The sequence below is a fragment of the Roseimicrobium gellanilyticum genome, from assembly GCF_003315205.1.
In the GTDB taxonomy this organism is placed as follows: Bacteria; Verrucomicrobiota; Verrucomicrobiia; order Verrucomicrobiales; family Verrucomicrobiaceae; genus Roseimicrobium; species Roseimicrobium gellanilyticum.
In genome coordinates this window covers 1-115,139 of the sequence record NZ_QNRR01000018.1, presented here as the reverse complement: position 1 = coordinate 115,139, position 115,139 = coordinate 1, and the positions used below count along the sequence as shown (strand labels likewise).

Genomic DNA, 115,139 nt, shown 5'->3' with positions numbered 1-115,139 from the left:
TCTACCAGTTCATCACCGGCAGACCAACAGACAAATGGAACATACAAGTGCTGGAGCTTGCTCCAGCTTTCCGCAGGCAGCTTGCTGCCGTGAAGTTATGGAGGGACACGACAATCCTCCAAGACGTAGCGCGTATTGGATGGCTTCACGCTGAGCAAGCTCAGCTCCCGAAAGCTGGAGCAAGCTCCAGTACTCCAAATTAGTGGCCTCGTTATGCAGTGCTGGACGCGAGAAGATCGTCACGAGTCAATACGCCGGCCAGAGGCCAGCGCTCCCAGGGCTGCGTCCGGCTACGACATGAAAAAGGCGGAGCATCGCGCTCCGCCTTCTCGTGTAAAACTTACTTCTCTCTCCCCGCTTACGCAAACAACTGCGTCACCGCCTTCGCCTTCACGAGTTCGCGAGGTTGGTTGAGGTGGTTGTGCACAATCGTCTCCGGATCGATGCCGAAGGAGTGGTAGATGGTCGCGAGCAATTCGGCGGGGTGCACCGGGTTCTCCGCAGGAGCGGAGGCGGTCTTGTCCGACTTGCCGTGGATGTAGCCGCGCTTGATGCCGGCGCCGGCCACGATGCTGGTGTAGCAGTAGGGCCAGTGGTCGCGGCCGTCGGCGCTGTTGCCGTTGCCGCTGGTGCTCACGCCCTTTTCGGGGCTGCGACCGAATTCACCAATCGCCACCACGAGCGTTTCATCCAGCAGACCACGGCTGTCCATGTCCGCGAAGAAGGCGCTCAGACCGGAGTCCAGCATGGGGCCCGAACGGGTCTTCATGCGGTCCGTGAGGCCCACGTGATGGTCCCAGGAATGGTTGTCCGAGTTCGCCACCTTGGGCCAGATGACTTCCACCACGCGGGTGCCAGCTTCCACCAGACGACGGGCGAGCAGCAAGCTTTGACCGAAGGTGTTGCGGCCATAGGCATCGCGCAGGGCATCGGGCTCCTGGCTCAGGGCAAAGGCATCACGGGCACGACCGCTGGCGATGAGGTTCAGCGCGCGGCTGTAGTAGTCATCCAGGCTCATGTCCTTCACCGCGGCCTCGATGGCAGGCATCTGGTCGTTGATGAGGTTGCGCAGCTTGGCGCGGCGCTGGAGGCGCACGGAGAAAAGGTCGGGACGGAGCTGCAAGTCATCGATCTTGATGCGGCTCATCTTGTCCATGTCCATGTCATCGCCATCCGGATAGAGCGTGTAGGGGTCGAAGCTCTTGCCCAGGAAGCCGGCAGTACCGCCCTTGCCGATGACGTTCGATTCCTGCAGCGGACGCGGCAGCATTACGAAAGGAAGCATCGGCTCGTCCATGGGACGGAGGCGGATGATGTTTGAGCCGAAGTTCGGATAGTCCTTCGCATTCGGCGGCTCAAGCTGGCCGGAGGGAGACACCTTGTCCGTGGTGTATCCGGTCATGATTTGGTAGATGGCCGCCGTGTGGTTGAAGAGACCATTCGGCGTGTAGCTCATGGAATTGATCATGGTGAACTTGTCGTTCACCTTCGCGAGCTTCGGCAGGATCTCCGTGAAGTTGTGGCCAGGGATCTTGGTGGGGATGGACTTGAAGGCGCTGCGCACCTTGTCCGGCACATTCTCCTTGGGGTCCCAGAGGTCGATATGGCTCGGACCACCCTGCAGGTAGATCATCACCATGTTCTTCGCCTTGCCCCAGCCGGGCGATCCAGCGGCGCTGCTGCCAGCGGCTGCCGCTTGGGCGCGGAAGATGTTGTTCAAGGTGAGACCAATCATGCCTGCGCCACCGACGCGCAGGAAGTCACGCCGCGTGCTGCCGAGGTGCGAGTCGCACAGGTCTTTGGCCAAGTGTCCGGGTAGTCTGAACATGAGCTTGTGTCCTCCTGGATTATTTCGTGTTGAGTTTAATCGATCTCTAGTAGTTGAACAAGAACGCAGGTGAGTTGATCAGCGCCCACGTCAGGTCTTGTGCCGCAGTGAGGCGGCGGTTGGCCATCTGGGTCTTGCTGAGTTCCGCGTCACGACGGAGCTGCACAAGCTTCTGGTCGAGCGCGATGGGAAGCTGGGCGTCCGCGAGTTTCTGCTCCAGCGCTACGAGGTTCTGGTCGATGGGCAGGGGCTTCTTTGCCACAGCCAGGGTCTTCTTCGTGTCCTGGAATCCACGCTGTTGATTGGCGAATTCCGCGGCCAGCAGGTCCTTCTGTTCCTTGGTGCGTTTGTCAGCGGCAGTATTCAGCGCCGCAATCACTGCTTGGGAAGCGCCGAAGCGCACCATCTTGCTGGTGGTGGCAGAGATGCGGAAGCGACCGATGAGGTACTTGCCGCTGTTCTGGAAGTTCTGCACCAGGTTGAAGGTGAACATCGCGCCGCCTTCGAGTCCTGCTGGTTCCTTGAGTTCCAGCGTGAGTTCATGGCGATAGCCCGTGTCCGGAGAAACGGCCCAGCCCTTGTCACGATTGCCGGTCTTCAGGAGCAGGGAGGGTGAGAAATCCTTCTGCACAAAGTCCGCCTTCGGATTGACCAACGTGAGCGCGCCTTCGCGGCGCTTCGGACGCTTCTTGTCGATGGCGGTCTGCTGCACAATGAACTCGCTCAGCACGAAGTTGCCATCGGGCGCAAGGCCTGGGCCGTTATTCGGAAGGCTGTCATGCGGCAGCAGTTCCAGCTTGAAGGCAGTGATGCCAGTGAGCTGGGTCTTCGCGCGCACCTGATAGTTGCCGTTTTTCTGCTGGCCTTCGGGGAAACCGGTGGCGAGCAGGGAGCCGTCCGGCTGCTTCTCCAGCTTCTGCACGCCATCCGCTCGCACGACTTCGAGCTCAAGCGGGGTCCACTCGGTGCTCACGTCCACGTAGGGTTCCCAGCGCATCTGCTGATCCGGAAGCGTCTTCGCAGCGGTGGCGACTCCGGCCTCGGCCTTCTTGATGGCGGCGATGCGGGCGTCTTCCTTCTTCTTGTTTTCGGGTGCGACCTTCACCTTGTAATCATCCAGCTCCTTTTGGGAGCCAGTGATCTTGGTGGCTCGATCCTGTTCCGCCTTGGCAATGACCGGGGCGTTCTTCACCTCTGTCGCGGCCCACTCGGCGGTCAGTGTCTTGTGCTCGGCGTCCATGCCGGCCATGCTTTCCAGCGCGGCATCGATCTCCTTGTCATTCGGCAGGCGGTTGAGCACACGGAGGAAGATTTCCGAGACGAGCTTGCGGTCATCGGTGATCTCCTTGGTCATCTTCGCAATCGCGTTGCCCGGATCGCTGATGGCATCTCCCACAGTGGGTCCGCTGATGAGGGCCATCACAGGTCCCAGTTGCACGTCGTTGCTGCGCTCGCATTCGCAGGCGCTTTCACGGGCGGGGCGGCCGAAGTTGTTCAGGAAGCCATCGGTGAGTTTCGTCTGGGAGTCCGCAAGCTGTGCGGCACGTGTGCCTGGCTGCACGCCGGGGATCTTGCTCACGGCACCGGTGACCGCGTAGATGCTGTCATACAATGCTTCCGCGCTCAGGCGGCGGGCTTTGGCGTGGCTGTAGTTGATCTTGTCATCGTAGTTCCACTTGTTGCCGGCCACGCTGAGCTGGTAGGTGCGGGACTTGCAGATGAGTTGCATGAGGTGGCGCGCATTGAAGCCGCTGTTCACGAACTCCTGCGTCAGATAGGTGAGCAGTTCCGGATTGCTCGGAGGGTTGCCGGCGCGGATGTCATCCAGTGGCTCGATCACACCAGTGCCGGTGAGGTAGCCCCAGAGGCGGTTTGCATAGCTCATGGCAAAGTACTGGTTATCCGCGCTGGTCATCCAGGCAGCCAGCTTTTCACGGCGCGGCGCATCATCCTTGGTTTCGAACTTGGCAGTGTAGGGGAACTGCGGAGGTGTCTCCTTGTTCGTGCGCTGGTGGATCACTTCACCCTTGCCCGTGTCGCTCACGATTTCATACAGCGGCTTCGCGCCTTCCACGGCCGTGCCGCCGATGGTCTTGCCTCCGCTCTGCGGGTCATTGGCGAGGCCCACCTGCGAGAAGAAGGCGGAGGTCTCATAATACTGGTTCTGGTTCCAGCGCTCGAAGGGGTGGTCGTGGCACTTGTTGCAGTTGAAGCGCGTGGCCAGGAAGAGGTGCGTGGTGTTCTCCATCGTCTCCTCGGGCGTACGCAGGATCTTGTAGTAGTTGGCCGCGGGATTGTCCTTGGTAGAACCTTTCGCCGTCAGGATGGTGTAGACGAACTTGTCGTAAGGAGTGTTGTCCGCGATCTGCGCGCGGATCCACTCGCGGAAGAGCTTTGCGCCTTCGTCGCCGAGGAACTTGCTGTTCACCTGCAGCATGTCCGCCCACTTGTTGCTCCACTGGTCCACGAAGGCCGGGCTGGCGATGAGCTTGTCCACCAGGGCATCGCGCTTCACCTTCTGTTCCGCGGGATCGGCGATGAAGGCGCGCACATCTTCGGCTGAAGGAGGCAGGCCGGTGAGATCGAGGTGCACGCGGCGGATGAACTCCGTATCCGAGCACAGATCCGAGGGCTGGATCTTCATGCGCTTCCACTTCACGGAGACGAATTCATCGATCTTGTTGAACTTCGGCGGCTCCACCCAGGCGAAGCCGGAGCGGTCACCCATCACGGTCACCGTGGTGGCGGCATAGGCACCTTCAAAGCGGGCCAGCATCGGAGCCTCACCGCGGCGCACCGTGGTCACGAGACCGTGCTTGTCTGCTTCGGCGACTTCCATGTTGCCGGACTCGATGAAGGCTTCGGCGGTCACATCCTTGGTGATGCCATCCGCGTAGGTGGCCATCACGCGCATCTGCTGCTTCGAGCCGATGACTTCCAGCACAGGGTTCTTCGGGAACACTTCAATGCGGGTCACGCGGGGAGACGCTTCATTGAAGGTGGTGCCGTTCTGAATCCATGCCTTGATGGTTTCATAGTACAGCTCGCCGGGCACGGTGACCTGTCCACCTTCATGCGGTACGGAGCCGCTGGCCTTCAGCAGCATGAGGCTGTGGGTGGGTGCGGCGACATTCGCGCGGCGGCCCCAGAGTTCTTCGGTGAAGGCAGTGACGTCATATACCGGGTCATAACCGCGCAGGGAAAGCTGGAAGCCGTTCTTGCCGTCCTTCGAGCCGTGGCAGGTGCCCATGTTGCAGCCTGCCTTGGCCAGCACCGGCATCACGTCCCGCACATAGTCCGGGTTGAACGCGGTGTTCATGCCCGTGATTTCCACCGGCACTTCCGCCTGATGGGAACCGATGGCGATCATCAGCGCTCCCTTGCCATCCGCCTTGGGACGCACGAGACCGCGAGGCGAGATCTCCGTCTTGATGCCCTGCTGGGTGAATTTCACCATGCGGGTCACGTCGGCATAGGTGCCGTCCGCGAGCTTGGCGGAGACAAGGATCTGCGAGTACTCGGTGGGCTTGCCAAGTTTGATCTGGCGGGGCGTCACTTCAATGGAGGCAATCTTCGCACCCGGCGCGAGTTCTTCCTTGGCGAGGGCCTTTTCCACATTGCTGCGGGCGATGGCGTCGTGCGTGTCCGGCGCGCGCTTGGCCAGGGTGGCGGCATCCGCGATGGGCACGCTCACGAATTCCTTGGTGATGTTGCCGCTGGCGGCATCGATGAGGCGCACCACGCCTTCGTCACCGGCTACGGCCACGGTCTTGCCATCTGGGCTGTAGCTCAGGGCATACACACCACCCTTTTCAAAGGGGATGCTACGGATGAGCTTCACGTCCTTGGTCACCCACTTCTCCACTTCGGGGTTCTTCGCGCTGCCCACCTGCTCGAGAATCTTCTTCAGGTCTGCGGGGATGGTCGAGTCGAACTCGGCGCTGTAGAAGTTCACGCCGCCCTTGCCGTGGTAGGCGCTGGCGGTGGCGATGACCTTGCCATCGGGCGAATAGTCCCCGGCAAAGATGCGGCCTTCCATCGCGGGGAACTTGCGAATGAGGTTCGCGTTGTCACCGATGCGGCGAACCGTCTCGCGGAAGATGCGGTAGATCTGAGGCACACCGTCGGCACCGCCCACCAGGATTTCATTCTTGCTCGGGTGGCGGGTCACCGCGTGCATGCCGCCCTTGAGCGCGCCGGGGGTGATGCTCGTGATGTTGTCCACGAAGCGCTGGGTCTCCACCTCGGTGAGCTTGGCAGACATGTCGCGGCTGGCGCCGATGACGTGCTTGCCGTCCTTGTCCCAAGTGGTGTCGAGCACCCAGTCATTGGCGGAGCCGTTGAAGGCCACCTGCTTTCCAGTGGCAGACTCGATCACGCGCAGGGAATTGTCCGCGCCGCCGAAGGAGATGAACTTGCCATCCGGGCTCCAGTTTGCGCCATACAGCGTGTCGAAGGTGATGCTCACGCTCATGTCGAGCTTCTTCTTCGCCACGTCCCAGACCTGGATTTCACCCATGCGTCCGGGGCTGCCGCCGGCGACGGCCAGCTTCGTACCATCCGGGGAGAATCGGGCGCTCTGCACGCGCTCGGAGAGACCCACGAGGCGGCCCGCGATGCCACTGCCGTCCGCGTTGTGCAGCAGGACTTCATGGTACCCGGCCACAGCGATGAGCTTGCCATCGGGAGAGTAGTCGAGGGAGGTGACGAGTGGGGCGCGGGCGTAGATGGGCGGATGCTCCATGTCATACTCCTGCCGGGCGGAGGCAGGCGTGTCGTCCTTGGCGCCTTCGGAGATCCAGCGCTTGATGAGTGCGATCTGCGTTTCATGCAGAGGGTCAGCCTTTTGCGGCATCTCCGCCTTCCCCTTGCCATCAGGGGTGATGAGCTTGACCAGGTAGCTTTCCTCCGCTTTGCCGGGAGCGATGGCCGGGGTGTTCTCGCCGCCCTTCAGCAGGCGCTGGAACTCGGTCATGATGTAGTCGCCCTTGGCCTTGGCCGGCTGGTGGCAGCCATTGCACTGCCCTTGGAAGATGGGGCGGATCTGCTTGTAGTAGCTGACCGGCTTGTTCGGGTCGATAGCCTCCTCTTCGCCGGGCTTGGCCGAAAGGGTGGCGCTGCCTGCGATGGCCGAGCCGGCCAGCAGGATCAAGGCGGTGCGTGAAATAGGGGCGTTGCGGATCGACATGGGTGAGCGCATGGCGAGAATTTTGTCGGGGGACGGAGAGAACAAAGAGGACGGACAACCGGCGGACATGCACCACTCCGTTCCTAAAGAGGGGAAACGAAGGTGGCGGGCACGTCTTTCCAGCAAGTAGAGTCAGCCTAAACGACCCCAGGTTCACCTTTCGAACAACCCTGCACATATAGTCCATGGCGCTGGGGTAGATGGTGCACGGGAGGGCAAGCGCGGGACGTAGGATTTTCTCCAGCTGCGTCCCTCATCTCCTCCTTTTGGGAGATTCGAAGAGCGTTGACGAACAACGGGCCATCGGGCTTGGTGGAGGCAGCCATGCGAACCTGTTTCTCAGCATTAGTTGCCTCGATTCTCTTCACCATGGTCGTCAGTTGTAGCGCTCCGCGTCGAACTTTGACGAAGACGCCTGTCGCTGCTCTTGCAACAAATGCGCCGGCCTCAAAAGTTCAACCATCGGAAGCTGTCGCTACGATTGCCCAAGGTACGCTTGCCACCCGATATGACCGGGATGGCGACGGGGTCTTTGAAGAAGCTCGTCGGGCTGACACCACCTATTTTGATCGAAACTCCGATGGTTTCGTGGATCTCGTTCAGAGGGGAGGACCTCCCCAGGTCGAATACCAGTGGGATGCGGACTTCGATCAGGTCCTTGATATTGCCATTACGAGTCACGAGGGAGCGGTCTTTGAATGGGAGAAGCCGCGCCCAATCAGGATTCCTGCTTCTCGTATTTTTCTCGACGACCGAACCTTGCAGATTAGAAAACAGAAAGCGGAGGACGTGCGTTACAAATTCATTGAGCAACTTCTGGAGTCTGCACCTTCGTAACGTCTCGCGCCAATAGGAGATGCCGGAGACCTCGTGCATCAAGAGTAATACGGCGTAGGCAAAGGTGTTTCCTCAAAGCGCCCCATACACGCCATCCTCAAAATCCCGGAACACTGCCGGTGGTTCGGGTGAATCCATCAACCGCTGGGTAAAGAGAATGCCGATGAGGCCGTTCGCGGGATCGGTGCAGGCGGTGGTGCCAAGGCCGCCGGCCCAGCCGAAGCGGCCCACGCTCTTGGACTCCGAGGTCTTCTTGATGACGACACCCATGCCGAGGCCCCAACTACTGTGGTCGCCGAAGAACATCTCGTTCCCTTCGCGTTGCCGTGGTGTGAGTTGGTCGCTGGTCATCAGGGCTACGGACTTCGGGGTGAGAAGCTGCATGCCTGCGTGATTACCGCGATGCAGCAGCATCTGGCAGAAGGCATGGTAGTCGTCCGCTGTGGAGACCAGTCCTCCGCGACCGGATTCGAACGCTGGTGCTGTGGCCCATTGGCTTTCGCCGTTTCCGGGATCGAAGACGCGCAGGCCGCCACTTTCCTCATCGCCCGCATAGGCAGGAGGCAGGCGATTGAGTTTCTCCTGTTGCACATGGAAGGCGGTGTCCTTCATGCCCAGCGGCTCGAAGATGCGTTTACGCAGAAAGGCCTCGAAACTCATACCGGAGACCCGGGCGATGAGCACGCCCAGCACGTCGAATGCCAAATCGTACATCCATGCTTCGCCGGGCTGGCGCATCAGCGGCACTTCACCAAGGCGGCGCATCCATTCATCTGGAGCGGGTACGAGTTGCGGCTCAGGGAAGCCCATGAGGAGCCGCTGCTCATTGAGAACCTTGAGAATGGAGCACTCGGGACAGGCATCCATGAGATGGCCGAGCCCCATGCGCAGGGTCAGCAGGTCACGCAGGGTGATGGCGCGCTTGGCGGGAACGGTGTCGTCGAGGGGACCGTCCAGCCAGCTCAGCACGCGACGGTTTGCCAGTTCCGGCAGCCAGGGATCGACGGCATCGTCGAGTTCCAGTTCTCCCTCCTCCACCAGCATCATCGCAGCGGTGGCGGCGATGGGCTTGGTGAGGGAGGCGATGCGGAAGATGGTATCCCGCTGCATGGGGCGTGTGCCTTCCACATCCTGTGTGCCGAAGGCCTCCACATGCAGTTCGCCATGGCGGCTTACTGCCGCGACGAGGCCGGGCAGGCGGCCGCTTTCCACCTGAGCTTGCATGGAGGCCCGCAGGCGATTCAAGCCAGCCTCGGTGAAGGTGGGGGAGCTTCTCTTTTCCCGAGGCTCAAGCAGGGATGGCGGAGCGTCCTTCATAGACACGCTTCAGGGCTTCGATGTCGTACTTCTCCATTTCCAGAATCGCGGTAAGCACCCGCGCGGCTTTCTCGGGATCTGGATCCTGCATCATCTCATCGGCGACGGCCGGGGCGATCTGCCAGGACACGCCAAACTTGTCCACGAGCCATCCGCACATCTGCTGCTTGCCCCCTTCCGCGAGCTTTTCCCAGAGCTTGTCGATTTCCTCCTGAGTCTCGCATTTCACGTAGATGGACATGCCCTGCTCAAACTTGAAATACGGGCCGCCATTCACGGCCCAGAATTCCACGCCGCAGAGCTCGAACAGGATGCCCAGCACGCTTCCTTCCGGGCCGTGCTGATCTTTTCCATAGTGGAGCGTGTGCTTGATCCGCGAGTTTTCGAAGAGGGAGGTGTAGAGTGCCACGGCTTCCTCCGCTTGATTGTCATAGCAGAGGTGCGTGGTGAACTTTTGGAACTTCGCAGCCATGGTGGGATGGGGTGTAGTGGTCCCGATATGAATGGCAGGCTTTACACCTTGCTGGTGAAGGGAAGCAGCGCACGCAAGCGGGCATCACGCAGCCAGAGGCCCAACCAAAGGACCACGCCAAAGATGGCAGGCATCAGGGAGTTCATGAGCGGATCCTGATTCAGGACGTGGGAGCATACGGCGCCGCCCAGATATGCCGCCAGCAGGATGGCGCCCAGAACCGCAGTGCGAGGAAATAGAAAGATGGCCACGCACACCAGTTCGATGATGCCAATGGGGGTGGCGAGGTCCACCGGGTGTCCGGCTTTCTGGAACCCCTCCACGACTTGTGGGTTCTTGGTTACTTTCATGATGCCGCCCATAATCATAAGCGGCAGAGGAAGGATGCTCAGGACCCATCCGGTCCAGTACATGGCTTTCGAGGTGGTGGCAGGGGCGTTCATATCGCGAGTCGTTGTGGTATTGAGTTGGATGTTTGGTGTGGGGATGAATGAAGCGGATATGTCCGGGCATGCGCATCAGGCGTGCGCCAGGTTGTCCGCGAGGCAATCCAGGGTCATGGCCCAGAACTCCTGCGCGCCTTCGCGACCGCGCTCGAAGCCTTCCGTCTCCGCCTCGTCTGCCTTGGACACGGCCTGCTGTAGTGTGATACGGGTGCCATCTTCGTGCGGGGTGAAGGTCACGTGGATCAGTGTTTCGCGTGGCCAGTCTGGAAGGTCGGGATGCCGTGCAGGATCGCCTTTCGCATCGACGAAGCTGTTGGTGAATACCAGCCGCTCAGACTCGGTGACTTCCTGGTAGATACCCTTGCACCGATAGTCCGTGCCATCAGGTGATTGCATGCAATAATAAAAGACGCCGCCGGGACGCAGATCGATTTTGCACTCGGGGGTGGTCAGTCCATTGGCACCCCACCAGCGCATGAGTTGCTCCGCCTGGGTCCATGCCTCGTAGACCATTTCTTGTGGCGCAGGGATCACGCGTGAAACGATGACAGGACGAATGGCCAGTGCGGTGCTGAGAGAGGCTCGCTTGCTGCTCATGGCTGGGTGGGGGTGGGGATTTGTTCTGCCTGCAGGGAGCGGGCAAAGGCGTGGCTTTTATGAATTGGGCGCGGGTGCCGGTGCTGGAGCAGCTTCGGGAGCAGGAGTGGTCGGAGCAACAGGTGCAGAGGAGGCAGGAGCGGATGCCGCTTCCTTTTCAGCAATGGCCTTCATGGAGCTGAGGCCGGCCTCGAAGTCGCCGCCGATCATTTTGTCCATGTCCATGATGGTGCACATCACCTTGCCTACCAGGTTGTTCTTTCCGGCCATGGTCCAGGTGACCTTCGTTTTGTCGCCTTCGGCAGCAAAATTGAAGGCAGCGGTGTTTGTGGCCGCGAACGGTTCCAGGAACTCCAGCCGGAACTCCACCTTTTCATTGGGGACGCTGTTCGTGATGGTCATCTGGCCTTTGCCAACCTCATGGTTGCCAGTCCAGGCATAGGTGGCGTCCTTGCCTGCTTCGGGGCCGGTATAGGTCAGTTTGATGTTCGGGTCTCGCTTGGCCCAGGGGGACCAGTCGTTCCATTTCTTGAGGTTGTTCACCTGCTCAAAGACCACAGGCGCAGGAGCGGCGATGGTCGTGGAGCGGCTGACCTGGAAATCATCAGGCTTCGTGGAGGCGAAGGCGAACAGCCCGGCGATCACCAGGACGAGGATTCCGAGGAGGGCGAGCAGAATGAGGAGCAGTTTCTTAATCATGGGGACGAGGTGGTAGAATTGCGTGCGGAGGCGGAGTGTTGGTGTGTGATCTTCACCTCCATGACGAATGGTGCTCCCCTGAAAGGACATTGGCAGCAAAAATTCTTTGCTTGCCTTCGCGCCTCCTCCTCCCGGGAAGCGTGAATATTGACGCAAATGTCACTTCGCCATCGTCGGCAGGTAGGCTGCGAGACGGGAAAGCGTCTGGTTGCCACCCTCGACGGCGCCGAACTTCACACTGGCCTCGCGTTGCTCCGCGGTCGCCATGACCAGGCGCATGGTGAGGCGGGTGCCTCCGTCTTCTTCCTCGAAGGTCACGGTCACGTGGAAGGCCTCAGGGTCGTTGTCCCTGTCGTGTCCGTGCAGGTACACGAGCCGCTCCGGGTGTGATATTTCCTCATATACCACACGATTGTCGTAGTCCGTGCCGTCGGGTCCATGCATGATGTATCGCCACATGCCGCCGGGGCGCACGTCCATCTCGTGGATGGTGAGGGTGAAACCGTTCGGGCCATACCAGTGGGCCACATGCTCCGGCTTCGTCCACGCTTCGAACACAAGCTCCCGTGGGGCCTTGAAGAAACGTGAGTTGATGAGTTCGCGGTTCGCCTCGGCTGGCACGGAGACCTTCGCGCGGGCGACCTGCGACCCCAGGCGCACCAGGCTCTGACTCCAACCTTCCTCCATGCCTTGGAGATAGGCATCTGCTTCGGGCTTCTTCCAAAGGATGCGGGCCTCGATGTTCAGCAGCGTCTTGCCGCCTTTCTCCGTGAAGGTCACTGTCGTGAGTTCTTCGAAGATGACTTCACCCTTGTCATCCAGCGGCGTGCAGGTGAAGGACAGACGCTCGGGCTCGGTGATCTCCTTGAACACACCGGTCATGGGATACACGGTGCCGTCCGGGGCACGCATGTCGATTTTCAGCGTGCCGCCCAGGCGGACGTCCATCTCGCAGACCGGATTGGTGAAGTCATGGGGTCCCCACCAGGCGGCCATGTGCACGGGGTCGGTCCAGACCTTCCAAACCAGGGCGCGCGGCGCATCGAAGGTGCGGGTGAAGGTGAGCGAAGGCAGGGCTTCGCCGGAAGGGGAGGGCGATTTCGCGATAGTCATGTCGTTGCGCGTTGTGAGTTTCAGGGGTGGAGCATTTTTGTGTCAGGTGAGACTCGCGAGGTACTCCTCGAGCTGGTCCCAGGTGCCGCTGTAGCCCTGGTTGAGGGACGTGCGGTTCGTGTCGAAGATGGCCACTTCCTCCGCCGTGGCATTGATGGGCGTGGCGTGCAGGGTGAGGATCGTCTTGCCGTTCTCCTCGGTGAGAGTGACGTCATTCAGGATTTCCAGTGGCCAGTTATCCTCGAAGGGAGGCCGGGTGATGCCGCCGTCCGCATCGGAGAAGGAATTCACCCACACGATTCTTTGTGGCGCGGTGACTTCTCTGAAGTCAAAGCGGCACCACATGTCTTCACCGCCCGGAAAACTCATGGTGTAGTGGAAGATACCGCCCGGACGCAGGTCGAGCTTGTGTACCTTGATAGTGCAGCCCTTGGGACCCCACCACTTGGCAAGGCGCTCAGGCTCCGTCCACGCCTTCCACACGAGGTCGCGGGGTGCGTTCAGAGTGCGGGTGATGACAAATGGCTGCGCGGAGGCAGCGGCTACGGCGGTAGTGCTAGTTTCCTGATTCATGGGATGGCTTCTCCTTTTCGTTGGAGGTGGTGGCTTGAGTGTGAGGCTGGGCCTGGAGTTGCTGCAGGTACTCGTCGAGACGGTCGAGCCGCTCCTCCCAGAGCTCGCGGTAGCGCTCCAGCCAGTCGACCGCCTCCTTGAGCGGTTTGGGCTTGAGGCGGCAGGGGCGCTTTTGGGCCTCTCTTGAGCGGGCGATCAGGCCACTGCGCTCCAGCACCTTGAGGTGCTTGGTGATGGCCGGTGGGGTCATGTCGAAAGGCTCGGCCAGTTCCTTCACGGAGGCTTCGCCGGACGCCAGCCGCGCAAGAATCGCCCGGCGCGTGGGGTCGGCGAGCGCGGCGAAGGTATTGCTCAGTCGGTCAGACATTGTAGTTCACTAAGGAGTTAATTAACTGTGTGGTTAATTACACGGGCGCGTTTGTATGTCAAACAACTCTGTGAACGCACGGCGAAGAATGAGTGCCTCGTTATAGGGACTCAGCGCCTCATCGAGGCGATGCTCCCAAAGCGGTTCCTATGTAATCTGCTGACGTGCAGCTGAAACCACCACTAGGTGCGCGGGTGATTGCGCCTGTTGGGCCTATCCTCAATCTGGGAGACATCCCTCACCAGGGCACGCGGGTACTCGGCAGACACCGCGCCCGAACGGTAGAAGGCAATGGTGGTTTCTGTCTCGCCGAAGCTTTCGGCATCGACATGGACTACTGCAAACGAACGGAGCACGACTTTGTACGTCCTCATCAAAAGTGACTTTTTCGGCTCCATCCAGTTGACGTTGTCTCGGATTGCACTTGTGTCCATCTTAGTGATTGTGCGACAAATTCGTATTGCCGGTGTCCAACAATGGAGAATCTTGCTTAACGCATGAAAATGATCCGCATAGGACATATGCGAACATCCGTCCGTGTGAACGGGAATCGGATCGTTGTGGAGGACTATGGGGACTGGTTGCCGTTATCTCAGGTCGCTGCTTTCAAGTCGGGCTACACCCACGCGGATGCGCCTTCCACCACACCGGAGCAGCCTGTGACGTCGCTCGTCTGGGTGGCATCCATAGAGGCTTTGGACGGCACGGTTTACGAGGCGCCCAACCCTGAAGTGGCCAGGGAGTGGCACCGCGAGATACTCGGTGCTGAGCCCGGGACGTCACCAGAACTGCCCGCGGACGGCCCTTCGGTGTTCCAGAAAAAGGACATGCTCATTGAAAAGTGGCCGCAGGACTGAGCCCGGAAGCCCGGAGATGGGTTTGCGACGAAATTGACATGCATTCCAGATCGCGCATGCTTCCGGATGTCCAACAGGCATCCGTCGCAGATACCCCCAGCGCAACGCGTGGCAGAACTCATCGAGTCCAGCCTTGAGAATCCGCCCAGCTTGAGGGCGCTTGCTCAAGAGGTGAATATGACGCCGTTCCAACTGAGCCGCCTCTTCCGGCGATATCATGGCGAGACCATTCCCGGGTACATCCGTCGACTGCGGATGGCGCGCGCGGCCTCCATGCTCATCAAATCAAACATGATGATCGGCCAGATCTCGCACGCGGTGGGTTATCAGAGTCTCGGTGCATTTGTGCGAGGCTTCACCCGCGAGATTGGCAAGACTCCCAGCGTCTATCGCAGGGAGACGCGCGCCAACCGTGAGAAGTCAGGCGTCCTCGGACTGGTGGCAGCATGGATGCATGAGCTCTGCTTTCCGGTGATGGATGTCATGAAGCTCTGCTGCTAAGCCCGATTGATGGGGGCGGTGTCTACAGCTCCCTGACGAAGGCGGCTTGCGCATTCTGGGGATTGAAGGGCACGGACACGTGTTCGTGCACCACCTTCCACTCGCCCTGCCTTCGCTGGAAGCAGAGGGTCACGCGCACCCAGCCGCAGGTGGCGGCTTCGTTCGTGGCGCGATTCGTCAGGCGCTGCAGACAGGAGGCAAAGGCCACATTTCCCTCAGCGGTGATCTCCAGCTCCCGGACGTCGGAGCCCAGCGCCTGCGGGAGGAAGGGCATCATCTGCTCCCAAGTGCGGCGGTAGGCATCTGCGCCGCGATGTTCGTGCGGCGGGACAGCATCAAAGAATCGTACTTCCGGGTCATAGTGCCTGGCCAGACGATCCAGATCTTTGGCGGTAAGCGCCTTCCGCCACTCATCCATGAGGGTTTTGATTTCAGTCACCGGATCACCGCTGACAGTGGAGGAGGAGACATCAGTTTCAAAGGTGGCCATGGTGGGGATGGGTGGAGGAGAGGGACCGCGAATCCGTGCGGCGCATAGGGTGGATTCGCAGGTAAGACGAATGAACGCCGTTCCACAGGACACGGTGCCTTCGTTTTTTACTCTTAGGAGGACCTGCCCTCTTCAGACGCCCAATCAGGCCGCTTCCACAAATTTGGCCATCTGAGGCTGGCGATACCAAGCGAGAGCCGCCTGGCTTGCCACTTCAAAAAGGTCATGCTCTCGCACCAAGAGCGCGAATTGCGCCCGGGCATCGCCTGTCTCCGCGGCAGTCGCCAGTGACTTCATGGAAGCCGCCAGATGCACGTATCCATGATGGTGGGCAAATCGCACGACAGAGTTTGCCATGGTGACCAGATCAGCCGCCTCCAGTTCGTTGAACTGGGTGCGCATCGTCAACAGCATGAGCCGGGCTTCCTTGATGGCTTTCGCCATGGAATGCTCATCGCGGCCTCGCATGCCCGCATCGATCTGACGTAGATCCAACAACCGCTCGGCGGGACCTTCTTTCCAGCAATGCCCCTGGGTGAGCAGGTGGATCAGGTTCTTCTTCAGCAAGGTCATGCTGTAGGGCTTGTTGATGAAGCCATCCATGCCTACAGCCCGGCAAAGGGTGTAGGTGTCGTCCGGGTTTTCCCCGGTGACCGCCATGATGCGCGGCCGGATGGCCTGCCCGCTCCACTGGTGGAGCAGATAGCTCGCAGCGGCGATTCCTCCCAGTTGGGGCATCTGCAAGTCCATCAGAATAAAATCGAATGGTTCTCGCTCAGCGAGTCTGAGGGCTTCGTGTCCCGTGGCAGCGAACCGGGATTCGCCTCCGAGGAACATCACTGCATTTGCCATAAGCCTCTGTTGGGCTGGCATGTCGTCGGCGATCAAAAAGCGTACTGGCATTGAGGAAGGTGCGGAACTTTGGAGGGGAAGTTTGTCGCTTGCAAGACGTGCAAGCGCCTTACATCATTAGTTGAATGTCTCTTCAGACCACGTTTACGCCACTTGAGGGGCGCCGTCTTTCTGCTGCTTTGGCGGGCCATATCGTTGGGGGTGAAGTACAAACGCATGAAGAGATTGCCTCCACGAGCGACTTGGCCCGTGAGTTGGGCGCGGCCGGTTATGCACACGGGCTGGTAATTTTTGCCGAAACCCAGACCGCCGGGCGGGGCCGCCGGGAGAACCGCTGGAGCGCTCCCGCGGGGCAGGATATCCTTTGTTCCATCCTCTTGCGTCCCAGTGTGCGCATGGAGCATTGGGCGCGGCTTACCACCATGGCGGCCCTCGCAATTTGCAGGTCCATCGAGACAACCACATCCCTGCACCCGGAAATCAAATGGCCCAATGATGTCTTTGTACAGGACAAGAAGTGTGCCGGCATCCTGGCGGAAACCTTCACCGGCGAAACTGGCGCCTACATGGTGCTCGGCATCGGGTTGAACGTGAACACGGACGCGTACCCGCCTGAGTTGCGCGACATCGCCACCTCCATGAGGCTTGCCATGGGAGATGGCCGTCTCCTCGACCGGAACGTCGTCGCCATCGCGTTGATGAAACAAATCGATCGCCTGCTACCCTTGTGGGAACAGGGGTATGGATCTGTGATCGATGAAGTGCGCCGTCGCAGCCGCCTGCTGGGGCATGTGGTGAAGGCACGTGTGGATGGCCGTGAAGTGGAAGGCATGGCCACCGACCTCACAGAAGAAGGTCACCTCATGCTTACGTTGGCGAATGGCAGTGCATTGACGCTCACCAGCGCAGAGCAGGTACGGATGACGTGAGAGCGGTGCCATGTGCTGGACACTCTCTGGCAACAAGAGATCATGGTCGACAAATGTCTGCACGGTTTTACCATGTAGTAGCAAACGTGTGTTGCTGATTTTGTCTGAGCAGTCTTCCAAACCTCCCCACAGTCTATCTATGGCCAAGTACATTCTCGAAGATGAAGGCGAAGACTCCAGGGGCAACCGGGTGATCCTTGAGCGCTCCAGGCCGCACGGGCTTGCGGAGGAGATTCATGCAGCGATCCACGACACCCACATGCTCGATAGCTGGGTGGTCACCGACGGCTACGGTGACTGGCGGAAATTCGACAACGAAGAAGATGCCCGGGACTATTTCCGCAGTTTGTGCAGATAGAGACACCTGCAAGGCCCCGATGGACCTGCATGGCACCTACTTCCCCGTCTCGAACTTCTTCTCTGAGACGATGCGGTCCTTCTCGTAAACGCGCTCCTGGTAAGGCAGTCCGGACTCTGTCCACTCCATGTTGCGGCCCGTGCGTTCGCCGTTCACAAACTCTGTTTCCGCGTAGGGTTTGCCATTGGCATACCATTCCTTCACCGTGCCGTGGAACACACCGTTTTTGATGGGGTATTCGGATTTCACTTTTCCATCCGGGTGCCGGTCACGTGAGATACCCGTGAAGGGTTTCATGGTGTCCGGATCGGTCAGCATGTTGTCCACCATCTTCAGTTTCACGTAGTCCACCTCCTTTGGTTTTGAGCAGGAAGTGAGCATCATCAACACTGTCAGGGAGGCGAGGAGGAGCGGCTTCATGGTTTGTTGAGATACATTTCCCCGGGCTGTCCTGCGGTGGCAAGGGCGCGCTCATGCAAATGCTTGGCGGAGATCTCCACAGGAGCCTCGTCCTTGATGAGCCCACAAGCTTCTGCAGCGGTATAGATGAGCTCACGGGTGGCGTGCAGGGCATGCACATTGAGATTCGCCCGCCACCACGCCAGCATGAGAAGCAGCGCGGCAAGAAGCCATGCGTGCGGAAACTTGAAAAGGAAATGGCTCGCTGCGCCGGCGACAATGAGGAACACCTGCACACGGTCCAGCCACCAGAGGTTGCGCATTCCGTAGGCGATGCGGGTGAGGCGCCGGCCTTCCTCATGGTATTCCGTGACGGTCGTCAGTCCCACGCGCCTCCCTTGAGGCGAGATCAGCACCGCATCACAGGAGCTTTGGTCGCCTGTCTCCTGCCATGTGAGGCCTTGAACGACCGTCATCCGGCGCATGGCCCTCAGGAGTTCTTCACGACCTACACCGTCCTCATTCCAGAATCCTTCATGTCTCCAGTGCTTCTGCGGAGAAGAAGGACGCTGGGAAAAATGCTCTGCGGGCCAGGTGGTGGTCCCGGAGGGCAGAGCGCGCAGTTTCACCATGCCCTTGAGGCGTCCCCAGTCCCGGATGATGGGTTGCAGGAGGCACAGCATCCACAGGAGGGAGCGGCTCTTGCCGGGTGATGAGGCATCTGCAGGAGGCGGCTGCAGCCGCGCCCGTCGCCACGCGGCATAGATCGTGAGTAGAGTCATCGCCGCCGCCAGCGCCAGGCCCGTCACGGAACCGAGGAACGTCGCGGACACAAGGCCATAGGCCAGCATGAGGGTGGAGAGTACCAGCCAGGGCAGGCCCATCACCCAGTCCCAGGGGCTGGCGGTGCTGTTGGCATAGAGCGTTTGGAAAAGCGCGTTGCCAAAGCGGCCAAAGCGGATTAGCGCGCCGGTGCGGAGTGAAGGCGCATTGTCATGCCCGTAGATGGCGCCGCGCCACCGTGCACCGCCCAGCCACGCAAAGCGGTGTGGATAGCGACGCACCAGCATGGCTTCCGCATGGCCGTACCCGCGTTGTTGCCGCAGGTAGGCAGATACCGTGAAGCGCCGGTGATGCCACACCAGCGCGGCGGGCACGAAACGCAGCTTGCCTCCATGCGACTGCAACCGCCAGCAGACATCCACATCATCACCCGCCGTGGTGAACTCTGTGCGGAACCCCCCGATGGCATGCAGGGCGGATTTGCGAATCACGAGATTGCATCCTGGCAGGTGCTCAGCTTCTTCGTCGTTCAGCAGCACGTGCGCTGGTGCCCCCGGGGCTACGGCGACACAGGCCTCGGTGAGATTGCGCGGTGGTGGTGGGAGATTGGGGCCGCCGGCTGCCGCGACCTGCGGATCCTCAAACGCATGGCAGGCATAGACCAGCCAGTCTTCGTCTGGGATGCAATCGTCATCCGTGTAGGCGAGCAGCGTCCCCGTGGCCTCCAGCATGCCGAGATTTCTCGCGGCACTGAGCCCTGCGTGATCTTGACGCACATAGCGCACATGAGCGTAGCTCCGGGCGATCTGCGGTGTGGTGTCCGTGGAGCCATCATCAATCACCAGCACCTCGTAGTTGGGGTGAGTCTGCTTTGCCAGAGCTTCCAGGCACGAGGCCAGTGTCGAGGAGCCATTGCGTGTGCAGACAATGACGGAGACTCGTTCCGCGGATACCACATCGCGCAGGGAGTCAACCGTCAGCGCCTTCCTCGAGGCCAACTCGCGCGCCGCTTCCTTCTCCTTGCGATCACGTGTGACCAGACCGAAGTCCCATCCGGTGACTTCTTCTCCACCGCGGTGCCATTCATCTGTGTAGCTGAACCAGATGTTGCCAGCCACGCCGGCATCGCGACAGATCTTCTCCTCCCATCGCAAAGCCTCTGTCTGTGCTGCTTCTCCATGGGACGCCGTATCAAGTCCGAATTCGGAAATGATGAGGGGGCGGCCCGCTGCCAGGTTCATCAAATGCTGGATATGCCGGCGGAAGACCGAGGCGCGTTCCAGGAAAACATTGACCGCCAGGAAGTCCGCATTGCGTGGCACCAGATACTCCGTGGAGGGATAGCTGGCATAGCCAATGAGTGTGCGAGGAGCCTGTGTTCTCGCTTCGGTGATGAGGTGCTCGATGAAATGCAACACGCGCTCCGGTCCCATCCAGCGCACGAGCGTTTTTTCGATTTCATTGCCGACGAGGATGCCGGCGACCTCCGGGTGGGCAGCGAGGCGGCGTGCCTCCCGGCTGATGCGCTCGATGGCATCTGCCGCGGCAAAGCCGTCTCTGAAAAAATCCACATGCTGGGTCCAGGGCACGCAGGCCATCACGCGCAGACCGTGCTCGCGGCAGCAGTCGAGGAGGAGGTCCGAGGGAGCTTCATAGACACGCACGGTATTGAACCCCAGCCGCGCGATGTGCGCCACATCCTTTCTGAGCTGGGCATCCTCAGGCCAGGGGATTCCCGATTTGTTTGGTTTGAAGGGGCCGTACGTGACGCCGCGCATCATCACCTTCCGGCCCTGGCCGTCGCGCAGCCATGGACCCACTGCATGCCAGCGCCCTTCCGCAATCGCAGCGGAGGAGGGGAGGGCGTTTCGGTCGGACATGCTGCGGCAGGGCTTCTGAGGATGAGGATGCTCAAGATCATAGACGTATCGCAGGGGGCGTCCATTCGGGAAATACCGGTGTCTGAATTTTTGCTGGTGCTTTTTTGCCCTTTTGCCTGTCCTAGGTGCGTTCAGGCTTGCCAAGTTTTGCCGATGTTTCAACATCTGGAGCCATGACGGACGAGCTCATTGCCTATGAAATGGCGGGACAGCGGCGCTGCATCTATGTGCCACTCGGTTACAAACACCAGGTGGGCAGTGCGGATGGCAGCCACATTCCCATCAATGGCGAAGGTGTGCCGGAGGTGTTGTTTTCCTTTGTCCGTGATGAGCCGGGGCGGATTCAGCTTCTGAATGCCGAGGATGAGGTGCTGCAGGACACCACGCTCCCCCTTGAGTTGGATGTCCTTGGCACGAGCCTGATGTTTTATGAGCCACAGGATCTCGTCGGTGAAGCCGCGGCTCAGGAGGAGGTGACAGCGTGCCTGCTGGAGTTTCATGCAGATGGAGATCGACGCATGCTGGAGGTCGAGCCAGGAGCGATCATCATCGCAGGTCACGCACCGGATTCGCATGTTGTGCTAAGTGATGGTCCCAATTATGCCTACGCCATCCGGTGGGATGGTGCGGACAAGGTCTACATTGCCTCCCTGGACGATAGTGAAGGTGGTGCCTGGCAGGGGGATGGTGGTGACTGGGGAAGAGAATTCGAGGCCAGGCTTCCTGTGACCCTGCAAATGGGGGAACAATACGGTGTGCTCACGCTTCCCACGGGGGATTCAGACGGAACGTATACTGCTGAGGAGTCGCCCGCATCCTCCGCACCAGCGGATCCCATGGATCTTCCTGCCACGGATGAAACGCAGACGTGGTACCGAGGTCCGTTGCCCTCCTTCGAGAATTCTTCCCATCCTGTGGAAGAGGCGGCTTCGCTGGACCACCTGCAAACCATTCGTCGCGAGGAGCCGCATGACGCGTCGCAAACGCAGTGGAGTGAGCCATCTCCTTCCGTGCAAGATCCACCCGCGGCGTACCCGCCCATCACGGTGCAGAATTTTCCCGGTCATCAGCGTGCGGAAAGCGGGTATACGATTGCAACGTCGACGCATCAGTCATCCACCAGTGACAAGCGTCAGTCATCGGCCTTTCTCTTGTCCTTCTTTCTCGGTCCCTTCGGCGTCGACCGCTTCTATCTGGGCCAGCCTCTCATGGGCCTGCTCAAGCTGCTGACCTTTGGCGGTCTCTTTGTCTGGTACATCGTGGATCTCTATCTGATTGGCATGGGGCTGTTGCGTGATGCGAAGGGTCGGCCTTTGCTGCGGGATCACGTGGGCACTTCGGACAAGAGCCAAAGCACGGCCTTCGTCTTCGCAGCACTGCTGGGCAGCTTCGGCGCGGATCACTTTTACCTCGGCAGCCCCGGCACGGGCGTGGTGAAGTTGCTCACGTGTGGCGGTCTCGGCATGTGGACCCTCATCGACGCCATTGTCACGGGCATGGGCCTGCGGAAAGATCCGTTTGGACGCGCGCTGGTGTGACGATGAACCATGTGAGAACCCGAATTGACCGTTTTGTAGAACGAGTTTCCTGGTGCCATCGGATACCTCGTGACAGTTCATGAAGCAGCGGACGGTCGCTTCGTGGACTGGTCAAAGGTTGTTGGTGGGGTGGTTTGGGAGCGGAATCGGCGTTCTTGAAACGATGCCGCGTTTTCATCGGCACTCACGCACATGATTCGAACAGGGCCCGTGAGAACACCAAGCGATCGGCAGCCGGGCGACACTTGTGATTCGTTCCAACAAAGCGTCTGCTGAGTTCAGTGACTTGGCGTCGTATTGCGGTTCTGCGCGCGCCATCAGATTCGTGAGCATCGACTGATGCTCCAGATCCTGGCCACTGCTCAAGGGAAGTCTTTCGATGAGGTCCGAACTTCCCCAAGCTGACCCGGTCACATAGCGCTCACACCACTTCAGCGAAACTCCGTGCTGGAAGATGTCGAGATGGCCGACCAACAGGCCCTGCAATTTTCCCACGGCCTCAAGCGCATAGCGCAGGAGCACGGCGTCAGGATGTCCACGGCGGAACTGTCCCTGCCAGCCTTCTGCGTGGTTGTGCGGCTCAGGGAGCACGGCATCAAGGGAGGAGTCATGGGTCGGCATCGGACCCGTGCCATGGCGCGTGAGATAACTGCGCAGGACGCCATAGTGCTCGATGGGGGAGTCGAGCCCGAAGTGGGCGGCTACACCGTCAACAGCTTCGGTCGAGATGGTGCTCCAAGTGGTATGCGGATGGAAACCGCGCCATTCATCGAGCAGGACACCTTGAGCGCCTTCAAACAGCACGCATCCTGGCTGGGTCAATTGCCGGTGAATTTCCTCTGCTGGGGCCGGAGGACACTGCCGAGCCAACGCCCGGCAATGATTCAACCATCGTCCCGCCAGCGATTCATCTTGGAGGATTGATAGCTCCTCTGCCAGACCACAGGCATTACTTGCCGCGCATTGAGGTAACAGCTCCTCGAGAAGAGTCTCCCGTATCGCCTGCGCCTTGTCCACCTGTGACCGCGCATCCACTGCGGTGGCTGGCAACAGATCCACATAGCGCAGCACCTGTGCAGGGTACTCCAACGAGTGACGCACCGTTTCTCCCACGCCCACGCCACAGGTGCCGTGAGCTGCGATGCCACGAAGACGTTCACGCAGTCGATTCGCGGCCTGATGAAACGGCGTGGTGATGCGGCATTGGCCATCAATGGCCAGACGCGTGAGGGCATCGTGCACACCGCTGCGGCCCAGCGCCTCCGCCTCCACCAGGAGCGCCGTGGGATGGACCACGACCGGGTCGAGCAGCAGCGTATGCACTCCAGACACGAATGTTCCGGAGCCAAACTGCGAAAATGTGTGGTGCCGCGCCGGCGTGGCGCCCTCGGCAGAGGTCACGACATTGTGCCCTGCCTGGGCACCACCATTGAAGCGTACCACGGTGTGGGCCTGCCATCGACGCGTCAGTGCATCGATGAAATGCCCCTTGCCGCAGTCACCGAAGCCGAGGCCCAGCACTGAAGCGTAGCGTGTTGCGTTCACAGCAAGGTGCCATTAACCGAACAAACGCTTCCACCAGCTGCTCCCGTTCGTCACGGGTGCATGGTAGGACTTCGAAGGTCCAAGATGCAGCAGGGCCGCATAGGGCTGGATAGCGCGGATGGTCGAACCCACATGTTCGCGAGTGAAGCCGTTGTCTGACAGGGTCTTGGCCAGCGCGTCGAGATCCGTGATGCGTTTTTCCGTCAGCGCCACAATCGCGGCGGCCACGGCGCAGGTATCGCTGGGTGACTCCATGCAGATGGTGTGGTCGCCGAGGAGTTGCCTCCAGCGTGCCTCACACCGTTTCGCGCGCTGCAGATCCGGGATGAGGAAGAAGAGGTGGTAGCTCTCCGCGGCGGCGGCGATCACCTCTTCAATGGGGATGTCCTCGTCGAGCTTTTCGTCCAGCAGCGCTTCGACCTGATGACGCGAGATGGTGGGATAGGGCAGTTCATCGCCCGTGAGGAAGAGGTAGCCCTTTTTCTTGCGCTTCACCATGTTGTCCATGTCGGTGTGCTGGGCCGCCACGTAGAAGGCGAGTTCATAGCTTTCATGGCCGGTACCGCCACCACCGCCTTCGAGGTAGCTCCAGGTGAGCCACTGGTCCATGAGTTCCGCCGTGCTTTCGAACTGGCCCACTTGCAGCGAAGCGCGATCCGAAGTGGCGTCTCCGATTGCCATGAACATGAGCTGGGGATCCTCCACGTTGCAGGCAGTGAGCAACTTCATCAGGTTTGGCAGCTCCTGCTTGGCCAGCAGATGGGGGATGTCGCCCATGGAACCAGTCACATCCAGGGCGAACGCGATTCCGATTGAATTCGGGTGGTCAGCGCTGTCCCGGCATTCGCGAACCTTGAGCCCTTTGGGGTTCATCAAGGCATGGCATTGACTCTGACTGAAGACCTCGTTCCGCGATTGATGCGCGCGACCTGCGGTGAGTGCGACGTGAGCAGCGTGTGAGTAGTTTCCGTAACCCATAAGTGTTATGTGGTGAAAAGATTTGGAATTGGGGTGAATCAGACGGCGAGATGCACAAAGGAAGGTGGGCCGAATGCAGATCGCGCCGTAGATCGCAGCAGACTGTCCAGTCCGGCCGCGCCGTGTTGGCGGCAGAAGGCCTCGTCCTCGCTTGCCTGGGTCACCAGTTGACTCAGTTCCCTGGGGACGGTGCCCGGGAGAGAGCCATGCGCTCCGCTGCCGCTGAGCAGCACCAGCACCACTCTCGCGCTCCGCTGGAGATCCCGTCCCTGGTCCTTCGTACTGGCACTCTTTTGAGCAGAGCCCCAGCCGATCATCCGCACGCCATGATCGGCGGGGTGGACCAACCCGTGCTCTGGCCTCACATCTCCATGGGACCAGCCCTGCGCATGGATGAACTGCAGCACATCCAGAAGGCGTCGCCAGATCCAGACCGCGTGGCGTGGGTCCAGACCTTGGGGGAAGCGTTCGTTCAGAGCCGCCAGGCTGCCCCAGAAGCCATTGGGGTGCTTCATCACCAGAGCGTGTTTGGCGGAGCTGCCCGCCACGACTCCTTGGGCTACCACCACGGGCAGGTGCTGGAGGCAGTAGGCGCTGGCCGCTCCATTCTCTGCCGCTTGCAGGTCGCGCAGGATTTCCGCTTCGCGGGCGTACTGCCTCGCGGCTGTTGGAGCCGTCGAGACTTTGATGGTCGCGAGGAAGGGCATCGGTCCGAGTCGTTGGGCCAGGTACACCTGTGAGATCTCGCCATTTCCCAGGTGCTGCATGAGGCGGTAGCTGTCGCCGCCGCACTCCAGATCTCCGCCGAAGGCACCCGCATGCTGCCGCGCCCGGATCAACGACTGGCGGAAGGTGTCCCGATTGACCACCGACTCCGTCCGCGTGATCAATGCACCACAGGAGGCGCATTTCACCGAGCGCCAGATGGCCACTCGCGGCAGCGGCGCCGAGCACTGAGGACAGTTCAGAGCGACCCAAGCCATCAGGCGTGTCCCTCCTTGTTGCTGAAAAGCGGTTTTCCCAGGTGGGCTGTGATCGCCGTTGGATTCATGCGAGATGGTGATTGGTGGGGAGCATCTCCACAGCCATGGGGCAGGCAAGTGGTGATTCTGTTGGTGAAAGCGCTGTCCAAGTGTGACTTGGAAAGATCAAAAAAGCCGCACCCTCACGGATGCGGCTTCAATCCTATCTAAGCAGGTGAATGCTCCGTGTTACATTCTGCGTCTCACGGAGGACTCCAGGCGCTGCACGCCACGGCGGATGCGGGCCTTCACGGTGCCGAGGGGCTCGTTCAGCTTTTCCGCGATTTCGCTTTGCGTCAGTCCGCTGAAGTAGGCGAGCTGGATGGCCTCGCGCTGTTCCGGAGTGAGCTCCATCACCGCGCTCTGTACCATGCGGTCGTTTTCGTGCGAGGTGACCAGATCGCTGGTGTCCTCGTCGAATTCCGGCTGCACGGTCTTGTGCTCCTGCTCAAAGTCGTCGTTCAGCTTGCTACGGCGCTGCTTGGCGCGGATACGGTCGATGGCGCGGTTGCGGGCCAGAGTCGTCACCCAGGTGAGCGGCTTGCCTTTGCCGGGCTCATACAGATGGGCCTTCTGCCAGATCTGCATCAGCACCTCCTGCATGATGTCCTCCGTGTCCTGATGGTCATTCAGCACTCGATGGATGGTCGAGTACAGGAGGCCGTTAAATTTGCGATAGAACTCCTGGAATGCGGCCACATCGCGGCGGCCTACACGTTGAAGGAGGTCGATGTCGTACGAGACATCCTCGGCCACCACGGGGGCGGCGGGAGCAACTGTGCGAACAGCACGGTTGCGTCGTGCGGGGGTAAGCATCGTTTTCACAGTGGGGGTACTATGGTGGACTGTTTGGGTTTTGTCTAGATTTTTCTTAAAAGCGTTCAGCTTTTGTCTAGATTTGCCAACCCTCTTGTCCACCTTAGAATCGCCATCCCCTCAGGAATTGGACGGAAAATCTGGCACCCCGAGCCGCTGAGCCATCCGTAGGGGACGTCGCATGGCTTCCGCCATGCGAGCGGCTTCGTTCCCGCCCCGGAGATCCTTGCAGTTCGGGTGCGCCTCCGGGGAGGCAATCAGTCCGAGTGCGTGGAGCACGTGGGCAGTGCTGTGTTTGTACGCCGAGGCGCTCATTCGTTCATCCAGACGGAAAACAAGATCCTCGAAGGACTGGATGGCCTCAAAGAGCTTGTAGACACGCGTGTCAAAGCCGCTTCCCAGCCCGGTACGGTGCGTCTTGGCGGGGCAGGAATCGTCCAGCCACATGTCTCTGGCGGCGCAGATGAGCGGGCAGGCACTCACCCCAGCGCCGATGAGCAGTGGCAGGCCCAGGCGGATGGCGGTGCAGATGCCGAAGTCATCCCCACTGTGCGGCGCGAAGTCGAGGTTCAGCCCCTTGCACATGGCCGCCCAGTAGAGGAAGTGCGGCTCGTCGAGTGTGGAGATCTTGCCGCCGACGAACTTCGGATGCTGTGCCAGCTCATGCAGCAGCCACGGCTCGTACGGCGTGGCCCATGGGACGAAGGAGGGCTCCAGGGCGTGCACAATGCCCGGTACGGTGAGGTGCTCCGCAATCTGGAAGTAGGCATCCCGGCGGCGCTCAGGGTCCAGCACGTTCAGCGTGCGGGAGGTCATGAGCATGGCCTCGCAGTTGTCGTACTGCTGCACCGCCTCCAGCATGGGCAGGTAGCGCTCCGCCTTGAACTCGGTGGCGCCTGCGTCCGGGCCGGTAACTCCAGCCAGGAAACGCTGGTCGGGGAAGGCTTCCCGGAAGCGCTTCAGGACCTCGCGATACTCGTCCAGGGAAAGGTCAAAGATGTAGCCCGTGTCCGCATTCAATACGAAGGCCACCTCCACGCCGTAGTGCGCAGCGCTGTCCCGCATCCAGGCGATGCTGCGGATGAATCCATCCCAGTCCGGCTTCTTGTCCTGGAAGGGCAGCAGGGTGGCCACGCAGAGCCGCGCCTTGGTCTGATGGTCCACAAGGGACTCCTCGGGCGTCCAGGCCCAGATGGTGTCGCTCCAGGGTGTATCCGGCTTCAGGTCGGCGGCGTGGCGGATGAGTTCGCGATTTCGGGCTGACATGCGGCCATGCTGCGGGAGTGGGGGAGGGGTGTCAATCCGGGCTCGGGGGTGGGTCGCCGAGTTTGTCCAGATTTCGCGCCGGAAGTGCTGGCAGGAGGCGGCCAACCCGAAAACCAGCTTGCAAAACCGTCACCAAATGTCACTTGACCACCCGCCATTCACTCCCGCCCCACCCATGTTCAGCCTCTTCAAGAAAGACGACACCTTTTACACCTTGCTGGAGGCCAGTGCGGCAGAAGCGCGCAATTGCGCTCTCCTTCTCAAGGATGTGATTCCCCATCTGGGAGGTGATACCAGTGCCCAGCTCGACGCCATTCGCCAGAGCCGGCGCAAGCACAAGAAGCTGACTCAGGGCATTACCGAGGAGTTGTGCAAAACCTTCATCACGCCGCTGGATCGCGAGGACATCGAGTCCCTGAACAGCGCGCTGAACAAGGTCCCCAAGACGGTGGAGAAGATTGCGGAGCGGCTTTCCGTCTGCCCCGTGCAGTTCACCCATGACATCGTGTCCAAGCAGATCTCACTGCTGGAGCAGGCCACAAACGAGGTTATCAGCATGGTGGGGCTCCTCCGCAAGAAGGCGTCGATCGATCAAATCCAGGACATGCAGGATCGCCTGCAGCACATTGAAGGTGACGGCGACAAGATGCTCATGGATCTGCTGAAGCAGCTCTACAACGGCAAGATAGAGCCCATTGAGGTCATCATTCTCAAGGACCTCTACGAGTTGCTGGAACGCGCCATCGACCGGTGCCGCGATGCCGGAAACGTCGTCTTCCAGGTGGTGCTGAAATATTCCTAGGCCTGCGTCATGCTCACGCTGTTCATCTGCGTCTTCATCGCGGCGCTGGCCTTCGAGTTCATCAATGGATTCCACGATACGGCGAATGCCATCGCCACCGTGGTCTCCACCAAGGTGCTGACGCCACGCCAGGCCATCCTGCTCGCCGCCTCTACCAATCTCATCGGTGCGCTCATGGGCACCGCTGTGGCCAAGACCGTGAGCGGTGGCTTTGTCGATGCCAGCATCGTCACGCTGCCTACGGTGCTCGCGGCACTGATTGGGGCCATTGTGTGGAATCTGCTCACGTGGTGGCTCGGCCTTCCCTCGAGCTCCAGCCATGCTCTGGTGGGTGGGCTCTGTGGCGCTGCCATTGCCACTTCCGGTGGATGGTCTGCCCTCATCTGGCATGAAGGCAGCAACGGCCTCTGGCCCAAGCTGATCAAACCCATGGTGCTGTCGCCCCTGATTGGCTTCTTCCTGGGTGGCCTGATCATGTGGATGCTCATGGCGCTCCTGAAAAAGAGCCGTCCCAGTACCGTGAACAAGATCTTTGGCCGGCTGCAGATCGCGAGTGCGGCCTTCATGGGTTTCAGCCACGGCGGCAATGATGCGCAGAAGACGATGGGCATTCTCGCGCTGGCCATGTTCACAGCCACGAGCAGCGGCGCGTTCGAAAGCCTGCCGGATAGCTACGGCTTCCTGAAGATGCATACCCTGGGCAAAGAGTCACCCATCCCCATCTGGCTGGTGATCCTTTGCGCCATCACCATGTTCGCCGGCACGGCGGCAGGTGGCTGGCGCATCATCAAGACCATGGGGCACAAAATGGTGAAACTCATGCCGGTGCATGGGTTCGCGGCGGAAACAACCGCTGCCATCATCATTGAAACCGCGAGCAAGCTCGGCATTCCGCTTTCAACGACACATGTCATCAGCACCAGCATCATGGGGGTGGGCGCCACGCACCGCTTCAGTGCTGTGAAGTGGGGCATCGTAGGCCGCATCCTTTGGGCGTGGGTACTCACCCTGCCCATCACCGGAATCCTTGGCTACTGGATGGTGAAGCTGCTGCACGCAGTGGGGTTCTAGCAAGCAGGACGGGTAGCGTGAGGAAGTGGGTCGGTGTGGTCTCCTGAGTGGGAGCTGATACCCCCACAGACTCAGAGCTGACCTCGAGGACTGGGATGAGTTCCAAGATGCTTTTCCATCTTGGTGTAAATCGCATTTCCTTCTGCTGCTTCGTTGCTTTGCGTTTCACCTTTCCGGCGTCAGAGGGACCCCTTGTAAAAGCTGTCCCATCGCGTGACAGGCAATAGTTTTCCAAATGCCCGAACAAAGTTCTGGAGGGACGCGTCGAATCCCAGCGTCAACAAGATCATCCTTCCATGAAAAAACTCATTGTGCTTCTTAGTGCGATTGGTGCCTTTTCCTTCATTCCCCTCACTACCGCCCAGGCTGGCGGCAACCACTATCGTCTCACTGGCTACACCCCCTGCGGCCAGCCCATCTACGCCTACTTCCACGTCCATGGGTACAACCATTGCGGTCAACCGGTTGGCCATTGGGTGACCCAGTACCCAAGTTCCTGCGGCTGCAACAGCAGTCACACCTGCAAGCCCGTGCATATCCACGACGGTCATGCGCACTCCTCCGGGCACCATCATCACAAGGGTGGCCAGGTCATCATCCAGTCCTCCGGCAGTGGCTGGGGATTCCAGGTGGTGAAGTAATCCCCTGGAACTGCATTTCTCGTCGGTGTTGTAAATGGTGATGGGCGGGCAGCGATGCCCGCTCTTCATGTTTCCGAACGAGCTTCAGACGTCCGTACTACATGGGCCACTTACTGTTTTGTAGAAAAACCTGCCGGACATCACAGCCCGGAAAACAGGAGCTCCAATCGAGGGAGCCATTGACGATGACGATGACTTTCACGCGTCAGAGAGTTGCCTGGCGCGTGACACGTGTCATGCCCCGAACTCAATCAATCCTCCTTGTAGGTCAGCCTGCTGCAGAAGAAGCCCACAAAAAAAGAGGCTGAGAACGTGTAGGGGACAGCCTTGGGAAGTTCCAGCTTCCGCAGCACCGGGATGATGACAAGCCCACATGCGACGAGCACCGAGGCCAGCAGCGCTGCCCTCGTGGCATCCAGAATGTTCAGCAGGGCGGTTGCCACAGCGGAGCCAAGGAAGCATCCCACCATGACAGGAATGAGGGGGGCTGCCGTAACGCCTGGAATGCCCGTCATGCGGGTGCAGATGATCCAGGCGCATCCGGCGGACAACACAAGGCACAACACGACGGCAAGAACGATCTTCGAAGTACGGTCCACGTTATAGGGGGTTGGGGTGCAGGGTTTCTTGGCGAAACCGGGACATCCTTTCAGATCTCCGCCAGATTTCCACGAAGAATCTCGCCAATCAGCGGCATCCTCCTGAACGGGGCATCAAGGTCGCGACTCAGACAGTTCTTCGTGAATGAGCCACGCACCGTCCTTGTTGGGGCCGACAAGAAGTGACAGCGGGCTGGAATACTTTTTCAGCTCGGAGTACCGCGTGGCGGTCACTCGCACCTTATCACCTTCCTTCGCGTATTTGACCTCGCTGTACTTGCTGGTATCGCCTCGCTCCTTCGCCACAGGCATCACCTGCCGGATGATCCCCTTGTAGGCGGGCGCAGGCAGAGTCATCACGCGTTTCTCACCACTTGGCATCACTCGCGTGTTTTGTATTTTGGCATCATCCGAGTACAGATCCGCGACCGCGGGGTCGAATGCTGCTTGGAGCGCCACATAGCGATCGAAACACTGCCTGGCATCATCAAGCGAAGTTTCGGTCGTGAGTGCGGCGGTGCATACGAACAAGGCCATGAAGGTGGCGAGAACGGGCGTGCGCATACCGGGAAGTGGGAGGTGGCTCTTCATGCGTAGACTAGTGCGGCTTTGCGAAGGATGCAGAGCTTTAATCTGACACTTCAGCCATCCTTCCGCATAGGTGAACTTTCTTCAGGATTCTTGCCTGTCTTCAAGCGGCAGATCGTTTTTCGGTTCGGTGCCAAGCCACAACACATTGCCATCAGGATCTTCAAACTTCATCTCGTAGGCCCACGAGAAATTCCTCGGCGGCTGCTTCACTTTTACTCCTCTGCTGGCATAAAGATCGAACAAGGAATCATCCTCCAGGCCGATCCATGCCCAGGCGGGCGTCCCGGCCACCTCGCTCTGTTGCAGCATGATGGCACATCCGTCACGTGACACGGAGCAGACGGTGTCTTTGGCACCACTGCCCCAGTCGAGCCGGAATTCAAGGATCTCGGTATAGAAGGCAATGCTGCGTTTCAGATCCTGCACCGGTAACACCGGGATGGTGCATTCCACGAGGCGGTCGGCGCGGCTCATCATGCATCCATCTTCCGATTCTGCCATTTTGCTACTTTCAATTTTGCGGGATCAAATTCTGCGTATCTCAGGGGAACACCCCGGAGATCGCCAGCACGTCGATGGACTATCCCTGCTCCGCGAGCCCGCGATACTTTGCCACGGCCTGGCCGCGCGACTGCACATGCAGTTTTTCGTAGATGCGTCGGATGTGGGTGTTCACCGTGTGGGTGGAGATGCCGAGTTGGTCGCCGATCTCCTTGTAAAGGTAACCTTTGGAGAGGAGATCAAGCACCTCGACTTCGCGCGGTGCGAGCGTGGCGATGTGAGCGTTGGCCGGTGGTATGTCCGTCGTCGCCGAGGTGTGCTTCTGATGGAAGAAACTCACCACACGTCGTGCAATCTCCGGTGACATGGGCGAGCCTCCGCCGTGCGCTTCCATGATGGCGGCGATGACCTCTTTGGGCGGCGTCCGCTTGAGCAGGTAACCGGAGGCTCCGGCCTTCAACGCGTCAAAGATCAGCCCGCTCTCTTCATACATGGTGAGCATGAGGCAGAGCACCTGCGGATGGAGGTCTTTGATGCGCCCCACGAACTCAATGCCGCTCATGCCCGGGAGGTTGATATCTACCAGCAGAACGTGCGGCACTTTCCCCCGCAATGCCTCCAACGCGGCTTCAGCGGTGCGATGATGCTGGAGGCATTCCACCTCCTTCGACAGGGCGAAGTAGCGTTGAAGCGCCGCCGCGAAGGACGCATCGTCTTCGATCATGGTGATGGTGACAGGCACGGGAGATCAAAGTGGGACTTGCAGTTCCACAAGAGTGCCACCGCCTGGACGATCTTGCACGCGGCAATGTCCGCCGAGGGAGGCGAGCCGCTGTCGCATGTTGTCGAGGCCGTTTTTCTCCATGCCTTCAAGATTTCCGGGCAGTCCCTTGCCGTTGTCCGCGATCGTTGCGGTGAAACGTCCGTCCGTATGACGCAGGGTGAGGGCTACTTCAGTAGCTTGGGCATGCTTCACCACGTTTTGCAGCGCTTCCCTGAAAGCCAGATGAATTTCATGACGCACGTGGGAGGATACGATCTTCTCCGGCCACTCGTTCGGCACATCCTGGCGGCAGACGATGCCCATGGGCGTCAAATATTCGCGGGCCACTTGGGTGAGATAGCCCGCCATGTTCGCGAGATTGTCGTTCCTCGGATTTACGGCCCATACCACAGCATCCAAAGCGGCCACACTGGACCGGGCGGTGTCCGTGAGTTGCTTCAGCCGCCCGCGCGCAGTGTCATCGAGAGCCAGTTCCTCGGCCACGATTTCGTGCAATACGGCAAGTTGGGTGAGCTGAGACCCCACAGCGTCGTGCATGTCGCGTGCGATGCGGGCGCGTTCGTTGGACAGCGCATTGCGCCGTTCCAGCTCTGCGACACGCCGCGCCATGATGCGGCGGCCGATGTACCAGGCCAGCCCGGCGGCCAGGATGATGGCGAGTGCAACTAGGGTGCCCAGCACACCTCCGCGTTGCCAGAACGGCACGGGCACGATGAGAGGCACACGGTATTTGGCATCGCCCCACTCGCCGTCCGATTGGCGGATTTGCGCCTGAAACTCATACTCTCCAGGCGGGGGACAGCGACTCTCCACCTCGGCGCTGGCAGTGCCTGCGAGCCACTCGTCGTGAAATCCCAAGATCCTCCAGTGCCTTCCGAGTGTGACGGGATCTTCAGGCTGGGGGTGTTCGATGGCAAAGGTCATCCATGTCGCGCCGGCGGGGACGGTCAGGGACGTCGTCGCCCGTGTGCTTCGTCCTTGTGCTGTCATCACCACGCCGAGCGGAACCATGATTTCATAGGCCTCCATCTCAGTGACCTCCAGCACGGCTTGCTCCTCTACAGCGGACAGCTTCAGATAGCGCCCCGCAAAGGTGCCTTCACCGCCTGTTGCCCGGATGAGCACGAGGGAGTCGTTGCTAACTACTGAGGAGATGGCCTGCGCGCGTGCGTCGGAGCGCCAGATGGGTAATGCGCCGTCTTGGTTCGAGTCATAGACCTCCAGCCGCATGGCAGGCGTGGTCGCTCTGCCCATGGCTGTGGAGCGCAGGCGGATGCTCACGTGATCCAGGTTCCGGTGCTGTTTCAGATCGACCGTGAACTTCCGTGTGGAATTCAAAGACACCACGTCATCGAGTTGTCCGTCCGTCAGAAAACCGGCGGAGACGGCATGGCTGCCCTGTGACGTGATCTGTACGGGGCATCCAAGCGCCACATTGGTGGTGAGAGTTGTGGCGCGTTCGACACGCAGCGATGGCATTCGAAGGTCGGAGGGGGTCCCGTCCAGGCTGCGGATGTCGATGGCCAGTCCGGTAATGTCATTGGCCGGAAGACCCGCATCCACGCCCAGCTGCGTGGCGTCCATGAAGTTGCGAAGTTCAATGCCATCGCCAGAGCGCGCCAGCGATCCCTGACTCGCGCCAAAGTTCGATGGGAACATGGGCCGCCATGCGCTGCCAGAGCTGGGATTTCCATCCGTGGTGGCCAGAAATCTCACAGTGCATGAGGAAGGCCCAGGGGCAGACGCTTGAAGAGTCAGCGAGATACGCAGGCGCTTGGCGGAGACGGGTTCATTCAGCCGGATGATCTGCCGGCCTGCCTTGGCGGGAGGGGCGATGGCCAGAGGCTCCATCATCTGCCATGACAACTGGGCATGCGCATTTCCCGCCATCAAAGCCAGCAGCAGAAGGATCCAGAAGAAGCAATCTGGTAAGCGGTTCATCTCACATAGGAACCTTCGCACAGGCCGGGCCGAATCGCGACCCATGACGCGTTCGTGGGCGTGTAGCGAATTTTCGCGACATGTGAAAAGCATCGCGATGCGGAAACTGGTGGCCGTCCTGCTTGCAGGGCGTCGGATTTCGACCGTCCCAAAATGAAGGCCCCAGCACGTCCGTTTACTTGCCACATTCTTGTCGTCATGCTGCTCTGGTTTCCGCTTTCTTCGGAAGGTGGTACGGTCACATGGGATGGTGACAATGGCACCAGTTTTGCCGACCCTTTGAACTGGTCTGGCGACGTGGCTCCGGCCAACAACCTCACGGGTGACATCGCGGCCATCGTGGCCGCCGCGAACCAGCCATCACTCTCAGGCACATACTCGGTGCTGGGTGCGACGATGGGGGCCGGCACCTCGCTCAGTGGTTCAGGCACGCTGATCCTCGGCACATCAGGCCTTAACGCTGCGTCCGGCACGGCTTCAACGCTCTCCTTGAGCAAGATCCAACTCGGGGCCAATGCCACCCTGGCCTTGGCGAACACGGTGACCGTTTCCAGCGGCGTGGAGATCGATACCAACGGAAAGAACCTGTCGGTGCAAACCAATGCCACCAGCGGGCTGAATCTTTCCAATGCCGTCATCACGGGGAGCGGCAATGTGACGTTCCAGGCAGGCTCTGGCAGCCGCTCGATCACGGTGGGCGGCGCCAACACGTTCACGGGCGCAGTGGCAGTCACCCAGACGAACCTGATCTTCACCACCCTGGCCAATGGGGGCACGGCGAGCAGCTTTGGCGCAGGCACGGGCGATGTGACTCTGGCAGGCTCCGCCAGCTTCATGGGGATCACGAACATCGGCGTCGGGGGCTCCACGGATCGCCTCTTCAAAGGCAACACCACGGGCAGTGCCGGGATCACCAACAATGGAACTGGAGCACTGCACTTCAACAACACCGGCACCTATGGCAGTATCGCGCTGACCTTGAGCGGTAGCTATACCGGAGCCACGAACACCTTTGCGTCGATCATCACCGGAATCGCCACCTTGAGCAAGCAGGGCAACGGCACCTGGCGCATCACCGCCGCCAATACCTACACGGGAACCACCTCCGTCAGCGGCGGTGCTCTTCAGGTCGGCAGCAGCGGCACCGGTACCACTGGCACCGGTGCAGTCTCGATTGCCAACAGCGGCAGCACCATCCTGGGTACAGGAGTGATTCGCGGCAACACTTTCACCGCTGCCAGTGGCACAAACATCCGCCCTGGTGACAGCGTGGCAGACTCGTCGCATGGTACCCTGACCTTTACTCCCGCCGCTGCTTCAGGCAGCACGCATAGCATTCAGGGAAATGTGATTCTCGGCATCAGCAGTGCCACTTCCAGACTGAATCTCACCGGTATCACCATCGGCTCAACCGAGTACCATGCGATGGTTGATGGCGTGAGCGGCGTGGGAGCCCACGACCGGCTCGTCTTCAACAATCCTGATGCCGGCACGGGCTACAATCTCGACTTCATCACCGTCACCGGGAAGCTGAGCGTCGTGAGCAGTGGCTACACGCCTGCCTACGGCGACGTGATCAATCTCATGGACTGGGGCAACCTCGTGACCTCAAACTTCTCCGGGTTCACCTTCAACGGTGGCTATCTCACCGGCAATGGCGACGAAGGTACGGATCTCGATCTGCCTGACCTGTCAGGCACAGGCCTGTTCTGGGACTTCAGCCGGTTCACGACCTCTGGAAACATCGCCGCTGTCCCTGAGCCAGGCCGGGCATTGCTCTTGCTCGCGGGACTTGCGTGCGTCGTGTTTCGTCGCCGGGCTCGTTTGTGGGTGCGGGCGTGAGGGTGTTGCCGCCCGGTGCGAGAAAGCCTGCGCCCATATTCATGCGCCGCCTCCGTGCAGGCACTCCACAAAAACAAAAAACCCTCCCGCATTGCGGAAGGGTTCTTTGGAAAAGAAATTTCTGTCCGGGCAGCTTAGGCCTGGGCGGCAGGAGCGGGAGCTTCGGCGGCCACAGCCTTCTCGCCAGCGGCGGGACGGTTCATCGTGAAACGGAAGCGGATCTTGCCACGCTTCGCGGCAGCACGGGCCTTGCGGCGGAGCTTCTCCTTGGGAGTTTCAAAAGCGCGCAGACGACGCACTTCGTCCAGAATGCCTTCGGATTCGAGCTTGGTCTTGAGACGCTTGAGGGCGCGGTCTACAGGTTCACCTTTTTTGACCTGAACTTCGGGCATGGGAAACGGGGACGGGTTGGGAATTAAAGATTCTGAAAAGCGGGTCATCACCCTAGCCCGGCTCCAAGGTCCGTCAAATGGAAACATTTTCTGTTCTGAAAGCTATTTTTGGAGCATGCATGGGATGAAATTCACCACCCACGCCTATGAAAACACGCCTCCTCGCTGCTCTTTTCACCGTGTGCGCCTTGCTTGGAACCAGCCAAGGTGCTGATCGTGACAAGCTTACCGACATCAATGCCGGACTTGCTCAAGCCAAGACGGAAAACAAACTCCTGTTCGTCCAGTATGGCCGGGAGGCGTGCGGCAACTGCCAGGCGCTCAAAGGCTACATCAAGGACCGATCCCTCCGCCTGTCCGAGTCCAAGTACGTCTACGTGGATGCCAACTGCGACGACTCCAGCACCTCCCAGGCCTTCCGCAGCAAGTTCAAAGTAGAGGGCAAAACGCTTCCCTTCGTCGTGGTGGCGGCTCCAGATGGAACCCAGCTCGCCGCCCGGACTGGCTACGGTAGCGTGAAGGAGTACGAAGACCTCCTGAAAGAAGCGCAGAAGGCCTCCAAGAGCGCCTCATCAAGCGCCTCGAAACCCTGAAGAAATGGGGCCGCAGACCTACCGGCGCGGTCGCTGCTGGGCCTGCCCGGCCGGGAAGTAGTAGTTCAGCGACTCCATCATGCCCTCGCTGGCCGTCCGGCTGGCGAGGTAGCCTCCGTGCGCTTCCACGTGTGCCTTCACGGCGTCGAGCGAGTTTGAGGGGCAGGCAATGCAGCCAGCCACCCGGTGGTCCAGCATGGAGAGATCGTTGTGATTGTCCCCAGCGGCGAAGATCCGCTCGCGGGGCACCTTGAGCAGGCGGGCCAGTTCCATCAGCGCCGTGCCCTTGCTGAAATCCGCGTGGGAAAAGCGCAGGTAGCGTCCGTTGCGGTGGTACCCGATGTCCGGCTGCTCGGCGCGCCATTCTTCGATGACGACACAAATTTCATCCAGCTCGGCCTCATCTCGCGCCACGATGCCTACCTGACCGAGGTCTCCGCTGAGGAATTCCGCATGCGTCTGTGTACGCACGTGCTCCTGGATCCCATTGAGGAAGCGCACATGCTTTTCCATGAAGTGGTCATGCGCCCGCCGTGCGCGGGAGTTCCAGCTTCCGAAGTCGGTCCATGCCCTGAAGAATCCCGGCCGGTAGATCTCGCACTCCTGTGCAATGATGTAGTCCGGCAGCATGAAGATGTTGTGCTGGGCCAGGCCTTCAAGCGTCTGGCTCAGGCTTCGTCCCGTATTCACCACCCAGGCAGCGCCGCGGCGGCGGAAGTCGCGCAGCATGTCACCCATGGCAGGATGAAAGGCAGGGTCGCTCTCGTGGTGCACGAGCGTGCCGTCGAAGTCAAAACAGAGCAGGAGACTGGGAGACGAAGCCGCCATGCTGGGGAATCAAAGGTTGGAAAACAAAGGGGTGCGAAGGATTTCCACAAAACGCCAGGCGATGGCGAGAAAGAGAATCCACTGGGTGGCAAGATACGCCCGGGAAATCCACGGGCTGCCCTGCCGGCGCCGGATGCGCTTGACGATGGACTCCGCTCCCCAGATCAGGCTGAAGACCAGCGGTAGGTACATGGAGAGCATGAAGCGGTCCCCACTGCCCCGCGCGATGGGCGCGTACCATCCGTAGGCAAAGGAGTATATCAGGAGACATCCCACCACGAAGAGCAGGGTGGTCACCGTGCCGTGGCGGAAGACGACATGCCCCGCATGCTCCGGGCGCGGTGTGGCGCTTTGCAGGGCGATGAGCAGTCCCCCCAACACGACCGCCAGGACGCCCAGGTAGATACCACGCCACTCCAGCACCCCGCGCCAGGGCCGTTGATTCTCGATGTTCTTGCTCCGCTTCGTCTGTTTCGGCCAGAGGAATTCGGTGACACGGTTCCATGTGCCGTCCTTCAGACGGGTGACGAACTCCTCGCGGGTGTGGGTCTTGAGGTATTTGCCGAGGGAGGGCTTGTCTGCCGGAAGCATGGCTTCCAACTCGTCCCGGGTGTTGTGCTGATCCATCCACACCACGCAGTCCGGGTCAAACTTGTCCATCCACATCCAGTAGGCGGGGAAGGAGTGTGTCATGCTGCCGAAATGCTCCTGCGAATAGGCTAGCCGCGGCCCGGCGGTGAGCAGGTGCATCATCGCCAGCATCACCACACCTACGAGATGGTTCCTCCAGTGCCAGAGGTTGGTGTCATTCAGCGTGAAGCCACGGCGACGCGCGCTGAGCATCTCCCAAAAGCAACGCAACGTGCTCACGCCCACAAAGACGAGCAGCATGGGGGTGACAGACGCCTTGGTCAGATAGGCCACGCCGCTGAGCACGCCGATGAGTCCGTAGATCCACAGCGTGTTGTGTTTCAGAGCGGAGACACAGGCCACCCACGTGAGGAAAAAGAAGACGAAATACAACGGCTCCGGCTGGAAATAGACTGCTCGCGGCAGCAATGCGCCAAAACCACCGAGCAGCACGATATTCAGGGCTGCCGGAATGGAAAAAATACGCGCCGCGGCAATGCCCAGGCAGGCGAGGAACGTCGCTGTGAAGAATACATTAAACCACCGTCCCCGGTTGAAGAGGGTATACTCCGGCTCCGTCACCCGCTTTGCCACCATGTCCTCTTCCGTGATGGTGTGTCCCGGCTTCACCAGCCATGCGGCGACCCAGGGCCACAGGGGCTGCACTACACCGTCTGTGCGGCGGGGGAAGAAATCGGAAAGCGCGCGCGTGAATCCCTTGCCGTAGTCGGGAGAGAGATCCGGCGCCGTCTGGGTGGCCAGCCGCATGTTGTGCGACTGGTCGCCGCCGTGGATGTCCTTCGGAGTGTAGTTCGTCTGCTGGATAAGCATCCCGCCAAACTTCACATAGATGAAGATGACGATTCCCAGCAGTTGCAGGTACACCAGCCAGCGAAAGAGCGCTGACTTCAGGACATCAATGCGCTTCTTGCGCGCTTCACCGTTGGTCTCCCCCATCGTCCTTGGTGTGGCTGATCAGCGCAGTGGGCGGATTTTGATTTCTACCCGTCGGTTGAGGGCTTGCTCCTCAGGGGACCCGTTCGGATTCACACTTGGCAGCGGCCTGGATTCACCCATGCCGATGGCGCGGATGCGGTCTGTACTGAGATTGAGCGACGTGATGAGCCAGTTCACCACCGCATTGGCGCGGCGCTGACTCAGGTCGAAGTTGTAGGCATCCGAGCCGGTGGTGTCCGTGTGTCCCTCAATGATGAACTGGTTGTTGGGATTCTTCTGGATGAGGTAGCCGAGTTTCATCAGGCTCAGGCGCGCACCGTCCGCTAGCTGGTCGCTGTTGTATTCAAAGAGGAGGTCGGTGGGCAGCATGATGGGGGCTGTGCTGGCATTCACGTTGCCACCCTTGGCGAGAAGGTCTTCGAGGTTGCTGAAGCCCGCCAGCTTCTGCCGCCCGTCGCCGGCCTGGCTCTTGCGGTTCATGTCCTTCAGGAGCTTGCCATCGAGCCCGGAAATTTGCTCTTCCAGCGATTTGCCTGGCAGCACCAGTTGATTCGGGCTTACGGCAGCCTCAAGCGCCGAACTCTTGATGGCGCTCATGGATTCTGCGAGGTCCGGACCGGGAAGGGCATCAGCGATCGCAGCCAGGGAAGGAGCAGAGGCGGGCGTGGAGGCCTTGGGATCGCTGTCCGGCACGCTGAAGTTGGTCACTTTGTCCACGCTCGTGGTGAGGTCGATGGCCCGGTCATCTGGAAGCATGTCCACGATGTCCTGGAAATCTGCCTTCACCTTCGGCTCGGTGGAGGAGGGGGCGATCATGTCCGGGATGTCCTGAATGGGCTTCTGGTCCCTCAGCGCATCCGGATTGATGGCAATGCGTTCGGGGCGCTCCAGCACCCTGGCCTTGGGCAGCATGTTCCGGCCAAAGTCCACATTGCTGAAAAAGTAGAAGAGCCACCAGTGGAAGCCGACCGCCAGGGTGAAGGCGACCAGCAACCAGCCCAAGGCCGACCATGACCACCGCTCCACGCGGAAGGCCGCGCGGCGGTTGCTCTGCCAGGGGTAGGTCGTTTCAGCCATGGGGTGAGGAAAGGGGACGAACTGGGGCGCAGACGGAGGCAGGCGCTGCCAGACCACTCAGGCTAGCACAGCCCCAAGTGATGGCACGCAATTTTGAGATCGACCATTTCAGCCACACTTCTGCTCAACCAACGGAAGTCCCTTATCCCTTGCCCCTTATTCCTTTTCCCTTATGTTGCCCTCTTGGGTCGGCCGGAGGCTGTCGCTGCGAATTCGTGGAAACACGGACCCGCAGAGGAAAGTCCGGACACCTCAGGGCAGCGTGCCGTGCGCAAGCATGGGGGCTGGAAGCGCAAGCGACCGGTCACGGAAAGTGTCACAGAAAACATACCACCAGCGGGCGCCGCAAGGCACCGCAGGCCAGGGTGAAAAGGCGGGGTAAGAGCCCACCGCTCCGACTGTAAGGAAGGAGGCAGGACAAACCCGACGCGGTGCAAGACATAACAGGGGAAATGGCCCGCCCTGGCCGCAAGTCCCGCTCCGGCGGGATGGATAACTCCGGGTATTAGTCGCATCCCGCGTCAGCGGGGCGTGCACCAGTCACTTCGGTGGCGGGTGTGTCGAGAGAAATGACCGCCACCTCCAGCCGCAAGGCTGGAGGCACAAAATCCGGCTTACACCGGCCGTCCCAAGTTCTTCTTCTTTTCGCGGTTCAGTCTTCCAAAGACAGGCGCTTTGCGTGATGCTCCCGCGGGCCCGAGCGAGAGCAGCATTCCTCACGTCATGAAGAAGACATCCTCCAAGAGAGCACCGGAGAAGCGTTGCACCTGGGCTGCCAATGACCCTCTCATGGCCGCCTACCATGATGAGGAGTGGGGACGCCCCGAGCATGACAGCCGGGCGCTCTGGGAGAAGCTGGTGCTGGATGGATTCCAAGCGGGGCTCTCGTGGATCACCATCCTGCGCAAGCGCGACGCTTTCCGCCTTGCCTTCCAGGGATTTGATCCTGAGAAGATCGCCCGATACGGCGCGAAGGATGTGAAGCGCCTCCTGGCGGATCCTGGCATCATCCGCTCACGTGCAAAGATCGAGGCCACCATCGGCAATGCCAAAGCCTATCTCGCCATGCGGGAGGAGGGTATCGATTTCTCCGAATTTCTATGGGAGCTCGCCGGAGGCAAACCCAAGCGCAATGCATGGAAATCCACCTCCCAAGTGCCTGCGCAAACTCCTGCCTCCGTGAAGATGTCTGCCGCACTGAAGGAACGTGGGTTCAAGTTTGCAGGGCCGGTAATTGTCTATGCATGGATGCAGGCAGTTGGCATGGTGAACGATCACTTGACCACGTGCCCGTGGCGGGATGCCTAGGTATAAAAAAAACCGGCTGGAGATTTCATCCTCCAGCCAGTTCACAAGAAACCAGCCAACAGGCTGGCAGACCTTCGATGCGTGCTAGTGGTGCACGTGGCGTCCACCGCCGGTGAAAAGGCGGTACACGACGAGCAGAAGAATGGCGCCGATCACCGAGGCAATGAAGCCTGCGGGTTCACCTTCGCCATACCATCCAAGACCGCGACCGAGCATGCCGGCAACAAACGCTCCAGCAACACCCAGGAACATCGTGACGATGATGCCACCCGGGTCATTGCCCGGCATCAGAAACTTGGCGACTGCACCTACAAGCAGGCCAATCAAGAGCATCCAGAGGAAGTCCATGACGATTGATAGTTAGGGGTTCGTAATCACAGTGCGCGACGCGAAACGCCGCGTTTCTAAAGACAGAATCGTCCGGCGATGCCCTGTCGGTTTGGTGAGGCACGGTGAACCGGGTCGGGAATCCATGCCTGTCGGTGTTCTTAGCTTCCGCGCCTTGTATGGGAGGCGCCGTACTTGCGATTCGCGAAGGCCATGGCGATGAGGCAGAGGCCTACGATGCACAAGGCGACACCAGCGGCTGTCATGGCCACAGTCGGAAGAAGAATAATGCCGAATACACAAAGGACCGACCCTGCTGCTATCCTGCCCACATGGATCTTGGGCTGGTGGACGGGTGCCGACGCCGTGGGAATATCGCTACGATTCATAAGTGCTACCGGGGGTGAAGTGCCTGAGTCCGGATTGCCGGGTCACACTTGTTGAATCGCGCGATGGTCCATGCTTGACCTCCACAACCTCAGCGACAGCGGCCCGATCAAAGGTCTTCCTTACGGGCACCTGAGCACATCCAAAGAACTCATACCGCCCCTCGTGTTGATGATACCCCTCCGCTTCTATATGCTGGGGGTGGCCTCGTTTGAAGGTGACTAGAAACTGTTTCATGGCCCGCGAAGCGTCCATTCTAGCGGGGCCGGCCATCAGGTAGCTACCTTATCGGGGAGTCAGTCCATCACTCCGCTGAATGCCCGGCGAGCATACACCAGGCGGTACTCCTCTACGGTGGAGCGTTGCTTTTCCGCCTGTTGTTGCAGTTGATGGAGGTCAAATCCCAATGCCTCCACCATGGGTGCAATGGCTGCCTGGAAGGCGTGCCATTGCAAGAGCTTGCCCGTGATACCGATGTACAACATTTCGAGTCCCTGCATGATGGCGAGCCCCTGGTGATCATTTTTCGTGCCTCCGAACTTCGGGGAGCTCGCTTTCTCTCCCAGCCACGCCACGGCCTTCTTGATAGCGCCCTCCTTGTAATCATTCGCTTGAAGCAGAATCCTCAACACTTGCTGCTCTTCGGTGATCTCCTCCTTGAGTTCGGCGAGGAAGGACTTGAGCGTGGCATCATCCAGCGCATCGCTCATGTCGTCGATCAATGCGAGTGCAGCGACGGATCCCGCAAGGTGATCGTTGATGTAGATGGCAAGGTTTTGGTACATGGCGGGAGACGGGATTCTGCTACGTGGCAGCCATATGGCTACATTCGCGAATGTGGCTTCAGCTCACAAGTGGGGCAGTTTTTTTTGCAGTCTTGGGAACGGGCGTGGAAAATAGTGACACGCCACCACCACCGAATGGGAGACAAAATGCGTATCGGGAAAGCAAGGCGTCGGTCTCTTGCTTCGTTACCATCTTCCGCCGTCGTACTGGATGGCTGCCATGAGCGCGCAACTTCATCTTCTGCCGCACCCGGAGTGGACGTGTTTCCGGGAGTCCCTGGTGGGGTTGGATGGCAAATCTCTCTGGCTGACCGTCAACGGGCATCGAAAGGGACCTTATCGCATCGCCATTCTTGGAGCGGGCATGGGGGCGCCCGCCTGCCGACGCTATGCCATAGAGCTGATTCCTGACGTGCCGGATGAACTCCAGCCCCTGTACCTGGATCCTCAAGTGGCGGACCACATTACGGGAATGAAAGGTGGTCGTGGGAAGATGATGGAACTCGATCTGGACGAGGTGGCCCCATCGACCGCAGCGGGAAAGTGACGACTTTCCCGACTAACTGCCGGGTAGCGGTGGCCTACGAACTCATCCGCCTTTGGCCGTCAGCTCGCGTTCTGCTTGGGCAATGCGTTGGATGTAGTCGGCTTCTTGCAGGAGCCAGTCATAGCTGTTCCACTGCGGGATGGAGCGGTGTACCTTCAGCAGGCTCTTCAGAAACCTCACACGCCATTGGACATGGGAAAGATTGTCTGTGCGCATTTGTGTGGCATTCATGGCAAATAGACGGGCAGTTGATCGATCTTCGCAAGAAACCGCGCCCCTGGCTCTACGCAGACCTGCTTATTTTCGCGAGACGAGCCCCGACCGGATTGCCGCCGGGGGTAGAGGGTAGTGCTCTAAACCCGCTCCCGCGTGGTTCCGGTGGCGACTTTTCCGGACGTCGCCTGCAAGTGGGCAAGGCCCACCGCGAGTGCGTCTGCGGCATCCGCGGGAGGGGTCTCACGCAGCCGCAGGATGGAGCGCATCATGAAGGCGACCTGCTCCTTGGCCGCTGCACCCTTGCCCACAGCGGCTTGTTTCACTTCCCTCGGCGCATAGTCGTATACGGCGAGACCGTGCTCTGCGGCGGCAATCAGGACCGCGCCGCGCACGCTGCCCAGTGTGATGGCCGTGCGGAAGCTCTGCACATAGATCGTGGCCTCCACGGCGCACTCGGTGGGCTGGTGCTCGCGGATGATTTCCGCCAGGCGTTCGCGGATGGCCACGAGGCAGCCTGAAGCCAGCATCTTTGCGGGATTCTGTATCACACCATAGGTCACCGCGCGTGTCTGGCCGCCCTCGTGATGCAGCACGGCGTAGCCGGTGCACCGCAGCGCGGGATCTACAGCCAGAATGCGGAGGGGATTTGCCATCGTGTCCACGCGGGATGCGTTCCGGATCCTGCCATGGCAGGGTCATCGCATTCCCGCGTTCGCAGCGCTAGAGGAAAATGCGGTCGGATTTCTTCTGCTCCTGCCGCAAGCTGAAGAGCGTGTCCACGGCCAGCCAGCCGGAGCCATTTACCAGCAGGGTGACTGCGACAAGGAAGTAGAGCACCGCAGCCTCCGCACGGAAAGGCAGGTCCGTCTTGTTGCACACCCAGAGCGCTCCCAGCACCACCGGCATGAAGACCACGGAGGAAAAACGGGTTACAAATCCCAGGATCCAGCTCACTGCTGTGAAGGCTGCAATCACAGCGGCTGCTGCCCCGAAAATCTTTCCCATCAGCGGACTGAAGCCCGCCTTCTCCATGGTGGCGATCAAGTCCCACGCCTGCTGATTCCACACGTGCTGCCAGGCGAGTGTCGCCCCCTGCCAGGCATGCATGTAGAGCAGCAGCGCCCCGGCACCAATCCGCAACGGGATGATGCCGATGATTGGTGGAGGAGTGTCGAAGGGAGAGCTGTCGCCGGGCATGCTGCAGGGGAAGGTGGTGGAGCTTACAGCGCGTCGGAGTAGGTCACCACATCTCCTGCTTCCAGTTCGATGTCCGGATTCAGGTAGTCGGAATGGAAAGCCCGCACGCCGTTGCGCGTGACATAGACCGCACGGCCGGTGGCACGTTCATCACGTCCGCCCATGTACTGGAGAATGTTCGAAGGATTGGCGCCGCCGAAATACTGGATCACGCCTTCGTGCTTCACCGCGCCGTGGACAGTGAGCAGCTGGGTGCCTTCCACGGAGATGAGCTGCATGGTGATGAGGGACTCCCCACGCTTTCTGCGGAAAGCCGCTTCCATTTCGCGCACTGCCTGGGAGGCCGTCTTGCCGCCGATCTTGAAGGAGCCGTACTTGCCAAGGTCCACCTTGCCGTGCTCATCCACCATGACTGCGCCCACGAAGACCTTCGCGGGTGAGCGCTGGCCGGCGTACACCGCGAGGTCGAGGGTGTGGCCATGGGCAAGAGGTTGCTTCAGGGACCAGGGAACCTGCGGATCGTTGACCGGGGCGGTCGCATCATTCCCCACAAAGGGGACCTTCATCTTCGGAAGTACGGGCAGATCCACCTTGGGAAGCTTGTCCAGCGAGATGCAACTGCTCAGGGTGAGCGCCAGGGGCGCGGCAGAAAGAAGAAAAAGTCGGACTAGGCGGAGATTCATGGAGCCGCCATCATGGGCAGCACCGTGCGGCTGACAAGCCGGAATATGGGCAACGCTGCGTCATTCAAAACGCAACGCGAAGCACGCGACGGAAACTACTCGATGATGAAGTCGTCTTCGCTCAGGAAATCGTGAGCAGGCACTTCGAGGTCGGAGGCGCTGGTCTCAGGCCCGAAGGCGAGATCGGCAGCAGCCTTGATACCGGACTGGACTTCCGGCGTGAACCACAGGACGGGAGGCCACGGAGAGCACTCGGCATCGGTCATGGTGGGCTTGTTGAACATGGCGGTGTTGGGGTGGGCTGTTACTTTCTAGTCCCTCACCAGCTCTAACTTCCCTTCGCCGTTCAGCCTCCATTCGCGCTCCTTGATATCCTTTTCGGCAATGTGTTCACGGACGCATTTCTGCACCATGTTGCGCACAATTTCCGCAGGGCTGGAGCCATAGAGACCTTTTACCACGAGGTCCTCCAAGTACTGCTTCATCTGAGGCGTGACCGTGATGGTCATGCTCAGGGTTTCCACAGTGTTGGACGGACGCGCCATGATTAAGGCAGGGTTAAGACCCGGTGACGACCGAGTTTTAACCTTGTTCTTAACATGGGTCAATAATAATCCAGGGTTTTTACCCCGTTTCTGCCGTGTTTAAACAGTGCCTTAAGGTTTTTCTGTTCGAGTGAACAACGGTTTGGCGATGCAATCGATCTTGGAACAACCCAGGCACGCCCTTTGGCCCGCGAATACTCATCGCGTGCGCTGGCGTTGTTGGGGGTTCAGAGCGCATAGGCTGATTAATTAGTTAATATATCTTAAGCAAAGACTTTGCGCAAGTGTTCTAAATCATACCTGATGTCCTGTTCCACGCCATTGGGGATTTTCACGCCCTCAATGTGCATCCAGCCGGTGTACCCGATGACGTCCATATCCGCCCGCACCTTGGCGAAGTCGATGGAACCTTTCCCGTAGAGATCGTCATAATCCTTGGCGTGGAATTCGCAGATACGCTCGCGACCGAGACGACGCACGGCGGCGTGGATGTCCTCCGACTCCTTGTGCATGTTTCCCACATCATAGTACACCTTGACGGAGGGAGACTTCACCGCATCCAGGATGCGCTCCAGCACGGGCGCTTTGAGCCAGGATTCGATGCCGTACACAATGCCCGCCTCTTCGGCGCGTGGCGCGAGATCCTTCAGCCGTGCGATCACGGCCTCAATGCCGGGCTCATCATTGCGCAGGTCCCCATTTCCGAAGAAGGCGAGCAAAACCACGGGCGTCTTCAGGCGCTTTGCGACCGGCGCGCTGTCCAGCACCCACTGCCTGGCGTTGTCGTCATTCTTGTAGGCGACGCGATTCAGCACGCCAAGCGCAAGGGACGGGACCTTCACGCCGGTCTCAGCAGATTTGGCAAGGAAGGCGTCCTGCAGTTTTTCATCGTGCAGGGGAAGTTTGCCATTTGGGTGCACCTCACCGCCGAAGTCCACCTGCACGCCATCAAGGCCGATGCGCTTGGCGAGATCGAGCGACTCGGTCTTCGCGGTGAGTTTCAGTGTCCAGTCACAGGCACCGATGCCGAGGAGTTTGCATTTCTTCTGCTCTTCCGCGCCTTGTGAAAAGGAACTTGCGGCCAGCGCAGTTGCGGAGGCGGATTTCAGAAAGTCACGGCGTCTCATGATAGCAGGCCCTCCAGGTTCACGGTCATCACCTCCTTGTTCGCCAGTACTTCCTCCCATGTCACCGTCTTGCCGCCGTAGGCGGCCTGCCGCACCATGATGCCGGTGAGATTGCTGGTGATGCTCGGCTCCAGCGTGGGATTGCTGGTGTCTCCCGAACTGATGGCCTTGTGAAAGGCAGTCATGTTCTCGCTGATGCCGGTGCGGTAGAGTTCCTTGTTCGCACCGCCGCGGTAGAAGGAGTCTTTGCCACCACGTATCATGACATTGCCACCGTATTCGCTGAAGAGCGCGCCTTTGCTGCCATAAAGATCAAACGTGATGCCGCCTGGTGCGCCCGAGGCCTCGAACTGACGTGAGGCGAAGGTCACCCCCACCTGGTTGGGATATTCAATGAAAGCGCTGAAGGTGTCGTTGCAATCTCCCACATCCACCCGCGAGCGCCGTGCACAGGTGCCGGTGACCTTGAGCGGCCCCTTGTTGCCAAAGGCCCAGGCCATCATGTCCAGCGTGTGGATGTTCTGCTCCACGACAATGTCACCGCTCAGCCCCTTCCAGAAGACCCAGTTCTGCAGGCGGCCTTCGGCGGTCTTGTCATCGCCTTTCGCACCGAGACGTCCGGACATGTACTTCGCTTCACCGAACGCCAGATCTCCGAGTGCACCCTTGTGCACGCGCTGCATGGCCTCGATGAAGAAGGAGTCCGTACGCGATTGGAAATCGATGAGGAAAACCTTCTTCTTCGCCCGCGCCGCTTCACCACTGGCCTGGATGCTTTGCACACCCGGCACGTCCACCGCCATGGGTTTTGCAAGGTACACATGCAAACCCGCATCCACCGCGGCCTTCGCCTGGACTGGGTGGAAGTAGGGAGGGCTGATGATGGCAATCGCATCCACGCCGCCCTGGGCGATCATTTTCTCCGTGCATTGCAGTCCGGTGAAGACCTTTTCCTTCCCCAGCTGGTACGTTCGCGCGACCGTCGCCGCCTTGTCCTCGAAGTAGTCCGCTGCGCCGCCGATCTCGAAGTAGCCATTCTCGACAAACATCTTGGCAATCAGCGTGCCTCGACCGCCGCAGCCCACCACGCCGACCTTGATGCGGCTGTTTGCCTGGGAGCCAAAGGCGGTTTTCGCAGAGATGGTGGCAGCGAGGGCCGTGGTGGACGTCTTGAGGAAGTCGCGTCGCGTGTTCATGGCTGGGATTCTTCCAAAGTTTACGCAAAAGCGCCAGACTTCCTTCGGTGAAGAATCCTTCCCTGAGGCTGCGATGAATTCAAGGCGCTCGAAGAACGAGCATGGGCGTGGCGGGGTCTATCTTGCGCTGGGTGCCCACACCTGCGATCCCGTGCTCCCGCAGGAGTCGCTCCGAAATGATCTCGAGTTGCTGGAGGTAGGGTGAGTAGATGCCATCCAGCACGGCTGGCTGGCTCATCTCTGGATAGGTGTAGAAAGTCTGCCAGATACCGCAGTCCCTGCGCGAGACACTGCTGAAGTGAAAGAACACAAGAGGCTCCGCATCGACCTGGGTGCCTTCAGACGCTTGTCGCAACACATGGCGTCCCAAGTTCCAGGGAGCCAGGTTGAAGCCCGGATGCGCAAGTACCTGGACACCCTCGTGCTCCTGGGGCCACGCATTGAGATAGGCCTGATTCATGAACCGGCCATCTTCCACGCGATTGAAGCACCACTCCAGACAACGTGTGGCCCAGTCGGCCAGCACTGCCTTGCCCCGGGTATCGTGACGCCAGAGTCCGAAGCCGGCGTTGTAAGTGCCGTACCTCTCCAGCTCAATGGTGTCGAAGCTGAAACGATGCGGACTCAGAACCGTGGATGCGTGCGCGGGAATCTCAGCAAAGGCATCCCGTGGACTTGAGAAGAAATACGTGTCCGCATCCAGGAAAGCCACCCAATCATCCTGCGCTACTTCGGTCTCCATCACGTGACGGATGACCAGGGGCTTCGTCGTGGCATAGAACTCCCAGGGCGTGCGTGTTGCCTGCAACTCCACCAGCCTGGAATCATGCTGCAGTATCTGGGCGATGGTGAGTGTCTTCACTCCATCAGGAAACCAGGCGCTCAAGATGTGGAGGATGGTATCATCAAGACACAGCACAGTGGCTCTGGCACCGGGACACCATGCGCGCAGCGATTGCAGCATGGCAATGCCCTGGGCCGCATAGTGGGAGTCAAAGTAAGTGACGAAGTGCGGTGTCACGATCTGGATGACTCATGCAAGTACAGATGATGGAGATGCTCGCGCAGCTCCCTGCCTGCATCTTCCACGTGCTCCTTCGAGCGTGTGAACCAAAAATTAAGTCGCGACTGCAGTCTGCGCACCGCGTCACCAAAGGTGTTTGGAGTCAATCTCTTGTGAAAGCTCCGGGCAATCCACGCGGAGTGGGAGCCCAGGGCGGCGTGACGGGCCAGCACCAGATCAGGTGGCACAGGCACGGATTCCGACACGTCCGGGCTGGCCACGCCTCCAAATCCAAAGGCGCGTCCTGCTTTCCTCGCACGAGCAGCGATGTCATCCAGCGTTGGCGAAGCTACCAGTTGCATCGGATGCCTCATGCCGAGGGCCAGGCTGAGATCATTGAGCCCGACCATCACTTCATCTACTTCGGCGATGGCAAAGATGGCATCCAGATCCTCAAGGCACTCTTTTGTTTCCAGCAGGAGCAACGTTTCCGCACGCCCCGCCACCATGCCCACAAACTCCCGTACCTCCGAGGCATTGCGAAACTGAGGCAGCATGAGAGACCGGGCGCCCGCTTGAAGGGCTCGCTCCACCTCCTCACGGGTCGTGGAGTGAAGAGGATTGATGCGCACAAACGCGCGTGCGTGGTGCAGGACTTTGGCGATGGGGATCAAATCCGCCAGCGTGTGGTCGGAAATGCGGGCATCGGGAACGAAGCCCTGACGCTGGATCTTGCCCATGCGCTCAATATCGACTCCCACACGAGTCACACCGGCGGCGTCCGCAGCCGCCGCCCACGCGGTGTCCTTGGTCAGCAAGGTCAGCGTGAATGGAGGCGTTGCAACGCGCGGTTCTTGGAGAGGGGGCATGCAGTGCGTAGAAAGGTCTTCTCAGAGCAGTCCTGACGGCAGCGCGGGCGAATCCGGGGCCAGCGTCCAGTCGTCTGGATTTTCGTATTCAAAGGGCACATCATTGAGCACGATGTATACGGCCTCATCCGTGCCGATGTTTTTCAAGGAATGCCACACGCCGGGTGGGATGTGCAGGTACCGGGGACGGTGTAGATTGAAATTCATGGCAAAGGATTTGCCCTGGGTGGGGGAGTCCTGGCGTGCATCGTACAGGCCGATGCGAAGAAATCCTCTGACGGGAAAAACAATGTCGCGCTGCACATGGTGGCAGTGCCACTGCGTCACCAGGCCGGGCAGCAGTGAGACGTGTACCACATGGCCTATGGGGAAGGATTCCTCGGCAAACCACTCCGGTCGATAGAGTTCCGTGAGCACGCCGCCGCGGTAGATGACGTTCTTCACATCTTTCACATACACGCCATCGATGGGTGGCGGTGAGATGGGATCCCAATCCTTGTCCAAGGTCTGCCGGGCGCGGGCTTCCTTCAGGATTCCTCCGGCCATTTGAGTGGAATCAGGCGCGCTGGTGGATGCTGTTTTGGATGGCTCTTTGGGAACTTCGCTCACCGGGTTTCCGTAGCGAAAATCCACGGCACGTCAATGCATCTGACCAATGCTCTTACCGGGGATGTGCTCCTGCTTGCTCGATGAACAACGCGTCAATTCCAAGCCTCGCGGCGGTTTCTTTGCCTTCCTTCAGCCCGAGAATGAGCAGGGTCGTAGTCCATGAGTCCGCCTCAAAGCAAGAGTTGGAAATCACGGACACCGAAACCAGCGAGTGAGTCACCGGGCGACCGGTGCGTGCATCCAGCACATGTGGGTAGCGCTTTCCATCGATCTCGAAGAACTGCTGATAGGTGCCGGAGGTGGAGAGAGCCTTGTCCTGCAGTGGCACCGCGCCGGTCACCACACCCTTGTCCGCGTCAGGTTGTTGCACTCCCACCTGCCACGGTGAGCCGTCAGGCTTCATGCCGCTGGCGTAGAGTTCACCGCCCACATCCAGAAGGAAGTTTGGGTGGCCTGTGTCATGAAGTCGCTTCACGAGATCATCGACGGCATATCCCTCCACCAGACCGGAGACATTGATTTCTACATCTGCCTGCGCCTTGCGCAGCATCGGTGGATCCAATTGCACTTCGACCTTCTGCCAGCCCACGCGTGCCCTCGCTGCGGCAATGGCGTCATCGGCAGGAATAGCGTGTGTCGATTTCTTCACGCCGAATCCCCAGAGTTCGATGAGTGGCGATGCGGTCACATCAAACGCACCATGCGTCTCCTTGCTGAGGCGTTGCGCGAAGATCATCACTTCAGCCAGTTCGCGAGGTACAGCCTGCCAGTCGGTGCTGCGTGAAGCATTGAAGCGCGACACCGCAGAGTTTTCTCGCCAGTTCGTGAACAGGGCTTCTAGGGTATCCAGCCGCGACTGCACCATCTTGGAGGCAGTCTCCGTGTTGCCTTCTGCAAGAGTAAGATGCCAGCTTGTTCCCATGGTGGGTCCGCTGGCCTGAGGCAGGCGGTTGTTCCGGGGACAGTCGGGAATCAAGAACAGCACCACGGTCATCGTGGCCGTCATGATCAGCAGCTTCAGAAGTTTGCGTCCGCGGAGCATGGTCGGAATTGCATTGCTGCCGCTCTACATGCGAGAGATGTAGAGCATGCCGACGGCGGCGAAGACCAGCACCAGCGCTGCAACGTCGCGTTTCCCGAAGGCGTCGCCATGACCTGCATAACGCACAAACTTGAGCAGCGCGCCTGTGGGGCATCCATAACGACAATACGCCATGGGGACGAATAACGAGGCCACCAGTCCTGTTATGGCGACGGTGATCGTGCCCCAGCCTGCTACGCGGAACAGCCACGCATCAAAGGGCTCCAGCGCATTCACATTCACCTCGAGTCCGAACATGGCGACTACGAGGATGAAGATGAGCAACAGCCACGGCACCTTCTCCAGCGCCTTGCCCAGCTTGTGCGGTACCTTGAGCTGCCATTTCAAGCGATGCGCCAGCACCTGCTGCAGCGCTCCATGCGGGCAGTAGTGGTGGCAGTAGAAGCCACGGCGCCACAGCCAGGGAGTGATCAATGCCAGGGCCGCCACGAGCACGAGCATGGGTGCCGATTGCCATGCAACCCCGTGCCTTGCCCAGCCCACAAACAGACCCTGCGAAATCATGGCGCCGCTGAAGAGGCCGGCATAGCCGATGAGCAGCGCGTGATGCACCCAGCGCATCCAGCGCTTCCCACGCAGGGAAGTGAAAGTCATGAGCAGTGAAACGATGAGCACCACCAGCATCCCCCAGTCCGCTGCTTTCCAGGTGATGCGCGTGTACCATGGTGGCGCGGGCGTGGCTGCGGTGGCGAGTTGCGCGGCGCGACGCTTCAGTCCTTCGGCAAGTGCCCAGCTGGTTTCCGTGGCTCCGGATACGCCTTCCACTTTGGCTTCCGCGAAATCGAGCGTGCCCAGCTTCTGCATGCTCATCCCGTTGAAGAGATTCATGAAGTAGCTGTCCGCTGCCATATCTGCGACATAGTCCTTGGTATCAAAACTCTTGCGCAGGCGGATGCCCACCAGCTTTTCACCTGCAGGGTCCAGCACCATGAGTGTATCCGCGGGCCCCTTGTATCCCACAATGGCGTCACTGGCTGGAGAGGTGCGCGTAACCAGGGCGAGGACTTTGCCCGCGGTATCTTTGACATCCTGCATACCGGCACGGTCTTTGGCCGGTGTCAGTGTCGCGGCTTCGGGTACCAGGGTCTTCACTTCCTCCAGCGTGATGGCATCAGGAAAGCGCAGCGAGGTTCCCTGCTGGCCGAGACGTCGCAACACGCCTTCCGCTATCGCAGTACTGGTCAGGGTGGCTCCGCTTACCGCATCAACCTTGGGACGGCTGGAAGTATCGCCCAGCTTGAGTCCCTTGAAGGAATTGAAAAAGGGACGGTGGCGAATGATCTCCGCCATGTGATCCGGTGTGTCATCGCTGCGCAGCACACGCACGCCAATGACCTTTCCCTGCGCGTCACAGGCGATGAGCGTATTCGTGGGCCCGGAGTAGCCAATGATCTTGTCAGAGAGAGGCGTGGTTTGCGCCACCATGCCCAGCACAATACCGGACCCGTCCAGCACCCGCTGCACGCCCGTGTCGGGATCCCGCGGTCCGAGGGATGCCGCATTGGGATAAAAGTCACGGATACGGGAGACATCCAGGGTGCTGCCCTCCTGTGCCATGAACCAGCGATGCTGGCTGTGCATGAGCCAGGCAATGGCCACAAGTATCCCGGCGCGATAAAGGCGCAGGAAAACTGGGTTGAGCCGGGAGGGAGCGTCTGGCATCCAACAGTCTTTCGCGCCTTGAGCATCCATGCAAGCCGGGAGCGGTGGAATGAGAAAGCTTTTCTGTGTCCACTTCAGGGGACTCCGGACTGACTTACTCCTGCCGCGGCAATATCGATGCCCTTGCAATAGCGCAAAGCTGTGGCAATCTCTGCTCATGTTCTACTCGATGCACAGCTTCAGTTTTGGTGCATCAAGCAGTTGCGGCTAAAGACCCGCAACGCTTGAAAAGGGAAGGCTGTGTCCGCGCCATGTGAGGCGCGAGCAGCCGACTCATGATTCTGGATTGCGGCAGATCGTCCGCAGTCATCCACGTCCGGCAGAGCTATGCCATAAGGCATGCTCATGTCCCGGCGCTCCCTTCCATGTGCACCTGACTTTGACTTACCTATGCATCCTATGTGCCCGCCGCTCCTGCGTGATGCCGGACGGCTAGACCTTCTTGAGCTGGCATCCCCTCAAGTGCCGCGCTCCCAAAAATCTCATGCGCCTGTCTGCGTCGTCCGACGACCTCTGGACAAGGCGCCCTTGCGTTTGCACTCCACCAGCGCCTTCCCTCTGGCGCAGGATTGGCAGGCTCTGGCAGGTGCCAAACGGGATGTCGCTACTCTGACCTCGCTGCTCCGTATCCTGGCCCTTGTTCCATCGTCTGAAGGGCGTGGACCTTGCTGGACTCCGAGATTCGGAGAAGGCAGGGATGCGCGTCCGTGGATTTCCGATCGTGAGGTGCTGCGCCATTGGCTGGTGGAGATGAGTCACCACTGGAACAAGGCTATCGCGCCCTTGGTGAAGCAGCGCGTGCTGCCGGCCTCCGCTGAGAAGCTCTCGCCCGAGAGGGACGGGGCATTCTGCCCGGATGTGTTTGCCCTGGCGCGTTTTGGCAAGGCGTTGGACATGCGCGATGCAGGGTGGGATGCGCGTTTCGCGCGAAGGTTGCTGCCATTTGTATCCGGGGACGTATTGTGGGAGGACATCCGGAAGATGCAGGCTCAGTTTCTGAGCCTGCCGATCCTTCTTCAGGAAGAAGGTGATCTGTGCCGTCTCGTATCTCACGGGGTGGCCGGCGCTCAATGGATGGCGCTGCTGCCAATCGAGCAAACTGGCCACGCCAGGTTGTTGCTGGATACGATTCTGCAATTGGATGGCTGGAAGCACACTCCGAAGCCTGGTACCCATCGGCTGATCGCCACCGTGCTGCATATCTCCAAGCCCCTGGACATGGCGGCAAGGTTGCGATGGGCCGTCGATGGTCTGGTAAAGGGCCTCCCATGGAGATGGCTTGCGGGTACCCTCCATCTGGCGGAGAAAACAGGGCACTTTGTGCAGGATATCGCCAAGGTGGAGTGCTGCCCCAGTGCCACGCGGCTCGCGGCTTTCGCGAAGATGTGGAACATGGCACCGCTCACTGCCGGTGAACTCTGGAAGACAGCATCACTTTATCCCGGAGCGTGGGAGATGCTGCGGTGTATCACCCGAAGGAGCTGGACTGCGACGGTGGCGATCAAGCTCTACCTCTGGATTGCCAGTTTTGGAGAAGAGGATGCAAAATACATGCCTGGACGCTGGGCGTTGCTGCGTGAGCACTGGAAGGAAATCCTCCAATTCGCAAGGCATGGGTGCAAACGCAATCGCTGGGAGAACAAACGTTCGCGAAGGGAAATCATCAGCCTGCTGCAATATGGTTTCGATGCGAAACGCGCTGAGACCGAACCCGAGATCGGCAGGGATGCCATCCAATGGGCGCATGCACTGCGGAATGCGCAGACCATCGATTCCGCTCTGCGCGGAGATTTGCTGTTCCGGTTACTGCCCTGTTTTTGGCCGGAGCAGCGCCAGAAGATTGCGACCCACCTCACAAGGTTGCTCAGTGCGACCAAGAAGGTGGAGCGGTCATTCGACTTTGCGTATGACATGCGGGCCGGTGCGGGTTGGATCCCGCCGATTGGCAGGAGAGCGTGCCTCTTCTTTTTGCTGAGGGAACCGCGCGCATTTGTGAAGGCCTTCCGGCTGCTGGGGTTGCTGAAAAAAGAAGCTGCGAAGAGGGTGGCGGACGTCTTTGCTGCTCATCCGCTGGTGACCTGCAATGCCGAAACGTGCTCGCTGAAGGAACTGGCGATCATGGTGGAAGCTGCTTCGCTCGGACGAATACACGGCCTGGATATCAAGGAGCGCCTGCGGGCTCATCTCGCGAACACCAAGCCGCAACCGCCGCACCTGGTTGAGGCCGACCGTGTGGAACTCCTTCAGGCGTGGGCGCGGCTGGCCCTGGAGGTCTTGCAGGAGTTGGTGCAGCGCGAACTGAAGCTGATGTTTCCAATTTTCACACACACCGGCGCAAGCGGGGATACCGTTTTGTTCTTGCATACACTTGATGAAAATCGGCGGAAGGGTCGCTCGCTTGTGAGGAAACACCTTGAAGGTTTGCCGGCGCCAAAAGAGCATCATCCAGCAAACCGTCATTGGCTTGGTACCCTCCCTTCACCAACCTCGGCCTTATGGATCGGCGGATTCACCAGGAAACGACAGTTCCCAAAGCTCGGGGAGGTTACGATTTCTGTGGAGCAGGATCCTCAGGAGATCTTGCGCATGGGAGACTACGGCCGCTCCTGCCTTGGGGCGGGAGCCTGCAATCAATACTCAGCCATTACCAATGCCCTGGAGGCCAACAAGCAGGTGGTCTATGCCCGGGACAGTGCAGGCCGTGTCGTTGGAAGGCAGTTGATAGCCATTTCTGAAGAGAAGCGCCTCGTCTGTTTCATGGTCTACCCGTACGACATCTCCGACGAGCTGGAAATGTTCTTTGCAGCGTATGACCGCGACTTCGCCCAGGCGCTGCAGATTCCTCTGGAGACGGAGAAAAAGTACACCATGGCCGCTCCGCTGGGGCTGGAGTGGTACGACGATGGCGCCTGGAAGGTGCCGGATGCCTCTCCGTCGGACGAAACGAGTACCGTCGGACATTGAAGGAAATTCAAAGCATCCTTTTGGGGGCTGGTGTCCCCTTCAGGTGCTTATCACACCCGCGCGAGCGATGCACCGTGTATCACCTTGCGTCGCAGTTCCGACCACGAGAGATGCAGCCAGTTCAAGATGCGAATGGACTCTGAACTTTCACCCAGTGATGCCTGGATGGCAGACAGCGCCTTGAGCAGAAGGTCGAGATCATCCAGTCGTCCGGTGAAGGTGAGCGTGCCGTAGGCTCCCAGGCCTGGCAGCTTTCCTTTCACGGGAGGATTCGTGGGCACCGCGTTGCGGATCAGTCGTGCGAAGACGGGACCAAAGGAGGACTTTGCCGCGCGCAGGCACGCCGTGGTGGCCTTCACCACATCCTCGCTCATTTCGAGAGTGCCAGGTTTCAGTGTCTGTGCAGCCACTTCGGCAGCGGCAGACTGCAGGTTTGCCAGCAGCGTCTGCGCTTCCTCACGCATCGCCTCTTCACCATCCAGAAATTCCGTTCCGAGTATCCATGCAACAAACCTCCGCGATGGCCCAAGTGAACGAAGCAAATCCTCACGCAGGCTCGCATGGAACGCTGCATCCGACGTGAGCATGGTCACATGTCCAATGTGCCGATCCAGCTCTTCACGCCGTTCTTTGCTCAAAAACCCCGTGGTATGTGGATAGCCAAAATGTTCGGCGCAGATGTCCAGTTCATGTCCGCGCATGGCATATGTCGAGCGTGTGGTGAAGAAGGCGTCCAAGGCACGCGCTGCGAGCATGCTGGAATCAATGCAGGCCTCCTCCAAGAGGGAAAGCACCGGCTCGGCCGCAGGTCCTGAGCTCTTGGACTTGCGCACATCGTGCCAGTGTTTCAGCACCAACACCCGCTGCATCACGTGAAGCACCCGGCTCAGAGATAGGAGCTGGTCAGTGCGAGGTCGCTGCAGAAAGGCGATGCGGGCCAGGTTGGACATTATTTAAGGTGTATGGAGAAAATGCGAGGTGCAGGAAGTGTTTCGTGCATTTCGCACGTATCGATAAACAAATAAATAACGTAGGGGGAAGGGCGATTCGCAAGTGGGGGAATGCGAATATTCGATCCGAACACCCATTTTTCTGTCGAGCGTGTTTACTTTGTCACTTCCTGAACGCCAACGGAGAACGGGACTGCGGTTTCGCTCGGGAAATTTGTGTTCTGGGATTGCACGCCGATGGGGCAAGAAAACGCTGGGTTCTCATCCCTCGCCGTAACCAATAGAGAAGTCGGGGTGGTGCTCAAGAGGGGACGTTTCTCTTGGGATACTGCTGGACATCGTTTTTCGGGGCTTTGGAATGGGGCTTCATGGAAAAAAGATCAAATATCGCTTGCCATCGCCGGACGATCACTAAACTGGATTCGTAACGTCTATGGATAAACTTATGGGCTTCCGTATGTCATTCCTTGGATCCCTGCGGGTCTTTCTCTCCGGTGTGCTCCTTTGTGTTTGCAACCTCACTACGATGGGTTCTGAGCTGCCGATAGTCCTCAATCAAGCATCGAGCTTGGGGAAACCGTTTGTTGTTCCAAGCAATGTGCCTTGGGTGGAGACAACCATTCGGCTTACGAAGGGGAAGCGGTATCGAATCTCGGCCCAAGAGTCGGCATGTTATAAAGATGACGTCGTCCCCTGCACGGCTGATGGAGCCAGAGGCTTGTTGGGGTGGAGCTTTGATCGTTGTGTCAGGTCGCCCGGTCGATGGAATCTGTTTCGCTACGTTGGCCCAGGCGTGACCAAGCGTCTTCGCGTGCTGAAAGACGAGAGCGAAGAGCGTCGCAGGGCGAGCTTCCTCACCCTGATTGCCACCATCGGCATGGATGATTCGAAAGCGAGCACACGTGTCATCGGGAGGTGCCGGGAGTTTGACGCTGTGGAGAGCGGCACACTGTTCTTGTTCTGCAACGATTGGCCGGGAGGCATCGGTACGCAGGGAGAAAATCGCTTCCGCAACCCTGCCAAGAGTGGAGCCAAGTCGCTGCCAACCTACGGCAACAACCATGGACACTTGTCGGTCACCGTCGAGGAAATCACCCCATCCCGCTGAGCGCGAATTCTTAATCCTACCAACCATTCCGAGATGCTTATGCCACCCTTGGTAAACCGCATCCTCGCTCCGGTTCGCTCCGTTGTGAATCGGCTTCTGTTTTATGATAGGGACGAGCCCGCCCTTGCTGCCGTGCTGCCTGGGGCGTGTGCCGGTTCTCACTCAGGCTACTGCGACGGTAAGGTCCTGCCCAGAATCGCCTCTCCCAGCCTTCGTGGCTGCGCTGGCTCTTTGATGCGTCCCTTTCTCACCTGCCCCTCCCATCTCCAGAGGGTTCCGACATTCCAACCCTGGCCCTGCGAACTCCATGAGTGACGTTATCCTGAACAACTAGGCAAAGGCCAGAACTTTGCACTGGTCGCCCGGATTTATTGAGCACTTCACTACTGTTGCACCATGCCTGCATCTACTCCTACTGATTGGCGTTACGTCCTCGTTGCCGGTGTCGTTGGCGGTCTCGTTGCCTGGCTGATTGCCGCCACTTTTCCTGGGTATCTCGACAAGCAGCCCAGCATCCTCCTGGATGTAGGCAAGTACCTGCTGGCAGGTGGTTTGGCGGCGACGGCTGGCGTCTACGTTCTTGCGAATACGGACACTACTCAGTTCCCAAGAACTATCACCTTCGCTGCCATCTGTGGGCTTTCCTGGTCTGCAGTGGTTGAGGCCACGAGTGGCATTGTAAAGATCACGGCTGACAGGGCGGTGGCTGCGGCGGGCGTGGAGGCCAAGAAGAAACAAGAGGCGCTCACCTCGTCGACTACCACGACACCCGAAGCAGTAAAAGCGACGGTGGCGTCTACCGAAGTGGCGGCAGAAAAGGCCGTTAGTGCTGCCACACCGGAAGTTGCCTCCCAAGTGATCGATGTGGCCAAGATCAACATTCGGACCCTGACGCAGCTCAGTCATAGTGCGCAGAATGCAGACGTTAAGGCCGCGGCTCGCCAGGGGCTGGAGTCCATCGCAAGCAGTCCCAATATTGCTACAGAAGTGAAGCAAGCTGCGAAATCCTCGCTCGCCTTACCCCAATGATGGGCTGCGAGGTTAGGATACGTGGGGGACGGACCTTCCTCCCTTGCTTGACTCCTCACGTCCTTCTCCAAAACAGAAGCGGGCGGCCATTGCTGGCCGCCCGCTCATGATGTTTTGCCTCAATTGCAGCACTCGCTGCAACAAGATTGGTTAGTAGCGGTAGTGGTCCGCCTTGTAGGGACCTTCCACCGGCACGCCGATGTAGTCGGCCTGCTCCTGGGTCAGCACGGTGAGCTTCACACCGATCTTGCCAAGGTGGAGACGGGCGACTTCTTCATCGAGCTGCTTGGAGAGCACGGTCACTCCCACGGCGCGAGTCTCACGGGTCTTCCAGAGTTCCATCTGGGCCACGCACTGGTTGGTGAAGCTGTTGCTCATCACGAAGCTCGGGTGGCCGGTGGCACAGCCGAGGTTCACGAGGCGGCCTTCCGCCAGCATATAGAGGCTGTTGCCCTTCGGGAACGTGTAGCGATCCACCTGGGGCTTGATGTTCAGACGCTTGATGCCGGGATAAGCATTGAGCTTGTCCACCTGGATTTCGTTGTCGAAGTGACCGATGTTGCAGACGATTGCCTGGTCCTTCATGGCCTCCATGTGCTCCACGCGGATGATGTCCTTGTTGCCGGTGGTGGTGACATAGATGTCAGCGATGCCAAGGGTGTCTTCCACAGGCATGACGCGCAGACCGGCCATGGCCGCCTGAAGTGCGCAGACGGGGTCGATCTCGGTCACGATGACCTGGGCGCCCATGCCCTTGAGAGCGTCGGCGCAGCCCTTGCCCACGTCGCCGTAGCCGCAGACCACAGCCACCTTGCCGGCGATCATCACGTCCGTGGCGCGCTTGATGCCGTCGATGAGGGATTCGCGGCAACCATAGAGGTTGTCGAACTTGGACTTCGTGACGCTGTCGTTCACGTTGATGGCGGGGATGAGCAGCTTGCCAGCCTTCGCCATTTCATAGAGGCGATGCACACCGGTGGTGGTCTCTTCGGACACGCCCTTCAGCTCCTTCACGATTTCGTGGAAGATGCCGGGGGTGTCTTTGTGGATCTGCTTGAGGAGATCCTTGATGACGGCCACTTCGTGGTTGTCGGAAGGAGTGTCGACCCACTTGTCGCCGTTCTCCATTTCATAACCCTTGTGGATGAGCAGGGTCACGTCGCCACCGTCGTCGACGATGAGCTGGGGTCCCTTCTGCTCGGGGAAGATGATGGCCTTCCAGGTACACCACCAATATTCTTCGAGGGACTCACCCTTCCATGCGAAGACGGGCGTGCCGGAAGCAGCGATGGCGGCGGCGGCGTGGTCCTGGGTGGAGAAGATGTTGCAGGAACACCAGCGGACATCGGCACCGAGATCCTTCAGCGTCTCGATGAGCACCGCGGTCTGGATGGTCATGTGCAGGGAACCGGTGATGCGGACGCCAGCGAGGGGCTTGTCCTTGCCGTACTTCTCACGCGTGGCCATGAGACCGGGCATTTCGTGCTCGGCGATTTCGATTTCCTTCCGGCCGAAGTCGGCCTCCTCAATGTTCTTTACCTTGTAATCAATGGCGGCTTGGCGGGTGCTCATGGAGTAAAAGCGTTCGGGTGCAGTAGTTTGAATCAACGCATCAAGATGCGTTGATATGTTCTTTCAAAGAGCGCGGATGTCAACCTCGAAGTCTCGAGTGGACGGCAGGCGGATGGCGGGTTTTCTAACCTGCCTAAAATCAACCGCTTATGAGTGGACTGTCTGCGGTCAGCCCAGCTCCGCAATCGCCTGTTCCGCGTCGCCGAAATGGTCGAGCTTCACACCCATGCGGTCCATGAAAGCAAGGTGCAGACGGCAGAGCTTGCGGTTCGGGTCCTTGCTGAAGTCCAGCAGGCGACCGCCCTTGATGGTGCCACCGCCATTGCCGGCCACGAGCAGAGGAAGTTGTGTGGAATCGTGAGCATTGCCGTCCCACAGGCTGGAGGTGAGCATCACCATGCTGTTCTCCAAGAGGGTGCGCTCACCTTCATTCGTGTCCTGCATCTTCTGCAGTGTCTCGGCCCAGGCCTTCACCATGTACTCGTTGCTCTTCTGGTAGAGCGCGAGACGGTTCTCGTCATTCGCGTGGTGGGAGAGTTCGTGCTGGCCCCCCTTCACACCCAGGAAGTCGAAGTTCATCTGCGAAAGGTCGTTCGTCATCATCATGGTCGCCACACGCGTGCGATCCATCTGAAGGGCCAGCACCATGATGTCCAGCATGAGGCGCAGGTGTTCTTCCTGCCGGGCGGGAATGCCTGGGTTCGGACGCGCCATGGTGGGCGTCTTCACACTCGGTTGCCAGCCCTGGCCATTCGTCTCCGCCTTGCTGAACTTCTCCGCGCGTTCGATGCGCTGTTCCAGTTCACGCACGGAGGTGAGGTACTCATCCAGCTTCTGCGTATCGCGGCGGCTCAGGCGTGTGCGCAGAGCATTGGCATCGCCCAGCACGAGGTCGAGAACGCTCTTGTCGCGCTTGCGCTTGCTGCCGTCGTCAAAGAGCTGGTCGAAGGCTTGTTGCGGGTAAATCTCCTTCGGTGCCGGCGTGGTGGGGCTGCTCCAGGAAAGATACGCGGAATAGATGGACGTATAGCCGGAGTCGGTGCTGTACTTCGGACCTTCCGTGCCGAGCGCGAGGCTGGCCACGGGTGTATCACGCCCTACTTGCGCCGCGATGATCTGGTCCATGGTGACGCCCACTTCCACATCCGTGGTGGTCTGCTTCACCTTCAGGCCCGAGAGGATGTTCATCTTCGGGTAGTGGCCACCAGGCCCCTCCACAGTGGTGGGGTTCCAAAGCCCCTTAAGCACCAGAAGCTTGTCCTTGAGCGATTCGAGCGGCTTGAGTGTCTGCTTGAGTTCCAGGCCTCCTGGAGTGTTTTCCGCGCCCCAGTGATGTGGGTTCACTCCATTGCCAAAGAAGCACATGGCCATGCGTCGTGGCGCCGTGGCATTCTTTACACCAGTCGCTCCGAAGGTGGGCATGGACTCAAGCCATGGCAGACCAAGGGCCAGGCCTGCACCTCGTAGAAAGCGGCGACGGGAAAGGGTATTGCTCATCTCAAAAACAGAAGGGGTACTAATATCTACGGTTCAGGAACTGGCGGCTGTTCACGATTTCGAGAACGGCGGCGGAGAAATGACTGTCGGAGGCCATCGTCTTCGCGGTGATGGCTTTGAGCAGTTGCTTGTCGCTCGGTTGTACGGAGCGACCCAAGGCATACCCGAGCAGCTTCCGTGCGAACTGGCTGCTGAACTGCGACTCGTGTGAAGCGAGATACTCGCGCAGGCCTGCGAAGCCCGTGAACTTCGTGCTTTTCACCTGGGCAGAAGTATCGAGAGGCAATCCGGCTTCATCCTTGTCGCGGAAGCGGCCGAGCGCGTCGAAATTTTCCAAGGCAAAGCCCAGCGGATCGATGCGGTCGTGGCAGGAGGAGCAGGCCTTGCTGGCACGATGCTGCTCCAGCATCTCGCGCACGGTGGCGGGAGTGGGGCCGTGTTCCTTCAGTTCGGGCACGTCCGCAGGCGGCGGTGGCACCGGTGTGCCAAGCACGGACTGCAGGAGCCAGTTGCCTCGCAGGACTGGGCTGGTGCGGTGTGAGCGCGAGGTCTTGATGAGCACACTGCCCATGCCGAGCAGGCCGCCGCGGTTCTGTGCCGTCACACTGACTTGCTTGAACTGCTCGCCCGTCACTCCGGGCACGCCATAGAATTTTGCGAGGCGCTCATTCAGGAAGGTGTAGTCTGCATTGATAATCTCACGCACGGGACGGTCTTCGCGAATGAGATGCGCAAAGAAGGTCAGTGTCTCCTCATACAAATCCTCACGGAGCTCAGGCGTAAACTCGGGGAACTTCTTCCCGTCCACCGCGCTATGCTTTTCAAAACCGCTGAACTCCAGCCATTGCCCCATGAATTCCTTCGCCATGGCCTGTGCCTTCGGGCTGCGCAGCATGCGGCGTACCTGGGCTTCACGCACTTCCGGCTTCAGCAGCGAGCCATCAGAGGCCACTTTGCGCAGTTGCTCATCCGGCTTGGAAGACCAGAGGAAGTAGCTCATGCGCGAGGCCAGTTCCCAAGCGGAGACGGGATGGTCTGTCGCAGGGCTTTCGGGCTCGGGAGCCGCGACTGGAGAGAGCTCTGTCTTGAAAAGGAAATGCGGTGAGACCAGCACACGCGCCACGACTTCACGCGCGGCGCTTTCGCGATCGAGTCCTTTGGTCACGCCATCATTGTAGAGGGCCTCGATCTGTTGTTTCTCCGCGTCGTCGGCAGGGCGGCGCCAGGCGATCGAGGCAAAGGTCTTCAGGTGTTGGCGCAAGAGCTTGTCGTACTCGGCCTGTTTCTCTTTGGGCAGTTTGTCCGTCCAGACGTAGTCCCAGTCGGTGCGCATGCCCTTGAGGCGCTTCTTCTCCACCTCCGGAAGCAGGGCGAGAAGCTGCTCATCGGTGAAATAATACACGCCGGGCCCGGTTCCGTTGTTGTAGAAGTTCCGCGCCACTTCCTCCAGGCGGCGTTCGAACATGTCGGGGAATGCCGTCTTCATCCGGCCAAAGTCCGACATGGTGCTTCTCGCAGCTTCGGTCTGACGTTTCCAGACCGTGAGCACACCGGGGATGATGGCAGAAGGATTCGGTGGTGTGCCGGTGACGAGAGTCCACTGCACCGTGGCCTTGTCCACTTCAGGCGAACGCATGTCGAGCTTGCCGGCCACGTTCACTTCATTCACGCCTTCAGGCAGAGGCAATGAAATCACGGCTGGCGCCTGGACGCACAGGACCTCCGGCGCGACGTCGCCTTTGCCGAGGGGATCCTTGCCATAGAGTGCCAGTGTCTTGTCCACGGACTGAAGGTACTTCTTCAGGCCTTCCACCGTCACACCCTTTGGTGCGGGCTTGCCACCCTCGATTTCACTGAGAAGCTTCTTTCCTGCTTCACTTTCCACTTTCAGCAACCGCTGATAGTTGATGGTCTTGCCCTGGCGGCGTACGTTCAAATTGCTCAGCTGTACCAGGTCTCCGCCTGCGCCATCGCCCAAGTCTCCGACCACAAGGTGAGCTTCGCGTACACCCTTATCCACGGCGACCTTGGCAGGATAGCTACGAAGCCCATCGGAGTCCTGCTGGCGGCGCTGCACGCCACTGCCTGCCTTGAGCGGATTGTTCCAGGAGCGGCGTTCTACCTGGATGGCTTTTGCACCGGCGAGCACCGCCGCGGGCACTTCCTTGGGTTTCGCTGCGTCAGGTCCCGGCAGGTTGTGCCATGCGGTACGGGTCAGGTCGAGGAAGCGCGACTTGATCTTCTCGTTGTGCAGCATCCGCCACCAGTTGGCGAGGAAGGCGGGGGAGAGGTTTGTGTCCTTGGCGAGCTGGTCGAGTGACTGCGCTCCGGTCAGGTCCTTGTGCTTCCACTTCCAGCACGCGAGCATGTACTCTGCTTCGCGGAAGTCTTCGCCGTCCTTCGGCAGGTAAGGCCCGGACATCTTCTGGTACCAGACGTAGAGCCCCTGCTGCGCCTGACCTTTCACCTGATCATATCCGCGCATGCCCACGCGCTGCTCTTGGAATTCCACTCCCGTGCCGGGGAGAATGGTCGCATGGTCTGCAATCTTGCGCGCTGCTGTGAGATACTTCTCAAGCTGCGTGGGATTCGTGAAGAGCACATCACCGATGTTCGAGAAGCCTTCGCCACCACCGCCGTCCGGCAGGAACTCACTGGCGAATTTGAAGTCGACTCCGGTCAAATCACGGATGGTGTAATCATACTCCGCATTCGTGAGGCGGCGCAGTGTGACTGGACCGGGGTCACCCGCATTGCGCGTAGCCACGATTTCCAGTTCCTTGTCCATCCATTCGAGGATGTCATGCTTCTCCTCCTTCGTGAGTTGCGTTTCATCTTCCGGCGGCATGGAGCCGGAGTCGATGACCTCGCGCACCTTCTCCCACATCGCGTATTCTTTTTCCAAGTTCGGATTCGCATCCAGACGCTTCAAGTCCACGCCGCCCTTCGTCTTCTTGGTGTTGTGGCAGTCGTAGCAGCTTTCGCTCAGGACCTGCCTGGCGGCATTCCAGTCGGTTACGGCGTGTGCGGAGGACACGGCGGCGAGAAGGAGGATGGTGGAGCGGAGGGTAAAGTTGGGCATTCGCAAGAGCACAGACGTGGCCAGATTTCAGGGGAGATAGATACGTGAGGTGGCGCTTCGTCTTCCCTTTCAAAAGGCCGGATTCCCTTCATTTTGGACGCAAAATAAGAAGGCCGTGTGACCCGGAAGTCACACGGCCTCGAAGAGAACTCCGTGGGAGGAACTTACTTCGCTGCCTTCTGCAGCGCCGCGGCCTTGCTGGTGGTTTCCCACGTCAGGTCTGCGTCGTCCTTGCCGAAGTGGCCGTAGTTGGTGGACTTCGAGTAGATCGGGCGGAGCAGGTTGAGCTGCTTCACGATGTCCGCGGGCTTGAAGGAGAACACCTTGAGGATGGCGTCGAGGATGGCGTCATCCGACTTGGTGCCGGTGCCGAAGGTGTCCACATGCACGCTCACGGGGAGCGGGTGACCGATGGCGTAGGCGAACTGCACCTCGCACTTGCTGGCGAGACCGGCAGCCACCACGTTCTTGGCAACCCAGCGGCCCATGTAGGCGGCGCTGCGGTCCACTTTGGAGGGGTCCTTGCCGGAGAAGGCGCCACCACCGTGACGGCCCATGCCGCCGTAGGTGTCGACGATGATCTTGCGACCGGTAAGGCCGCTGTCACCCTGAGGACCACCCACCACGAACTTGCCGGTCGGGTTGATCAGGTACTCGGTGTCCTTGGTCAGCATGCCCTTCGGGAGGACCTTCTTGATGACCTGCTCGATGCAGAACTTCTCAATCTCAGCGTGCGTCGCGTCGGCGGCATGCTGGGTGGAGATGACCACATTCACAATGCGGGTGGGCTTGCCGTCCGGTCCGTATTCCACGGAGACCTGGCTCTTCGCATCTGGGCGCAGCCACTTGGCGGCCTTGCCAGCCTTGCGGATCTTCGTCAGCTCGCGGCCGAGGCGGTGTGCGTACATGATGGGCGCCGGCATGAGCTCGGGGGTCTCATCGCAAGCGTAGCCAAACATGATGCCCTGGTCGCCTGCACCCTGCTCTTCGTGCTTCTTGCCTTCCGCACCGGCGGCATCCACGCCCTGCGCGATGTCGGGGCTCTGGATGGTGAGGTAGTTGTTGATGAAAATCTTGTCGGCGTGGAAGACGTCGTCGTCGTTCGTGTAGCCGATGCCGCGGACGGCATCACGGATCACCTTGCCCACGTTGATCACTTCATCGATCGGCTTCGTGGTGCCCTTCTTCTTGTCCTGCAGCTTTGGGATGGTGATTTCACCGCCCACAACAACGATGTTGCTCTTGGCGAAGGTTTCGCAGGCAACGCGCGCCTTGGAGTCGACGCTCAAGCATGCATCGAGGATGGCATCAGAGATGGTGTCGCAAACTTTGTCGGGATGGCCTTCGCCGACGGACTCGGAGGAGAAGATAAACGAGCGTGACATGGTGGATTCTGTTTCGTATGGACGAATGATGATACGTTGATATGTTACCTCTCACTGCCGTGTCGTCAATCCTCAAATCCTTTGCCCTGCTCAGCGATGCCACCCGTGTCCGCCTGCTCGCGCTATTGCGCCAGGAGGAGCTTTCCGTGGCGGAATTGCAGGAGATCCTCGCTCTGGGCCAGAGTAACATCAGCGCCCAGCTTGCACGGTTGAAGGAGGCTGGATTGGTAAACGACAGGCGCTCAGGCAAGAACCGGCTCTACAAGCTGGAGAGCCCCCGGCCGAAGGAAATGGAAAACCACGCCCACCTCCTGGCTCTGCTGGATGCCGCAGCGCAGGAGCTTCGTGAGGCCAAGCGGGACCAGACCGCGCTCAAGCTGGTGCGCCGCAAACGTCAGGATACCGCCAAAACCTATTTCGATGCGCTTGCCGGGAAGTTCGGCAGGCAGTACGTGCCGGGACGCTCCTGGAAAGGTCTTGGTGAAATGCTGATGCACCTCGTGCCCCAGGTGGTCATTGCCGATCTCGGTGCGGGTGAGGGCACCCTTTCCCAGATGCTGGCCCCTCACGCAAAGCAGGTCATCGCCGTGGACAACTCCGAGCAAATGGTGGCCTACGGTTCCAAGCTCGCGAAGGAGCATGGCTACACGAATCTGGACTACCGGCTCGGCGACATTGAGTCTCCACCCATCAAGGAGAGCACGGTGGACATCGCCATCTTCTCCCAGGCCCTGCATCATGCGCAGAAGCCAGAGAACGCTCTCGCCGCCGCTCATCGCATGCTGAAGAGCGGCGGTCGCATCGTGATCCTGGATCTGCTCAAGCACAGCTTCGAAAAGGCGCGTGTGCTCTACGCCGATGTCTGGCTGGGCTTCTCCGAAGTGGAGATGCACGAGATGCTGGAGCACGCTGGCTTCAAACAGATCGAAGTGCGCATTGTGGATCGCGAGGCGAAAAGCCCGAACTTCCAGACGGTGCTGGCGGTCGCGGTGAAGTAGCTGCTGGTCCGGGTTTGCGATGCAGCCGCATTTTACTTGCTCGTGACAGCAGCGTTCCGCATGCTGGCGGGATGAAAGCGCGACCGAATCAGGAGCCGATTGCATTTCGCCGGCACATGAGATGGATGCAAGGAATCGCAGCAGTCTTGTGGGCATGTGCTGGTATACCTGGAGAAACCTTCGCCGCAGATGCTATGGATACTGCAAAATCCAACAATGCTTTTGCTTTCGCCTTGCTGGATAAGGTGGAGGGTGGTGAGGAGAATTTTGCCTGCTCGCCGCTGAGCATCTGGTCCGCGCTGACCATGACCTCGGCAGGCGCGGAGAAGGAAACCCTCGCACAAATGCGGAAGGCGCTGCATCTGCCGGAGAGCCCCGGCGTGCACGAGCAGGTCGGCGCGTGGAGCAAGGCGCTGCAAGCTTCCGGGAAAGTGGAGATTCGCATTGCGAACCGGCTGTGGGGAAACAAGGGGCTACCCTTTGAAGAGGGCTTCCTGAAGCTCACTGAGAAGGCCTATGGCGCTGGCTTGGAGACTGTGGATTTTGCCAATCAGCCGGACGCTTCGCGGACTCGAATCAACTCCTGGGTTTCGCAGGAGACGGGGGACCGCATCAAGGACCTGCTCAAACCGGATGACATCCGCCCGGATACCCGGCTGGTCCTGACCAATGCCGTGTACTTCAAGGCGAAATGGCTGCGTCCCTTCGATGGCAACAGCACCGCGCCCCGCGCCTTCACTCTTGCCACGGGAAAGACGCTTGAGGCCAAATCCATGCGGAAGAGCATGCCGCTTGCCTACATGGAGAATGCCGAACTGCAGGCAGTGCGTTTGCCGTATCAAGGTGGTGCCGCCTCAATGATCATCGTGCTCCCACGCAAGGCAGATTCCCTGCTCAAATCAGGATACCTTGGAGGAGACAAGTTCAATGCCATCCTGGCCGGGTTGAAGAACGAGCCCGAGGTCGTAGTTCAGCTCCCGCGATTTGAAGTAAGTGCAAGACTCGGGCTGGAGGATGCCCTGGCTGCCATGGGCATGGCGCGCGCTTTCAGCGATGACGCGGAGTTCGGTGCCATGTGCAAGGAGTCCCTGAAGATCGCAAAGGTGATTCACAAGGCTTGGGTGAAGGTCGCGGAGGAGGGAACGGAAGCAGCCGCAGCGACAGCAGTCACCATGATGCCAACGGGTGCGCGGCTGCCGGTGGCCGAGCCAAAGCTCTTCCTCGCGGAGCGCCCCTTCCTGTTCTTCATCATGGATGACAAAACCAATGGCGTGCTCTTCGCCGGAAAGGTGATGCAACCTGAAGAAACAAAGTGATGAGCAGCCTCCCACCGGGGGCGCCTTACCAGTCAGCCACGCTGCCAGTCAGGGTGTGGATCGGGGTCGTGCCGGTGCAGTCACCGTACGGAACGCCAATTGCAGGGACGGCATTCAGCCAGGTATAAAGACCGCCAGCGGGACACTCCGGCTTTACGGCAAGCAGCGGCGAACCACCACCGAACACCACTGAGTCCTCAGGGAGAGGATCCGTAAACTTCATGTTGTTCAGGTTCGCGTGCGAGCGAACGGCCTTCTGCACTGAAGCCAGTTGCATTCGGCACGTCGCCTGATCGGAACCTTGTCGGAAAACATCGAGACCGAAAAAAATCACGGCGAGGAGGCTGACGAGCAGGGAGATGACCAGGCTGATTTCGATGAGGGTGAAACCAGCGCTGGCCCTTGGGCACTTCCCATGAAGAGCAGGTTCGGATTTCATAGATTTGAGCTGGTAGAGCATGGCGCAACTCATATATGGAAATTATGATAAATCAATTTTCTCGTCAGGTCTACCAAGATGTTGATGCTTCCTCCAGACGGACGGAGCGATCTGTAAAAAACCCGAGTCATCGACGTTCATGCGCCGCGGATTGGAGGCTGAGCACCTGCAACAGCCTCAATTCGAATTGAGTGCAATATTCATGAGGAGTATTGACCTTTAGGATTGCCGTCGCAACCGCTCCTCTCAAGGATGGGATCACCGGTGCACGCGATTACCGTGGGGGACGAAAAAATATTTCCCGAGAGTCTCGCCAATCGCGCGGACGGGCTTGTTCGGAGCGTTGCGGCAGGGCTCTACGCTTCTCTCAGCAAAATCGAATCCACTACGAGTTCATCGTGCAGCACGTCGCTGAGGATGACGATGGGGTCACCTTTCACCAGGGCTTTGCGATTGCGCAGCAAGGTGATGGCGCGCTCGATGGTCTCCGCAGGTTTTGCGCAGAACTCGATCACGAAGGGGAACAAACCGCGGGCAGTCATGCACGCGCGACTTACCGCGAGATTCTCGGTGAACGCATAGATGGGCGCTGCTTCCGGCCGCTGGTGTGCGAGAAGGTGCGCCGTCACGCCGCCCTTGGTGAACACGAGCAGGCGTGATCCAGGAATGCTGTTCGCGAGTTGCACGGCGGCTTTCACGGCTTTGTGCTTGTTCGTTTTCAGGGGAGCGTCACTGGCGAAGCGGCCACTGGGATAGCGCTTTTCTGTTTTCGAAATGACGCGATCCAGCACATCCACGCAGCTCACCGGGTACTTGCCTACACTCGTCTCGCCGCTGAGCATCACACAGTCCACCTGCTCCGTGACTGCGTTGAAAATGTCCGTAACTTCCGCGCGCGTCGGCACAGGGTTCTCGATCATGCTCTCCAGCATCTGTGTCGCCACGATGACCTTGCGTCCGTGGTAGGAGCAGCGCTCGATGATGTCTCGCTGGATGATGGGCAGGTCTTCCAGGGGGCATTCACTGCCAAGGTCCCCACGCGCCACCATGATGCCCTTGGACGCCTGCACGATCGCGTCGAGGTTCTTGAGCGCCTGCTGGTTTTCTATTTTGGCAATGACGCGTGCTTGGGAGTTCTTTTGTTCCAGCAGCAGTTCCAGGTGCTGGATGTGCGCCGGCTCACGCGCGAAGCTCAGGGCAAAGTAGTCCACGCCCATTTCCACGCCGAGGTCCAGGTCCGCGTAGTCCTTGCGGGTGAGAGGCGGCAGATTCACATCGACGCCGGGGAGATTGATATGACGGCGTGATTTCATTTCGCCGCCTGTGACCACTTCAGTCTGCACGCGGTGGGTGTTGGTCGAGGTGGTGCGCAGCAGGATCATGCCGCCATCGATAGCGATAGGATCTCCCGGTTTCAGATCCTTGGTGATGCCGGGATAGTTCACCGTGGTGGAGAGTTCCGTGGTGGCGGGCAGCGTGGCATCCGTGCGGAGTTCCACCACATCACCCGTCTTGAGCTGCCAGGGAGCGGCGAGGTCACCAGTGCGGATGGAGGGACCGGTGAGGTCCATGAGCACGGCCACGTCGGTATCCAGGGCTGTGGCTGCTTCGCGAATGCGCTGGTACACGGTGCGCGTCCATTCGTGCGAGGCGTGGCTCATGTTGAGCCGGAAGATGTTCGCGCCGCGCCGGATGAGGGATTCAATGACGGATGCGGACTCCGTGGCCGGGCCGAGGGTGACGAGGATCTTGGTCTTTCGCATGCAGGGAGGTGAGGGGAGGGAGATGCACTGAAGGCATCCACACCGGGGAGAGAGTTACTCAAGCAGCATGAGACATGCCACGGAACGCATCGCGCTGGTCATCGTTTTGGTCACAGGATCAGTCGCTTCGAAACTGTCTTCACGCGATGTGTCAAACACCACCGACCAGCGTCCGGCAGGCAGTGGGAAGGAGATATCTGATGTGCCGTTGTTCCACAAGAGCAGGAGAGGGGCGCTTCCGTCACCCGGCTCATCACGATGCGGAGCATCCGGTGCCTCGACCAGCATGCCAAAGAAGCGGATGCCCGCCGCATGCCAGCCATCGTGGCTCAAAGGTTTGCCATTTGCATCATACCAGGTCACATCCGGGCGCTTGGTGAGCGGATTGATGCGGCCATTGTAGTGCATCTGCCGGCGGAAGTGGGGCCGGCTCATGCGGAAGCGGATCAGCTTCTGTGTGAACTCGAGCATCTTCCCTTCATCACCCGCCGTGCTCCACTTCATCCAGCTGATGTCGTTGTCCTGGCAGTAGGCGTTGTTGTTTCCTTTCTGGGTGCGCCAGCGTTCATCGCCCATCGTGAGGAAGGGCACACCGAGCGCGCAGAAGGACGATGCCAGGCAGGAGCGGACCATGCGGCGGCGCAGACTCAGGATGATGGGGTCCTTCGTATTGCCCTCGGCGCCGCAGTTCCAGTTGTCGTTGTGATTGTCGCCGTCGCGATTGTCCTCGCCGTTGGCCTTGTTGTGTTTCTGGTTGTAGCTCCAGAGATCACGGAGTGTGAAGCCATCGTGGGAAGTGATGAAGTTCACACTCACCAGCGGGGAACGGCCTGCCGGGCCAAAGATGTCCTGACTGCCACTGATGCGCTTGGCAAAGGAAGCCAGCGCACCTTCATCACCCTTCCAGAAACGCCGCACCTTGTCCCGGAAGCGGCCGTTGAGCTCGTGCCATGGCTTCGGGAAGCCTCCGACCTGATATCCATTCGGACCAATGTCCCAGGGCTCGGCGATCATCTTTACGCGGCTCAGCACGGGATCCTGCGCGATGGAGAGGAAGAAGGGTGCCAGCGTATCAAACAGCTCGCCGCGCCTGCCCATGGTCGCTGCGAGGTCAAAGCGGAAGCCATCCACGTGCATTTCCGTCACCCAGTAGCGCAGGCTGTCCATGATCATGCGCAGCGCTCCGGGGGAGGCGGCATTCACCGTGTTGCCCGTGCCGGTGTAGTTCACCACACGGCTGTCGCCGTTGAGGAGGTAGTAGGAATGGTTGTCCAGCCCGCGCATGACGAGCGCCGGGCCATTCTCATCCCCTTCGGCGGTGTGGTTGTACACCACGTCCAGAATCACCTCGATGCCCGCCCGGTGCAGATCACGCACCATGGCTTTGAATTCATCGACCTGCTTCTGCGGTTCACGTGCGGCAGCGTATTCGCTGTGCGGGGCAAAGAAGCCCACGGTGTTGTACCCCCAGTAGTTCGTGAGGTCCTTGGCCAGCAGGAAGCCGTCATCCACGTGCTGATGCACTGGCAGCAGTTGCACCGCAGTGATGCCAAGATTCTTCAGGTATTCGATGGAGGCCGGATGTGCCAGGCCAGCGTACGTGCCACGAGTGTCTTTCGGCACCGCGGCATTGAGCACGGAGAAGCCCTTCACATGCATCTCGTAGACCACTGTGTCGCTCCACGCCGTGTTGAGCTGGGTGTCTCCCTGCCAGTCAAAGGCATCGGAGATCACCACGGACTTCACCATTACGGCACCATTATCGCGGAAATCCGGCGTGCCGTCCTTGCGGGCCGGCTGCATGTGAGCATTCCATTTCGTGCTGCCGTGGATTGCCTTGGCATGCGGATCGAGCAGCAGCTTGGTGGGATTGAACCAGCGCCCCGTCGGCGGGTCCCATGCCCCATGCACGCGGAAGCCGTAGAGCGCGCCCGCCTTCGCGTCCTGCACGAAGGCATGCCACACGTCATTGTGGTCCCGCTGCATGCGCACTCGCTGTGTCTCGCGGGAGGGCTCCAGCGGCTCGTACAGGCACACATCCACCGCCTGGGCGGTACGTGAGTAGCAGGAGAAATAGACTCCCTCCTGCGTGGGCGTGGCACCCAGCGCGGGAGGGGCGTTTTTACTGAGTTGTGAATTCCAGACGGTGGCCCCTGCCTCGTTGCCGAAGCAAATCGTGGCAAGTTTGGAGATGAGTCCCGTCACGCAGCGACACCGGCTTGGGCTTTGGCGCCAAGCGTATCGTCAGACGGGGGTTCATCCTCCCCCGGCACCGCCACCGGCTCCACTTTGGGTGATACTTTCACAAACAGAGGGCCGAAGTGATCCCAGCGATCCAGGATGTCCCTGGCACGGGGGCTGTCAGTCTTCTCAAGATGCTTGTAGATGAGCGCCTGCAGCGCCTTCACGTCGTCTTCTGCTTCCAGTGCGCCACCCTTGATCATCTCAGGGTTGTGCAACTTGGCGAACATGCCCGCTTCATCCAGCAGGTAGGCCACGCCGCCGCTCATGCCAGCGCCGAAGTTCTTGCCGAAGCTTCCGAGCACCGCCACCACACCGCCGGTCATGTATTCGCAACCGTGGTCACCGATGCCTTCGATGACGGCAGTAGCGCCGGAGTTGCGCACGCAGAAGCGTTCACCCGCACGGCCTGCCGCGAAGAGCGAGCCGCTCGTGGCGCCGTAGAGAAGGGTGTTGCCCACGATGCTGTTCTCGTGCGTCTGGAAGGTCGGGTGCGTCTTCGCCGGAGGACGAATCACAATCTCGCCACCGCAAAGGCCCTTGCCCACGTAGTCGTTGGCTTCACCGGTGAGGTTCAGCGAAACGCCGCCGCAGAGGAAGGTGCCGAAGCTTTGACCCGCGCTGCCTTCGCAGTTCACTTCCACGGTGCCGGGCTGCAAGCCATGGTTGCCATGATGGAAGGCGATTTCGCCAGCCAGCTTGGTGCCGATGTTGCGGTCCGTGTTCTTCACCTTGTAGCGAAGCGGGTTCACCTTGCGCTTGTCGCTGATGGCGACCTGCGCCGCCTGCATGATCTTGTCATCCAGCGGGTGGTGGTTGATGCGTTCGTTGCTGTTCACGCGGCAGATGCGCGGGGCATCCTGGCCGAGCTCCTTGCCCACATCGCGAAGGATGCGGGAGAGGTCGAGCAGATTCGCCTTCTTGTGATCGGGAACCACGCGTTGCTTGAGGAATTCCGGACGACCGATGAGGTCGTTCATCTTCGCCACGCCGAGCTGCGCCATGATGGCGCGTGTCTCTTCAGCGACCGCGTTGAAGAAGTTCACCACGTGTTCAGGCTTGCCCTTGAACTTCTGGCGGAACTTCGGATCCGTGGTGGCCACACCTACCGGGCAGTTGTTCAAGTGGCACTGGCGCACGTACACGCAACCGAGTGCGATGAGGGCGATGGTGCCGAAGTTGAACTCTTCCGCGCCGAGGATGGCGGCGGTCACGATGTCGCGACCATTGCGCAGGCCACCGTCTGTACGGAGCGTCACGCGGTCACGCAGGCCATTCAGCATGAGTACCTGCTGGGTCTCGGCAAGACCGAGTTCCCACGGCAGACCTGCATGCTTGATGCTGGAGAGCGGGCTCGCGCCGGTGCCACCTTCGTGGCCGGAGACCAGAATGATGTCCGCATTCGCCTTGGCCACACCGGCAGCCACGGTGCCTACACCCGTTTCGGCGACGAGCTTCACGCACACGCGGGCGCGCGGGTTCGCCTCCTTCAGGTCATGGATGAGCTGGGCGAGGTCTTCGATGGAGTAGATGTCGTGGTGCGGGGGCGGACTGATGAGAGATACGCCCGGCTGCGTGTGACGCAGACGCGCGATGAGGCCGCTCACCTTCATGGCCGGCAGCTGGCCGCCTTCACCAGGCTTGGCTCCCTGCGCCATCTTGATTTCCAGTTCCCAGGCGTTCGCGAGGTACTCGGCAGTGACGCCGAAGCGTCCGCTCGCCACCTGCTTGATCTTGCTCATCGCCCAGTCGCCGTTCTCATACGGCTTGAAGCGACGAGGGTCTTCACCGCCTTCACCGGAGTCCGACTTGCCGCCGATGCTGTTCATCGCGATCGCCAGCGCTTCGTGTGCCTCAGGCGAGATGGCGCCAAGGGACATGGCCGCCGTGGTGAAACGCACACGGATGTCTTCAATGGGTTCCACTTCGTCGAGCGGAATGGGGCCGCCACTGTCTGGCACAAACTCAAAGAGGTCTTTCAGAGCCGCAGGGCGGTTCTCGAGCTGCGAACTCACATACTTGTCGTAGTCCTCCGGCTTGCCGGACTTCACGAAGGTGTGGAAGTTCTTGATGACAGGGCCGGTCACGCTGTGCAGCTCACCGTCACGACGCGGGCGGTAGAAGCCAGGGTCAGCAAGCTCGATGGGGCCGCTTTCCGGCACCGCCGTGGTGTAGGCTGCGGCGTGGCGCGCGAGGCTTTCCTCCGCGATTTCATCAAAGCCAATGCCAGCGATCTGCGATGGCGTGCCGGTGAAGCAGCTGTCCATCACTTCCTTGCCGATACCCACCGCTTCGAAGATCTGTGCGCCCGTGTAGCTGCTCAGCACGCTGATGCCCATCTTGGACATGATCTTGAGCACGCCCTTTTCAAGCGACTTCCGGTAGTTCGTCAGCAGCTTGGCGAAGTCGAGGTCCGTGTACAGCGGCTTGCGAGCCGTCTTGTCGGCGTCCAGCACTTCCTGCACAGTTTCAAACGCGAGGTACGGGCACACCGCGCTCGCGCCGAAGCCGAAGAGGCATGCCATCTGGTGCGTGTCGCGGGCTTCACCCGTGTCCACCACGATGGACAAACGCATGCGCTTCTGCGCACGGTTGAGATGATGATGCACCGCGCCTGTCGCGATGAGAGACGGCACCGGCACACGATTGTGGTCGATGGTGCGGTCGCTCAGGATCAGGATGCGGACGTTGTCTTCCACCGCCTTCTCCGCTTCCGCGCAGAGGCGTTCCACCGCCTTGCGCAGGCCGATGGTGCCTTCCGAGACAGCCCACGTGGTATCGAGCACGCGGCAGGGGAAGTTCTCAAGATTCTTCAGCTTCTCCAGCTCGTTCTCGAAGAGGAACGGGGACTTCAGGTGCACCACGCTGGCGTGCTCGGGCGTTTCCGCCAACCAGTTGCGCTGCCAGCCCAGCACCACATCGAGGGACATCACCGCACGTTCGCGGATGGGGTCGATCGGCGGGTTGGTGACCTGCGCGAAGAGCTGCTTGAAGTAGGTGAAGAGCACCTTGGGCTGCTTGGACAGCGCCGAGAGAGCCGCGTCATCACCCATGGAGTAGATGACTTCTTCGCCCTTCGCCAGCATGGGGGCGAAGGCCATGTCGATTTCTTCCTTGTTCCAGCCGAAGGTGACCTGCTTCTGGGAGAGGCTCAGGATATCGAGCTCTTCCTTTGGAGCATGGGGAGCGAGGCTGGTGAGATCGTGGCGGTTCGCCTTGAGCCATTCGCCGTAGGGCTGATTGGCCGCGAGCTGCGCCTTGATTTCACCATTGGAGGTGACGGTACCCTTCAGGGTGTTCACTTCGATCATCTCGCCGGGAGCGAGACGTCCCTTCTTGATCACCTTGCGGTCATCCAGCGGGATGATGCCGACTTCGGAACCCAGGGCGAAGATGCCGTCTTCCGTAAGCTTGTAGCGGGAGGGGCGCAGGCCATTGCGGTCCAGGCTGGCCACGATGCTGACGCCATCCGTGGCGACGAGTGCGGCGGGGCCATCCCAAGGCTCGCTGAAGCAGGAATGGTATTCGTAGTAGGCCTTCTCTTCGTCCGTGGTGGTCGGGTCGATGCCATAGGCTGCCGGCACCAGCATGGACATGGCATGCGTCAGGTCGCGGCCGGAGAGCACGAGAAGCTCCAGCGCAGCGTCAAGGCTCGCGGAGTCGCTCTGGCCCACGGCACAGAGATTCTTGAGGAGGTGTTCTTCGTTCTCCCAGAACTCGTGCTCGAAGTCGCTCGCACGGGAGGCCACCCAGTTGCGGTTGCCACGCACGGTGTTGATTTCACCATTGTGCGCCAGCATCCGGAAGGGATGGGAGAGTGCCCAGGTGGGGAAGGTGTTCGTGGAGAAGCGCTGGTGGAAGATGGCCAGCGAGGTCTCAAAGCGCTCGTCTTGCAGGTCCTGGTAGAACTTGCCCAACGCGGTGGCGATCACGAGTGCCTTGTAGATGATCGTCTTGTGCGACATCGAGGGCACGTAGAACTCCGCCAGACCCATGGAGCGGGACTTCAGAATCAGCTCGCGCCGCGCCATGTAGAGCGCACGCTCAAAGGGGCCGTCATCCATGCCTTCAGGCCGTGCCATCAGCAGGTGCATGATGTACGGCATCGTCTGCAGGGACTTGGTGCCCAGCTCGTTGGCATTCACAGGCACCTTGCGCCAGCCGATGATGCGGATGCCACGCTTTGCCACGGCACCTTCGGCCACGGTTTGAATCTTGATGCGCTGAAGCTCGTCCTGCGGGAGGAAAAAGACGCCCACTGCGAGGTCGAGCGGGTGATCCAGCTCCACGCCGAATTCTTCCTTGGCCACCGGCAGCAGGATCTTGTGGGGGATCTGCGCCAGCACGCCGGCGCCGTCACCCGTCTTCATGTCGGCCTCCATGGCGCCGCGGTGCACTACGGCGCAACAACCACCGAGGGCCAGCTCCAGAATCTCATGGCTGCGGGTCCCGTCGACTTTGGCCACGAATCCCACGCCACAGGCGTCACGCTCGAGCTCCATGCGATGGAGAGAGCCTTCATTGGGAATCGGCAGGTCGTAATAGGGATGCTTTGTCATCTCGTCGGTTTATGGGGAGGGGTGAGTGTTCCCTTGTGACCCAAACCGCGAGGCATGGGGACAAAGGGCATTCAGCATATATCTTTTGTCGGAATTGGCAAGGGCGGGTGGTAGCAGGGAGCGTGCCGCCGCCTTCGGGAGCCTGAAACGAGACTCCCAAATTGATCATACGTCTGGCCTGTCATCACGTTCCAATTGTGTGACTTGCGGAACGGCAGAAGGCAAAAATGCCCGTCCAGCATGGCTTCCGGGTGGTGGCGAGAACCCTCAACCTCACTTTTTCTCAAAACGCCTTTCCAAAACTCAACTTTCCCCTTGCGTCCACCCTGCTTCCTCGGTACCAACTTCTCCCCGCTTCTCACGGAGCGGCTGAAAAAGTTTCGGGTAGGTGCCGGAGCGGTCAAACGGGGCGGACTGTAAATCCGCTGGCTTACGCCTACGGTGGTTCGAACCCACCCCTGCCCACCATTTCTTTCATGACAGCACTCCCCCCTGGTGGGAGCGCCCGCATACACTGGAGCGGGTTGCTGAGTCAGCACGAAAGCACCATCGCCCTGGCAGTTCCATGGCCTGAGCCCACCCTTCACGGGATGGTCGTCGTCCGGAGCCTTTCCATGAGCATCCAGCAATCCAACGCTCCTCTCCCTGCCGAAACCATGGAGCACATGCTCTCTCGTAATGTTGAGCGTGACGCCGCGCTACTGGCTCCCCGCACATTCCAGGACTATGTCAGGTTGCTGGGCGGCAAGGTGTCCACCCTCAAGTTGGAACTGCGGGTGGAGAATCCGAACGAGCGGTGGCTCACGCTGAAGGTGGATGGTGGGACACCATACGGCTCGGCCATATGCACAGTGAACCTGCTCGACTCCACGCGCCTCAGTGGTGACTTCCATATCTTCACCTGCGCATGCGGCCATGCGGGTTGCAACCGCATCTATCGCGGTGTGCGTGTGGTGCATGAAGGTGCATGCACCCTTTGGAAGGCCTACTACGCGAAGGGGAGAAAGCTCTTCCTGTTCGATCGTGAGCAGTACCGCGCAGAGATTCTGCGAGGCTGCACGGAGGTGGTCGATTTCCTGAGAGAGAGCCCGGAGAACTTCTGCTCACCGGTGGAAAGTCCAACCCGCAGGAAATGGCTGGAGAGGGCTTATTTTCAAGCTACGGGTGGGTGATATCACCAGTTGTGGAGGCAAGGTCGAAGACCTCAATTATGGGGTCGAGGGGAGTGCCGGCCCGAGCTTTTCCCGATCCTTGCCAAGCATGGCTACCAGCAGCATCTCGCCAGCAGGAGAGACGCGGAACTCCCCATAGCGTGCGCCCTCATAGATCTTTGCGTGACCCTCCTGGAAGAACCATGCGTTGGTTGCGAACTTCACCTGGTGATCCCGCACGCGATAGCGCAGGAGGAACTCGTCCGGGGCAAGCGATTCGCCTGCGTGAAGTCGGACATACCGGGTGATGCCGTTGGCATCGGGCTTCGCCACGAGGTGGCCATCCTGCGCATCTTCCTTTTTTTCCGTTATCGCTCTCTGCACTTCATTGGAAAGCTGGAAACGCAGGGCCATGTAGTCACCCTGCATGAGGGAACGGGGATCCACAGGAGCGAGCTCCAGGCGCGCGACTTTGCCATTCGTGATCTGATTTTCTCTCTGGGTGATGGTCCAGTTCACGAGGGCCAGCGTCGCAACGCCGGTCAGGATGATGATCCACTTACGCATGGGTTGGTTCCTCCTTCTTGAGTGTCGGCCACCAGCGAAGCGAGACAAACCGCAGGCTGAGCAAGGCAATGCCGGTGAGCATCATGAGCACGGACTTCTCCAGCAGCGTGGCATGGAGTGCATAGTAATAGTACGAGAGATACGAGAGCAGTGCCACGACTCCGAGGCCCGTGAGGACGCGATTGCCATTGGCGAAACCCAACAGAAGCATCAGCGAAGCAGGAGCAAGGCCTGGCGCTTGGGTGGAGGCGAGTGCCAGGACGATCGCGAGTGCGAGCGCTGCCTTCCCCTTGCCTGAGGTGAGTGCGACCATCTCGCGTCGGAGCAGCAATATCGCAGCACCAATGATCACCATGATGATGAGACCCTGGCCCATGTACCTGCGTACCTGCAGGATCGCCAGGTCCGTGGGCACGCTGGAGTGAGTGCGCCAGTCAAGCCAGTCACCCGGGTTCATGTAGCTCATGAGCAATGCTGTGCATGTGATGCCGTAGCCACAGGCTCGAATCATGTCCCCCTGTCTGGGGCGTTCGAACTCGTGAAGCCATGCCACCGCCAGCGCGGCGGTGAGCAGCGGCAACACAAGAGCATACAGATCCGCCCTGCCCATGACGAAGGCCAAGGCCAGCGTGGCGGTTCCAGCCGCCCATACGCGATGCAGGTAGTTCGGCAGAAAAAAGAACAACAACGACTGCTGAACGAAGACGACGGACAGCGCGGCAGTGAACGACGAATCCTCCCACCACTGCGACATGCCAGCCACCATCAGAATCTGACCCGCGATGGCGACAGCCAGGCCAAACTGAGACACGAAGTCTCCACGCCGGTTCAGGTGAAAAAGGACCGCTGCACCGCCACACGCAAGGAGTCCGATAAACCAATACACTCCGACTTCCTTGATGCCCATTGCCATCCCTGTCACGACGAAACCAACAAGGAACAAGGCTCCAATCCATCCCGCGACACCCAGCATCGCTCGCACAAACCATGGGCTGTGCTTTTCATGCTGCTCAGGCATGGCTCCCTGGACAAGGGCGCTATGCTGGAGCTGGGACCAGAGTTCGTTTTTGGTCATGGTTTTCATGCGCTTTCCTCCTCACTGGCCACTTGTTTCAGCCACCATCCCCCGGCCGCCGATATTCCGATCACGATCAGACCAATGACAAGGAACACGGCTGCGGAGTCGAAGCGGGTCTCCTTGAGGATGGCCGTCACCACTACCAGAATGAGCGACAGGAGGCCTCCGGCGAGTACGAAGAGGTCCTTCACCACATAGCGGTATACGCAGAAGGAGACTACCATCCAGGCAAACCATGCGATCAACCCTCCAGGGAAGCCCCGGGGCGAATCGAGGATGTCATGCATGGCAAGCGATGTGGCCAGATAGCCACTGGCGACGGCCATCACGCGCATGGCCCAGCGCTCGCGCAGCCAGGTGACGCCTGCCGCGGCGAGTCCTTCCCAAACGGCCAGCGCGATCGTATTGAAGCCGAAGAGCACCCACATCAGTTTGTCAGGCCGGAACGCCATGCCAAGCATGCGCCCTGTGGTGTTGAAGTACAGGCCGATGGCCACATTCACCAGCGCCAGCCAGATGAGCCAGAGGGCCGGGAATCGCGCTGCCAGCGTCCATGGCAGGATGGCCAATGCCCATACCGCGAAAAGTTCAAAGGTATCTGCGCCAGTCTGGTAGGTCTGTCCCACCAAGGCGAGCAAGGCCCCCACCAGCAGCGTGATGGTGATCAACGCTGCTTTCCCTGGGGCACCATCTATTCCCAGCTTCCACACTACGGCGAGCCCCGCGAGGATGGGGGCCTGCACAAGAGCGAACTTGGCAAAACGCCCCAGATCCTGCCAGTTGTATGCAAAGAAGAAGATGACTCCCGCGCCCAAGAGGACGGCGCCCATGGAGAGGAGCACCTTGTCGAAAAAGGTCCTCCACTGTGATTCATCTGGCAGGGCGCCTGACTTCTCCAAGGCGCTGCGCATATGCTCCGGTGGGATGTGCCCCTGTTGGGCCCATTCAAGTATCTCATCGCGCGCATTTGCCATGGTGGGCACCGTACCGGGAATTAAGATCGTGCCCAATACATAATGGACAAGGCTTCATTGATTTTCTCAATAGGTGCCACGGAGGCATGAGACGCTGTTGGCTCCAGGGGTTGTCACTGCGCCGACATGTTCCGGAACAACCAGGCCCGGGCGTAGGTCCATTCACGTTTCACGCTTGCGGGGGAGATGCCGAGGACATCCGCAGTGTCGTCGATGGTAAGTCCGACGAAATAGCGCAGCTTCACCAGTTCTGCGACGCGTGCATCGTGCTGGGAAAGGGCATCGAGTGCCTCGTGAACGGCAAGGAGCTCCTCTTCCTCCGCGAGTCCAGGCGCCTCGATATCCAGGTCGTCCACCGGCACATGTCCGGCTGCAGGATGGTGCTTTGCGGAGATTCTGCGCCGCGCGCGGTCGATGAGGATCCGTCGCATCGCCTCTGCCGCGGCGCTGAAAAAGTGGGCCCGATTCTCAAAGGACGCATCACCCAATCGCATCCACGCCTCGTGCACCAGTGCGGTCGATTGCAGTGTGTGCTCGGATGATTCGCGTGCCAGCTTGGCGCGTGCCAGCCGCCGCAACTCCTCGTAGACCTCCTGCATCAGCGCGTCCGCCGCGTGGGGTTCGCCACGCTTCATCGATTCCAGCAACAAGGTGATCTCGGGCATGCCTTGTGGGGCTAGCTTTGATGGTTCCGCGATCGGCTGTCGCATGACAGGCGCGTTCCGGTGCGACGATGAGCCATGGTGGGGCACGCGTTGGTCATGGTGCTTTCGTGGGTGTTGCCGTTGTTTGGAGCATGGCGCGTGCTTCTTTGTAGGCGAGCCAGAGGACGATATCGTCGTAGTGGATGTCGACGTCGAGCAACGAAATTTTGCCTTCAGGGGGAAGTGGTTTCATTTTCGCCTCGGTGGTGGTGAAGAGTTCATGGGCTTCAGGCTGCCTGTCCTGTTGGAAGAGGCACATCACCCGGTAGTAAGAGGCGCCCATCGCAACACTTGACCCCTGGCCGTTGAGAACGTCGGATGCAGTCTCTACCGCCGCTGTCAGGGCTGCTTCGGCAGCAGGGTAGTTTCCGCTGCGGTACTCAGCCATGCCGAGGGTCATTTGATATCGGGGCCAGTGCCCCTTGTTGTTTTCCCGGGGATTGACTGCATTCCGGGCCTGGGCGAGGATCTCTTCCCGCATGGAAAGGTCGTCAATCGGGTAGAGGCAAATCAACCTGGCGGCGCGCTCGGCATTGTAGCCACTCTTGGTATCGGCGACCCATTGAAGCAGACGCTGGTGGAACTTGGCGCGATCGGATCCACTGGCGGACCATGCTATCATGGCCCGCAGCTTCATGGCATAAAAGGTGAATCCGGATCCTTCGAATTCGAGCTCATTGAGCAAGTCGAAAGCATCCCCGTAACGACCGGTCTTGATGAAGGACTCAGCAAGTGCAGAGATCGCGCGCGAGGTGTCCAGATGACGGTTGCCCAGCACCTTTCGCGAATCTGGAACGGATGCTTCGAGTTGCTTGGCGGCTTCTTCATGTCGCCCAAGGGATCCATAACATTTCGCCAGGGCGGTGATCGCATTCAGAGTCCAGGGATGTTGCGGGGTGTAACTCTTGCGAAACGATGTCACACACTTTTCATACAAGCCCAAGGCTTCATGCTCGCGATGAGTCAGCATATATACCCCCGCGAGCATGTTCATGGCCCAGAGGGTGTCTGCATGCTCGGCACCACCGACGCGCAGCCGGGATTGATAAATTTCCTCCCGGAGTTTCACCGCTTCATCCAGCCGGTTCGCGGTTTGCAACACCATGGCCAGAACCCCCAGGGACGACAGGGTATAGCTGTGGTCCGAACCGAGAGCCTCACGAATTTTGGGAGTGACATCCTCGAGGATTTTGAGGGCTTCATCCCGGCGGCCACAGGCGTAGTAGGATTCAGCCAGGTCCCTCGTCGCCAGCAGGGTCCTGGAGTGGTGTTCGCCTTCCCGCTTGCGCCAGGCAGCGAGTGTCTCCTCACGAATCTTCAGCGCTTCGTTCTTGCGGCCGACGTCAATATAAGCCCTGCCCAAATCCATCAAGACTTCCAGGGTTCGCAGGTCTTCCGCCCCAAGGGTCGCAAGGCAATACTCCCGAGCCTTCTCATACAACGGGATCGACTCATGATAGAGGCCCAGCGAGTAGAAATTGTCTGCGAGATTGTGGCGCAGCTTGGCCTGTAGCTCGGGGTGCTTGGAGAGATCGGTATCCACCTTCTTCACGGCCTGGTCGAGGAGTTCGGCCACCGTGACGGTCCGTCCTTCACGAGGGGATCCCTTGCGCTGAAAAATCTCGTTCATGAAGTTGGAAACCGCCTCGGCTTCGCGTCGCGCGGTTTCCTTCTCGTCCCGCTCGATGGTCATCGCCTTCAGGCGGGTGGCCGCCAGCTTCTCCGCGGCGGTGGCACGCTGTGCCTCGGCATGGGCGGCCTTCTCAGCTCGCGTCGCGCGCACGGCCTGCCACACGCTGGCCACAATCCCCACCACAAGCGAGAGTGCGATGCCCGTCCCGGCCGCGAAGGCGAGCTTGTTGCGCTTGATGAGCTTGCCCAGCAGGTACCGCGTGGTGGGCGGTCGGGCGATGATGACCTCGTTATTCAGGTGCCGCTGCAGTTCCAGCGCCAGCCCGTTGGCTGTTTCATAGCGACGCTTGCGATCCTTCTCCAGACACTTCATCACGATCCAGTCCAGATCTCCACGCACCACGCCGGGTAGCTTCACGGGCTCCGCGTGCCGTCGCTTTGCTGTGGTGGTGAGGTCCTTCTCGCTCAGGGTTCGTAGCTTTGCGGAGGGTCTGGGAGGATCCACTTCGCAGATGAGCCGGCGGATTTCATCCACCCCTGCGCGGGCCATGGTTGCATAGTCCACCGGGGTGTGGCCGGTGAGCAGTTCATAGAGCAGCACGCCCAAAGAGTAAATGTCACTGCGCGAGTCCACGTCGAGCGAGGTCATTTCCGCCTGTTCAGGGCTCATGTACACTGGCGTGCCAATCATCTGGTCAAACCTCGTGAAAAGCGTGCGCTCCGTGAGCGTCCCCTGGGTCGCCTTTGCCACCCCAAAGTCGATGATCTTCGGCACCGCCACACCATCATTCACCGTCACAAGAATATTGGAGGGTTTCAGATCCCGGTGAATGATGCCCTTCTGATGCGCATGCTGCACTGCGTGGCAGACCTGGATGAAAAGCCCGATGCGATCCGTGATGGAGAGTTCCTGCTTGTCGCAGTAGTCCGTGATGCGTTCCCCGCGTACCAACTCCATGACAAAAAATGGACGCCCGAGCTCGGTGGCTCCGGCATCGAATACCTTGGCAATATTCGGATGGTCCATCAGGGCCAGGGCCTGACGCTCTTGATCAAAGCGCGCCACCACTTCCTTGGTATCCATTCCCAGTTTGATGATTTTGAGCGCCACGCGCCGCCTTACCGGCTGCTCCTGCTCCGCCATCCAAACCGTGCCGAAGCCGCCCTCGCCGATAGGCTGCAGGAGCTTGTAGTTGCAGATCCGCTCGCCAGGTTTCTCACCTGGGGGAAAGATGGATGACTCATCCTGGGAGGCATCCTGTAGCTTCACCGTTTCCTCCGCTCCCTGCCTTCGCTGAAGTTTTGCCATTGCGGACCCCTTCAGGAAATTCTCGGAGGCCGCTTCGTGCGCTGCCAGCAGGCTCTTTACCTCGGCAAAGAGGCCCTCATCTGCGCCACACGCGAGTCTCAGAAAAGCCTCCCGATCCTCTGGCGCATGGTCCAGGGCGGCGGTGATAAGACGCCCGCATTTCTCCGATCTGGACGTGTTCATGAGACTGCTCATACCGAGGGCTCATGCGAGATATCTTGTCAAAAAGCCTCAACTCAGAAAAGGAAGCTTGGTGGGATCGGGTGGAATTTTTCTTTGCCAGCTCCGACATTCTTAGCAGAACCAACGCGTTGCGACTACACAGTCGTCCTTTAGAAATTAGGTAGGCAAACAAACTCTTAATCTCGCTGAAACTTCCGGGTCGACATTCCCATGGGGTCTAAGGGCTCCCAGTGCCGCCTGCCAGCTTGCGTGCCAAATCCTGGCTTTCGGGCGCAAGGCGTACCAGTGGAACAATGAACGACTTTCCTGAGCGCAACAGCGTCACCTGGTCGTTTTGAAGCCCGGCAAACTGGGCCTCGATGGTCCGTCCATCCGCGCTCTTCCATGACTGCACACCTCCTGCGGGAGATGCCACAGTAGCGGAGGCGGCGACGGGAGTGCGACCAGCCAGCCGCTTCTGCAGCATCGCGAGATGGATGTCCGGTGGTGTGATGCCACCCGGACGGATAGTTTCTATCCACCGTCCTTCGGGAGTCTTGATGTCCCTGCCTCGCATCTTCATTGCCACCAGATTCATGGCGTCCAGCTTGAAATGTTCCGGCCAGTCCGCGCCCTGCTTGCTGCGGATGTTCCAGAAGGTGGCTCCTGCGGCGGTGTGGTTCCCCCTGCCAGGAGCACCTCCGGAGCCGAAGAGCCGCGTCCCATCGCCTGCATCGATGTCGGTGAAGAGATTTTCGTACGGTGCGCTCTTGTGGTGGTCCATGTTGAAGTCCATGGCACGTCCCCGGGAGAAGACATTGCCCGTGGCCCCGTGGTCCACGGTGACGTCATGGAACATCATGGTTTCGAAAATGAAGTTGGTGCACAGATTATCCGATCCGGTGAACGTCACGCCGTGGTGACCGGAAATGCCGCCGGTGAAGTTTCGCCGGCGATCGGCGCCAAAGAGGATGCCATCGACCGTGCAGAACCAGCCGGAGATGAATGGGCCATTGTCCCCGTTCCACACCCGTATATTCCGGACCCAGCAGTGCGCCACATACTGGGAAAACTCGATGGGATTGTATCCCACCTCTTCCCAGTGGCCCTTGTACGCCTCGGCAGGAAATTCAAAACCCATATTCTCCACCCCCACGTCCATGACATCGGGGCTGAACAGACAGACAGTGGGCGCCCACTCGAGCTTCACATCCATCCGCAGGCCCCGGTCCAGCGTAAGTTCCGTGGCATCTGCCTTGGTGACCCGGAAGACCTGGGAGATCACTTTCTTAAAACTCGGGCTGAGATCCGTCGCCTGGCCGCGATGCAGATAGGCCAAGAGTGATTGTGAAGAGGTGTCCGTCGCAGTCAGCAACACCTCATCGCCCTCCTTGAAGCTGTGTGCTGCCAGCGTCAGCTTCAGGTCGCCACGTTTCGCTTCCGCGGTCACCGGCAGCTTTGTTCCTTTGTGGGGTGGTGAGCCTCCCACGCTGATGAGACCGCCGCTCCATGAATAGGCGGAGGTCGCCTTCCCATCGCCGGTCGCGGCGGTCGTGGGTTTGATCTCCTGGAGCGGACGCGTGAAGAGCAGCACTGTTTCCAGCGGGCCGTCACCCCGCAATACCACACGAGGCTGCCGGATCTCCAGTTGGTCCGAGAGGACATACCTTCCCTTCGGGATCAGTATCAGTTTGTCCGGGCCACTGGCGATGGCTTTCTTAAATGCTTCGGTGTCATCAGTCTTCCCATCGCCTTTTGCGCCGAGGTCCTTCACGGAGATGGTTTCCTTTGGAATGCGGTAGGGTTCCTCGCCCCTGCGATAACCCGCCTGGGAAAAGTCCGGTAAACGGCTGGTCGGTGTCCATTTTTCCCCAGCCACACCCCAGAGTTCCGAATTCTGATCCGCCGCCGTGGCGAACGTGGTGACCATGGCCAGATGCGATACGGCCATCAAGGAGGTCCATCGTATGGAGCAAGTCTTCATCATGGCTACATGCGAGAAGTGACGTCCCGGAAGCGCAAAAAAAGTGATTTTTTGCGACGGAGTCATGTACTTACTGGCACGAGAGCACCTAGTGTGCCGCCCGATGATGTGGTGAAGGTCGAGGGTGATGTCTTGAGGTTGAGCGTGCAGAGGACCTGAATGCGGTCCGGGGGGCCGGAGCCGTGATGATTCACGGCGTGGGATTTGATCCTGCCAGATTGCGCGCCTGTACCTGGCTTTCCGGTGCCAGTCGAACCATCGGAACGACGAACGACTGGCCTCCCCGCACCAGGGTCACCTGGTCGCCCTGGAGTCCGACGAACTGCGCCTCGATCACTCGTCCGTCCGTGCTTTTCCACTGCTGCACTCCACCGTTCCGAGGCGGTGCCGCTGCCACTGTGGCGGGCGCACGAGGGCCCAGACGCTTCTGCCGCATCGCAAGATGAAGATCCGCCGGCGCGATGCTGCCTGGGGGGATGGATTCCATCCATCGGCCATCTGGCGTCTTCACTTCCGCACCCTGAGTGTTCATTGCCACGAGATTCATGGCATCCAGGGAGTACTGCTCCGGCCAGTTCGTCGGCTGCTTGCTACGGATGTTCCAGAAGGTGGCTCCCGCGGCGGTGTGATTCCCGTAGCCGCCCGCGCCGCCGGACTGGAAGAGTCGCGTTCCTTCGCCTGCATCGATGTCGGTGAGCAAGTTCTCGTAGGGCGCACCCTTGTGATGATCCATATTGAAATCGGGTGCGCTTCCTTTCGAGAAGACATTTCCCATGGCGCCGTTTTGCAGGGTCACGTCGTGAAACATTTTTGTCTCGAACTTGAAGTTCGTGCACAGGTTGTCGCTTCCTTCGAACGTCACTCCGTGATGGCCGGAGATCCCACCGGCGAAATTGCGACCGGCATCCGCGCCGAACAAGATGCCATCCACGGAGCAAAACCAGCCGGAGATGAAAGGGCCGCTGTCCGCATTCCACACACGCACATTGCGGACCCAGCAGTGCGCGACATTGCGGGTGAACTCGATGGGATTGTACCCCACCTCCTCCCAGTGACCCTTGTACGCCTGGGCAGGGAACTCAAAGCCCAACTCCTCCACGCCCACGTCGGTGACCTCGGGACTGAACAGGCAGACATTGGGAATCCACTCCAGCTTCACATCAAATCGCAGCCCCCGGTCCAGCGTGATTTCCTTGGCGCCCGCCTGAGTGACCCGGAATACCTGGGAATTCACCTTCTTCCAATTGGAGCGGATGTCCTTTCCCTGACCCCGATGGAGGTAGTGCAGCAGCGATTGCTCGGCTGTGTCCGTGACCACCAGCATGACCTCGTCTCCTACTTTGAAGCGGTGCGAGCCTACCGTCAGCTTCATGTCACCGCGCTTTGCTTCGGCGGTCACCTCCACTGGCGAGCCTTTGGTGGGTGGTTGTGCCCCCTTCGCACTGATGAGGCCGCCGCTCCACGAATACACCGATGTCATCTTCCCTTCTCCTGTCTGCTCGGTGGCGGGTTTGATCTCCTGGAGTGGGCGTGTGAAGAACAGCACGGTTTCCAGCGGACCCGCCCCACGCAGCACGACGCGTGGCTCCGTGATCTCCAGCATGTCCGAGAGCACATATCGCCCTTTCGGAATCAGAACCAGTTTGTCCGGGCCGGAGATGGCCTTCTTGAAGGCCTTGGTGTCATCCGTTTTCCCATCACCCTTCGCGCCGAGGTCTTTGACGGAGACGGTCTTCTTCGGGATGCGGTATAGCTCTTCGCCTCTGCGGTATCCTGCTTGGGAAAAGTCAGGGAGCCGGCTGGCCGGGGTCCACTTTTCTCCCGAGGCACCCCAGAGTTCGGAATTTTGGTCGGCTCCTGAAGCGGCGAGGGTGAGCAGGGCCATGTGCAGCACAAGCAGAGGGGGAGTATGTGTGAGGACTCTCATACAGGGAATACGTGAGAAATTCATTGCTGAAGGGCGCCTTGTGTCCAGGGCCGGCGACATGCGGGAACACTTGCTGCAATGGGTGTCACAGTAAGAACGAATGGCATGACGCCGAGCCCCCTCGGATCTTTGATAACATCCGGAAAATGGGGCGGACGTTACACACTTTTCCTGCCACCTTCGCGCTGCCAGCGTGCTTCACTTGCGGAAACCAGCCGGCCGGTTGGCATCACCATGGTTGCTCATGATCTCACCAGCCCAACAAAGCCACGAGGCAAGTGTACGCCCGCAATGGCAAGGCCCACCATGGCGAGACTCACGCGCGGGCGATAGGCCAGGTAGCGTCCCTGCCAGTCGGGAAGGTACTTCTTCTTGAAGTTGAAAAGACTCTTGTAGCCGTAGAATTTGTCGAAGTTGTCGAAGAGGAACTTCACGGCGCGCTCCTCGCGGCTTTCGAGTTTTTCTCCTTCCACAACATCGACGTTGGCGAGGGGGGCATTGCCCAGGCTCACCTCCTTCACGCCACCGGCCTTGAAGTGATCGATGGCTTCCACGATGAGGAAGTCCATCACATCCTTGAACTCATTGCGCCCGCGCATGAGATCCAGGCAGCGTCCTTTGCCATCACCGTAGCAGAGCCAGGTGGCGAAGGTCTCAATGCGGCCCTCCGGATTGCGCACGATCGCGCAGCCGTGCTCGCGGATGAAGTCCAGATTGAAGGCACCGAGGTCGAAGGTCATTTCCCCGCCGTGCTTCAGGTCGAGCCAATGTTGGGAGATGAGCTGCACCTGGGCCTCCAGTCCATGATCCGGATGCGGCCTGGCATCATACCACTGGAAGGTGAGGCCTGCTTTCTGCGCCTTGTTTCGCGCCGTGCGGAGGTTTTGGAACTTGCCGCCCTGGAGCTTGAACTCACCCGTGTCGAGTCGCGCATCTTCACCCACTTTAAAAGTCACGAACCCCAACTCCTCATAGAGCGTCCGATGAGTCACATGGGAGCAGTAGAAGACAGGTTCCCAGTCCTGACGTGTGCAGAATTGGCTGAAGGTCCGCACCATCTCAGCTCGCTTCGAGGGATCGCAAATGGGATCCGCCAGCACCACGGCGAACTTCCTCCACAAGGCATAGGCTACCACGCCGTCGCCATCCTCATTGAAGAAGTATCGTTTGTCTGACAGCAGAGCGAATCCATCCATCGGATCGGCGCCGTGGGTCGCAATGATGCTCTTTACCTTTGCGCGCTCTTCATCGGTGGCCTCAGGGAAGCGGCGCTTCAGTACGGGACGCAGCAGAAGCGCCAGCACGAAAAGGGCGCTCACCAGGCTGCCGGCCCGCAACGTCGCCAGGAAGCTGCGCGCATCACGGCTGCCATCGCGGTCCAGCTCGGACTTCTGCATCACAACGGCTGCGGCCGCGCCTTGGGCGCATTGGGACCATGAGAGCGCCTCACCGAAATTGCCGCGCTCGCTGAGTTGCCGCAATCCCGTGGTGCCATAGACGAACAGTGCCAGGGCAAGCACGCCTGCCATGATCCAGCCCAGTCGCATTGAGGGTGCATCCGAGCGGGCGATGAATTCCTTTCTCCATCGCACCAGAGGTATAATCAAAACTACGGCCGCGAGCGTGTGGTGCCAGTCAAACGCACGGGCAAGGTGCAGCACGGCGGAGATGCTCAGCATGCCCAGCGCCAGCATCCATGCGATGTGTTTCCTCCGGCGCAGTGCGCGCGCGAGCGAGAGCAGCGCCAGCCCGGAGAGCAGCAGCAGCAGGCGGCTCTTCTCCGTCACTCCCAGAGGAACCCACTGCTCCATCCACGCCAGCACCCCTGGTGGCTTCTGGAACAAGGCTTCCAGCAGATCCACCGCACCCATGATGGCCACCGCGAGTACCAACACCCGGATGGAGTGCCGGCGCGACACGATGAAAAAGATCGCGAGACCCATCGCGAGCGCCGCTGCGGGCCACAAGGGCGAGAGCCCAAAGGGAAGGTTATGCTCAGGGGGGAGCGCCACGGCCGCATCATCCCCCAGCACCCAGTCCACCCCGCGCAGCAGCAGCGGCGCGAAGCTGTCGTCCGGACCATCGAAGCCGTGGTTCGCTCCCGGCATGATGTAGAGCTGATGCGGCGAGGTCAGGCCTTGTATCCAGGCCGTTGACGCCATGAAGTCCGCTCCGCCATGGAATTGTGCGATCCGGAGGCCGGCGATATTCTTGCTGAAGTCTGAAAGGCCAAATGTGCCCTGTCCCGTGGGCGTGATGCCAAGCTCATCTGAGGCTCGCAACCCGTACCGTCCCCGGCTATCCGCGCTCATCAGGACCAGCCCCTTCAAGCTCGAGGGGCGTCCTGCGAATGCCCCTGCCGGCACGGCCTGCACTGCGCCCATGCTCCACCCGCCGTAGATGATGGGCGTGGTGGCATCGCCCCCGCCCCGTGTAGTGGCTTCATTGGCCAGCGTGGCCATGTCCCGGCCGAGCTTCTGCTGGTCATAATCCTTTTCTGCGTACTCACGCAGATCGAATCCGATTACATAGATCCCCGCATCCCGCAGCCAGTGGCTGGCCGCATCTTCCCAGGCGGACCACCCACCATCGCCGGAGCCGAACACAAAGACGGCCTTCGGCGGTCGCTCATCCGGTTCGTACAGGCGCACCATGGCTTTCTGGTGCAGGAGGGTCACTTCCGCCTTGGGAGCAGGGATGTCATCTTCATCGCTCTGGCCCCACAGTGGCAGGCTGAGACACGAGAGCAAGAGAGCGGCGATTGCGACGCCGCTGAGATCAGGAAGAAGCTTCCGCCTGACAAGAGTCATAGAATTGGGAACATCATCTGCAAAGGCCGCTTTGATGCAATGCATTCTTGGCCACCATCGGTGTAGCATGGTCATGACTGGGGACAAAAAAGGCGGCACCTCAGGTGCCGCCTAAAATGCAGGACTTACTTGAACATGGGATCCTCTTTGTTCCCCTTGCTCAGCAGGTAGGCCATGAGGTCCAGGATGTCACTTTCGCTCAGCGTGTTCAGCAGGCCGGGGGGCATCATGCTCACCTTGCTCTGCTCCATGCTCTTCACCAGCTTGCGATCCACGGCCTGGGTGGCGTTGGGATCCATCATGTTGATGTTTAGCGTGATGCGATCACCGGCGAGGTTCATGATGCGACCGAAGACCTTGCTGCCGTCATTAAGGGTGACTTCGAGCTGGCCGTACTGATCGCTGATTTCCTTGCTCGGTTCCACGATGTGCACCAGGAGGTCACGCACGCTGTACTTGCCGGCCACACTGGTGAGGTCGGGTCCGATGGCGCCGCCTTCCTGACCGAAGCGATGACAGGCAAAGCACGTAGCCTGGCCGAAGAGATTGCGGCCGTTGTCGAAGTTGCGCCCACCTTCCAGACCCACACCGAGGAGATGATCGAGATCCGCCATGGTGTAGTTCTTCACGAAGTTGCGCGGCGTGAAGGTGAATTGGGGCGTCTGCACATCGGGCTTTGCTTCCAGCACGGGCTTGAGAGCCACCTTCTCGGCATCGGTAAGACCGGCTTCGGCGTCCTTGCGGATGTCCTGCATGAAGAGGCTGAAGCTCGCGCCACCCTTGTACGTGGGAGCGCGCAGGCAGACCCACTTGAAGAAGCGCTCGCGCAGCTCGGGCGTCCATCCGTTCTTTGCGAAGCGCAGGCTCATGGCGTGAGCAATCTGCTCTTCCTGCGTGGGAGCAGTGTCCACGAGGGCCACGGCCTTCGGAAGGAACGCGGCGTCACCCAGGTAGGTGAGCACCTCGGTGAGGTCCACATTCAGCCAGGGATCACTGGTGGGGAAAAGCTTCGAGAGCTTCGCCGCTGTCTTCTCCTTCAACGCTGCCTCGGGTTCACCCAGGCGGGCAAAGGCGAGGTAGTAGTCACGCACGTACGTTTCACGATCGATGCCCTTAAGCGTGGCGAAGTCGATCTTGTCCAGCGAGGCGAGCACCAACGGCAGCAGCGCCTTGTCACCCTTGGCACTGCGGACCAGTGCCATCAGCGCGGTGAGTGAAGCGCGCGGATTGGTTTCGTTAAGCGCACGATCCTTCCAGCTCTCCACGGGCTGATGCTCCAGTGCGATGCGTGCCGCGAAGCGGATGAAGCGATCCTCGTGACCGAGGTGCGGCCAGGCAAAGTCCACGGCCTTGGCATCGGTCTTGTGATAAGCCTCAAGCTCGCGACGCAGCTTGTGCAGCGCTTCCGTGGAGTCTGCGCCACCGGCAGCACCATCGAAGCCCACCGCTTTCGTTTCCACCGTGGCAGCCTGCAGTTCCTTGAGGGAAAGCTTGCCGCCGCCGGTCTTTGTCATGGCAGGTGCCTTGGCGGTAGCAGCGGTGTCTCCTGCATAGGTCACGCGATACAGACCGCTCTGTACACGACGACCACCGATGGTGACATACATGGCGCCATCCTTCGGGGAAATCAGCACGTCCGTCAGCGGAAGCGGCTGGGCAGCCATGAACTCCTCGAAGTCCGCGGCGTATCCGGCACCGCTCTTCTTCAGGTGCACGGCGTACATCTTGCCGTAGCTCCAGTCGCAGATGTAGAAGGCGTCCTGATACTTCTGCGGAAACTTCGCGCCATAACCAAAACCCACGCCGGTGGGAGAGCCCGGGCCGATGTCCACAGTCGGGGGGAGGTTGTCCTCCCAGCGCACGGGCCACTTCTTCGAAAGCGAGCGCCAGCCGTACTCACCGCCGCTGAGCACGTGGCACACACGGGTGGGGCGGTACCAGGGCACGCTGAAGTCCCACTCCATGTCCGCATCGAAGGTGAAGAGATCGCCATCCTTGTTGAAGGCGGCGTCATATTCGTTGCGGAAGCCGGTGCAGATGAGCTCCCAGTTCTTGCCTTCGGGATCCGTCTTCGCCACCCAGCCACCGGGAGCCATCACTTCACGCATGAAGCCGCGACCGATGAGCGGGGCGAGAAGGCGATCTTCATCCCAATGCTGTGGAACGCAGCTGCTGTTCAGCTCCGTGATCGGAGTCTGGTTGCCAACGATGCAGTAGAGCGACTTGCCATCGGGACCCACCACCACAGCGTGTGGTCCGTGTTCGCCGCCCTTGTTGGGGAAGGCGCGGAGCTGTTCCACCTTGTCGAACTGGTCATCGCCATTCGTGTCCTGGATGCGCCACAGGCCACGTGGATACTTGTCCGAGTTCGTAATCGCATACAGCGAGCCGAAGGCATACACGAGGCCTTGCGCTTCGCCGATTTCCGCCGGGATGGCTTCCACCTTGGTGTCGGTGGCCTTGCCGCCCAGTGCAGGAAGGGTCACCCGGTAGAGCTTGCCATACTGGTCGCTCACAATGAGACGGCCCTTGTCGTCGAAGCAGGTGGCTACCCAGGAGCCCTGCTCCGCCATGGGCACGCTGTAGAGGAGTTCGACCTTGAAGCCTTCTTTGATCTTGATGTCCTTCACCGCCGTGGCTTCGGGAGCCTTGAGGTTTGCGGCTTGCGCGAGGGTGTCATTGGTGACTTTCTTCCAGGGACCTTCGCCCAGCTTGGCCACCACGAAGGCGGGCTTCCATTCCTTGTCCTTGAAGTCGGCGTTCTTCCAGCCGTCTTCCGCCTTGTCGCTCTGCTTCCAGGAGCCGTCGCTGACCACTTCGCGCACGCCCTTGGGAGTTTCCAGCACCACCTTCACCAGCAGACCGGCCTTGTCATTGCCGCCATTGCCCGCTTCCACGGAGATGACGTTCCGTCCATTGGAGGTGAAAGGGCTCAGGTCCTTCACCTGGATTTTGTCCCAGCCCGTGCCCTTCAGTGCCTCCTTGCCATTCACGTAGACGGTCATGGAGTCGTCACTGGCGGCGTAGAGACGCACGGTGTCCCTCGGATTCACCTCAAAGGTCTTTCGGAAGAAGACTTTCTGGTTCGGCTTGGCATCGGCGGCGGCCCAGATCCAGTTGGGAGTTTCTGCGCGGAGCGCAGCAGGGACGCCGGCCACCAGGAAGCTGGCGGCAAGGAGAGTGCGGGTGAGTCTGGTCATGAGCGGTTGAAGGAAAAGGAAAGGGGATGGCCTGCCTGAAAAGCAGGCAAATCCAAACGACCTTTCACCCGCCCCCCTTTCAGTGGGAGCGATGCCTTTGCAAACCGCTGATTCTTCGCGTGGATTAAAAATCCAGCAGGATTTCCGCGCGACGGTTGCGGGAGCGGCCCTCAGGGTTGTCCGTGCCATCCCCCTTCACATTTGGGCTCAGGGGGTTTGCCTTGCCGAAGCCGATGGTCTCGATCTGCGCCACCGGCACCCCTTCATCCAGGAAGAATTGCTTCACCGCGTCCGCACGCTTCTTGGAAAGGGCCAGGTTGTACGCATCTGCCCCAAGGGCGTCTGTATGACCACCAATCTTGATCTTCCGGGTCGGGCTGTTCTTCAGGATGCTGGCGATGATCTTGAGCTGGGTCTGGGCGCGGGGGTGGAGGATGTCGGAATCGTACTCGTAGTAGAGCGCAATGCTCTCACCGCCCTTGGGGTTCTGCACCAGCGGGGTGTAGGGTACGCCCGCGGCGGTGGAGGAGCGGGCATTGTCTGCCAGCAGCTTGGAGAGGTTCAGGCCGATGACACGCCAGCCGTCTCCCTTCTTCTCCAGTTCCAGGCCGAATTCCGTCTCCTCCTTGAGCAGGTCGGATTGCACCTTGGCGATGATCCAGCTCGTGTTCTCCGTGGCCACGGTGACCACGAGTGGCTTGGAACCGGCCAGCTTGTACTTTCCATCTTCGAAGACAATGCACAGGCCAGCCACCTTCATGGGTGGAACGCGCTCACTGTCCACCAGGCGGTTCACCGCGTCATAGTCCAGCTTGAGCAGGTGGCCCACGAAATCGCTGGCGAAGACGATGGCATCCGGCCGTGCCTCCAGCACAAAGAGGGGTTTCGCAGCGGGCGTGCTCGGGGGAATGGGAGCACCTCCCTGAGGATTGATGGTCGGTGGAGCGGTGACCGGCGGCGTGACGGCAGCCATGACCTGTTCGAGTTCCTTCGGCAGGCGCACGGTGCCCACTTTCCATCCCATGTCGGGATCCTTCTGCACATCGATCTGGATGCGGATTTGCTCCTGGCCGCCGCCGGCCTTTATCAGCGGAATGCCGAGGCGTACCGCCGGCCCTACTTGCCCGATGGTCTGGATGAGATCGGGTTGCACTGGCTTGTAGCCCAGTTCTTTGATTTTGTTCAGAGCTGCCATGGCTCCAGCTTCCTGGGAAGGATCGCCGCCCGAGATGATCTTCGCCGCTGCCGGCAAGTCACCGATCATCATGCTGCGGGCGAGTTGCTCCGCGACATCCACGGGTCGAGCAAAGCCAAGCACAGGGGCGGGAGCGGGTGCTGGCGCGGCGGCGGGCTGCCCGGCGGCTTGAGTTCCGGCTCCGGGTGTTTGTGCTGCAGCACCGGGAGCGTTGACGGCTTGTTGGGCCGCAGCTTCCGCAGCGGCTTGTTCCGCCATGGCCGCTTCGCGCTGAGCGTCGATTTTTTTCTTCGTGAAGAAGAAAAACACCGCCCCGCTGATGGCCAGTGCCACCAGGATCAAGAGGATGGGTCCAAGCGCTCCACCATGCGGGTGGAATCGATTGCGGCGGGTTCGGGACATAAGCATCATGTGTTCCAGCCTGCCAATAATGCAACCCGGCAGAGCTGCTTTGTCGAGGGGAATTGCCCCTGCAAAACACCAGGAATGAATCGTCAAAAGCGGCCGGACGGCTGCCTCCGCATTGTACTACCTTTGCGGAAACTGCGGCACCTGCGGTTGTTGCTGGGGGCGCGGCTGGGGTACGACGGAGAGTTTCACGAGTTTGCCGGCGCGGACCACCGTCATTTCCACCGGCTGACCCGGCTTCGAGCGGCGGATGAACCGGAGCAGTTGGTTGGCGGACTCCACCCGGCGATCCCCGTAGAGCGTCACCACATCTCCCGGCTGGAGGCCTGCCCCCTGTGCGGGTGAGCCCTGGCCAATGTTGGTGACCATGACACCGAGAGAATTTCCCTGCTGGGACTTCACGGTGACAACATTGGGGTCCACCACCAGACCGAGGAAGCAATCGGTGCGGGTGCGCTTTTGCAGCATCGCATCTACGGACTCTTTGGCGTCATCTGCCGGGATCGCCAAGCCGATGCCCTGCCAGTGCTGCTGGGGCTGGGTCGGATTGCTCCCGGTGAAAATGGACTCATTCACTCCCACGATTTCGCCGCGCAGGTTCACGAGAGGGCCACCGGAGTTGCCGGGGATGATGTTCGCATCCGTCTGCAGGAACTCCATGGCGCTGTCCTGCGTCCAGCGCTGGGTGGCGCTGATGATCCCCTGTGAAACCGTACCGCTGAAGCCGAGAGGATTTCCCACGGCAAAGACAATCTGGCCCACCTTCACCTCATTGGAATCGGCGAACGAAAGGGCAGGGAAATCCTTCCGGTTGCTTAGGATGCGGATGACCGCGAGGTCCACGGATGGGTCGACCCCTACGAGCTCCGCAGGGAAGGTCGTGTGATCATTCGTGGTCACCTCAATCTGCCGTGCACCCGCGACCACGTGGTAGTTCGTCACCACGTGGCCTTCCTTGGTGATGATGGACCCGGAACCGAGGCCCTTTTGCCGGACCATGGCGCCACCCTGGAGAGCTTCGATGATGTTGCGTGGGCGTGCTGCCACTACGGATTCCGTATTGATGCTGACTACGGAAGGCAGTACTGCGGCGGCCAGCTTCGAATACTCGGCGTTGAGCATTTCCAGCCCGGGTAGCTCTCCCTTGGGCAAGGCTGGTTTGGTGTCAGGAAGTGCGGTGATGGTCTCCTCCGTGGGGGGAGGGGTGCCCTTCAGGGCGTCAAAAAGGTCATACCCCGGACGGCTCTGGCGCCAGCCTTTGTAGATCCAGCCGACCAGAAGGAAGATGACAAGGACAAGGATGATGCGGCGAATCTGAGAACCCATGGAGGTGAGTGGATGGGAGGGGCGTGATTTGTACCGGAAACGATTGTGCAGGACCCCGCGTGGTCAAGGGGGTAGGAATAGAATCGCGCTACATCCGGGTGCCGGGTCTTTCCGCGTCCACCCTTACACCTTGGGCCTGGCAGGTTCGTCATCCGGCAGGATCTCCAGCCGGAGATGCCGCCGCAACAAGGGCGTGGCCACCACCCACAGCACAGGGGTGATCACGGTGAAGTAACGCGAGCGTGCCGTCGCCAAGGTGCTGCCCCCCATGTAGATGCAGGCAAACACCGCCAGCACAATGAGCGGGCCGGGCTGCTGAAAGGGACGTCTGAGGGCGAACCATGCGGCGGCGGCCATGAGGATGAGGAACGGCACATGGAAGCACACGATGATCACCGTGGTGAGTCCTTCATTCTTGAATGCGGCGGGCAGGCCAATGAAGTAGCGGCAGACGTTGCACACCCAGTTGTAGGCGAGTTTGCTCTTGGGCGCGGTGCGCAGGTTCTCCTTGGCCACGCGGGTGAACTCCGCCTCGCGCTCCAGGACGGGAAGCTTGATGATGCGGGCGATGAATTCACGATGGTAGGGAGCGAGCTGGGGCAGGTTCTGCGCTTCGTCGTAGTTGTACCAGTGACCGTTGGTGCCGGGGGAGGTGGCGGTTGCCCAATAGAGGAGTTCACCACTGTTCGTGGACCAGCGGTAGTAGGTACCGGTTTTGGCCTTCGTGTAGAAGAGATAGGGCTGGCACATCAGGAAGGAGAGTGCCAGCACGCCCACGGTGCGTCCCCAGGTCTGGCGCAGGCTCTTCCACACGGCCCAGCACCCGAGTGACCCGACCAGCATGGCTGTGATCACATGGCCGAACATCACGCGCGTCATCACCAGCCACGTGAGGATGACGGAAGTGAGAAGCACCCATTTCCACGCACCGCTCTTCGCCGTGAGCGTGCGCATGAAACTCCAGGCCAGCGCGGAAACGAGGAGGAAGGTGAGCGATTCGGTGACAATGTCCTTGGCATTGATCCACGTATCCGGGTGCAGCACGAACCACGCGGTGGCAATTTTCGCCCAGCCGTCGCTGGCCCACGTCCGCACGGTGCGGAAGAGGAAGGCGGCAGCCAGGGCGCAGAACACTGCATTCTGGATGCGGGCCCAATAGAGCGGGATGCCAAACTTCACATAGGGATACAAGGCGATGGTGTAACCTGGGCCGTTGACGAAGTCCGGATTGTCATCCGTGACCAGGTATCCCTTTGTCATGTTCTCCGCACAGGCCCAGTAGCGGGGTTCATCTCCCACCAGGGTCTCCGTATGCTGCGTGGTGATCCAGAGGGAGTAGACCAGCGTGACTGCGATGAAGATCGCCGTCTCCCAGCGCAGGCCTTTCACTTTGGTTTCCACCAGTTCCATCCAGCCACTTTTCGCTGGTGGACAAAATCGCAAGCGGAAAGTGCCCCCTGCTGATCCGGAATTGAGGAAGATTACTTCTTGAGTTCGGCTGCGAGCTTCCTTTTGCTCCGTGCCATGGCGGCCCGCTCGTTCTCCGGGAACTGCGGCCACTCCAGATGCAGCTTGCGCATCTCATGACGGAGCACGGAGGCCACGATGAGGCGCATGTTCTTCTTGCTGTCACCAGGGATCACATACCATGGCGAGTCCGGCGTTCCGGTCTTCCGGATGCATTCCTCGTAGGCATCCATGTACTCCTCCCAGTGCTCCCGCTCAGAGAGATCACCTTCGTTGAACTTCCAGTTCTTGGATGGGTCTTCAATGCGGGCAAGGAAGCGCTCCGCCTGTTCCTTCTGGGAAATATGGAGGAAGAACTTCACCACATGGGTGCCATTGCGCGCGAGGTGCTTTTCGAAGTCGGCGATGCTTTCGTAACGCTGCTGGTAGAGCCTCTTCATGTCCTTCGTCTTCGCCTCGGGCAGGCGCTGGTACTTCTGGATAATCTCGGGGTGCACTTTGCAGATGAGGACTTCTTCGTAGTAGCTGCGGTTGAAGACGCCAATCTTGCCGCGCGTGGGCAGCTTTGTGGTGGAGCGCCAGAGGAAGTCGTGATTCAGCTCCTCTTCACTGGGAGTCTTGAATGAGTGCACCTCCACGCCCTGGGGGTTCACGCCGGAGAAGACATGCTCGATGGTGCTGTCCTTCCCTGCGGCGTCCATGGCCTGGAACACGACCAGCATGGCATGGCGGTCGTGCGCGTACATCTGGGCCTGCATCTCATTGATGTCATCGCGCACGGAACTCAGCTTGCTTCGGTAGTCCACGTCGTCGGCATACAGACTCTTGATCTTCGTGGGCAGTTTCCGCAGTTTGATGGGGGACTTTTTTGGAAAACGGAACTGGGCAAGATCGATTTTCGGCATGCGCCCATTCTCGCTTCCATGACGAAGCTCGCAACTGGTGAGTGAGGCATCGGACGAACATTGTACGCCGGAAGGCGTATGGAAACGCGGCCTCATACGCCGGTGGGCGTATGGTGGGAAACGCGGGTGCGTGGGAGGGTCGCCGGAAACTGAACCGGCACTTGACCCTACCCATCATGAAAGTCTCCCATGCCATCATCCTGGCCGCCTGCTGCCTCGCCTTCCCGTCATTTGCAGGACCCGTGGAAAAGAATCCCGTCGCTACCACGCAACCTCTTCACGAACCGTGGACCATGCCCCTCTTGGGATCCGGAGCGCATTCAAATGATGCCTACACGGACGGACATATCCTCTTAAATGTGCCTTTGTGGAGTACCATAGGTACCGATGGCACACTTGGCGGCAGCTATCTGTTCCTGGAACCATATACCAGCATCGGCGAAGAGGGGGAGAATGCCTCATCGCTGGGCATCGGATTCAGGCATCTTTTCAATGATCAGCCGATTTCGGCACTCACCGAGCGTGGGCAGGCGGCTTTTCTTGAGGAAGGCTGGTATGTCGGAGGCAGTCTTTTCATCGACATGCTCAGGACGGAGCATCGCAATGAATTCTGGCAGCTTGGGTTCGGGGCGGAGATTGGTACGCGCTACCTGGAGCTGCGCGGCAATTACTACCTGCCGCTGGAAGGCGGAAGAAAGTCGGCTGGTTCGCAGGTAGATCGGCAGACCTTCACCTCGAGCAGCACCCGCAGGAATACGTCACTCTCCGGGAGTGACCCTTTCGCCACGGGAAATCTTGTGCTGCAGGATGTCACCCAGACAACCACGGCTACCACCACCTTCCGCACGACCACGCTAACACGCACGACTCAATTTTACGAGCGTGGCATGGAAGGCTGGGACATCGAAGCGGGATTTCTCATTCCGGGACTCGATGAACACATGGATGTGAAAATCATCGGGGGCTATGCGAGTATGGAGAACCAGCCCTTTGGTCCCCAGGAGCGCGGCACAGGGCCCATTCGTGGCTGGCGTGCCGGCCTTGAGATCCGTCCTGTGCCGGCTGTGGTGCTCACGGGCCTGTGGCACGAGAATGAGGCCTTCACCGGCAGCAACTGGAGCGCAGGCATTGAACTGCAGATACCGCTCGATCGTACGTGGAAGGATGCTTTCAAGCCACGCCGCCGCCATCTCGTGGAACGCATGGCGGAGCCGGTGCACCGGCAGAATGCGGCCATCCGGATTGCGCACAGTGCAGAGACCAAGACGACATCCAAGACCAGTGTGAAGCGTGTCACCAAGGTGGTCTCACAGAGCTCACAGCGTATCGTGTTGGAAGATGACATCATTTTCGTGAACAACGGCGCGCCCGTGGGCAACGGCATCCAGTCGGGCAATGATGCTGCCGGCGATGGTACTGCCGAAGCACCCATGGCGACCATTCAGGCGGGAGCAAACATCGCCATGGCGAACAGCAATGGCACAGGACGGATCTGGAATGTGTACTCCCAAGGCACCCCAGCCGGATACGCGGAGGACGTGCAGGCCAACGCTGGCAGTGTGAATTTCATTGGAAGCGGACGCCTCATTCCAGGCAAGGGCGGGAAGAATTTCGGAGCAGGTCCGGCTCCGATGCTGACGGGAGGTTTTAATGCGAACACCATTCCCTTCTTCGGAGTCACGGCGTACCGTGTGGTAGATGGCCTGTCCGCTGCGCCCGCAGGCGTCGGGATCAACATCAACAACGTTCGCCGCTATCTGGTGGATGGAAATGGTCTGGCTGATGTGAATGTCGGTGTGAACGTCTTTTCCGATGGCATCCTCAACTCGGGGGGGACGATCCGGGGGAACACCATCACCAGCGGCAGCATGGGCATCTCCGTGCGTGGCACGGACGACGCCGTGCAGGATGTGCTGATCCATCACAACGCGCTGGTCAACAACGTCGGCAACGATATCAACGTCACGCTCTCAAGCAGCGTACTCAATCTCACTCTCCAGGGGAATCGCTTCCAGGGTGGTGGTACGGCGGCATTCGAGCTGAATGCCAGCGATGATGCCGCAGTGACCTTCGCGAGCACGAGCAACGCGTTTCAGAACACAGGGACCTCTGCTTATGAAATGTTCCTGACCAATGCCTCGGTGGTTGCCGGCATTATTTCCGATGACTTGCTTGCCAACATCGGAGCCAATGGGGTGGATGTCCATGCGAACGAAGATGCCCGTGTCGGGCTGTCCGTGTTGCGCAATGTCATGACTAACGTGACTGGTGACGGCATCTCCGTGCTTGCTGAGGGGGACACGGTGGGACTCTTTGGTTTCAATAGAAACTCATTCTCGCAGATCACCGGTCAGGCGATTGATATTGAGCTGACCGAAAGTGCGGATGCGGTTGCCTTTGCGAATCTGAACACCATCACCGCTGCCAATCGCGGGGTGCGCGCTATCACCCGTGGAGTTGCTGGTCTCGATCTTGCATCTGACTTCAATGCGATCGTGAACTCCGCGAACACCGGCATGGAGCTCCGTACCTTCGACACCTCGGGCATCACGGGTGCGCTCACGGGCAATTACATCCAGACTCCCGTGAACCAAGCCTTCGTGACCGTGGCGGGCGATACCTCCCTCCTCACCGCGATCATCAGCCACAATACCGTGGTGCATCCAGGCAACATAGGGATCCACGGCATCGCACGGAACCTGGGAGCGCTCGATCTGAATTTCTCTGACAACACTGTCATCGATGCCCCTGAGGAACACGTATTGGTATACTCTGAGGATTCAGGAGCGCTTTTGAGCCAAATCCATAGAAATAACCTTCTCACCACGGGAGCCGTCGATGGAGGCGGTGGTGTGCGGATGCAGGCTTTGGGCTCGAGCAGTCACACCATGGTGTTGTCCCAAAACACGATCGCGGATCTCGGTCCTCCTGGTACCGGTTCGTGGGGGATTTCAGTGTCTGGCCGGGATACTTCCTCGATGGTCGTCTACATCAATCAGAATGTGATTTCCAACGTGCAGACGAACTCCTTGAATGTGGGGACGGAAGAGTCTGCGAGTGCGGAGGGTGTTATCACGGGCAATGTCGTCACCGGGATACAGGCGATGGGAGTCGGCATCTTTGTAGCGGGTCACGGGACGATGGACTTCCAGGTCACTTTCAACACGGTACAGAATGTGGCAGGCAGAGGCATCGGCGCACTGGCAATGGACGGCGGGGATCTCCATTTGGACGTCGCCTTCAATGTAGTGAACAATACCGGGCTTGATGGTATCGAGTTCCGCGCCAACCCCGGCAGTGTGGGTTTGTCTGTGCTGAACTTTGATGGGAACACCGTCCTCAATACCGGCGGTGACGCCGGTGTCATCTTCCTGGAAGAACCCGGTAGCACGATGACCATCTACGGCACTCCAGGTACGGGGAACAACATCATCGATGGCTCCGCCACCTGGCGGGTGCTGGACCAATTCGGCACCACGGAGGGCATCTTCCATATCGGTCCGCCCGTGAATGCCGACCGCCTGGACAATACCAGTGTGCCGTGAGCCAAAGTCCATGGGTGACATTTTCCCGGAACTCATGAAACATGCCTCTGCTCCGCCCGGCGTGCCCTCGCCGTGATTCCCCAAGACGGCGCACTCCGTCATGCGTGCTCTGCTCCTCCATCTACATCTTCACGATGCAAAGACTTCACCGCTTGGCAGGTGGAGATGGGGGTGGCTGGCGGCGGTGGCCCTGTGGATGTTGTTGCCGGGACGAGCTTGTTTGTGTGCCCAAGAAACTGCCCCAGCCCCTGTTCCTCCCGTGGTCACCCTCGCAGAAATGCACGAACGCATCGCGAAAGGTGACCAGACGCGGGTGACCGCCACCTGCACCGTCCTCTTTTGCTCTGCTCCTGGGGCCTACTATCTGCGTGATGACACCGGAAAGATCCGCGCGGGCTATGATATGAATGTGAGGCTGAAGGAGGGTGAGCGCGTGCGTTTCACCGGCATCCCGGTGACGTACCAGCCTGTGATTCTGTTCCGCACGCAGGGTCTTCCTGGAATCCCGTGGTTCAACGTGACCTCCATGGAAAAGGTCGGGCAGGGAAAGTATCCCGAGCCGCTGCTTCTTGAAACAGGGCTCCTCTACAAGGACCCGGCTGTGCACGCGAAGTATCATGGTGAGTATGTGGTCACCACGGGGCGGGTTATTGGGTACAGGGAGTATGCAGGCACTGCTTCTGGGCCAGCCTGGGCAGAGCGGGTGAAACAAGATATCGTCGATGTGGAGGTGCAGGGACGCACGGTGGAAGTGATGTTTCATCCTGGGCTCAATCCCCAGGATGCATTTCCCGTGGGCACGGTCGCCAGGTTTGCCGGGGTTTGCCGTCTAGGCCAGATGTCCAGTCAGGCGACGGTGGAGAGGGCTGCAATTCATGTGCTGGTCCCCGGTCTGGAACACACGCAAGTGATCACCCTGCCGCCTTTCTGGAAGATTCCCCGCAATCAGCAGATGCTGAAATTCACAGGAGTAGCGCTCCTGCTGTGCCTCGTCGGGGGCATCGTGGGATGGTGGCTCCAACGTAGGAGTATGAAGCTGCATCTGGCAGTGCAACGCAAAGGGGAACTGGAGCGTGCGCTGGAGCGGGAACAGGAGCTCAACAAGCTGAAGTCCCGCTTCGTCTCCATCGTGTCCCACGAGTTTCGCACGCCACTCGGCATCATTGGTTCGTCCGCGGAGATCCTGGAACACTACGAGGGCAAGCTCACTGCTGAGCAAAAGGCGGAGCATCTGCACGCCATCACGGAGAATGTGAAACGTACCGCACGCATGATGGAGGACGCGCTGGCGCTCAGTCGCATGGATAGCGGTGGCATCACCTTCAATCCCGCGAAGCTGGATGTGCGCGGGTTCTGCGAGCGTCTCTGTGATGAAATGCGCTCCGCCACGGCGAGGAGGAATCCCATTGAGCTTGAAATCGCGGAAGTCGTGGCTGGCCCGATCCTGCTCGACGAGGCCTTGCTCCGGCACATGCTGACGAACCTGCTCACCAATGCGGTAAAGTACTCTGAGGCAGGCGTTCCGGTACAGCTTCGGGTGCAGCGCAGTGGGAGTGACATCCGATTCGAAGTGGAGGACCATGGGATCGGTATACCTGAATCGGATCGCGACCGGTTGTTCGAGGCATTTCATCGCGCGGAGAACGTGGGCCACGTCCACGGCACGGGATTGGGGCTCGTCATTGCGAAGCGCTGCTGCGACCTGCATGGCGGTCAAATCTCCTTCCAAACTACAGAAGGCAAGGGTACCACCTTCACCATCATTCTTCCCACAACCAACCCAGCGATATGAGCTCCAGCATTCTGCTCATCGAGGACGAGCCACAGATGCGCTCAAATATGCGCACCGTATTGGAGCTCGAAGGCTATCAGGTCCAGGCCGTCTCCAATGGACGCCTCGGCATCGAAGCTCTTCGCAAGGAGAAGCCAGACCTGGTCCTGTGTGATGTGATGATGCCGGAACTGGATGGCTATGGGGTGCTGGCCCTCATGCGCAGTCGCGCGGAGACTGTGGACATCCCCTTCATCTTTTTGACTGCGAAGGGTGAGAAGTCGGACATCCGCACCGGCATGAACAGCGGCGCGGACGACTACCTCGTGAAGCCTGTCGGGATTCGCGATCTCATCGAAGCCATCGAGTCCCGCCTGCGGCGCAAGCGTGAGCAGGTGGCCAATGCCGTGCCTGCGCTCCCAAGCTTCGACTCGCCCTTGCCCCTCGAATCTCTAGGGCTCACTCCAAAAGAGGCCGAGGTGCTGCTGTGGATCGCCCAGGGCAAATCCAACGCTGAAACCGCCATCCTCCTGGGTAGTGCTGAAGCCACGGTGAAGAAGCACATGGAGCGCATCCTGCAAAAGCTGGACGTGGAAAATCGCGGCGCTGCTGCTTTGATTGCCATCGAAACCTTGACTCGAGCGTAGCCCCAGAGCTCCCAGGGCTCAATCACTTCGGGAGCACCGGATTCAGCGCCTCTGCCCAGATGGCATAGCCTTTCGCTCCGGGATGGAGGAAGTCCGGCATCATTTCCTTCGAAATGGTGCCATCCGGATTCGTGAGCTTCGCGGTGATGTCGAGATAGGTCACCCCTTTGGTGCCCTCCATCTTCTTCGCGAGGCGCTCGTTGATGGCGTTCACCTGCACGCGGCGGGTGTTGTCGGGCTTTTCACCGCGGGGGAATACGGCCATGACAATCACCTTCGCTGCAGGGCACTTCTCCTGCACGCGCTGTACGATGAGCGCGATGCCTTCCACGATTTCATCCGGCGTATTCTCCCGGGCGTTCTTGGTTCCGGCGAGGTTGTTGGTGCCGATGTGAATCACCACCGCCTTCGGCGCGAGTCCATCCAGTTCCCCAAGCTCGATGCGCTTGAGCACATTCTGCGTGCGGTCCCAGCCGAAGCCGAGGTTTAGCACGGGACGGTCGCCGAAAAGATCCTTCCATGCTTGTGCGCCCCGGTTGCCTTTGGGCTCATTCGGCTGGCCACCCCAGAAATGGGTGATGGAGTCACCGATGAGCACCACCTCGGGTTTGAGCTGATCCTTCACTGCCATCACCGCTGCATGACGCTGGTCCCACTCATAGAAATCCTTCTCCAGCTTGCCCACCGGGATGATGGCGGTATTGGTGGACTGGGCCTTTTCGTCCGCGCGAACGGGAGAGAAGCTCGCGAGCACGGCAAGGAACGGGAGAATGAGAAGTGAGGAGGCGCGCATGCGCACATCTCACGCATTCCGCCGCCGGATGGCAAGCAGAGATCAAAGGTCAACATCCAGACACGTGACAAATGCACCCTCATGGCGCAAACTCGCGCTCATGTTGACCCGACTGCTTGCCCCCGCTGTGCTCGTTCTGGCCACCTTCACCGTTCCCGCGCTCGCTTTGGATGTGAAGGATGTTTTTGTGAAGCTCCCGGCCTCCTGCTTCGACGCGTGGCCGGGCGAGGATAACAGTGCCATCAAGGACCCCGCCAAACGGAAGGTTCTCATCAATAGTCCTGAGGACAAGGTGGAGGAAGTGGGCCGTCCCATGCTGGTGTGGAAGGTTGAGGCGGATACCAAGAATGGCTTCATCAAGATCGACTCGAGTGGCGATGGCGAGGGCGCTGTCTTCACCATGGCGCTGTGGAATTGCAAGGACGGCACGAAGCTTGCCGGCGTGGCCATTGAGCAATGGACAAATGTGGCCAATGACACGGACCACATCTCCTTCTGGAAGGTGGATGGGGACAAACTCACGGAGGTCACCAAGGACATTCTGCCTGATCTGAACCTCTCGAGCTTCTACAGCGACAAGCGACAGGAACTGGTGAAGAAGGCCGCGAAGGACAACTTCCGCTGGTGGTGGCACCTGCCGCAGAAGGGAACGACCATCGATGTGTCCGCCCCAGCCATCGAACTGATTGAGGAATACGAGCCCCTGGCCAATCCCGACCATGCCTATGAGGGCCGCTGGGATGGGAAGAAATTCACCTGGGTGAAGGTGAAGCCCAAAGCCATCGAATAGTGGCAGGGGGCGTATCTGGCCCTGGTGATGGATCTTCTGGCTCCAGGGGCATAAGACTGTTGCTCCCTGGCCCGTTTTGGTAGGATGGAGGTCCGCCCTTTCGAGCGCCTGTCCCTCCTGCCCGCATGCCATCCCGCTCATCCATGCTCACCCTTGCCGTGCTCGGCGCGCTTTCTGGAGTGCTGTCGGCAGAGGGCACCGCACCTTCTACCCCTGACTTCACCACGGAAGTCCGGCCCATTCTTTCCCGGTACTGCTTCAAGTGCCATGGACCGGATGAGAAGACGCGCAAAGGTGGCCTGCGGTTGGATCTGCGTGACGAGACGCTGAAGCCTGCGAAGACGGGGGACATCGCCATCGTGCCGCACCAGCCGGACAAGAGTGCTCTGGTGGCACGCATCGAGACTCATGATCCGGACGAGATCATGCCGCCGCCGGATTCGAAGATGACCATCACGGCGGAGCAGAAGGAGATCCTCAAGCGATGGGTTGCCGGAGGCGCGGAATACAAGCAGCACTGGGCTTTCATCAAGCCGCAGCAAGTCAGGCCTCCGAAGGCAGGGAACGGAATGCCTGAGGCAGCGAATCCCATCGATGCGTTCATTCGCGCGAAGCTGAAGGATCAGGGATTCGCGCCCTCACCACCCGCGGATGCGGTGACTTTGGTGCGTCGCTTGTATCTCGATCTAATTGGTCTGCCGCCGAAACCAGAGGAGGTGGATGCCTTCGTGCAAGCTGCCTCGCGTGATCAGGAGGCGGCCATTCAGACGACGGTGGATGCCTTGCTGGCCTCTCCGCAATACGGCGAGCGCTGGGCCCGCCGCTGGCTGGACCTCGCGCGCTATGCAGATACGAACGGCTACGAGAAGGATCGCGAGCGCAGCATCTGGTCCTATCGCGATTGGGTGGTACGAGCGCTGAATGCGGACATGCCCTTTGATGAGTTTACCATTGAGCAGGTTGCGGGAGACATGCTGCCTGCCGCCACTGTGGATCAGCGCATCGCCACCGGGTTTCATCGCAATACGATGCTGAATGAAGAGGGCGGCATCGATCCTCTCGAGTTCCGCTATTACGCCATGGCGGATCGCGTGGCCACCACCGGCACCACGTGGCTGGGGCTTACGCTGGGTTGCGCGCAGTGCCACACACACAAGTATGATCCCGTCACGCACGTGGAGTATTTCCAGATCATGGCTTTCCTGAACAACGCAGATGAGCCGGATCTGAATCTGCCCGTACAGGAGGAACCGGAGGCGAAACAGAAGCGGCTTGAGCAACTCGCCCAGCAGACCGCTGCGTTGCCAACAAAGTGGCCGGGTGAGAAAAGCGATTCCGCCGAAATCCGTCGCCTGCTCGCGGAGGTTGCCTTCCAAAGATGGCTGGAGAAGATGCGCGGCGACAAGGTGGACTGGCAGGTGCTGCGTCCCACTGGGATGAAGACCAACATGCCGCATCTCACACAGTTGCCTGACGGCTCGGTGCTGGGTTCTGGTGATATCACCAAGAGTGACACGTATGAGCTGAAATTCCGCCCGTCTACTCAGGGCATCACCGCCATCCGTCTGGAAGCTCTGCCGCATCCAAGTCTGCCGGATCATGGCCCGGGCCTTGCCTACTATGAAGGACCCAAGGGAGACTTTTTCATGGGTGAGTTCCAGGTGACGACAAATGGCAAGGCGGTGAAAATCAACCGTGCGAGTGAAACCTATGCGCGCAACAATTTCGGAGGGCCCAACACACCTGCTGTCTCCGCCATGGCAGCGGTAGATGGTGATCCGCAGACTGGCTGGAGCTGCGCCAAGCGCCCGGGTGAGGCAAATGAAGCGGTGTTTGTCTTCGAGAAGCCTCTGGAAGGAACGGAGGAGATCTCCGTGAAGATGCTCTTTGGCAGGCACTATGCCTGCTCGCTTGGTCGTTTTCGCATCTCGGTCACCACCCACGCGAGCGGAGCTGAAGCACGGGGCATTCCACACAAACTGGAGCCGCTGCTGGCCATTCCTGATGCCGCACTGAAGCCTGCGCAGCGCAATCAACTCCGGACACATTTCCTCATGAATGCGCCTGAAGTGGCAGGTGCCGCGGACACCATCCGTGCTTTGCGCAAACCATCGGTGGCCCCAGTGAGTCTGGTCATGCGCGAGCGCCCCGCCTCCAATCCGCGCACCACTTACCTCTACAATCGTGGTGAGTACACCCAGCCGCAGGAGCAGGTGAAGGCGGAGGTCCTTTCCGTGCTGAACCCGCTGCCGAAGGAGGCGCCTCGGAACCGGCTCGCTTTCGCCCGCTGGCTCGTATCACCGGAGAATCCACTCACGGCGCGCGTCACGGTGAACCGCCAGTGGGAGATTCTCTTCGGACGAGGTCTTGTAAAGACCTCGCAGGACTTCGGCTTTCAAGGGGAAGTGCCAAGTCATCCTGAGCTGCTCGACTGGCTGGCCGTGGAGTTCATGAAGCAGGGCTGGTCGCTCAAGAAGCTGCACCGTCTTATCGTTACCAGCGCCACGTATCAGCAGTCCTCACAAGTGACGCCCGAGCTGCTGGCGAAGGATGCGGAGAATAAGTGGCTGGCGCGCGCCTCACGTCCACGTGTGGAGGCGGAGATTGTGCGCGACAGCGTGCTGTATGCCAGTGGCCTCCTTTCTCTGAAGATGGGCGGCCCGGGCGTGTATCCGCCACAGCCCGATGGCGTGGTGGACATCGCCTATGGCAAGAGCACGTGGGAGGCCAGCAGCGGAGATGACAGGCATCGTCGTTCGCTTTACACCTTCTTGAAACGCACCGCCCCCTTTGCCATGTCCACTACCTTCGATGCGCCCAGTGGAGAAGCGTGCGTGGCACGGCGTGATGTTTCCAATACACCTCTGCAGGCGCTCACGTTGTTGAACGACATCTTCATGGTGGAGGCGACCCAGTCGCTGGGTGCTCTTGCGTCGCAGCAACCGGGCACCGATGAGGCGAAGCTTCAGTTCATGTTCCGCCGCGTGCTTTGCCGTCAGGCGGGTGCTGATGAGGTGGCTGCATTGATCGAATATCTGGAAGCCCAGCGGAAGCGCATTCGTTCCGGAGAACTGGATGCTGCTGTCATCAGCGGGAACAAGGATGCCAGGGAGATCGACCGTGCTGCGTGGACACTGCTCGGGCGCGCCCTTTTCAATCTCGATGAATTTGTCACGAAAGGCTGAGCCATGCAGAATCGCCCCCTTCATCCGCTGCAAGTTTCCCGCCGCCACTTCCTGCAGGAGTGTGGCGTTGGATTGGGAAAGGTGGCTCTCGCTGGCCTGCTCACGGACACACTTGCTTCACGTGTCCGTGGGGCGCCCACACCGGCATCCACGGATCCGTTGCGCCCGCTGAAACCGCATTTCCCCGGAAAGGCGAAGCACGTGATTCACCTCTTCATGGCAGGCGCGCCTTCGCAGCTCGACCTGTTCGATTACAAGCCGGCGCTGGCAAAGTTGGAAGGAAATCCACTGCCACCCTCGGTGATAGGCAATCAGCGCTATGCTTTCATCCGCCCGGATGCCGCCGTGCTTGGTCCCCGCTTTCAGTTTGCGAAGCATGGTCAGAGCGGCGCGGAGTTGTCGGAGGCCATGCCGCATCTCGCCAGGATCGTGGATGACATCTGCATCGTGCGCTCGTGCAAGACGGATCAGTTCAATCACGCGCCCGCGCAGCTTTTCTTCAACACCGGTTTCTCGCAACCCGGCCGGCCCTCGCTTGGGTCATGGGCGCTTTATGGGCTTGGGTCGGAGACTCAGGATCTTCCCGCCTTTGTGGTGATGAGTACTGGAAGCGGACTGAGCGGGGGCTCGGCCCTGTGGTCCAGTGGCTTCCTCCCCACGGTGTACACGGGAGTGCGCTTCCGCTCCCAGGGGGATCCCATCCTGAATGTCTCAAGCCCCAGCGGCATGGACGCACGTCTGCAGCGTGACACGCTGGACCTTGTGGGCAAAATGAACCGCAGGCAGATGGAAGCCGTTGGTGATCCGGAGATCAACACGCGCCTCGCCAACTATGAAATGGCCTTCCGTCTGCAGACCAGCGCACCGGAGCTCATGGACCTAAAGAGCGAGAGCAAGGCCACGCTGGACATGTATGGCTGCGATCCGGCCAAGCCCTCCTTTGCACGTGCCTGCTTGCTCGCGCGTCGAATGATCGAGCGCGGTGTGCGTTTCATCAATATCTACCACGAGGGCTGGGACGCTCACTCAGACGTGACGGGCAATACGAAGAAGAATTGTGCAGCCACGGACCAGGCCAGCGCTGCACTGGTGCGTGATCTGAAACAGCGTGGTCTGCTGGATGACACGCTCGTGATTTGGGGTGGTGAATTCGGCCGCACGCCCATGGTGGAGACGAATCCCGCATTGGGCCGCAGCCTCGGGCGCGATCACCATCCGCAGGCCTACACCATGTGGATGGCCGGTGGCGGCATCAAGTCCGGTGTGACCTACGGCTCCACGGATGAGATGGGTTTCCACATTGTGGACAAGCCGGTGCACGTGCACGATCTCCAGGCCACCATCCTGCACTGCATGGGCTTCGATCATGAGCGCCTGACCTTCCATCATGCGGGCCGAGACTTCCGCCTGACGGATGTGCACGGGCATGTGGTGAAGGATATTCTTGCATAGCCAATGTGGAAGGTTTCTCCAGAAGCCTTTCATGTGGCCGCACGCACTGTGGAAAAAGAAAGCGGACAGAACCTGGAATCAGGTTTCTGTCCGCTTCAATGAAAGGCTTCTGGAGAAGCCTTCTACGTTTACTTCTTCCGCGTGTACTCGCCCTTCACGATCAAGGTCCACTTGCCGTCGTCTTCCTTGATGGATGAGGTGAAGATGCGGTGGTCAGGGCTCTTGAATTCCACGGTTTCACGGAACTCGCGAAGCTTGCCCTGACTCTTGGGGCAGGGGCCGCTGGATTCGAGTGTCAGCAATTTACCTGCTTCATCGACGGTGCCTTCATACTGCCACAGGTAGCTGCTCATGCCGTCGATCCAGGTGCCGATGTATTTCTTCTTCGCGGGATCATAGCCCAGAGTGATGAGGCTGGACATGGGCATGCCCATCATTTCTGCCTTGCCTTCACCGATGACCCAGAAGCCACCGACCATCTTGGCAGTTTCGGAGCCCTTGCAGGTCATCGGTGGTTTTCCGGGCTCCATGTAAACCTCTACGGAGGTGTCCCACTCTCCGACGAATTGCTTGAGCCACTCGTGCTCTTTCACGGGTGGTGGCATTTGGGGCATGTCCGCAGCCTGCAGGCATACGGAGGCGAGGAAGGCACAGGCGAGTGTGGCTAGAGCATTTTCTATTTAATTTGTCGCATAATTGGCATGACGAAGAAAGTTGGCGCAGTGCTCTGGTGAGAACGTGTCCAGTGCTTGCGCGACGGCTGCTTCCAAACCTTCAAAGGTGCGTTGGGC

General features: G+C 59.8%; 93 protein-coding genes, 1 tRNA gene and 1 other RNA gene. 27 read left to right on the top strand and 68 right to left on the bottom strand.

The genetic code is table 11. The features are described 5' to 3' along the window. Positions 1-358: 358 nt before the first annotated feature. Positions 359-1,828: a DUF1501 domain-containing protein gene (locus tag DES53_RS30320; protein ID WP_113962089.1), complete on the bottom strand. Its 1,470-nt coding sequence runs from the start codon at positions 1,826-1,828 to the stop codon at positions 359-361. 46 nt (positions 1,829-1,874) lie between these two features. Continuing rightward, positions 1,875-7,016: a DUF1549 domain-containing protein gene (locus DES53_RS30315; RefSeq protein WP_113962088.1), complete on the bottom strand. Its 5,142-nt coding sequence runs from the start codon at positions 7,014-7,016 to the stop codon at positions 1,875-1,877. A 324-nt stretch (positions 7,017-7,340) separates the two neighbouring features. On the opposite strand from DES53_RS30315, the gene DES53_RS32655 reads away from it, so the two are divergent. Further along, positions 7,341-7,853, top strand: a complete 513-nt coding sequence (locus DES53_RS32655) for a hypothetical protein (RefSeq protein ID WP_147263723.1) — start codon at positions 7,341-7,343, stop codon at positions 7,851-7,853. A 72-nt stretch (positions 7,854-7,925) separates the two neighbouring features. On the opposite strand, the gene DES53_RS30305 is transcribed toward DES53_RS32655, so the two are convergent. The 9 genes from DES53_RS30305 to DES53_RS33355 all read right to left on the bottom strand — a co-directional run bounded on the left by DES53_RS30305 (position 7,926) and on the right by DES53_RS33355 (position 13,793). After that, positions 7,926-9,170 carry a serine hydrolase domain-containing protein gene (locus tag DES53_RS30305; RefSeq protein ID WP_211325743.1) on the bottom strand — a complete coding sequence of 415 codons (1,245 nt, stop codon included), beginning with the start codon at positions 9,168-9,170 and terminating at the stop codon, positions 7,926-7,928. After that, on the bottom strand, positions 9,142-9,642 hold the full coding sequence (locus DES53_RS30300; RefSeq protein WP_113962086.1) for a VOC family protein: 501 nt from the start codon (positions 9,640-9,642) through the stop codon (positions 9,142-9,144). Before DES53_RS30300 ends, DES53_RS30305 begins: the two co-directional genes overlap by 29 nt. 41 nt (positions 9,643-9,683) lie before the next feature. Then, entirely contained in the window at positions 9,684-10,085 is a 402-nt protein-coding gene (locus tag DES53_RS30295) for a DoxX family protein (RefSeq protein WP_113962085.1), read from the bottom strand. Between the two features lie 75 nt (positions 10,086-10,160). After that, a complete protein-coding gene (locus DES53_RS30290) occupies positions 10,161-10,685 on the bottom strand; it encodes an SRPBCC family protein (protein WP_113962084.1) in 525 nt (174 codons plus the stop codon). Positions 10,686-10,742: 57 nt separating this feature from the next. Continuing rightward, on the bottom strand, positions 10,743-11,384 hold the full coding sequence (locus DES53_RS30285) for an SRPBCC family protein (protein WP_113962094.1): 642 nt from the start codon (positions 11,382-11,384) through the stop codon (positions 10,743-10,745). Positions 11,385-11,543: 159 nt separating this feature from the next. After that, positions 11,544-12,497 carry an SRPBCC family protein gene (locus DES53_RS30280; protein ID WP_113962083.1) on the bottom strand — a complete coding sequence of 318 codons (954 nt, stop codon included), beginning with the start codon at positions 12,495-12,497 and terminating at the stop codon, positions 11,544-11,546. Positions 12,498-12,539: 42 nt separating this feature from the next. After that, the gene (locus tag DES53_RS30275; RefSeq protein WP_113962082.1) at positions 12,540-13,070 is read right to left on the bottom strand and encodes an SRPBCC family protein; all 531 of its coding nucleotides are present in this window, start codon (positions 13,068-13,070) and stop codon (positions 12,540-12,542) included. After that, positions 13,054-13,437 carry an ArsR/SmtB family transcription factor gene (locus tag DES53_RS30270; protein ID WP_113962081.1) on the bottom strand — a complete coding sequence of 128 codons (384 nt, stop codon included), beginning with the start codon at positions 13,435-13,437 and terminating at the stop codon, positions 13,054-13,056. Before DES53_RS30270 ends, DES53_RS30275 begins: the two co-directional genes overlap by 17 nt. Positions 13,438-13,619: 182 nt before the next feature. Continuing rightward, positions 13,620-13,793, bottom strand: coding sequence for a hypothetical protein (locus tag DES53_RS33355; protein ID WP_170157549.1), 174 nt, complete (start codon positions 13,791-13,793; stop codon positions 13,620-13,622). 165 nt (positions 13,794-13,958) lie between these two features. Here DES53_RS33355 and DES53_RS30260 point away from each other — a divergent pair, with 165 nt between their 5' ends. Continuing rightward, positions 13,959-14,294: a hypothetical protein gene (locus DES53_RS30260; protein ID WP_147263722.1), complete on the top strand. Its 336-nt coding sequence runs from the start codon at positions 13,959-13,961 to the stop codon at positions 14,292-14,294. Between the two features lie 108 nt (positions 14,295-14,402). Then, positions 14,403-14,795, top strand: a complete 393-nt coding sequence (locus DES53_RS30255; RefSeq protein WP_170157548.1) for a helix-turn-helix transcriptional regulator — start codon at positions 14,403-14,405, stop codon at positions 14,793-14,795. 22 nt (positions 14,796-14,817) lie between these two features. On the opposite strand, the gene DES53_RS30250 is transcribed toward DES53_RS30255, so the two are convergent. Together DES53_RS30250 and DES53_RS30245 are read right to left on the bottom strand one after the other, a co-directional pair. Next, complete coding sequence (locus DES53_RS30250) at positions 14,818-15,285, bottom strand: YybH family protein (RefSeq protein ID WP_113962077.1); 468 nt, start codon at positions 15,283-15,285, stop codon at positions 14,818-14,820. Between the two features lie 144 nt (positions 15,286-15,429). Beyond that, positions 15,430-16,188 (bottom strand): response regulator, encoded by a 759-nt coding sequence (locus DES53_RS30245; RefSeq protein WP_113962076.1) that lies wholly within the window; start codon positions 16,186-16,188, stop codon positions 15,430-15,432. 74 nt (positions 16,189-16,262) lie between these two features. On the opposite strand from DES53_RS30245, the gene DES53_RS30240 reads away from it, so the two are divergent. Then, complete coding sequence (locus tag DES53_RS30240; RefSeq protein WP_113962075.1) at positions 16,263-17,066, top strand: biotin--[acetyl-CoA-carboxylase] ligase; 804 nt, start codon at positions 16,263-16,265, stop codon at positions 17,064-17,066. A gap of 139 nt (positions 17,067-17,205) precedes the next feature. After that, positions 17,206-17,424, top strand: a complete 219-nt coding sequence (locus tag DES53_RS30235; RefSeq protein WP_113962074.1) for a hypothetical protein — start codon at positions 17,206-17,208, stop codon at positions 17,422-17,424. 36 nt (positions 17,425-17,460) lie between these two features. Here the strand turns inward: DES53_RS30235 and DES53_RS30230 are convergent, their stop codons facing one another. After that, positions 17,461-17,844 (bottom strand): toxin-antitoxin system YwqK family antitoxin, encoded by a 384-nt coding sequence (locus DES53_RS30230; protein WP_113962073.1) that lies wholly within the window; start codon positions 17,842-17,844, stop codon positions 17,461-17,463. Further along, a complete protein-coding gene (locus tag DES53_RS30225) occupies positions 17,841-20,486 on the bottom strand; it encodes a glycosyltransferase (RefSeq protein WP_170157547.1) in 2,646 nt (881 codons plus the stop codon). Before DES53_RS30225 ends, DES53_RS30230 begins: the two co-directional genes overlap by 4 nt. A gap of 173 nt (positions 20,487-20,659) precedes the next feature. Between DES53_RS30225 and DES53_RS33640 the strand changes: the two genes are divergently transcribed. Next, a complete protein-coding gene (locus tag DES53_RS33640) occupies positions 20,660-22,024 on the top strand; it encodes a TM2 domain-containing protein (RefSeq protein ID WP_211325742.1) in 1,365 nt (454 codons plus the stop codon). Between the two features lie 174 nt (positions 22,025-22,198). Here DES53_RS33640 and DES53_RS30215 read toward each other — a convergent pair whose 3' ends face one another. From DES53_RS30215 to DES53_RS30195, 5 genes are all read right to left on the bottom strand, one after another. Further along, complete coding sequence (locus tag DES53_RS30215; RefSeq protein WP_211325741.1) at positions 22,199-23,569, bottom strand: adenylosuccinate synthetase; 1,371 nt, start codon at positions 23,567-23,569, stop codon at positions 22,199-22,201. A 12-nt stretch (positions 23,570-23,581) separates the two neighbouring features. Further along, positions 23,582-24,547: a VWA domain-containing protein gene (locus tag DES53_RS30210; protein WP_113962070.1), complete on the bottom strand. Its 966-nt coding sequence runs from the start codon at positions 24,545-24,547 to the stop codon at positions 23,582-23,584. Between the two features lie 38 nt (positions 24,548-24,585). Continuing rightward, the gene (locus DES53_RS30205; RefSeq protein WP_113962069.1) at positions 24,586-25,530 is read right to left on the bottom strand and encodes a serine/threonine-protein kinase; all 945 of its coding nucleotides are present in this window, start codon (positions 25,528-25,530) and stop codon (positions 24,586-24,588) included. Positions 25,531-25,758: 228 nt separating this feature from the next. Then, positions 25,759-26,385, bottom strand: a complete 627-nt coding sequence (locus DES53_RS30200) for a sigma-70 family RNA polymerase sigma factor (protein WP_113962068.1) — start codon at positions 26,383-26,385, stop codon at positions 25,759-25,761. Positions 26,386-26,505: 120 nt separating this feature from the next. Continuing rightward, positions 26,506-27,651 (bottom strand): beta/alpha barrel domain-containing protein, encoded by a 1,146-nt coding sequence (locus DES53_RS30195; protein WP_113962067.1) that lies wholly within the window; start codon positions 27,649-27,651, stop codon positions 26,506-26,508. A 175-nt stretch (positions 27,652-27,826) separates the two neighbouring features. Here DES53_RS30195 and DES53_RS30190 point away from each other — a divergent pair, with 175 nt between their 5' ends. The 3 genes from DES53_RS30190 (at position 27,827) to DES53_RS30180 (ending at position 30,165) form a co-directional block, all read left to right on the top strand. After that, positions 27,827-28,453, top strand: coding sequence for a DUF47 domain-containing protein (locus DES53_RS30190; RefSeq protein WP_113962066.1), 627 nt, complete (start codon positions 27,827-27,829; stop codon positions 28,451-28,453). 9 nt (positions 28,454-28,462) lie between these two features. After that, entirely contained in the window at positions 28,463-29,524 is a 1,062-nt protein-coding gene (locus DES53_RS30185; RefSeq protein ID WP_113962065.1) for an inorganic phosphate transporter, read from the top strand. A 296-nt stretch (positions 29,525-29,820) separates the two neighbouring features. Beyond that, on the top strand, positions 29,821-30,165 hold the full coding sequence (locus tag DES53_RS30180; protein ID WP_113962064.1) for a hypothetical protein: 345 nt from the start codon (positions 29,821-29,823) through the stop codon (positions 30,163-30,165). 251 nt (positions 30,166-30,416) lie between these two features. Here DES53_RS30180 and DES53_RS30175 read toward each other — a convergent pair whose 3' ends face one another. The 5 genes from DES53_RS30175 to DES53_RS30155 form a co-directional block, all read right to left on the bottom strand. Continuing rightward, positions 30,417-30,764 (bottom strand): hypothetical protein, encoded by a 348-nt coding sequence (locus tag DES53_RS30175; RefSeq protein ID WP_170157546.1) that lies wholly within the window; start codon positions 30,762-30,764, stop codon positions 30,417-30,419. 114 nt (positions 30,765-30,878) lie between these two features. Then, positions 30,879-31,328, bottom strand: coding sequence for a hypothetical protein (locus DES53_RS30170; protein ID WP_113962062.1), 450 nt, complete (start codon positions 31,326-31,328; stop codon positions 30,879-30,881). A 108-nt stretch (positions 31,329-31,436) separates the two neighbouring features. Continuing rightward, positions 31,437-31,832: a VOC family protein gene (locus tag DES53_RS30165; RefSeq protein ID WP_170157545.1), complete on the bottom strand. Its 396-nt coding sequence runs from the start codon at positions 31,830-31,832 to the stop codon at positions 31,437-31,439. 103 nt (positions 31,833-31,935) lie between these two features. Beyond that, the gene (locus tag DES53_RS30160) at positions 31,936-32,598 is read right to left on the bottom strand and encodes a response regulator transcription factor (protein WP_113962060.1); all 663 of its coding nucleotides are present in this window, start codon (positions 32,596-32,598) and stop codon (positions 31,936-31,938) included. Between the two features lie 6 nt (positions 32,599-32,604). After that, positions 32,605-34,581: an ATP-binding protein gene (locus DES53_RS30155; protein ID WP_170157544.1), complete on the bottom strand. Its 1,977-nt coding sequence runs from the start codon at positions 34,579-34,581 to the stop codon at positions 32,605-32,607. A gap of 198 nt (positions 34,582-34,779) precedes the next feature. Between DES53_RS30155 and DES53_RS30150 the strand changes: the two genes are divergently transcribed. Beyond that, complete coding sequence (locus tag DES53_RS30150; RefSeq protein WP_170157543.1) at positions 34,780-36,423, top strand: beta strand repeat-containing protein; 1,644 nt, start codon at positions 34,780-34,782, stop codon at positions 36,421-36,423. 134 nt (positions 36,424-36,557) lie between these two features. Here DES53_RS30150 and rpsU read toward each other — a convergent pair whose 3' ends face one another. Beyond that, complete coding sequence (gene rpsU, locus DES53_RS30145) at positions 36,558-36,815, bottom strand: 30S ribosomal protein S21 (protein ID WP_113962058.1); 258 nt, start codon at positions 36,813-36,815, stop codon at positions 36,558-36,560. A 146-nt stretch (positions 36,816-36,961) separates the two neighbouring features. On the opposite strand from rpsU, the gene DES53_RS30140 reads away from it, so the two are divergent. Further along, positions 36,962-37,408, top strand: coding sequence for a thioredoxin family protein (locus tag DES53_RS30140; protein ID WP_113962057.1), 447 nt, complete (start codon positions 36,962-36,964; stop codon positions 37,406-37,408). An 18-nt stretch (positions 37,409-37,426) separates the two neighbouring features. On the opposite strand, the gene DES53_RS30135 is transcribed toward DES53_RS30140, so the two are convergent. The 3 genes from DES53_RS30135 to DES53_RS30125 are packed head-to-tail and all read right to left on the bottom strand — an operon-like array spanning position 37,427 to position 40,900. After that, a complete protein-coding gene (locus DES53_RS30135) occupies positions 37,427-38,236 on the bottom strand; it encodes an HAD family hydrolase (protein ID WP_113962056.1) in 810 nt (269 codons plus the stop codon). Positions 38,237-38,245: 9 nt separating this feature from the next. Continuing rightward, complete coding sequence (locus tag DES53_RS30130; RefSeq protein ID WP_113962055.1) at positions 38,246-39,823, bottom strand: hypothetical protein; 1,578 nt, start codon at positions 39,821-39,823, stop codon at positions 38,246-38,248. Positions 39,824-39,841: 18 nt separating this feature from the next. After that, complete coding sequence (locus DES53_RS30125; protein WP_113962054.1) at positions 39,842-40,900, bottom strand: OmpA family protein; 1,059 nt, start codon at positions 40,898-40,900, stop codon at positions 39,842-39,844. 184 nt (positions 40,901-41,084) lie between these two features. Between DES53_RS30125 and rnpB the strand changes: the two genes are divergently transcribed. Then, positions 41,085-41,535, top strand: an RNA gene (gene rnpB / locus DES53_RS30120) — RNase P RNA component class A. Between the two features lie 88 nt (positions 41,536-41,623). Beyond that, a complete protein-coding gene (locus tag DES53_RS30115; RefSeq protein ID WP_113962092.1) occupies positions 41,624-42,208 on the top strand; it encodes a DNA-3-methyladenine glycosylase I in 585 nt (194 codons plus the stop codon). 84 nt (positions 42,209-42,292) lie between these two features. On the opposite strand, the gene DES53_RS30110 is transcribed toward DES53_RS30115, so the two are convergent. Together DES53_RS30110 and DES53_RS30100 are read right to left on the bottom strand one after the other, a co-directional pair. Then, positions 42,293-42,556 carry a GlsB/YeaQ/YmgE family stress response membrane protein gene (locus tag DES53_RS30110; protein WP_113962053.1) on the bottom strand — a complete coding sequence of 88 codons (264 nt, stop codon included), beginning with the start codon at positions 42,554-42,556 and terminating at the stop codon, positions 42,293-42,295. A 662-nt stretch (positions 42,557-43,218) separates the two neighbouring features. Then, a complete protein-coding gene (locus DES53_RS30100; RefSeq protein WP_113962051.1) occupies positions 43,219-43,707 on the bottom strand; it encodes a hypothetical protein in 489 nt (162 codons plus the stop codon). A gap of 220 nt (positions 43,708-43,927) precedes the next feature. Between DES53_RS30100 and DES53_RS30095 the strand changes: the two genes are divergently transcribed. Next, positions 43,928-44,254 carry a hypothetical protein gene (locus DES53_RS30095; protein ID WP_147263719.1) on the top strand — a complete coding sequence of 109 codons (327 nt, stop codon included), beginning with the start codon at positions 43,928-43,930 and terminating at the stop codon, positions 44,252-44,254. Between the two features lie 42 nt (positions 44,255-44,296). Here the strand turns inward: DES53_RS30095 and DES53_RS30090 are convergent, their stop codons facing one another. The 13 genes from DES53_RS30090 to DES53_RS30035 all read right to left on the bottom strand — a co-directional run bounded on the left by DES53_RS30090 (position 44,297) and on the right by DES53_RS30035 (position 54,463). After that, the gene (locus DES53_RS30090) at positions 44,297-44,485 is read right to left on the bottom strand and encodes a hypothetical protein (RefSeq protein WP_113962049.1); all 189 of its coding nucleotides are present in this window, start codon (positions 44,483-44,485) and stop codon (positions 44,297-44,299) included. A 122-nt stretch (positions 44,486-44,607) separates the two neighbouring features. Then, complete coding sequence (gene ruvC, locus DES53_RS30085) at positions 44,608-45,123, bottom strand: crossover junction endodeoxyribonuclease RuvC (RefSeq protein ID WP_170157542.1); 516 nt, start codon at positions 45,121-45,123, stop codon at positions 44,608-44,610. A 67-nt stretch (positions 45,124-45,190) separates the two neighbouring features. Next, positions 45,191-45,667, bottom strand: coding sequence for a hypothetical protein (locus DES53_RS30080; protein ID WP_113962047.1), 477 nt, complete (start codon positions 45,665-45,667; stop codon positions 45,191-45,193). Positions 45,668-45,690: 23 nt separating this feature from the next. Further along, complete coding sequence (locus DES53_RS30075) at positions 45,691-46,350, bottom strand: polysaccharide biosynthesis/export family protein (RefSeq protein ID WP_113962046.1); 660 nt, start codon at positions 46,348-46,350, stop codon at positions 45,691-45,693. A gap of 95 nt (positions 46,351-46,445) precedes the next feature. After that, on the bottom strand, positions 46,446-46,634 hold the full coding sequence (locus DES53_RS32650; protein WP_147263718.1) for a hypothetical protein: 189 nt from the start codon (positions 46,632-46,634) through the stop codon (positions 46,446-46,448). A 27-nt stretch (positions 46,635-46,661) separates the two neighbouring features. Continuing rightward, positions 46,662-46,895, bottom strand: coding sequence for a hypothetical protein (locus DES53_RS30070; protein ID WP_113962045.1), 234 nt, complete (start codon positions 46,893-46,895; stop codon positions 46,662-46,664). Between the two features lie 263 nt (positions 46,896-47,158). After that, the gene (locus DES53_RS30065) at positions 47,159-48,022 is read right to left on the bottom strand and encodes a sugar phosphate isomerase/epimerase family protein (protein WP_170157541.1); all 864 of its coding nucleotides are present in this window, start codon (positions 48,020-48,022) and stop codon (positions 47,159-47,161) included. Next, positions 48,019-49,218 carry a Gfo/Idh/MocA family protein gene (locus DES53_RS30060; RefSeq protein ID WP_113962091.1) on the bottom strand — a complete coding sequence of 400 codons (1,200 nt, stop codon included), beginning with the start codon at positions 49,216-49,218 and terminating at the stop codon, positions 48,019-48,021. Before DES53_RS30060 ends, DES53_RS30065 begins: the two co-directional genes overlap by 4 nt. A 79-nt stretch (positions 49,219-49,297) precedes the next feature. Continuing rightward, positions 49,298-50,239 carry a hypothetical protein gene (locus tag DES53_RS30055; RefSeq protein ID WP_113962043.1) on the bottom strand — a complete coding sequence of 314 codons (942 nt, stop codon included), beginning with the start codon at positions 50,237-50,239 and terminating at the stop codon, positions 49,298-49,300. Beyond that, positions 50,236-51,090 (bottom strand): aldolase/citrate lyase family protein, encoded by an 855-nt coding sequence (locus DES53_RS30050; RefSeq protein ID WP_113962042.1) that lies wholly within the window; start codon positions 51,088-51,090, stop codon positions 50,236-50,238. The genes DES53_RS30055 and DES53_RS30050 overlap by 4 nt, the downstream gene beginning before the upstream one ends. A 21-nt stretch (positions 51,091-51,111) precedes the next feature. Then, on the bottom strand, positions 51,112-51,636 hold the full coding sequence (locus DES53_RS30045) for a cupin domain-containing protein (protein WP_113962041.1): 525 nt from the start codon (positions 51,634-51,636) through the stop codon (positions 51,112-51,114). 115 nt (positions 51,637-51,751) lie between these two features. Then, positions 51,752-52,741, bottom strand: coding sequence for an FAD:protein FMN transferase (locus DES53_RS30040; protein WP_113962040.1), 990 nt, complete (start codon positions 52,739-52,741; stop codon positions 51,752-51,754). Positions 52,742-52,765: 24 nt separating this feature from the next. Then, a complete protein-coding gene (locus DES53_RS30035; protein WP_170157540.1) occupies positions 52,766-54,463 on the bottom strand; it encodes an FMN-binding protein in 1,698 nt (565 codons plus the stop codon). A 528-nt stretch (positions 54,464-54,991) separates the two neighbouring features. On the opposite strand from DES53_RS30035, the gene DES53_RS30025 reads away from it, so the two are divergent. Then, entirely contained in the window at positions 54,992-57,427 is a 2,436-nt protein-coding gene (locus DES53_RS30025) for a hypothetical protein (RefSeq protein WP_147263717.1), read from the top strand. Between the two features lie 50 nt (positions 57,428-57,477). On the opposite strand, the gene DES53_RS30020 is transcribed toward DES53_RS30025, so the two are convergent. Next, entirely contained in the window at positions 57,478-58,377 is a 900-nt protein-coding gene (locus DES53_RS30020) for a hypothetical protein (RefSeq protein ID WP_113962036.1), read from the bottom strand. A gap of 793 nt (positions 58,378-59,170) precedes the next feature. Between DES53_RS30020 and DES53_RS30015 the strand changes: the two genes are divergently transcribed. Both DES53_RS30015 and DES53_RS30010 read left to right on the top strand, forming a co-directional pair. Beyond that, positions 59,171-59,485, top strand: coding sequence for a hypothetical protein (locus DES53_RS30015; protein ID WP_113962035.1), 315 nt, complete (start codon positions 59,171-59,173; stop codon positions 59,483-59,485). Between the two features lie 396 nt (positions 59,486-59,881). Next, a complete protein-coding gene (locus DES53_RS30010; protein WP_113962034.1) occupies positions 59,882-60,514 on the top strand; it encodes a hypothetical protein in 633 nt (210 codons plus the stop codon). Between the two features lie 150 nt (positions 60,515-60,664). Here DES53_RS30010 and ahcY read toward each other — a convergent pair whose 3' ends face one another. The 4 genes from ahcY to metK form a co-directional block, all read right to left on the bottom strand. Continuing rightward, positions 60,665-62,086, bottom strand: a complete 1,422-nt coding sequence (ahcY, locus tag DES53_RS30005; RefSeq protein ID WP_113962033.1) for an adenosylhomocysteinase — start codon at positions 62,084-62,086, stop codon at positions 60,665-60,667. Positions 62,087-62,254: 168 nt separating this feature from the next. Continuing rightward, positions 62,255-63,583 carry a DUF1552 domain-containing protein gene (locus DES53_RS30000; RefSeq protein ID WP_113962032.1) on the bottom strand — a complete coding sequence of 443 codons (1,329 nt, stop codon included), beginning with the start codon at positions 63,581-63,583 and terminating at the stop codon, positions 62,255-62,257. 19 nt (positions 63,584-63,602) lie between these two features. After that, entirely contained in the window at positions 63,603-66,665 is a 3,063-nt protein-coding gene (locus DES53_RS29995; protein ID WP_113962031.1) for a DUF1592 domain-containing protein, read from the bottom strand. 164 nt (positions 66,666-66,829) lie between these two features. Continuing rightward, the gene (gene metK / locus DES53_RS29990; protein ID WP_113962030.1) at positions 66,830-68,050 is read right to left on the bottom strand and encodes a methionine adenosyltransferase; all 1,221 of its coding nucleotides are present in this window, start codon (positions 68,048-68,050) and stop codon (positions 66,830-66,832) included. Positions 68,051-68,109: 59 nt separating this feature from the next. On the opposite strand from metK, the gene DES53_RS29985 reads away from it, so the two are divergent. Together DES53_RS29985 and DES53_RS29980 are read left to right on the top strand one after the other, a co-directional pair. After that, complete coding sequence (locus DES53_RS29985) at positions 68,110-69,048, top strand: ArsR/SmtB family transcription factor (protein WP_211325739.1); 939 nt, start codon at positions 68,110-68,112, stop codon at positions 69,046-69,048. 194 nt (positions 69,049-69,242) lie between these two features. Continuing rightward, positions 69,243-70,364, top strand: coding sequence for a serpin family protein (locus tag DES53_RS29980; RefSeq protein ID WP_170157539.1), 1,122 nt, complete (start codon positions 69,243-69,245; stop codon positions 70,362-70,364). A 25-nt stretch (positions 70,365-70,389) separates the two neighbouring features. On the opposite strand, the gene DES53_RS29975 is transcribed toward DES53_RS29980, so the two are convergent. The 4 genes from DES53_RS29975 to gltB form a co-directional block, all read right to left on the bottom strand. Beyond that, positions 70,390-70,824: a prepilin-type N-terminal cleavage/methylation domain-containing protein gene (locus DES53_RS29975; RefSeq protein WP_170157538.1), complete on the bottom strand. Its 435-nt coding sequence runs from the start codon at positions 70,822-70,824 to the stop codon at positions 70,390-70,392. Between the two features lie 335 nt (positions 70,825-71,159). Next, a complete protein-coding gene (pyk, locus tag DES53_RS29970) occupies positions 71,160-72,566 on the bottom strand; it encodes a pyruvate kinase (RefSeq protein WP_245958294.1) in 1,407 nt (468 codons plus the stop codon). Positions 72,567-72,620: 54 nt separating this feature from the next. Next, positions 72,621-74,771 carry a glycogen debranching protein GlgX gene (glgX, locus tag DES53_RS29965; protein ID WP_113962025.1) on the bottom strand — a complete coding sequence of 717 codons (2,151 nt, stop codon included), beginning with the start codon at positions 74,769-74,771 and terminating at the stop codon, positions 72,621-72,623. Continuing rightward, positions 74,768-79,366, bottom strand: coding sequence for a glutamate synthase large subunit (gltB, locus tag DES53_RS29960; RefSeq protein ID WP_113962024.1), 4,599 nt, complete (start codon positions 79,364-79,366; stop codon positions 74,768-74,770). The genes glgX and gltB overlap by 4 nt, the downstream gene beginning before the upstream one ends. 382 nt (positions 79,367-79,748) lie before the next feature. On the opposite strand from gltB, the gene DES53_RS29955 reads away from it, so the two are divergent. Both DES53_RS29955 and DES53_RS29950 read left to right on the top strand, forming a co-directional pair. Further along, positions 79,749-79,834 (top strand) — tRNA-Tyr (locus DES53_RS29955). Between the two features lie 8 nt (positions 79,835-79,842). Then, positions 79,843-80,538 (top strand): hypothetical protein, encoded by a 696-nt coding sequence (locus DES53_RS29950; RefSeq protein ID WP_147263716.1) that lies wholly within the window; start codon positions 79,843-79,845, stop codon positions 80,536-80,538. 36 nt (positions 80,539-80,574) lie between these two features. Here DES53_RS29950 and DES53_RS29945 read toward each other — a convergent pair whose 3' ends face one another. From DES53_RS29945 to DES53_RS29885, 13 genes are all read right to left on the bottom strand, one after another. Continuing rightward, positions 80,575-81,084 (bottom strand): GDYXXLXY domain-containing protein, encoded by a 510-nt coding sequence (locus DES53_RS29945; protein WP_113962022.1) that lies wholly within the window; start codon positions 81,082-81,084, stop codon positions 80,575-80,577. After that, complete coding sequence (locus DES53_RS29940) at positions 81,077-82,168, bottom strand: DUF4401 domain-containing protein (RefSeq protein WP_113962021.1); 1,092 nt, start codon at positions 82,166-82,168, stop codon at positions 81,077-81,079. Before DES53_RS29940 ends, DES53_RS29945 begins: the two co-directional genes overlap by 8 nt. Then, the gene (locus tag DES53_RS29935; protein WP_113962020.1) at positions 82,165-83,136 is read right to left on the bottom strand and encodes a DUF2157 domain-containing protein; all 972 of its coding nucleotides are present in this window, start codon (positions 83,134-83,136) and stop codon (positions 82,165-82,167) included. The genes DES53_RS29940 and DES53_RS29935 overlap by 4 nt, the downstream gene beginning before the upstream one ends. A 113-nt stretch (positions 83,137-83,249) precedes the next feature. Then, positions 83,250-83,801 (bottom strand): sigma-70 family RNA polymerase sigma factor, encoded by a 552-nt coding sequence (locus tag DES53_RS29930; RefSeq protein WP_113962019.1) that lies wholly within the window; start codon positions 83,799-83,801, stop codon positions 83,250-83,252. A 94-nt stretch (positions 83,802-83,895) separates the two neighbouring features. Beyond that, positions 83,896-86,964 carry a serine/threonine-protein kinase gene (locus DES53_RS29925; RefSeq protein ID WP_211325738.1) on the bottom strand — a complete coding sequence of 1,023 codons (3,069 nt, stop codon included), beginning with the start codon at positions 86,962-86,964 and terminating at the stop codon, positions 83,896-83,898. A 217-nt stretch (positions 86,965-87,181) separates the two neighbouring features. Beyond that, on the bottom strand, positions 87,182-88,930 hold the full coding sequence (locus tag DES53_RS29920; protein WP_211325737.1) for a glycosyl hydrolase family 28-related protein: 1,749 nt from the start codon (positions 88,928-88,930) through the stop codon (positions 87,182-87,184). Positions 88,931-89,117: 187 nt separating this feature from the next. Then, positions 89,118-90,812, bottom strand: a complete 1,695-nt coding sequence (locus tag DES53_RS29915) for a glycosyl hydrolase family 28-related protein (RefSeq protein WP_170157536.1) — start codon at positions 90,810-90,812, stop codon at positions 89,118-89,120. A 284-nt stretch (positions 90,813-91,096) separates the two neighbouring features. Then, entirely contained in the window at positions 91,097-93,664 is a 2,568-nt protein-coding gene (locus DES53_RS29910; RefSeq protein ID WP_170157535.1) for a phosphatidylglycerol lysyltransferase domain-containing protein, read from the bottom strand. A gap of 125 nt (positions 93,665-93,789) precedes the next feature. Next, positions 93,790-96,864 carry a c-type cytochrome gene (locus DES53_RS29905; RefSeq protein ID WP_113962014.1) on the bottom strand — a complete coding sequence of 1,025 codons (3,075 nt, stop codon included), beginning with the start codon at positions 96,862-96,864 and terminating at the stop codon, positions 93,790-93,792. Positions 96,865-96,988: 124 nt separating this feature from the next. Continuing rightward, positions 96,989-98,461, bottom strand: a complete 1,473-nt coding sequence (locus DES53_RS29900) for an OmpA family protein (RefSeq protein WP_170157534.1) — start codon at positions 98,459-98,461, stop codon at positions 96,989-96,991. Between the two features lie 126 nt (positions 98,462-98,587). Then, positions 98,588-99,793, bottom strand: coding sequence for a S1C family serine protease (locus DES53_RS29895; protein ID WP_113962012.1), 1,206 nt, complete (start codon positions 99,791-99,793; stop codon positions 98,588-98,590). A gap of 123 nt (positions 99,794-99,916) precedes the next feature. After that, positions 99,917-101,203, bottom strand: a complete 1,287-nt coding sequence (locus DES53_RS29890; protein ID WP_113962011.1) for an ArnT family glycosyltransferase — start codon at positions 101,201-101,203, stop codon at positions 99,917-99,919. Positions 101,204-101,274: 71 nt separating this feature from the next. Then, complete coding sequence (locus DES53_RS29885) at positions 101,275-102,165, bottom strand: PPK2 family polyphosphate kinase (RefSeq protein ID WP_113962010.1); 891 nt, start codon at positions 102,163-102,165, stop codon at positions 101,275-101,277. 176 nt (positions 102,166-102,341) lie between these two features. Between DES53_RS29885 and DES53_RS29880 the strand changes: the two genes are divergently transcribed. From DES53_RS29880 to DES53_RS29870, 3 genes are all read left to right on the top strand, one after another. Then, positions 102,342-105,710 (top strand): inverse autotransporter beta domain-containing protein, encoded by a 3,369-nt coding sequence (locus DES53_RS29880; protein WP_170157533.1) that lies wholly within the window; start codon positions 102,342-102,344, stop codon positions 105,708-105,710. A gap of 259 nt (positions 105,711-105,969) precedes the next feature. Next, positions 105,970-107,502: a sensor histidine kinase gene (locus DES53_RS29875; RefSeq protein WP_170157532.1), complete on the top strand. Its 1,533-nt coding sequence runs from the start codon at positions 105,970-105,972 to the stop codon at positions 107,500-107,502. Further along, positions 107,499-108,128, top strand: a complete 630-nt coding sequence (locus DES53_RS29870) for a response regulator transcription factor (protein ID WP_113962007.1) — start codon at positions 107,499-107,501, stop codon at positions 108,126-108,128. The genes DES53_RS29875 and DES53_RS29870 overlap by 4 nt, the downstream gene beginning before the upstream one ends. A gap of 22 nt (positions 108,129-108,150) precedes the next feature. On the opposite strand, the gene DES53_RS29865 is transcribed toward DES53_RS29870, so the two are convergent. Then, positions 108,151-108,921: a GDSL-type esterase/lipase family protein gene (locus DES53_RS29865; protein ID WP_245958293.1), complete on the bottom strand. Its 771-nt coding sequence runs from the start codon at positions 108,919-108,921 to the stop codon at positions 108,151-108,153. A 100-nt stretch (positions 108,922-109,021) separates the two neighbouring features. On the opposite strand from DES53_RS29865, the gene DES53_RS29860 reads away from it, so the two are divergent. The 3 genes from DES53_RS29860 to DES53_RS29850 all read left to right on the top strand — a co-directional run bounded on the left by DES53_RS29860 (position 109,022) and on the right by DES53_RS29850 (position 114,348). Beyond that, complete coding sequence (locus DES53_RS29860) at positions 109,022-109,711, top strand: hypothetical protein (protein ID WP_113962006.1); 690 nt, start codon at positions 109,022-109,024, stop codon at positions 109,709-109,711. 125 nt (positions 109,712-109,836) lie between these two features. Beyond that, complete coding sequence (locus DES53_RS29855; RefSeq protein ID WP_113962005.1) at positions 109,837-112,896, top strand: PSD1 and planctomycete cytochrome C domain-containing protein; 3,060 nt, start codon at positions 109,837-109,839, stop codon at positions 112,894-112,896. A gap of 3 nt (positions 112,897-112,899) precedes the next feature. Beyond that, positions 112,900-114,348: a DUF1501 domain-containing protein gene (locus DES53_RS29850; protein ID WP_113962004.1), complete on the top strand. Its 1,449-nt coding sequence runs from the start codon at positions 112,900-112,902 to the stop codon at positions 114,346-114,348. 128 nt (positions 114,349-114,476) lie between these two features. Here DES53_RS29850 and DES53_RS29845 read toward each other — a convergent pair whose 3' ends face one another. Next, the gene (locus tag DES53_RS29845; RefSeq protein ID WP_245958292.1) at positions 114,477-114,941 is read right to left on the bottom strand and encodes a DUF1579 domain-containing protein; all 465 of its coding nucleotides are present in this window, start codon (positions 114,939-114,941) and stop codon (positions 114,477-114,479) included. Positions 114,942-115,139: the final 198 nt, after the last annotated feature.

Excerpts from the sequence above, each read along its gene's own strand:
- DES53_RS30320 (WP_113962089.1), bottom strand. The coding sequence starts at position 1,828 with ATGTTCAGACTACCCGGACACTTGGCCAAAGACCTGTGCGACTCGCAC.
- DES53_RS30315 (WP_113962088.1), bottom strand. The coding sequence starts at position 7,016 with ATGTCGATCCGCAACGCCCCTATTTCACGCACCGCCTTGATCCTGCTG.
- DES53_RS32655 (WP_147263723.1), top strand. The coding sequence starts at position 7,341 with ATGCGAACCTGTTTCTCAGCATTAGTTGCCTCGATTCTCTTCACCATG.
- DES53_RS30305 (WP_211325743.1), bottom strand. The coding sequence starts at position 9,170 with ATGAAGGACGCTCCGCCATCCCTGCTTGAGCCTCGGGAAAAGAGAAGC.
- DES53_RS30300 (WP_113962086.1), bottom strand. The coding sequence starts at position 9,642 with ATGGCTGCGAAGTTCCAAAAGTTCACCACGCACCTCTGCTATGACAAT.
- DES53_RS30295 (WP_113962085.1), bottom strand. The coding sequence starts at position 10,085 with ATGAACGCCCCTGCCACCACCTCGAAAGCCATGTACTGGACCGGATGG.
- DES53_RS30290 (WP_113962084.1), bottom strand. The coding sequence starts at position 10,685 with ATGAGCAGCAAGCGAGCCTCTCTCAGCACCGCACTGGCCATTCGTCCT.
- DES53_RS30285 (WP_113962094.1), bottom strand. The coding sequence starts at position 11,384 with ATGATTAAGAAACTGCTCCTCATTCTGCTCGCCCTCCTCGGAATCCTC.
- DES53_RS30280 (WP_113962083.1), bottom strand. The coding sequence starts at position 12,497 with ATGACTATCGCGAAATCGCCCTCCCCTTCCGGCGAAGCCCTGCCTTCG.
- DES53_RS30275 (WP_113962082.1), bottom strand. The coding sequence starts at position 13,070 with ATGAATCAGGAAACTAGCACTACCGCCGTAGCCGCTGCCTCCGCGCAG.
- DES53_RS30270 (WP_113962081.1), bottom strand. The coding sequence starts at position 13,437 with ATGTCTGACCGACTGAGCAATACCTTCGCCGCGCTCGCCGACCCCACG.
- DES53_RS30260 (WP_147263722.1), top strand. The coding sequence starts at position 13,959 with ATGCGAACATCCGTCCGTGTGAACGGGAATCGGATCGTTGTGGAGGAC.
- DES53_RS30250 (WP_113962077.1), bottom strand. The coding sequence starts at position 15,285 with ATGGCCACCTTTGAAACTGATGTCTCCTCCTCCACTGTCAGCGGTGAT.
- DES53_RS30245 (WP_113962076.1), bottom strand. The coding sequence starts at position 16,188 with ATGCCAGTACGCTTTTTGATCGCCGACGACATGCCAGCCCAACAGAGG.
- DES53_RS30240 (WP_113962075.1), top strand. The coding sequence starts at position 16,263 with ATGTCTCTTCAGACCACGTTTACGCCACTTGAGGGGCGCCGTCTTTCT.
- DES53_RS30235 (WP_113962074.1), top strand. The coding sequence starts at position 17,206 with ATGGCCAAGTACATTCTCGAAGATGAAGGCGAAGACTCCAGGGGCAAC.
- DES53_RS30230 (WP_113962073.1), bottom strand. The coding sequence starts at position 17,844 with ATGAAGCCGCTCCTCCTCGCCTCCCTGACAGTGTTGATGATGCTCACT.
- DES53_RS30225 (WP_170157547.1), bottom strand. The coding sequence starts at position 20,486 with ATGTCCGACCGAAACGCCCTCCCCTCCTCCGCTGCGATTGCGGAAGGG.
- DES53_RS33640 (WP_211325742.1), top strand. The coding sequence starts at position 20,660 with ATGACGGACGAGCTCATTGCCTATGAAATGGCGGGACAGCGGCGCTGC.
- DES53_RS30210 (WP_113962070.1), bottom strand. The coding sequence starts at position 24,547 with ATGGGTTACGGAAACTACTCACACGCTGCTCACGTCGCACTCACCGCA.
- DES53_RS30205 (WP_113962069.1), bottom strand. The coding sequence starts at position 25,530 with ATGGCTTGGGTCGCTCTGAACTGTCCTCAGTGCTCGGCGCCGCTGCCG.
- DES53_RS30200 (WP_113962068.1), bottom strand. The coding sequence starts at position 26,385 with ATGCTTACCCCCGCACGACGCAACCGTGCTGTTCGCACAGTTGCTCCC.
- DES53_RS30195 (WP_113962067.1), bottom strand. The coding sequence starts at position 27,651 with ATGTCAGCCCGAAATCGCGAACTCATCCGCCACGCCGCCGACCTGAAG.
- DES53_RS30190 (WP_113962066.1), top strand. The coding sequence starts at position 27,827 with ATGTTCAGCCTCTTCAAGAAAGACGACACCTTTTACACCTTGCTGGAG.
- DES53_RS30185 (WP_113962065.1), top strand. The coding sequence starts at position 28,463 with ATGCTCACGCTGTTCATCTGCGTCTTCATCGCGGCGCTGGCCTTCGAG.
- DES53_RS30180 (WP_113962064.1), top strand. The coding sequence starts at position 29,821 with ATGAAAAAACTCATTGTGCTTCTTAGTGCGATTGGTGCCTTTTCCTTC.
- DES53_RS30170 (WP_113962062.1), bottom strand. The coding sequence starts at position 31,328 with ATGCGCACGCCCGTTCTCGCCACCTTCATGGCCTTGTTCGTATGCACC.
- DES53_RS30165 (WP_170157545.1), bottom strand. The coding sequence starts at position 31,832 with ATGATGAGCCGCGCCGACCGCCTCGTGGAATGCACCATCCCGGTGTTA.
- DES53_RS30155 (WP_170157544.1), bottom strand. The coding sequence starts at position 34,581 with ATGAACCGCTTACCAGATTGCTTCTTCTGGATCCTTCTGCTGCTGGCT.
- DES53_RS30150 (WP_170157543.1), top strand. The coding sequence starts at position 34,780 with ATGCTGCTCTGGTTTCCGCTTTCTTCGGAAGGTGGTACGGTCACATGG.
- rpsU (WP_113962058.1), bottom strand. The coding sequence starts at position 36,815 with ATGCCCGAAGTTCAGGTCAAAAAAGGTGAACCTGTAGACCGCGCCCTC.
- DES53_RS30140 (WP_113962057.1), top strand. The coding sequence starts at position 36,962 with ATGAAAACACGCCTCCTCGCTGCTCTTTTCACCGTGTGCGCCTTGCTT.
- DES53_RS30135 (WP_113962056.1), bottom strand. The coding sequence starts at position 38,236 with ATGGCGGCTTCGTCTCCCAGTCTCCTGCTCTGTTTTGACTTCGACGGC.
- DES53_RS30130 (WP_113962055.1), bottom strand. The coding sequence starts at position 39,823 with ATGGGGGAGACCAACGGTGAAGCGCGCAAGAAGCGCATTGATGTCCTG.
- DES53_RS30125 (WP_113962054.1), bottom strand. The coding sequence starts at position 40,900 with ATGGCTGAAACGACCTACCCCTGGCAGAGCAACCGCCGCGCGGCCTTC.
- DES53_RS30115 (WP_113962092.1), top strand. The coding sequence starts at position 41,624 with ATGAAGAAGACATCCTCCAAGAGAGCACCGGAGAAGCGTTGCACCTGG.
- DES53_RS30110 (WP_113962053.1), bottom strand. The coding sequence starts at position 42,556 with ATGGACTTCCTCTGGATGCTCTTGATTGGCCTGCTTGTAGGTGCAGTC.
- DES53_RS30100 (WP_113962051.1), bottom strand. The coding sequence starts at position 43,707 with ATGTACCAAAACCTTGCCATCTACATCAACGATCACCTTGCGGGATCC.
- DES53_RS30095 (WP_147263719.1), top strand. The coding sequence starts at position 43,928 with ATGAGCGCGCAACTTCATCTTCTGCCGCACCCGGAGTGGACGTGTTTC.
- DES53_RS30090 (WP_113962049.1), bottom strand. The coding sequence starts at position 44,485 with ATGAATGCCACACAAATGCGCACAGACAATCTTTCCCATGTCCAATGG.
- ruvC (WP_170157542.1), bottom strand. The coding sequence starts at position 45,123 with ATGGCAAATCCCCTCCGCATTCTGGCTGTAGATCCCGCGCTGCGGTGC.
- DES53_RS30080 (WP_113962047.1), bottom strand. The coding sequence starts at position 45,667 with ATGCCCGGCGACAGCTCTCCCTTCGACACTCCTCCACCAATCATCGGC.
- DES53_RS30075 (WP_113962046.1), bottom strand. The coding sequence starts at position 46,350 with ATGAATCTCCGCCTAGTCCGACTTTTTCTTCTTTCTGCCGCGCCCCTG.
- DES53_RS32650 (WP_147263718.1), bottom strand. The coding sequence starts at position 46,634 with ATGTTCAACAAGCCCACCATGACCGATGCCGAGTGCTCTCCGTGGCCT.
- DES53_RS30070 (WP_113962045.1), bottom strand. The coding sequence starts at position 46,895 with ATGGCGCGTCCGTCCAACACTGTGGAAACCCTGAGCATGACCATCACG.
- DES53_RS30065 (WP_170157541.1), bottom strand. The coding sequence starts at position 48,022 with ATGAGACGCCGTGACTTTCTGAAATCCGCCTCCGCAACTGCGCTGGCC.
- DES53_RS30060 (WP_113962091.1), bottom strand. The coding sequence starts at position 49,218 with ATGAACACGCGACGCGACTTCCTCAAGACGTCCACCACGGCCCTCGCT.
- DES53_RS30050 (WP_113962042.1), bottom strand. The coding sequence starts at position 51,090 with ATGCCCCCTCTCCAAGAACCGCGCGTTGCAACGCCTCCATTCACGCTG.
- DES53_RS30045 (WP_113962041.1), bottom strand. The coding sequence starts at position 51,636 with ATGGCCGGAGGAATCCTGAAGGAAGCCCGCGCCCGGCAGACCTTGGAC.
- DES53_RS30040 (WP_113962040.1), bottom strand. The coding sequence starts at position 52,741 with ATGCTCCGCGGACGCAAACTTCTGAAGCTGCTGATCATGACGGCCACG.
- DES53_RS30035 (WP_170157540.1), bottom strand. The coding sequence starts at position 54,463 with ATGCCAGACGCTCCCTCCCGGCTCAACCCAGTTTTCCTGCGCCTTTAT.
- DES53_RS30020 (WP_113962036.1), bottom strand. The coding sequence starts at position 58,377 with ATGTCCAACCTGGCCCGCATCGCCTTTCTGCAGCGACCTCGCACTGAC.
- DES53_RS30010 (WP_113962034.1), top strand. The coding sequence starts at position 59,882 with ATGCCTGCATCTACTCCTACTGATTGGCGTTACGTCCTCGTTGCCGGT.
- ahcY (WP_113962033.1), bottom strand. The coding sequence starts at position 62,086 with ATGAGCACCCGCCAAGCCGCCATTGATTACAAGGTAAAGAACATTGAG.
- DES53_RS30000 (WP_113962032.1), bottom strand. The coding sequence starts at position 63,583 with ATGAGCAATACCCTTTCCCGTCGCCGCTTTCTACGAGGTGCAGGCCTG.
- DES53_RS29995 (WP_113962031.1), bottom strand. The coding sequence starts at position 66,665 with ATGCCCAACTTTACCCTCCGCTCCACCATCCTCCTTCTCGCCGCCGTG.
- metK (WP_113962030.1), bottom strand. The coding sequence starts at position 68,050 with ATGTCACGCTCGTTTATCTTCTCCTCCGAGTCCGTCGGCGAAGGCCAT.
- DES53_RS29980 (WP_170157539.1), top strand. The coding sequence starts at position 69,243 with ATGGATACTGCAAAATCCAACAATGCTTTTGCTTTCGCCTTGCTGGAT.
- DES53_RS29975 (WP_170157538.1), bottom strand. The coding sequence starts at position 70,824 with ATGCTCTACCAGCTCAAATCTATGAAATCCGAACCTGCTCTTCATGGG.
- pyk (WP_245958294.1), bottom strand. The coding sequence starts at position 72,566 with ATGCGAAAGACCAAGATCCTCGTCACCCTCGGCCCGGCCACGGAGTCC.
- gltB (WP_113962024.1), bottom strand. The coding sequence starts at position 79,366 with ATGACAAAGCATCCCTATTACGACCTGCCGATTCCCAATGAAGGCTCT.
- DES53_RS29950 (WP_147263716.1), top strand. The coding sequence starts at position 79,843 with ATGACAGCACTCCCCCCTGGTGGGAGCGCCCGCATACACTGGAGCGGG.
- DES53_RS29945 (WP_113962022.1), bottom strand. The coding sequence starts at position 81,084 with ATGCGTAAGTGGATCATCATCCTGACCGGCGTTGCGACGCTGGCCCTC.
- DES53_RS29940 (WP_113962021.1), bottom strand. The coding sequence starts at position 82,168 with ATGAAAACCATGACCAAAAACGAACTCTGGTCCCAGCTCCAGCATAGC.
- DES53_RS29935 (WP_113962020.1), bottom strand. The coding sequence starts at position 83,136 with ATGGCAAATGCGCGCGATGAGATACTTGAATGGGCCCAACAGGGGCAC.
- DES53_RS29930 (WP_113962019.1), bottom strand. The coding sequence starts at position 83,801 with ATGCCCGAGATCACCTTGTTGCTGGAATCGATGAAGCGTGGCGAACCC.
- DES53_RS29925 (WP_211325738.1), bottom strand. The coding sequence starts at position 86,964 with ATGAACACGTCCAGATCGGAGAAATGCGGGCGTCTTATCACCGCCGCC.
- DES53_RS29920 (WP_211325737.1), bottom strand. The coding sequence starts at position 88,930 with ATGATGAAGACTTGCTCCATACGATGGACCTCCTTGATGGCCGTATCG.
- DES53_RS29915 (WP_170157536.1), bottom strand. The coding sequence starts at position 90,812 with ATGGCCCTGCTCACCCTCGCCGCTTCAGGAGCCGACCAAAATTCCGAA.
- DES53_RS29910 (WP_170157535.1), bottom strand. The coding sequence starts at position 93,664 with ATGACTCTTGTCAGGCGGAAGCTTCTTCCTGATCTCAGCGGCGTCGCA.
- DES53_RS29905 (WP_113962014.1), bottom strand. The coding sequence starts at position 96,864 with ATGACCAGACTCACCCGCACTCTCCTTGCCGCCAGCTTCCTGGTGGCC.
- DES53_RS29900 (WP_170157534.1), bottom strand. The coding sequence starts at position 98,461 with ATGTCCCGAACCCGCCGCAATCGATTCCACCCGCATGGTGGAGCGCTT.
- DES53_RS29895 (WP_113962012.1), bottom strand. The coding sequence starts at position 99,793 with ATGGGTTCTCAGATTCGCCGCATCATCCTTGTCCTTGTCATCTTCCTT.
- DES53_RS29890 (WP_113962011.1), bottom strand. The coding sequence starts at position 101,203 with ATGGAACTGGTGGAAACCAAAGTGAAAGGCCTGCGCTGGGAGACGGCG.
- DES53_RS29885 (WP_113962010.1), bottom strand. The coding sequence starts at position 102,165 with ATGCCGAAAATCGATCTTGCCCAGTTCCGTTTTCCAAAAAAGTCCCCC.
- DES53_RS29880 (WP_170157533.1), top strand. The coding sequence starts at position 102,342 with ATGAAAGTCTCCCATGCCATCATCCTGGCCGCCTGCTGCCTCGCCTTC.
- DES53_RS29870 (WP_113962007.1), top strand. The coding sequence starts at position 107,499 with ATGAGCTCCAGCATTCTGCTCATCGAGGACGAGCCACAGATGCGCTCA.
- DES53_RS29865 (WP_245958293.1), bottom strand. The coding sequence starts at position 108,921 with ATGCGCGCCTCCTCACTTCTCATTCTCCCGTTCCTTGCCGTGCTCGCG.
- DES53_RS29860 (WP_113962006.1), top strand. The coding sequence starts at position 109,022 with ATGTTGACCCGACTGCTTGCCCCCGCTGTGCTCGTTCTGGCCACCTTC.
- DES53_RS29855 (WP_113962005.1), top strand. The coding sequence starts at position 109,837 with ATGCCATCCCGCTCATCCATGCTCACCCTTGCCGTGCTCGGCGCGCTT.
- DES53_RS29850 (WP_113962004.1), top strand. The coding sequence starts at position 112,900 with ATGCAGAATCGCCCCCTTCATCCGCTGCAAGTTTCCCGCCGCCACTTC.